The sequence below is a fragment of the Pseudomonas sp. SBT1-2 genome (assembly GCF_028640875.1).
Taxonomy (GTDB): domain Bacteria; phylum Pseudomonadota; class Gammaproteobacteria; order Pseudomonadales; family Pseudomonadaceae; genus Aquipseudomonas; species Aquipseudomonas chlororaphis_I.
This window is the reverse complement of sequence record NZ_JAQZAA010000111.1, coordinates 113,479-224,480: the sequence shown is the minus strand read 5'-3', so window position 1 is coordinate 224,480 and position 111,002 is coordinate 113,479. Positions and strand designations below refer to the sequence as shown.

Here is a 111,002-nt window from a genome sequence, read left to right as displayed (position 1 = left end):
ATCTCGAGAGCATCAGGAATACCAAGCTGCGGGTCCTGCCGACCCAGGCGTTCATCGAAACCTTCAAGCTGCTGGGCGCGATCCCGACCCCCATTGCCTTCAATGAGGTCTACACCGCCATCCAGACGGGGGTGGTGGAAGGCTTCGAACACGATGCCGCCAGCGTACTGGCCAACAAGCTCGCCGAAGTGGTGAGCCACTGCTGGCAGACCGACCATTTGTTCAGCCCTTGCATTGCCGTGATCGGCAAGCGCGGGCTGGCGAAGATTCCCGCCGACCTGCAACCGGTGTTCATGGCGGCTGCCCGGGAGGCCAGCGTGTCCCAGCGCCGGGCGGCCGCGATCAAAGGCGCCGAAGCCATCGCCGCGCTGGGCAAGGGCGGCATGACCTTCTTCCCCATGGATGACGCCGAGCGTGCCAGCGTCCGTACCCTCATGCGCGACAAGCTCTGGCTGCCATTCACCCGGACCACGCCATCCATGGCTTCGGTGCTGGGGCTTATCGACGCGGCCAGGGCGTGATCCAGGCCAGCCCCCATAACAAGAGGAGACAGACACCATGAGTTCATCCGACGCTCTCGCTGTCGCGGATCAAGTGGTAGAGGAACATCCCGGGCACACCCACGCAGCGGCCGCCATGGCCGACGACTGGGGCTTTGCCACAACACCGGGCAGTGGCAGCCTGCTGGCGCTGCTGTGTCGGTGGGTCGAACGCCTGTGCGCGGTGGTGCTGGCATTGGACGTGGCGGTGGTGTTCGTCTCGGTGATCCTGCGCTACTTCGTGCATCACCCGGTGGACTGGGCCGAGGAAGTTGCCCGTGGCCTGATGGTCATGCTGGTGTTTCTCGGCGGCGCTACGGTGCTGGCCCGCAAGCAACATGTACAGGTGGACTTCTTCCGCGCGCTGTTGCCCGCCGGCTGGCAGCAGGCCGCGCAGCAGACCGGGGGCTGGTTGGTCGCGGGCACGGCGGCGGGGCTGGTGTTCTCGTCCTGGCTGTTGCTGGAAGACTCGGTCAACGTCGTGACTCCGATGGGCTTGCCGCAGTGGCTGAATGTGCTGCCGGTCTTCGTCGGCGCGCTGCTGATGACGGCGGTGGGCATTGCCAATGCCGTCAACGGCGCCACTGCCGTCACCTGGCTGACCTTGCTCGGCTGCCTGCTGGTCGGCGGCTCGGTGTATGCCTGGAACACCCTGGTCGAGGCTTACGCCCTGCAACCCTGGGGGCTGCTGGTCGGCGGCTTCTTCGGCGGCCTGCTGGCGGGGGTACCGATTGCCTTCGTCCTGGCCCTGTGCGCCTTGCTGTACTTCATCGGCGATCCGTCGCTGCCGATGGTGATCTACTCGCAGCAGGTCATGGCCGGGATGGATCACTTCGTGTTGCTGGCGATTCCGTTTTTCGTGCTGGCGGGGCTGCTGATGGAAGCCAACGGCATGTCCTCGCGCCTGATCGAACTGCTGGTGCGGCTCTTCGGCCGGGTACGGGGCTCGATGAACCTGATCGCTATCCTGGCCACGGCATTTTTCTCCGGCGTGTCGGGTTCGAAGCTGGCGGATATCGCCGCGGTAGGCGGGATCGTCGTGCCCGCCGTGCGCCGCACCCGACAGGACCCGGCGGAGACCGCGGCGGTCCTGGCGGCCTCCGGGGTGATGGCGGAAACCATCCCGCCGTGCATCAACATGATCATCATGGGCTTCGTCGCGAACATTTCGATCGGCGGCCTGTTCCTCGCCGGCATCGTGCCGGCGGCGATGCTCGCCCTGGGCCTGGCGACCCTGGCGGTGATCTTCGGACGCAAGGTCGACCCCGCCCTGGCCTTCCCCTCGCGCCGGCCGGTCGTGCGTCTGCTGGGGGGTGCGCTGGTGGCGCTGATCATGGTGACGATGATCGGCAAGGGCGTGACCTCCGGCGTGGCCACCTCCACCGAGGTGTCGGCGTTCGCGGTGGTCTACGCGCTACTGGTGGGCGGGCTGACTTTCCGCGAGCTGACGTTCAAAGGCATCGCCAGGCTGTTCGTGCGCTCGGCCTCGATGGCCGCGGGTATCCTGTTCATCATCGCCGCCGCCTCCAGCCTGGCGTTCGCCCTGACGATCCTGCAGATTCCGTCGATCATTTCCGACTTCATGCTGGCCTTGGCGCATGACTATGGCCCCGTGGCGTTTATGATCACCTCGGTGATCATCATGGTGGTGTTCGGCGCGGTGCTCGAAGGCGCGCCGGCGCTGATCATCTTCGGCCCGCTGCTGGTGCCGATCGCGGTGCAGGTGGGCGTCAGTCCTTTTCACTTCGGCACTGTCGCGGTGATCGCCATGGGCCTGGGGTTGTTCTCGCCGCCGTTCGGCCTGGGGCTGTTCGCCACCTGCGCGATGACCGGCACGCGGGTCGAGGAGGTTTCCCGGCGGATGGTCAAATACCTCTGCCTGCTGGCGGCGATGCTGATTCTGATTGTCCTGGTGCCATCGATTTCCCTGTGGCTGCCGCGCACTTTCAATATGGGTTAATGCAAAACATGACAACGATTCACGATGTGGCCGCTCTGGCGGGGGTTTCGGTCAGCTCTGTGTCCAATGTGCTCAACCAGCGCACCGACAAGCTCAGCGCCGACACCTTCGCTCGCGTCGAAGCGGCGATTCTCAAGCTCGGCTACCAGCCCAACCGGGTGGCGCGGCAGCTCAAGACTGGCCATACGCCGATGCTCGGCCTGCTGGTTCCGTCCACCGCCAACCCGATGTACGGGCAGATCGCCCTGAAGATCGAGGCCGCCGCCCGGGCGCAGTTTTCCTACCGGCTGCTGCTGGGCAACACCCATCGCGACAAGCAGCAGGAGGCCGGGATGTTCGATGACCTGCTGTCGTTCGGCGTGCGTTCGGTGATCGTGGTCTCGTCCCAGGACGACGAGCGTCACCTGGAGGCCGCGGTACAGCGTGGGCTGACGGTCGTCAGTTACGACCGGCAAACCACCGAGGACGGCGACTCGCGGGTGGACCATGTGTCGCCGGATAACTTCCAGGCGGGCTATATCGCCGCCGCGCACTTGATCGAACACGGTCATCGGCGCCTGGCGTTTCTGGTGCCCAGCGGCAAGACCATCAGCCGTACGGCGAAGATCGAGGGCTTTCGCGAGCGCGCCGCGCAGGAGGGCGCGCAGGTCAGCGCCACCGTCATCGAAGGCCCGGTGCTCGAGACGTTCGGCGATTCGGAGCTTGCCGACCTGGGATTCGCCATGGCGGCCGATCTGGCGGCGATGACGCCCAGGCCGACCGGTGTCGTCACCGTCAACGACATGCTCGCCATGGGCCTGATGTCCGGGCTCATCCAGGCGGGGCTGCGGGTGCCCGAGGACATCTCGGTGGTCGGCATGGACGGCCTGTCCATTGCCGCGTTCAGCAACCCCAGCCTGACGTCGGTGGCCATGCCGCTGACCGAGATGGCCGACATCATGGTCCAGCGCGCGGTCGAGCGTTCCCGCGACCCACAGCTGCCCGCCGTCAATCTGGTGTTCCAGCCAATGCTGATTTCCCGACATTCGGTGGCCCGGCCCGGCGCCGACAAGCGAGCGTGACCATGACTGAGATCTTCCTGACCCATGCCCCCGGCGTGCGCGCCAATTACTACGCCGAGCAGCCGCTCAGGCAGCTTCAGGCCCTGGGCAATGTCCGGCTCAACGACTCGCCCGATCCGCTGTCGCTGGAGCAACTGGTCGATCGGGCACAGGGCTGCTCGATCATTGTCGCCAGCCGCGAGGCGGCCGCGCCCGCCGAACTGTTCGAACGCCTGCCACAGCTTGCGGCGATCTGCCGGGTGGCGGTGGACATCCGCAACATCGATGTTGAAGCCGCCAGCCGTCACGGTGTGCTGGTCACCCATGCGACGCCGGGGTTCGACCGCTCGGTGAGCGAATGGGTGATCGGCGTGATGATCGACCTGGCGCGGGGCATCAGCCGCGCGGCCGCCGACTACTGGCAGGGCAGGGCGCCGCAGGTGCTCATGGGGCGGGAGTTGCGCGGGGCGACGCTGGGGATCATCGGTTACGGCTTCATTGGCAAATGCCTGGCCGACATTGCTCGGCTGCTGCAGATGCGCGTGTGGGTCAATGACCCGAATGCCCGGGTCGATGAGCCCGGCATCGAACAGGTGTCGTTCGAGCAGGCCGTCGGCGGCGCCGACTACGTGGTCTGCCTCGCGCCGGCGGTCGAGCGGACCTACAACCTGTTCGGGCGCGAGGCCTTTCGCGCGATGCGCCCCGGCGCGTTCTTCATCAACGCCTCGCGCGGGGAACTGGTGGACGACGATGCCCTGCTCGAGGCGCTGGAGCAGGGGCTGATCGGCGGCTGTGCGCTGGATGTCGGGCGCGCGCCAGACCAGATGCCCGGGCCGCTGCTGGCCGCCCATCCCAAGGTCATTGCCAGCCCGCACATCGGTGGGCTGACACCCGAAGCCAGCGAGCATCAGGCCATGGACACCGTGCGCCAGGTCCAGGCCCTGCTCGCAGGACGAGTTCCGCAGGGGGCGGTGAACCTGGCGCGCGCAGACCGCGCCCGGGATGTATTCCGGCTGCAATCCCACTAATCAGGAGTACCCGCGACTATGACCTTGCCCAGCCACGCCACCGACTGCCACGTGCACGTGTACGACCCCGCGCGCTTTGCGGCGCCATCGCCGGTCCCGACCGCGACCTGGAGCGACTACGCGCGGGTGCAACGGCAACTGGGCCTGCAGCGCGCGGTGCTGGTCCAGCCAGTGGGGTACGGCTTTGACAATGCCTGCCTGCTGGATGCGCTGGTCCAGGCCGGCCAGGCAGCGCGGGGCATCGCCGTGATCAAGGCCGAAACGCGCTGGAGCGAACTGTCCCGCCTGCATCAGCAAGGCGTGCGCGGCGTGCGTTTCATGATGGTGCCGGGGGCGGGCGGGGTGCTGCCCTGGGACGCGCTGGAAAGGATTTCCTGGCGTATTGCCGAACTCGGCTGGGTGATCAATCTGCAACTCGACGGCCGCGACCTGCCTGATTATCAGGAGCGTCTGCTGGCGTTGCCGAGCCGGCTGAGCATCGACCATGTGGGCAAGTTCCTCGAGCCGGTCCCCGTTGGCCATGCTGCCTTCAAGACCCTGTTGCGCTTGCTGGACGGCGGCAATACCTGGGTCAAGCTTTCCGCGCCTTACGAAACCTCCCGGGTCGGCGCGCCGCTGTACGAGGATGTCGGCGTACTGGCCCAGACGCTGATCAACAGCCACCCGGAACGTTGCCTGTGGGCAAGCAACTGGCCGCACCCGGGGCGCGACCCGAGGCCGAGCGACAGCGCCATGCTCGACCTGCTGTCCCACTGGGCCACGGACGGCACCTGGCGCCGGCGCATCCTGGCGGATAACCCGGCGGTCCTTTACGGCTTCGACGACTGAGGCGGCTAGCGGGCGGTGCCCGGCAGGACGGCGCGAACCCTGGCCCTGGTCGCATAAATTTGAAATGCGCGGCATTGCCCGACAGAATCGCGCCCCGATCCGGCCACAGGCGCCGGACGTTCGTGGTGAAAAGGGGCGGCAGTTGAACCAACAGACATTGTCCATGCGCCTGGAGCGCGTGGCGGCGCATGTGCCAGCGGGTGCGCGCCTGGCCGATATCGGCTCGGATCACGGTTACCTGCCGGTGGCGTTGCTGCGCCGTGGCCTTATCGCCGCGGCGGTGGCCGGCGAGGTGGCGTTGACGCCGTTCCATGCGGCCCAACGCAGCGTGCGTGAAAATGCTCTGGACTCGGCCATCAGCGTGCGCCTGGCCAACGGCCTGGCGGCGATCGAGCCGGAAGACGGGATCACGGCGATCAGCATTTGCGGCATGGGCGGCGAGACCATTCGCGACATCCTCGACAGCGGCAAGGCGCGCCTGAATGGTGACGAACGCCTGATCCTGCAACCCAACGGCGGCGAGCAACCCCTGCGCCAATGGCTGATGGAGCATGGCTACCGCATCCTCTGCGAGGAAGTGCTGCGGGAAAACCGCTTTTTCTACGAAATCATCGTCGCCGAGCGCGCCGGGCCGGTGAGCTACACCGCCGAGGAACTGTACTTCGGCCCGCTGCAGCTACAGGCCCGCAGCCCGGCCTTCCTGGCCAAGTGGCAACGCATGCTGCGCCTGAAACAGAAGACCCTGGCCCACTTCGCCCGGGCACGGCAGGCCGTACCCGAGGAGAAAGTCCAGGACATCGCCCGGCAGACCCGGTGGATCAGCGAGTTGCTGGCTTGAGCGCGGTCCAGGGTAGTAGGAGTCGGGGGGCTCTGAGTTGACCTGAAATTCGTAGAGACAGTGGATGCTTGAAACTGGAAGTTCAGTTGGAAGAGTTGTTCAGCTGCTGAAGTTCAAGTTGCCTGGCAGCACTGGCTTCGAGGTTTGCACGCTCTTCATCCAGATACCGATAAATGCCTTGGAGGTTGGCGATTTTCTGTTTGATTTCTGCCATCTTCTTTTCAATCAGCTTGGCGCCGTCAGCACAATCGATCAGCTTGTTCCGCTGCGCATCCAGAATCTCGCCTATTTCCCCCAGGGCAAACCCCATGCTTTGCGCACGCTGGATAAAGTCCAGATCCTGCAGAGTCTGCTCTGTGTAAACGCGATAGTTGTTAGTTTGCCGCAGCGGTGAGATCAGGCCGATTTGCTCGTAGTAACGCAGCGTATGGCGGCTGGCGCCGCTGCGGGCCTCGAGTTCGCCGATTTTCATGAAAACACCGCTTGACTGTAGAGTTGGGTCGATAGTTTACGCTTGATTTCTCACCTTAAACAAGGAACAGGGAAATGAGCGTGGAGTGCTTTGTCACGGGGGGTACCGGCTTCATCGGTCAACATCTGGTGGCGTACCTGAGTGCAAAAGGTCACACCATTCGGGTGTTGATGCGTCGCCCGGAGCGACTAGCTGCACTGCGGGAGCAAGTCGACAATTTGGGAGGGTGCGCAACCCGGGTATTTGCCGTAGCTGGCGATCTGGAACGGGACAACCTCGGGCTGAGTCTTGCTGACCGGGAAGTGCTAAGGCACGCCAGGGTCATATTCCACCTGGGCGCCCACTTCGCATGGGGGCTTTCAGTGGAGCATTCTCGTGCGGTGAATGTGGAAGGGGCAAAGCGCGTGGCGCGGTTGGCGGCTGAGCAAAAAAGCCGGCTGGTGATGATCGGCGGCTACATGCTGAAAAATCATGAACATCTGCAACGCATCGGAATTGATCCGCATTATCCGGAGCTGACGAATTGGCCTGCCGTCTACCGACAGGTCGGTGGTTACGAGGGGAGCAAGCTGGAGGCGCATTTTGCGACCCTGGAGGTCATGTCCGCCAAGGGCGGGGAGATTACCGTTGTCCACCCCGCGACGGTCTGTGGCCACAGCCGCACGGGGCATATCCTTGACGGTCAGCCGCTGGTGGAGCTGATCCGCAACCTTGTGCAGGGAAAGCTGGCCGCAGTGCCCGGTACCGCCGAGCACTGGCTGCCACTGGTCACCGTGGATTACCTGGTTGAGCTGGTGGCGGTCTGTGCTTTTGATCCTGCCATGGCGGGCCAGGAACTGCTGGCGCTTGATGACCAGACTCCCAACTTGCGAGAACTCCTGGTACAGGCGGCACAACCTTTGGGCTTAAAGGCTCCCAAGCATTACATTCCACTCCGCTTGCTGAAGTGGCTATTGAGTATTCCCCCCGTCGCGCGGCTTTTGAATACAAAACCCGAGGCCTTGGACTTTATCCAGACCACTCGTTTTGATACAGCGGCGGTCGAGCAATTTGCCAACAGGCATGGAATAGCCAAACCGGATATACGCCAGTCCTTGCAGCACACTGCAACGTTCGTCAACTCATATTGCCTAGCCAAGGGCCAGGCCCTTTGACTTCTTCCTTGGGGGCGACAAAGTCGTTAGTCCCGATTAAATGGACTTTCCTAAGGTAAGTGTTGGTGGGATCTTCGTATCCTCAAACTTTGCGCCGTCGATGTAGGGCGGCATTCTATCGAACGACCATTCAGCGACAGGGATCGTCATCAATGCAATCCACTTTCAGCAAAGGCGTCATATTTGCACTCTCCGCTGCGGCACTGAACGCAACGATCGGTGTACTCAGCAAAGTAGTCATGAGTAATGGTTTCACCGCCAGCAGTGTCGCTGTCATCAAGACCCTACTGGGTTGCGTGCTTCTCTCGATCCTGCTGTTTTTCCTCAAGCGCCCGGCGGCGTCGACCCAATGGACTCAGGCGGCTATCTGCGCATTCCTTGGCATCTTTGTGCTGTTCTATTTCGAAACGTCCGCCTATCAACACTACGCTGCGGCAGGTGTGGTGGTGGTGCTAATGGCCAGTGCCTCAATTTCCTCGATCATTCTGGGGCGCATTTTCCTCAAGGATGCCATCACCGCGAACGCTACCGTTGGCGCCGCACTGGCTATCGCTGGGATCTCGGTGATCTTCGGCGGCGACCTGCAGCAGGGCTTTACCCTGCAAGGTGCTGCGCTCGCCTCCATGGCCGGCTGCGGCTATGGGGCCTTTTCGGTTGCCATGAAGCGTATGGGGGTGTCGGGGGGGCTGCACTTCACTCGACAATTGTTGTTCTTTGGCAGCCTGTACCTGCTGATGCCGGCGGCGGCCGACGGTTTCGCGATGGGCGAGTTGTCGCCGCTGGTGATCGCCGCACTGCTGGCGCTGGCCACGCTGCCGACAATCCTGGGCTTCTTCTGCACCACCAAGGCCATCGAGTATCTCAAGCCATCCCAAGTGCAAGCGCTGGAGCTGACCGAGCCACTGTTCGCCGCGCTGCTGGCGTTTGTGGTGCTCAATGAAGTGCCGCGCGAAAGCCTGTACGCGGGCGCGGCACTGATCATCGTCGGCCTGTGTTTCTCCAATGAACTCATCCGCTTGGGCAGCAAAGCATCCGTCTCTTCGACCGGTTGAATCCACAGCCGATTACCGCCTGTTGAAATGAGAGGCGAAGCATGCCCTCTACGATCCGCTGACGGGTGATTGAAGCCAGGCAACTGTTACGGCTTCTGATCCAGGGTGACCTCCTGCCAGCTGTCATCGGGATCGAAGCGCTTCATCGACTGCGCCAATTTATAACCCTCGGGTCCCAGGTCTTTCTCGAACACTTGGCCCTCATGGCTGATCATGAAACTCATCACCCCGGTGTCCTCGTATTTCGCCGGCCAGGCGATGAGGGCAAAGCCACGGCTCATCTTGTCACCGATGAGGTAGCTGTAGGCGCCACCCGGTGCCGAGGGACCTTGTCCCGCGAGGATGCGGAAGTGGTAGCCATGCCAATCTTCATCGGCGATGGCATTGCCGAACAGCGGCCCCAAGGGGCTGAGTTGACCGCTATCGTCATCCGCCCAATAGAGTCCGTCGTGCTTGCCGGGAGTGCTGAAGATTTTCTGCGCATATTCGAGGGCGCCGTCACCGTCATGATCCACTGATGCATAGTCCATCTGGGCGTCGTGATAGGTCAGCACCGATTGCACCGCGGCCAGTTCGTTGCTGCCGATTCGCCGCATACGGATTTCGGCGCTACCAGCCTTGATGTCGAAGCGCCAACCCTTTTCGGCTTTTACCAGGGGTATCGGCAGTGTCCAGTGGTCACTGCCGACCGACAGGACAGCGTTGCGGTCACTGGTTTTTTCGATGGAGTGTCGCTCGCGGTAGAGCTTCAAAAACGCATCCACGTCACTGCGCTGGACGCCACCTCGCGGGATGAAACTGCGCCAGTCTTCACCCAGCAGCTGCATCAGGCGTGCCTGATCGGCGTGTTGTGTGCCCAGGGCTTCGACGAACGCCTGAGCGGCCTGCTCCGGGGTTGGAAATGCCTGCTGTGCCGTAGCCGTGCATGACCATGCCAGGCTGGCGCTGATCATCAGGATGCGAGGGAGCGAGCTCATGAATGCTTTCACTCGAGGAAGTGTGTTCAACGCCGGCCCCCCCCTCTTTGTCGCATGGGAGCACTGGACGGCCTGCTGATCTGATGGCCGGCGGATCGCGCAGCACTGGGGCGCGTGGCGGATGCCTGGCTGGTTCGGCCACGGAGGGCCTGGGCGTTCGATTGGGACGGCGAGCGCGCGCCGGCAAAAGCATTATTGCGTGCACTGCCGGGGCTGGCGGTCGGGCGTTTTGGCGTTCCCTGGCGCGCTTGGGAGAATTCCTGGCGGCGCTGATTCGTCTGAGCGTTCTGTTGTCTGGGCTGCTGATTTTCCCGGATGTTTCTGTCAGTACCTTGGTTCCTGTCAGAGGCTCTCGGTCTGTCTGCCCCGGCTTGCATGCGATTATCGACCTGCGCTCTGCGCGCTTGATCACGGGCCTGGAGGTTAGTGGTGGCCGGTCGTTCGATACCGTGCCTGTCCATTGAACTGCGGGCTTTTTCACGCGCCTGGGCGCGTTGGGCATTATCCCCTCGAAAGGCCTCACGCTGATTGGCACCGTCCAGTTGTCGACCGTACTGTTCACGGCTCCTGCTGTCTCGATAGGGAACGCCATCGCGATGAAGGGAGTTGTGCTGCCACTTGTTCTGGTTCCTGTTGATCTGGGTGTTGCGATTGATGTTGTTGTAGCGGTCGACGTCGATGTCGATGTCGTTGTTGTCCCAGTCACAGTCGCCCCACAGCGAGGCGACGATCGCCACGCCGGTCCCGAACGCCAGCCCGGCCATCAAGGCCGATCCGGGGTAATAGGCGGGGGGCGGTGGATAGTAGACGGGCGGCGAAGCAGGGTAGGCCCAGGTGCCATAGGTAGTGGTCGGATTGTACGTGGGGACGTAGACCACTTGCGGGTCGGCAGGCTCGATGACGATGGTAGTGGAGCTGTTGGCAGGGGCTTGGGCAGGGGCTGCCGGTGCAGCCTGAACCGTCACGTTCTGATATTGGTTGCTCTGCAGGTTGCCTGCTGCTTGCGCCTGATGCCGCAGGCGTTGCACGCCGTCCATGACATCGTCGGGTTGCGCCAGAAAGGCATCGCCCAGACGCTGTACCCAGACCGGGTCTTGTCCCAGCGTTGCCAGGACCTGTGGGAAGGCAACCAGCGCCTGTACGCTCGGGTCCCAGGTCTGGCTCGACACTTGTTTGACCGCATCATCGCCCTTGGCGCCCGGATGCGCTTTGGACCAGGTGACCGCCTCGGCGATTTCCCCGGGGTAGGTACTGGCCATCAATACCTGTGCCAACAGTGGATCCGGGTATAGCGCAATGGGAGCCAGCATCTGATCCAGCTGCTCTTGGGTGAACACGACATCTTTGGCCGGTGCCGTCAGGGGCGCTGTAGCCGCAGCGTTTGCAGGCGCATTCTGGGTTTGCGCCAGGCAAGAAAACCCACTTAGAACCAGTACAGCTGACACCGCGTAAAGTAATGAAATGCGCATCGCCCCACCTCATGTGGTCAGGCAGGCTTGAGAGGACTGGATCAATGTCAGGGAGTGAGAACGGCCGACCTCGATGACTCCGCTAAAGGGTAGCAGACACCCATGCTTTAGCCTCCCGCAGCGTGGAGATTGAATTATTGAGGGCGGGGTAAATGAAAATTATTGTCAATGATGGTTTGTACTATTTCTATCGACCCATTTATGGCGAACTGAGCCCCCATACATACGAGTAGAAAACCCATCAAACGTGATATTGCATCAATGCCTGACTCCCCTGTTAGTTTCATTATGGGGCCTGAACTGCGTAAGCAGATCCAGAGAATAATGGAAGTAAACAAGAAGATTAATGGAGGCGCGGTTAATAGAACCCAGGTTGGAAATAACGTGCTGTGTTTAATGGTCGCGGAGGAGCTGATAATCATCGCGATCGTTCCTGGCCCGGCAGTACTGGGCATGGCCAGCGGAATGAAGGCAAAACTGGCCTGTTCCTTTGCGCTGTTGACGACAGGAGAAACATGGACTGGCTGCGGGAAGAGCATCTTCAAGCCCATTATTATGAGAATGCCACCGCCTGCCATGCGCAAGCCCGGAATGGAAATGTTAAAAGCGTCCATAACAAACTCACCTACGTAATAGGTAAGTGCCATGATGAGAAAGACATAAAGCGAAGTCGAAAGCGCCTGTTTGTTTTTTTCTTTTTGGCTAAGGCCTTTGCTCAGGGCAATAAATAAAGCCACTGTTGTAGGCGGATTGATCAGGGGTAGCAAGGCCAGTAATCCCAGCGCTATAGCATTCAATAGTTCTGTCATATCCAAGCGTCCGGAGTAGCCTTCATCAAGGTCTCTGCTTGTCAGCCATATCAGCGCGAGGTTTTGACTTTCATTACCTCGGTGTAAATGGCGTTGATCGTCTGACCCACCTGGAGCGTCTTCATTCGGGCCTGAAGCTGTGGGTCCTCGACCTTCAGGACGGTCAGTTCGCCCTCCGGAGGTAGCAAGGTCACTTCATGCTTTTCCAAGTCAATGCGAGTGATCTTTGACGTGACCTTGACCTTGCGAACCGCCTCGCCACCTGGGTCAGGATTGTCCTGTGTGGCACGGATAGTCATTGATTCGTCGCTAACCCCTGGTGCAGCTTCGACATTCGTGTCGAGCACATAGGCGACTGAGCGAACAACGTGGATATCGACCTTGTCGCCGACCTTCAGGTTGCCCAGGGCCTTGGCTTTTTCCGTGAGCTGGATGGATACCGGGCTTTTGTTGGTGTCTTCTATGGTGACCTGACGATTCACCGGATCAACGGCCAGCACCCGCGTAATGATGTGACCTTCCAGGGAACGGCTACCCAACGGCACCTCGGCTGCATGGGCCGTAAAGCCGATAGCGGCCATGATTGAGGCAAGGGCAACAACGGCAAGGGAGGGCATCGGTTTCATGGGCCTGTTTTTCTGGTGTTGGCTGGTAGAACAGCGCTATGGATTACCGGTCGGAGCGGTTTGCACATTAGGTCAAAGCATAGTCATTGATTGCCGAGATGCCCGGTCACAGTGTCGATTGGGTTGTTCACCTGTTTTGTCAGGTCTTCGATCAGCAGGTTGGGGTTGAACTTTCTGTCCTCGTCTTGAAGGCGAGTGGCAGTTCTTGGGCCGATTGCAGCTTGATGCGAAGGTCTGTAAACGACCCGAAGCAACATGATCGCATCACGGAGTGAAGGGGGTGCGCGGCCATATCTTCAACAATACTCGCCCCGTCAACGCGCAAAACCTGCGCTGTTTGCTCCGCTATCCACGCCTCGTGTCGCGCCCTGTGCGTCCGGAGAAATCCGGGTTGTCATATTGCGAAGCCCATTCGCGAAAGACCACGTGTATGTCATGCATATCGCCACCGGGTGCGGTGCGATCGCCAAAGCGCGCCTTTTCACGTGCGGCCAGGCCTTCTCTCATGTTATGCGCCACCGCTCTATCGCCTGTGAAAAAACGTGCTAGACAGTAACCTTGCTTGTCGTTGGGTAGCCACTAGCCTCGACAACAGCCTGTTCGCTTCACCCCGTCTGGCAGGAGAGTGCTCATGAGCGAGCGAATCAATGTGGTGATACTGAGCTTTGCCCCGGCGTTTGCAGCGTTGCGCGATGGCCTTTCGGTCGCTCAGCGGATTGGCGACACACTGTGGGTGGCCAACGATGAAGCCACCAGCCTGGAGCGTCTGAAAATCCAGGGCGCTGCACCAGGCGGCGCCGTGATCTGCGCTGAGCACCAATCGTTCTCGCTCATGGAATACCTGGACCTGCCCATACCGGAGCCAGACGCCGAGATCGATATCGAGGGGTTGGCCTATGACGATGGTTACCTCTGGGTGGTGGGCTCCCATAGCCTCAAGCGCAAGAAGGCCGAGCCCGACAAGCCTGCGCAAAAGAACATCAAGCGGCTATCGACGGTAGAGGCAGACGGCAATCGCTTTTTGTTGGCCCGCATTCCGGTAGTACGGCAGAGCGACAGCTATGGCCTTGCCAGGGAGGTGGATGCCGATGGACGTACGGCGGCGCAGCTGCGTGGCAACGCGCTTGGCAACGACCTGACCTGGGAAATTGCCAAAGACGATCAGTTACGGGACTTCCTGCCCATCCCGGGTAAAGACAACGGTTTCGATATCGAAGGGATGGCGGTCATTGGCTCGCGGCTGTTGTTGGGGTTGCGTGGGCCGGTCCTGCGCGGATGGGCCGTGCTGCTGGAGATCGAGCCTGAACTCAATGGTGACTCCACCGAGACGTTGGTGCTCAAGAAGATCGGGCCGCAGGGGCGCCGCTACCGCAAGCACTTCTTCGCGCTCAATGGCCTGGGGGTGCGAGACCTGTGCGTCAGCGGCGACGATCTGTTGATTCTGGCGGGGCCGACCATGGACCTGGACGGACCGGTAACGGTGTTCCGTTGGCGTGGCGGCTTCGCATCCGATGAGGAGCTTGTGGTCTTTTCGGAGCAATTGGAGAGGGTGCTGGAGGTGCCTTTCGGGCAAGGCGACGATCATGCCGAGGGTATGTGTCTGTTTGACGTGGGTGAGGAGGCTGGGGAAGGTCTGCTAATCGTTTACGACGCTGTCGCGCCGCGTCGTAAACAGGGTGATCTGAGTGTGGAAGGGGACCTGTTTATCCTGAAGTAGTCACGCATCTGGCCTGATCGGGCACTTCAATAGCCACCCAGGCGAGCTTATGGTTGCGGGCGCTATCACCGGCGGTTTGGTCGGCCGGCGCAAGGTGATTTCGAATAGCACTTACAAAAAGTTATTGCTGATGGGAGCCCAGGGGCTCCAAGGTCATGCACTCAGTGCGCACCACGGGAGTCTGGCCCGATATCCTTAGCTGATATCATTCGAACACTTACCGGCTGAGCAGAAGAACATGAACCGTCGTAAAAAAATCAACCAGCTATTGAAGGCTCACGCGAAAAAGGCCAGTGCCAAGCTGGCACCGCGCAGCAAGCCCAAGTACATCAGCAAGGCCGACCGATTGAAGCTGGCTGCTGAAGCCAGCCCCGAGCCCATCCTTTCCCCTGAGAGCTGATCGATATCGGCAGGGCTTCATGCTGCCCGACGCGCGGGATCGCGTGTCCACTGCTGGCCCTTAACGCAGACTCCACGACACCCCGACATACATCGCCATGCCTTCCCCCGGAGTGGATCGCGCCGCGTCCATTCCCTTGTCGTCGTAGCCCGGGGTGACGGTGGCGGCGTAGTGCTTGTCGGTCAGGTTGCGCAGGTCGAGCCAGGTCTGCCAGTCGCCCTTGGGCGCGTTGTAGCCCAGGGTGGCGCCGAACAGCGCGTAGGGATCGGCGTAGTAGCTGTTGGCGTAGTCCACCGCCACCTTGGACACCAGTTGCGTGTTGAGCGCAGCGAAGAAACCCAGGGGCCAGTCGTAGCGCAGTTCGCCCTGGTAGTAGTGCATCGGCAGGCCCGGCAGGCGGTTGTCGCCGAAGCGCTCGTCGTCGCGGTAGTGGAAGTCGCTGAAGGTGTAGCTCTGGCGCAGGCTCAACTGGCCGCCGTCGCCCCGCGACCACAGCTTGCTCTGCAGGCTGGCTTCCACGCCCTGGTGCACCGTGGGGCTGGCGTTGAGTTCGTAAGGCGTGGTGGCGTTGGCATCCGGCAGTACAGAGAGCAGTTCGTGGTGCACCTGGGCGTAGTACCAGGCCAGGCTCCATTGGCCCAGGGCGCTGTCGCCACGGCCGCCGAGTTCCAGGGTGGTGGCGGTCTGGTTTTGCAGTTTGATCGAGTCGCGCTGGGTGCCGGTGGCGGCGCCGCTGCCGGCCGGGAAGCGAAGGTTGGAGCTGTAGATCAGCGACCAGGGGTGTGGCGCCTCGACCGAGCGGCTGAGGTTGCCGAACAGTTGCAGGTCGGGGGTCAGCTGGTAGCGCAGGCCCAGGCGCGACGCGTAGTCCCAGTCGCCGAGGCTGGTCTTGCCGCCGCCTTCGGGGTAGGTCACGGCGCTTTCGCGGCGGGTGTAGATGGCGGCCAGGCCGGTGGTCAGCCACAGGTCGTCGGCGATCTCCAGGTCATTGCCGACATGCAGGACGCTGTCCGAGCCCTGGTAGGTGAAGTTGCGCATATGGGTGCCCGGTGCATAGCTGGCGGTGTTGCCGCTGGGAATGCGCACCAGCTCGCTGGCGCCTGAGTTGGGCAGATGCTTGGTCACCCGCAGGCCCAGGGTGCTGTGGCTTTCCAGGCCCCAGAGGGTATCGCGGCGCTTGTAATCGAAGGTGCCGCTGACGTCGGTGTAGGCCACCTTGAGGCGGTTGGGGCCCTCGCGCAGGTCCATGGGGTAGTCGTGGTAGACCAGGCCGGTCTGGAGGCTCGAATCGTCGTCGATGTACCAGGTGGTCTTGTTGCCGATAAAGGTGCTGCCCGGCTGGTCGCGGCTGTCGTTGCGCGTCACGTAGGCCGGGTTGGCCGCCCGTGGGTCGTGCTCGATGGAACGCTTGGTGACCCGCCCGGCGAGGTCGTTGTCGGTCTGGCGGTGGCGGATGTAGAAGCGGGTTTCCAGGTTCGGGTTGAAGCGATAACCGAAGTTGGCGATCACCCCCTGACTCTCGCTGGCGCTGTGGTCCTGATAGCCATCGGAGCGCGCGTCGGTCATGGACAGGTAGTAGTCGAAGTCGCCCAGCACCTGCCCGGAGCTGACCTGGCGCTGCTGATAACCGTGGCTGCCGGTGGCGTAGCGCACCTGCAACTTTGGGGCGTCGTAGCCGGTGTGGCTGATGTAGTCGATGGCGCCGCCCAGGGCCAGGGCGCCGCGGTCGAAGCCGTTGGCGCCGCGCAGCACTTCCACGCGGTCGAGCCACAGCGGCTCCAGCAACTCATAGGGCGTGCCGCCGGGGCCGGTCAGCGGCAGGCCGTCGAGCATCGTGTACAGCCCCGAGGCATGGGCGCCCGGCGCGCGATTGATGCCCGAGCCGCGGATCGAGATCTTCACCCCCTCGTTGCCCGCGGACTGGGCATAGACCCCCGGCTGGTACGCCAGCACATCCTGGTTGCTGGCCACGCGGCCCTGCAGCGGACGGCGCAGGTCCACCACATTGCTGCCGCCGGGCACCTGGGCCAGCCGCGCCTTGGCTTCCTCGATCGATGCGTCTTCGCCGCTGCGCTCCTCGGCGCCGATCAGCACTTGTCCCAGCTCCAGGCCCTGGGCTTCGGCCAGGGCCGGACAGACAAGGGCCAGGCCCAGCAAGGCAGAGGGCAGGGGACGGGGCGAAGGCATCGGGGGGAACTCCAGGCATGGGGGAACGGGCAGTGAGAACTGCGACGTATGAAAGAACGAAGGAAACACATGGCAATTTGGCTTGTTTGCCAGGTCGACGGACCTCGGCCGATTGGCCGGCGGTTGCCTGTGCGGCAATACCCGTGCGCTATCAAGGCTGTTCGCAATGGATATATCCGCGCATCGGCGTTCGGCTATCGTCACCCTATATGACTCGATCGCGCAGCCGCTGTGCTTTTGCGTTGATGCTCTGTTGGCCGCTGCGATTCACCCACCGCTCTCAAACGCGAGGACATCACGATGAGCGCCCACAAAGCTGTCGCTGTTTCACTGGCCCTGCTCGGCGCGGCCTTCCTGGCCTCTGCCGCTCTGGCCGAGGGCACAGGGTTGATTGCCGCCACCCCCGCCGAACTGAAATGGACACCCGCGCCCTCGGTAGGGCCCGGGGTGATGATTTCGGTGATCGAAGGCGACCTGAAAAAGCCAGAGCCCTTCACCATGCGCCTGATGCTGCCGGCCAACACGAAAGTCGGGGTGCATACCCACCCTGTGACCGAACGTGTCACCGTGATCTCGGGCACCTTCTACTTCGCCACCGGCGACACCTTCGACGCGGCCAAGGCCAAGGCCTATCACCCGGGCGACACCCTGATCATTCCCGTCGGTACACCGATGTACGCCGCCACTCAAAAACAGGAAACCGTGCTCCAGCTCCACGGCACGGGCCCCTGGGGGATCACCTACCTCAACCCGGCGGACGACCCCAGGAACAGCAAGCAGTAGCGAGCAGAGCCTGGCGGTGCATCCATCGGGCCTGACCTCGTTAACGCGGTGGTCACCTGGAAAAGGGGAACCGGGTTTGCACCCGGCCAGGGTGAGCATTGGCTGAATTGGCTGGCGACTACCGGGCCAATACCGCGGGAGGACATTGGTTGCCAGCCGTGCTGTCGTTTGGGGGGAGGGCTGGCGACGGAGGACCGGCCGCGGTCTGTCACGGCGTCTGCCGAATCAGAGGACGCTCGATCCGCCGATATTTTGTTGAAAAGCCTGCAAAGAAAAACCGACTCTGCTTATCTCTCATCCAGGGCACGAGCTTTCGCGCCCGCCATACCCCTCGTCAAAGCCCCTGATCAAAGGTACCTCCATGCTGCTCGCCCGTTGGCTGCCAGGCTTGGCCAATCTCCTGCAATACCGCCGCGAATGGTTCAGGTTCGACCTGCAGGCCGGGTTGTCGGTGGCGGCCGTGCAGATCCCGATTGCCATCGCCTACGCCCAGATTGTCGGGCTGCCGCCGCAGTACGGCTTGTATGCCTGCGTGTTGCCGATGATGGTCTATGCCCTGGTGGGCAGTTCGCGGCAGTTGATGGTCGGGCCGGATGCGGCCACCTGCGCCATGGTCGCCGGGGCGATCGCGCCCCTGGCGCTGGGCGATCCCGAGCGTCTGGCGCAACTGGCCGTGATTGTCACGGTGCTGGTCGGCCTGATGCTGATCGGCGCCGGCATCGCCCGGGCGGGGTTCATTGCCAGTTTTTTCTCGCGGCCCATCCTGATCGGCTATCTGAACGGCATCGGCTTGAGCCTGCTGGCCGGGCAACTGGGCAAGGTGCTGGGCTACAAAATCGAAGGCGAGGGTTTCATTCTCAGCCTGCTGAACATGCTGCAGCGGCTTGGCGAAACCCATTGGCCGACCCTGGCCATCGGCGCGGGCGCCCTGGCGCTGCTGATCTGGCTGCCGCGGCGCTTTGCGAGGTTGCCGGCGGCGCTGGTGACGGTGGCCATCGCCACCCTGTGCGTCGGCTTTCTGCGCCTGGACAGCTACGGCGTCTCCGTACTGGGTCCGATCCCTTCGGGCATGCCGCAGTTGAGCTGGCCGCAGACCAACCAGGCCGAACTGAAAAGCCTGCTGCGCGATGCGCTGGGTATCGCCACGGTGAGTTTTTGCAGTGCGATGCTGACGGCCCGCAGCTTCGCCGCCAGGAACGGCTACACGGTCAATGCCAACCATGAGTTCCTGGCGCTGGGCGTGTCCAATATCGCCGCCGGGGTCTCCAGTGGCTTCGCCATCAGCGGCGCCGATTCGCGCACCGCGGTCAACAGCATGGTGGGGGGCAAGAGCCAGTTGGTGGGGATTATCGCCGCCCTGGTGATTGCCCTGATCCTGCTGTTCTTCACCGCGCCCATGGCCTGGATCCCCCAGGCGGCGCTGGGGGCGGTGCTGTTGATGGCGGGCTGGGGGCTGATCGACATCCAGGCGATGCGGGTTATCCGCAAGCTCAGCCGTTTCGAGTTCTGGCTGTGTGTGCTGACCACCCTGGGGGTGATTGGCGTGGGGGTGCTGCCGGGCATCATCGTCGCGGTGCTGCTGGCGATCCTGCGGCTGCTCAAAAGTATCTACCAGCCCACCGATGCGGTGCTGGGCTGGGTACGCGGGATCGAAGGCCAGGTCGATATCAGCCAATACCCGCAGGCGCGCACGCTGGCGGGGCTGGTGGTGTACCGCTTCGATGACGCGATCCTGTTTTTCAACGCCGACTACTTCAAGGCGCGCCTGCTGGAGGCGGTCGAGCGCGAGCCCGATCCCCGTGCCGTGCTGTTCGTCGCCGAGGCGGTGACCTCGATCGACGTCAGCGGCATCGTGGCCCTCAGGGAGGTGCGCGACACCCTGCTGGCGCGCGGCATCGTCCTGGGCATTGCCCGGCCGCACGGGACATTCCTGCGGATGCTGGTGCGTTCAGGCCTGGCGCGCGAGCTGGAGCAGAAACTGTTGTTTTCCTCGGTACGCGCCGGTATTCGTGCTTATCGAGTCTGGCGCAATCAGCTGCAGCGTGAGGCGCCGAAAGAACCAGGCCGGGCCGGCGCCGCGCAACAGCCGTCCCATGACTGAACGCGGTCTTGGCCAGCCACCCGCAATGCTTGACCCAAGAGGAGGTGCAGCATGGAACGATTCACCGGCGGTTGCCTGTGCGGCAAGGTGCGGATCGTGGCGGCGGGGCGCCCGTACCGGGTCGGCCTGTGCCACTGCCTCGATTGTCGCAAGCACCATGGCGCGCTGTTCCATGCCTCGGCGATATTCCCCGAGGACGCGGTGACCATCGAGGGCGAAACCCGCGACTACGCCGGGCGGTTTTTCTGCCCGCACTGCGGCTCGTCGGTGTTTGCCCGCACGGCCGATGAAGTCGAAGTGAACCTGGGTTCCCTGGACGCCCCCGATCAACTCAAGCCCACTTACGAAAGCTGGACTGTTCGGCGCGAGTCCTGGTTGCCGGCGTTTCCACTCGCCAGGCGCTACGAGCGTGATCGTGATGCCAGCAGTCGTTTCGAGGAATAGCGGGCGCCCCGGCTTATGAATAGGGCGTTTGCGGCGCCACCCCGCGCGGGCGTTTGGCCAGGAGCTTGCGGGCGGTCTCGACGAAGGGCGTGACGATCAGGCTGTAGACCGTCAGGTAACGTTGCGAGTCCTGCTCCCCGGTGCCGAAGCGCAGCGGCTCGGGTGTCGAGCAGGTGACGTAGAGCGTGCCGAACATCCAGTCCCACAGGGACAGGTTGGTGCCGAAGTTGCGGTTGAAGTGGCGGGGCGCGTCACTGTGATGGATCTGGTGCTGGGCCGGGCTGTTCAGCACATGCTCGAGCCGCGGGCCGAACGACAGCCAGACATGGCTGTGCCGCAGGTTGGCCGCCAGGCTGTTGAAGATGAACACCAGGTAGGTCACGCCGAACAGGGTGTAGCGGCTGATCTCGCCACCGCAGGCGTACCAGAAACCACCAGCGTAGAGGCCCAGGCACAGGCCGATGCTCAGTTTCTCGACGATCTTTTCCACGAAGTGCACCCGGCTCGCCGTCGCCGGGACCAGCACCGGCGCCGAATGATGGACCTTGTGGAATTCCCACAGCCAGCGCGAGTGAAAGGCCCGGTGCGCCCAGTAATGGATGAAGTCCTTGAGCAGGAACACCCCCAGCCCGTAGAGCAGCGACAGCCCGAGGTTCTGCCCCAGGCGCGGGCGCTCGCCCCAGAGGTTGCTGAAAAAGGCCAGGTAATCCCCGGAGCGCAGGATGTAAGGGTCGACCAAGTGGACGATGGGCAGCACCAGCGCGACCTTGAGGATGGCGCGCACGAAGTAGTAGCGATAATCCAGCAGCGCCGAGCGGTGCAAGTGCACCCGGCTGCCGCCGATGAAGTGCCAGAACGAGTGGGCGTCGCTCAGGCCGCGGCGCTTCCTGAAGCGGAACAGGCCATAGGCGACGCCGTAGGACACGCACAGGAACAACAGCCCGAGCCGGCCGTTCAGATTGAAAATGCCGAGAAACTGTTGGGTAACAGGGGCGATCACCCAGTCGATCAGGTGCTTATAGACAAGCGACAGAGCATCCACGAAACGCCAGCCTCAGGCAAAGGGACGGCATTGTAAATCAGTTCGGTTTGGCCGGGGATTGCCCCAGGTCGCTTCTTTTTCGCTTGGAAGTTGCCAGTGATCCTGGGGTACGCTGGCCGCTCGCTGTATCCCATGGGGAGGTGCCTGGCTTATGAGCGTATCAAGGGAATCCGCAAACCTGTCGCTGGAGCCCCGGGTCGGCGCGGGCTGCATCCGGGCGCGGGGCGCCGAGGGCGCGGTATTGCAGTCGGCATCGCTGTTCGATGGCCTGGTGACCATCGATCACCGCCGCTGGGCCTGCCGCGAGGCCGAGCTCAGCTGGACGGCGCCGCAGCACGTGGTGATCCTCACCGAGCGCGGAGCCACGGCCAAGACTCACATCCGCAGCAGTTCCACGCTCAATTACCAGGGCTGCGATCGCCCCGGGTCGATCAGCTTCGTGCCGGCCGGCGTCGAGCGCCAGGGCTATTTTCGCGAGGCCGACCTGATCTATACCGCCCTCTGGATCGACACGACCCTGGATTTCCCAGGCTGCCCGCAACTGGCCGAGCTGCCCATGCGCATCAACAGCGGCGATGGGGTGATCCACTCGCTGCTCGCCGCCCTCAGCGCCGAGATGGTCAGCGGGCAGGTCCTGGAAGCCAGCTATATAGAGCACCTGGTGGCGCTGGTGGGGCTGCGCCTGGGACGGGGCGATACCGCCAGCGCTGGCCACGGGCGCCTGGGGCCGCAGTTGCTCAAGCGCTTGCGCGACTACGTCGATGCGCGCATCGACGGCAGCCTCTCGCTGACCGAACTGGCGCGGATCGCTGGCATGCCTGTCGACACCTTCGCCCGTCACTTCAAGGCCGAGACCGGCATGGCGCCCTATGCCTACGTGATCGAGCGCCGGGTGCGCCGCGCCGAAAGCCTGCTGCGGGCCGGCAGCATGCCGATCAGCGCCATGGCGCTGGAGCTGGGGTTCTCCAGCCAGAGCCACTTCACCTCGACCTTCAGGCGCATCACCGGGACCACCCCGAGCAGCTACCGCCAGCAGGCTTCCCGAATCCTGACAAGCTCGTCCTGATACCTGAAAGAACGGCGCCACACCCTTGGCGATACTCGGGTCCAGCCGTTCATTTCAGGAGAGCACCATGCAAGACCTGGACTCACCGCGTCCGTCGCGCCGCGCGCTGCTGCAAGCCGGGGCCGCCGCCAGCCTGTTATGGGTAGGCGTTGGCAGGGCCCAACCCCAGTCCGCCCCGGGGCTATCTGAACCCGTTCGCCCGTTGCCATCCCAGGCGATCACCCTGCGCATCAACGCCAGCGACCAGCTGCTGGACCTCGACCCACGCACCACGTTGCTCGACGCACTGCGCCATCAACTGGGCATGACCGGCTCGAAGAAGGGCTGCGACCACGGCCAGTGCGGCGCCTGCACGGTGCTGGTGAATGGCCGCCGGATCAACGCCTGCCTGAGCCTGGCGGTCATGCATGACGGCGACGAGATCACCACCATCGAGGGGTTGGCCAATGGCGACCTGCTGCACCCCCTGCAGGCGGCCTTTATCGCCCGTGATGCCTTCCAGTGCGGCTATTGCACGCCGGGGCAGATCTGCTCGGCGGTCGGCATGCTGCAGGAGGTGCGCGCCGGCTGGCCCAGCCATGTCACCGATGACCTGACGGGCCAGCCCGTCGCCCTGAGCGACGGGGAGATCCGTGAGCGCATGAGCGGTAACCTGTGCCGCTGCGCCGCCTATCCGAACATCGTCGCCGCCATCCGCGACGCCGCCGAGGAGGCCTGAACCCATGCTGCCTTTCAGCTATGCGCGCGCGAACGACGTACAGCAGGCCGTCAGCCTGATGGCCGCGCAGCCCCAGGCGCGTTTTATCGCCGGCGGCACCAACCTGATCGACTTGATGAAGCTGGGCATCGAGCGGCCCACGCACCTGGTCGATATCAGCCGCTTGCCCCTGGCCACGATCGAGGACAGCGCCGACGGCGGCCTGCGCATCGGCGCCCAGGTGCGCAACAGCGACCTGGCCGCCGACAGCCGTGTCCGCGAGCGCTACCCGTTGCTGTCCCAGGCGCTGTTGGCCGGTGCCTCGGGGCAGATCCGCAACAAGGCCTCGGCCGCGGGCAACCTGCTGCAACGCACGCGCTGCCCGTACTTCTACGACCCGGGCATGGCCTGCAACAAGCGCGAACCCGGCAGCGGCTGCTCGGCCCAGCAGGGGCACAACCGCATGCACGCGATTCTCGGCGCCAGCGAAGCCTGCATCGCGGTGCATCCCTCGGACATGGCGGTGGCCATGGCCGCCCTGGAGGCGCGGGTGGAGACGGTCCTGCCCGGCGGCCAGCGCCGCTCCCTGGCCCTGGATCAGCTGTACCGCCTGCCCGGGGCGACGCCCGAGGTCGAAACCCAACTGGCCCATGGCGAGATGATCGTGGCTATTACATTGCCGCCGCCACCACCGGGGCGGCAGCTGTATCGCAAGGTGCGCGATCGCTCTTCCTATGCTTTCGCCCTGGTCGCCGTGGCGCTGGTGGTCGAGGTTCGCGCGGGGCAGATCCGCACGGCCCGCATCGCCCTCGGCGGCGTCGCTGCCAAACCCTGGCGGGCCACGGCGGCGGAGCAGGCGTTGCTCGGCCAGCCGTCCGCTATGGCGGTTTACCAGCACGCCGCCGACATCGCCCTGGCCGACGCGCGCGGGCAGGGCGGCAACGATTTCAAGATTCCCCTGGCCAAACGCACCCTGCGCCAGATGCTGGCCAGCGCGACCCAAGAGCGAGCATCGGCATGAGCACATCAAGACCCACCCAAGCCGCCACCGACGGTCCCATCGGCCAACCGCTGGACCGGGTCGACGGCCGGCTGAAAGTCACTGGCCGCGCAACCTACGCTTACGAGCAGCGGGAAATGGGCGACACCGCCTATGGCTACATCCTCGGGGCGACCATCGCCCGGGGCCGCATCAGCGCGATCGACACCCGCGAGGCCGAACGGACGCCGGGCGTGCTCTATGTCATGACCCATGGCAACGCGCCGGCCCAGGCGGCATTCGGCCCCGCGGTGACGCCGACCACGGCCGAGGTGTTCAGCCGATCGCGCCCGGTGTTGGCGACCGATGCTGTGCGTTACTACGACGAGCCGGTGGCGCTGGTGGTCGCTGCATCCTTCGAGGCCGCGCGAGCGGCGGCGCGCCTGATTCGCGTGAGCTACACCCCCGAGCAGGGCGACTTCGAGCTCGCTTCACGCCTGGCCCAGGCCTACATCCCGCCGCGGACCAACGCCGGTCTTCAGACCGACAGCGCCGTCGGTGATTTCGAATCGGGGTTCGCCAATGCGCCGGTCAAGCTCGACAGCACCTACAGCACCCCATACCAGAGCCACGTGTCGATGGAGCCCCATGCGTCCATCGCGGTCTGGTCCGGGGACGACCTGACCCTCTATACCTCGGCGCAAACCCTGGCGAACTTCCGCGGCGGCCTGGCCAATACCCTGGGCATCGAGCCGGCGCGCGTGCGCATCGTCAGCCCTTATATCGGCGGCGGCTTCGGCTCCAAGCTGATCATTCATCCCGACGCGGTGCTGGCGGCGCTCGCCGCCCGGGTGCTCAAGCGCCCGGTGAAGGTGGCCCTGACACGGCAACAGATGTTCGCCAACGCCGGTTATCGCCCGGCCATGCAGCATCGGGTGCGGCTGGCGGCGGACAGCAGCGGCCAGCTGACAGCCCTGGGGCATGACGTCTGGTCGAGCACCTCGCGCTTTGAAGAGTTTTGCGAGCAGACCGCGGTGTTTGCCCGTTCGCTGTATGCCGCGCCGAACCGCCTGACCCGCCATCGCCTGGTACCGGTCGACCTCAATCGTGGCGAGTGGATGCGCTCGCCGGGCGAGGCGCCGGGCATGCTCGCCTTCGAAAGCGCCATGGACGAGCTGGCCGAACGCCTGGGCCTGGACCCCATCGAACTGCGGGTGCGCAATGAGCCGGAAGTGGACCCCGAGTTGGGCGTGCCCTTCGCCTCGCGCAATCTGCTGGCCTGCATGCAGACCGGCGCCGAGCGCTTCGGCTGGAGCCGCCGCCAGCCCAAGCCCGGCAGCGTGCGCGAGGGCCGCAAGCTGATCGGCATGGGCATGGCCGCGGCGATCCGGCCCAACTACCTGGGGCTGTCCAGGGCCCTGGTGAGCCTGGGCCCGACCGGGCGGGTGCTGGTGCGCCTGGACATGACCGATATCGGCACCGGCACCTACACCATCCTGACCCAGGTCGCCGCCCACTGCCTGGGGGTGCCGATGGCGGCGGTGCAGGTGCAACTGGGCGACAGCCGCTTTCCGCAGACCTCGGGCTCTGGCGGTTCCTGGGGGGCGGCCAGTTCCTGCTCGGCGGTGGAGGCCGCCTGCCAGGCCTTGAAGCAGCGGATCATCCAGGCCGCCGGCGCGCCTTACCACCAGGCAGAGGTGCGCTTCGCCGATGGCCGTATCAGCACCGGCGAGCGCTCGGAACGCCTCAGCGACCTGCTGCTGCGGGTGGCTCCTGCGGGGCTGCAGGCCGAAGGCAGCGTCGGGCCGATGGGAGAGGACTACAAGCAGTTTTCCCAGATTTCCAATGGCGCGCATTTCGCCGAAGTCGCGGTGGACATCGACACCGGCGAAGTCCGCCTGCGGCGCATGCTCGCGGTGATCGGCGCCGGGCGCATCCTCAACCCCAAGACCGCGCGCTCGCAGATCCTCGGCGGCATGACCTGGGGCGTCGGCGCGGCGCTGATGGAACAGACCCTGCTCGACACCCGCCACGGGCATTTCGTCAACCATGACCTGGCCGAGTACCTGGTGCCGGTCAATGCCGATATCGCGGCGATGGACGTGGTGTTTCTCGAAGAACCCGACACCAGGGCCAACCCCCTGGGCATCAAGGGCCTGGGCGAGCTGGGCGTGTGCGGCGCCGGGGCGGCCTTGGCCAATGCCGTCTACAACGCCACCGGCATCCGCGTGCGCGAGTTTCCGCTGACCCTGGACAAGCTGCTGCCGGGGCTGGCCGCCATGGAAGGGTAGGCGCGGCCCGCATCGACAAAAATCTCGACGGCCTGCGCTGGATTGGGCAGGCTTGTGGGGCTGCGGCAGCCCGGTGGGTTGCTGCGCAACTCAAGCCATCAGCCGACGGACGCCTCTATGAACCTTGCCACCCTGATGCTTTTCCTCCCGGCCTGTTTCGCCCTGAACATGGCGCCAGGGCCGAACAATCTGTTGTCGATCCGCAATGCCACCACCTATGGTTTTCGCGCTTCCTGCCTGGCGGGAGCAGGGCGGCTGGCCGCCTTCGCGGTGATGATCGCCCTGGCCGCGGCCGGCCTGGCGGTGGTGCTGCAAGCCTCGGAACTGCTGTTCCACGGGATCAAGATTCTCGGCGCTGGCTACCTGCTGTACCTGGCGTATCAGCTGTGGACCGCGGATACCCAGGTCGAGGCCGAGAAAAAGACCGCGCCACTGGGCCTGCTGGCCTTGGCCCGGCAGGAGTTTTTGGTGGCCATTGGCAATCCGAAAGCCATCCTCATCTTCACCGCCTTCCTGCCGCAGTTCGTCGACCCTCAAGCGCCGGTGTCCGCCCAGTTCCTGGTGCTCGGCGTGCTGTTCCTGATCCTGGAATGGATCGCCATCAGCGCCTACGCCTACATGGGCCTGCACATGCGCCGCTGGTTCGCCGAGCCGCGGGGCAAGAAACTCTTCAACCGTTGCTGCGCGGTGCTGTTGTCGGGGGCGGCTTCGGTGTTGCTGTTGGCGCGGCGGGTGTGAGTCGGTTGGTAGGTTGCGCCAAGATTATGGACACTCGGTAGTCAAGGGCTGTTTTGCGGCCAGAAGCAGTCGGTGGGCAGACTAGTGGAAAATAGGTGGTGTCCTGCTAGCCTCTTTACCGTAGTCAGTCTTGCTGCCACCCCAGTCGCGTTTCCCTCTATAGATCTGGCGTTTACCTCGACAAGATCGCGACATGGCATGTCACCTAATAGTGGATAGCGCCATGAAATTTCGGTGCCCTAGCTGTGGTTATATCGCAGACAACCTTCCGCCAAGTCATAAGTGTCCTAAATGCGACGAATTTTCCCACGATTGGCTGATTTATGATTGGGAAAGCTTTGCTTTAATCAAACGCCGACATATTAGATATAACTTTTTAATAACTGGCTTGGTTTTAATTAATTTACTTGTCGCGATTATCTTGAAGTCAACAGATGCATTTCAATGGTTGTTTAACTTGTTATTTATCCCAGCAACGATCAGTTTGTTCTATTGCCGAAAGCAGCTTAGAAGGAAATCGGAGTATGAAGGGCATAGAGGCGGGGCTATGCTTCCTTGGTTTATCGGTTTCGGGGGGCTCTAAAGCGGCTAACAAATCGTATATGGACTCTCCCCACAAGTGGTGAGTAATGCCGTCAGGGCGATTGCATTCGTATATCTGGCCGGTGTTGGACTTGCTCGACCTAGCCACTCCGTAGTTCGCGTAACGGGCCAGTCGTTCATGGACGATGGCAGGTAGCCCTCAGCAGTGAACGACCGTAAAGGGTTGAATCCACAGTTAAAAGCTGCCTTTCTGACAGGCTGCTTTCGGCTAGGAGCAGACCTACGGAATAATGTGCTGAACTCTGTACCACCCAGGCTACAAATGCGAGAAAGCCATGGAACCTAATTCAACGCCTGACCCGGACGAAACGGCGGGACAACTGATGGCTCGTCGAGAGGCGATGCAAGCTGAGGCTGCATCGTTACTCGGACAGATGCTCTTCGCGTTCTCGTCCGTCGATGTGAATTTAGGGCTCTGCTTGGCGTGGTTGGACAACGGCACAAATTTGGAAACCTTATCGAAATCGATCGAAGGGCAGAACATCCATACGAAGCTCGAAGCGCTTTCGACCCGAGTCGCAGAGAGGTTACCGGCTGGCTCCAAACACCGTGCGGCCTATGAACGCTGGATTAAGCGTGTGCATGCCGCTCGGTTGCGGCGCAATGAGATGGTACACGGTCGATGGGGCGTCGAGGCGCACCGTCACAAGATCGTCAATGTCATTGGACTTCCCTCCGGTGCGCAGCGATGCGTTGAATACAACCTTGCGGAGTTGGCCGCGTTCAACAAAGAGTTGTGTGCATTAGAGCGAGAACTAGCCAGGCTACGAGCACACTGGCCCCTCTAGGCGGCTTGTCTGAAAGAGGCGGAATCACTGAGTTCAATGTCTAGCGAAAACAGAGGATCCGGCACCAGCACGGACACGTTAGCCACCGCCGAGTCGACAGGCTTTCTCAACGTCTGCTATCGGGATACAGCTACTTCCGCTTTGGGTCGACTGTTGCCTGATACAACCGGCAGTCATTGGCTGATTACTGTCTTTCGTGGATGCCCCTTTGGGGCCAGAGCTTGTAAGAAACACCTGAGAGTTAATCTTGAAGACCGGACGTGCTGTCCGCACAGATGAGTCAGGCAGGGTGCCAAAGCAAACATGGGATATCGAGTGGTTACGTCAACAGGCGAACTGGCGATACGTCAGATATCAGTGCTTGCTCCGGAAATCCTGGAACTGGAAGCAGAGGCCGTTGCAGAAGGTTTCAGGTTTCTCACGCGCTTGGTTGCGGATTGGAAAAATGGGGCCAATCGATTCGATCAACCCGGTGAATGTCTTTTGGGCGCTTTTCGCGACGGGCATCTGATTGCCATCGGCGGTCTTTCCTATGATCCATATGCCGGGCCGGACATCGGCAGGCTACGGAGGGTATACGTCACGCGAGCAGTAAGGGGGCAGAGTGTGGGTAAGGCTCTGGTGCAGCAGCTTTTGGCCTATGCGGCTCAGCGATTTCGTGTCGTGCGCCTATCCACGGATACTCCGGAGGGCGCCGCATTTTACCTGCGCTGCGGGTTCCAACCGATACAAGATGATTTTGCGACTCATGTGAAGTCATTAGCCGATGCCAGGTAACTCGCTCATTGAAGGGCAGATGGTTGGCATAGCCGGTCAACGGCGAAGAGTGAAGGCTTTGCAGGCTTGCAAAGCCTTGCTGCAGAGGCCATCAGCGCGAAACGGCCATCCAGCCCGCACACCCCGTCATTACCCCAGCTGAGGCTCTGTTCAGTCGCTGCATTGCCTTCGGAGATCGTATGGCGTTCTTGATGCGTGATGCCGTAACGAGGTACGCCAATTGGACTGTGAGATCGATCCCGATGCCGAGCGCGGTAATCAGGATGACTTCTGGCCAGGACAGCGCCGTCAGATCGAATGCGTGAGGCAACACTGCACCGAAAAATACGACCGCTTTTGGATTGCTCAGCGTCAGCACAGCGCCTGCAAACAGACCCCGGCCTGCCGAGCGCTTTGGAGGGGCTTGAAGGTGCTCGGTGTTCTTCGACCACAAGTTCCAGGCGATGAACAGGATAAAGGCAACACCGAGCCATTTCACGGCAATGAACACCTGCTCGAACTGCAGTGCCAGTGCTGCAAGACCGAGGGTGGCGACCACCAGCCAGACAGCATTGCCCAGCACCATGCCTGCGATGAAGGGCAGCGTAGCCCTCGCGCCACGTGACACCACTTGCCCAAGCAGGGCTCCCTGAGCGGGGCCGGGGATTGCTGCCGCAATCGCGAATGGCACGACAAAAAACCAGAGCGAAGAAGTAGCGCTCATGGGTGAAGCCTCCCTGTTGTCTTGGTATATCGAACGGTATGTTCGCACTGGGTGAGCAGGGAAGACAGTAAGGTCGCTTGCTCTCCAAGGCACGCAGTGGTGAATTCCCGCGTTGAGTCCAGAGTGTGTAGAAAACTATGTCGAGGTGCATGAGTTCCGGCTAGCAAGCTGGGCCAACCACCGGAACACACTGGCGAACATAGTAATTGTCGAACTCACCGTTTTCGATGAATTGGAAACCATGGCGGGTATAAAAACGATTCGAAGCGCTTTCTTTGAGAGCCCCCACTCTGATAGGGAGCCCAGCGATATCCGCCTCTTTGAAAATCTGAGCGAGAACAGCAGAGCCTATCCCTGATCCCTGCGCGCTCGGCCTCACATACAAGTGGTCGAGCAAGAGTTCATTGGGCTGATGCTTGACCACGACAAAACCAACCCTCTCTCCAGATACCTCGATGTAGCGTGTATTGCGGGCTTCAAAGCCGCTAAGAAAGCGTTCGCGCGCGCGTACCGGATCAAATCGCCCAACCCGTTCCAGGCTTTCGCGCATGGCCTCGATTCGAATGGCTACAAGATTGTCCAAGTCACTTTGTCGAGCCGGGACCAAAATGGCCTGGGATTTTTTATCGGGTGTGGCGGGCATCATTTGCGCTCTGACTATCATCCTGGGCAGCGAGTATAGAGAGAATGGAAACAAGCGGCCCATCCGCTTTATCTGTCGAGGCCAACAGGCGAAAGCCGCTGAAATCAAGCCGGGCTTGCCACGCACCGAATATCAGGCCTGACCCCATCTCATCAATGGAACGGAAAGATGTAGTTCATCCAGGCCGACATGCGCAGGAGGATCTTGCGCATGATCGCCACATGGTGGAAGTGCTGGCTGTAGAGCGCCGCCTGGCCATAGGCGCCGCCGGGCATGAGTTTGGCGTAGGGCAGGTAGTCCGGGTCGGTGATTTCGATGACCACCGGCACCCGCCCCGGCGGCGGGGAGCCGGTGTAGCTCAGCAGGGTGCCGGACGGTTGTACCTGTCCTTCGCCGATCACCGTGATGACGTTCTTGACCCGGCCCTTGAACACCCTGCCGGGGATACCGTCGAACGCCACTTCCGCCTCGTCCCCCGGGACCAGGCGCAGCAGGCTGTTCTGGCGCATCCAGGCGGAAAAATAATGGCCCTCGTCGGGAATGAACACCATCGACGGGCGCAGCGGCAGCTTGCTCGCCATCATCCCCGGGCGCAGCGACACATGGGTGACGAAGCCTCGGCTCGGGGCGCGGACCACGGTGCTGTCCAGCTCGAACTGGGCGTTGTCGATCTGAGCCTGCAGGTCGTCGACCCGGGCAATCGCGGCTTCCTGCTCGCGGCGGGTGCCGAAGTTGCGCTTGATCAACTCGTTGATCCGGTACAGGTCGCCCCGCGCCGCCAGTTGCTGGGCCTTGAGCGACTTGAGCCGGTTCTCGAAAGGTTCGGGGTCGATGCGAAACAGCACGTCGCCTGGCTCCAGCGGCGTGTTGCCCTGGACCGGCACCTCGATCACCCGGCCGGTGACGACCGGAATCACCGGCACCGAGACGAAGTAGGAGCGCGCCACTTCCGAATAGGGGTGGTTGTAGTTCATCAGGAAAATCAGCGCGCCGATCAACACCACGCCGCCCAGCACGGCGGTGGGCACCGTCCATTTGTTCAGCGGGATACGGAAGATCTTGAAGATGGCCACGCAGATGGCGGTGTAGGTCAGGATCAGTAACAGGTCCATGGGTCACATTTTCCCTTCCGGGCGGGACCCGGCCTGGGCTTGTCCTTCCAGTCGCTCGACCCGCTGCCGCAGCTCGGCCAGCTCTTGCGCCAGAGCCTTTTCGCCCTGCATCCGCGCCTTGTCGGTGGCAAAGCCCCAGCCCCGATCCTCGCGGTACAACATGGCCCAGATCCACAGGAACGGCCACAGGGCATGGAGCGTGAACAGGCTGACCCAGCCTGCCGCGTGAATCGCGTCCTGATGGGGGTGGTTCCGATGGACGGCAATTTCGTAGGGAATGTCGTGCAGGACGATGATTCCGTAGAACAGGACTATTCCGGCGAAGATAAGCATGCCCAGCGCAATCTGATCGAGCATGATTCGCCTCCCGGAAGCCTTCAGCCCGCACGCAACCGCTTATGAAGCACCTTGGTCAGCCTCGGCCATGGGACAGCTCGATGGCGCGGGCCTTGCAATCCATACTAGTTCAAGTTCGTTCATCTGCCGGGCTGCCTTCCAGGGCGCGCGCGCAGCCCTGAACCTGGAAAGCTGCGCTCGCGCGGGCAGCGGTTTATGATCCTTGCCTGTCGTCCATCACTGCGAGTCCGATCATGCCTTTTGAACTGGACCTTCCCGAAATCCGCGCCGGCATCCTTGAATTTCCGGTCTGGCATGCGCGCGGTGGTACGTCCACCGGGCTGATCCTGGCTCGCGAAACCCTGCCCGAGGACCCGGCGCTGGTCGAGGAACTGCTGCGCCACCTGATGGGCGTGCCGCTGAGCGGCGACCTGCCGGGCAATAACCAGATCACCGGCCTGGGCCGTGGCGGGCCCACCAGCAACAAGGTGTTCATTGCCGAGCGGCGGCCTGGCGAGTCGCGTCTGGTCAGCACCCTGGCGCAGCTGGCGGCGGGTAAAAGCGCGATCGACTGGAGCGTCAACTGCGGCAACATGTCCGCGGCCTTGCCCTTGTATGCCCTGGAGCGTGGCTGGTTGAGCCCGGACGAGGACAGCGCGCAGATCGAGATCTTCAACAGCAATACCCAGACCACCATGCTCGCGCGCCTGGCGTTCCGCGACGGTCGGCTGCTGAGCGATACGCGGATTCCCGGGGTCAACGGGGTGTTCCCCGGGGTCGATCTGTTTCTCAGCGACCCGGTGGGGGCCAAGACCGGCCAGCTGTTTCCCACCGGGCAGCGCATCGACCTGCTCGACGGCGTGCGCGCCACCTGCCTCGATGTGGCGGTGCCGATGGTCATCGTCCAGGCCGCGGACCTGGGCAAGACCGGCCTGGAAACACCGGCGCAACTGGATGCCGATGGCGAATTCAAGGCGCGGCTGATCAGCCTGATGGTGCAGGGCGGCCTGCGCATGCAATTGCGCAACCGCAGCGGCGCCCTGATGAGCGCCGAGGAGCTGCAACGCAGCGAAACCCTGCCGAAGATCTGCATCGTCAGCCCGGCCCAGGGCGCGGGCGATATCAACACCCGTTATTTCACCCCGCAGAATGCCCATCCTTCATTGGCCGTCTCCGGTGGCTGCTGCCTGGCCGCCGCCTGCCTGGTGCCAGGCACCGTGGCCCATGAACTGCTCAAGACGCCCAAGCCCTTGAGCGCCACCACGGCGGAATACCCGGTGTCGATCGAAAACCCGGCGGGGGTGCTGGACACCTTGATCACCGCGCGCGAGGAGGGCGGTTCGATGCGCATCGATGCGGCCGCCTACCGGCGCAGCGCGCAGATCCTGCTCAAGGGCCGGGTGCCGCTGTACAACGCCTCGGCGGCGTTGTTCGAGGCGTTGCAAGGGCGGGGCTGAACCCCGCATCCCGCAGATGGCAGCAAATCCGCTCAAGCCTGTGAGCGGTATTCGCTGGGAGCGACCCCGAACTCGCGGCGAAAGGCCCGGCTGAAGGCCGCCTCGGATTCATAACCCAGCTGTTCGGCGATCTGTGAAATGCGCAGGCTGGAGGTCTGCAGGCGCTGACCGGCCAGTTGCATGCGCCAGTGCATCAGGTAGCGCATCGGCGATTGGCCCACCAGGTGGGTGAAACGTTGCGCCAGGTTGGAGCGCGACTGGTTGACCAGGCCGGCCAGGCGCTCGACGCTCCACGCCGCGCCCGGCTCGGCGTGCAACAGCGCCAGTGCCTGGCCGACCAGTGGGTCGCGCAGGGCGGCGATCCAGCCGCTGATCCCTTGCGGGGCATGGGCCAGCCAATGGCGCACGGCCCAGATAAACATCAGGTCGATGATCCGCGACAGCATGATGGTGCTGCCGATCGAAGGGTTGCGCACTTCCTTCTGCATCGCCGCCACGGTCAGCGACAGCCATTCACGGGAGCCGATCAGGTCGCTTGGGTCCTCGCCCTGGCAACTGACTTGCAGCACCCCGGGCAAGCCCTGGATCAAGGCCTGGCCACACCCGCCTTCGAACCGGAAGACGCCGCTGGTGATGCGCGCCGGCAGGTCCGGGCTGGCATCCGCAGCGCTGTGCAGTTGATGAGCCTGGCCGTGGGGCACGAACAGGATGTCCCCGGGCACCAGGCGGGTGGCTTCGTGATTGCCGTCGAGCCTGAGCTGGCAGCCAGCGTCCTGGATCACATGGAAACAGGCGCCGCCCGCCGCTTGCTGCAACAGCTGGCCGGGTTGCAGCAGCGTCTCGCCCAGCAGCTCGCCACGCATCCGCGCCAGGCTGAACACTTCGAAAAACACATCGGCGGCCGGGTGCCTGAGGTCGGATGGCGAGGCGGCCGGGGTCAGGTGTCTCTGCACAGTCTTCGGCTTTTCGGTCATGGTCGGTCGGCACCGTCCCCTTCGATAATGAGCGTGCCCGAGCATAAGCCAGCACGGGGGAGGGCGTCTCCTGCCTGTCACTTGACGAGCGACCTGCCCCGCAATGCCCTGGGCCCGGCAGTACCGCCGCCAGCGGCGAGCGGTCTTTATCCAGACAGAGGATTCAAGGTCATGAGTGGTCAGCCTACGATTGTGTTGGTGCATGGTTTTTGGGGCGATGCGGCCCATTGGAGCAAGGTGATCATCGAGCTTTCGCGCAAGGGCTACAGCGCGATCCGCGCGGTGGAAATGCCCTTGACGTCGCTGGCCGATGACGTCGAGCGCACCCGCAAGATGATTGCCCAGGTCGATGGCCCGGTGTTGCTGGTGGGGCATTCCTACGGCGGCGCGGTGATTACCGAGGTGGGCGACCAGCCCAACGTGGTCGGGCTGGTGTATATCGCCGCCTTCGCCCCGGATGCTGGGGAAAGCCCGGGCTCGATCACCCAGCAGCACCTGCCCGCGGCGGCGGCCAACCTCGAGCCCGACAGCGATGGCTACCTGTGGCTCAAGCCGCAGGCCTTCCATGAGAGCTTCTGCCAGGACCTGGGCGCCGACGAAGCGCTGGTCATGGCGGTGACCCAGAAGGCGCCGCTGGCCAGCACCTTCGGCGACACCATCAGCGCGCCGGCCTGGAAGAACAAGCCGTCCTGGTACCAGATCTCCAGCGACGACCGCATGATCCATCCGCGCAACCAGCAACTGATGGCCGCCCGGCTCAACCCCCAAAAGACCCTGACCCTGGCCAGCTCCCATGCCTCGCTGGCCTCGCGGGCGGCGGAGGTCGCGGCCTTTATCCACGAGGCCGCCAGCGCCAGCGTCCAGGGCTGACAAGGCCGTGCTTCAGGCCCCGCTCAGGAGCGGGGCCGGTTCGGCTCACAGGTCCAGGTCGACCCACACCGCCGCGTGATCCGAACCGGCGTTTTCCTTCTTGTCCAGCTGCGGGTAGACCTCCCAGCGCTTGGGCTTGCTGCCCGGCCACATGCCCTTGCGCCATACGCCGCCGGCGGTGACGGTGGCGAACAGCGCGGGCGACAGCAGCAGGTAGTCGATCTTGTTCGCCGCCTTGCAGGTGTCGAAGGTGCCGGGGTAACCGCCGTCGTCGAAGGCCGGATGGACAAAGGCATCCTTGAGGTCGGTGCCCTTGAGCAAAGGCTCCAGCGGCGCGCTGTCCGGGGTGTCGTTGAAGTCGCCGACCACCGCGATATAGGTCTCGCCCTGGGCCACCAGCGCCTGGTAGATAAGCTTGATTCGCTCGGCCTGGGCCAGACGCTTTTTCGCCGAAGCCGCGAGGCTGCCGAAGCCTTTGCTCTTGAGGTGATTGACCAGCACGATCAGCTGCTTGCCGTCAGATAGCGGGATCTGGAACTGCGCGCAATCGCGGGAAAAGACCAGCTCGCCGTTGGCCGCGCTGTCGTCGACATGGCTGCGCAGCTGGCCGATGGGGTAGCCCTCGGCGGTCATCAGGCCGACGTCGATGCCCCGCGTATCGTTGCCGTCGATCAGCATCACATGCCGGAACAACGGGCCGCCCAGGGCACCGATGATCTCCGTATTGAAGTCGCGCAGGGCCGGGCGGCTTTCCGCCTCGACCACCGCCAGCACATCGGCTTGCAGATCGATCATCACCCGCGCGGTATTGCGCATGGCTTCCAGGTCCACCGGGGCGTCGATCAGCTCCAGCGAGCCGACCCACTCGGTGCGCCCATTGGCGACAATCTCCAGGCCGCCGGCCTTGGGCCGCTTGACCAGGCTGCCGCGGTTCTGCCGCAGGATCACGAAGGGGCCCTGGTCCGACTTGCTCAGCCCCAGCTCGGTCAGCAGCTTGACCATCTGCGCCTTGTCCTGGTCCGTGTAGATGGGCTCGCCCAGCAACTGGTTGAGCCGGGCGAAACGCTCCAGCACAGGCTTGCCCTCGGCCCAGCCTTCCAGGTTCATGGCCTTGGCGCGGTTGAACAGGTTTTCAACGTTGTAGGACGCGAGTCTCATCGTGCTCTTCCTGTGAAAAGGGGCGGACGTCAATGAGCATTACAACCGATAAAAATGACCGAATGCCGACAGGCGTGGCGTCTTGTTGCCTTCTTTATGCTGAACTCAAGAAAGGGCTAAACCGGCCTGAGATTCCCGGTGGGCGAGTCGCAGAGGGCCGGTGGGGGAACGGCCTGACAGACAGCACTTCGTCCGAACCGAACCGGAGGACAGGGCATGAATGATGAGTCCCGCGAGCAGGGCGAGCCGTTCAAGCGGCTGTTCTTCGCCTTGCCCTGCACCGTCGCCCAACGCCGGGCCATCGCCCAGTGGCGCGGCGCGCTGGGCCTCAGGAGCGGCCGGCCGGTGGCGGCGGAAAACTTTCATTTGACCCTGATGTTCCTGGGCTCGGTCGCGGTGGCGCAGATTCCGCGGATCTGCGCCGCGGCGGCGAGCGTGCGCACCTGTGGCGAGCCGCTGGACGTCCCGCTCGACCGCCTGGAGGTCTGGCGCCGGGCCGGGGTCTTGTTGCTGGCGCCGACACAGGCGCCGCTGGAGTTGCGCCAGCTGGTGTATGCCTTGCAGGAAGCGCTGCTGCCACTGGGGCTGGTCGATTCGCCGCGGGAGTTTCGTCCGCACTTGACCTTGATGCGCGACTATCGGGCGCCGGTGCCCGAGTCCCAGACCCCTGCGGACTTTCACCTGAGTGCCCGGCACTTCGCCCTGTTCGAGTCGCATAAAGGCCGTTACCGGCCACTGGCCGAATGGGCGCTGGCGCGCTGACGGTCGGGGCAGCCCTGTCGACAGGCTCACCGATCAGCCGAAATCCGCGTGCCTCAAGGCCTGAACGTTATAGTTGATGAGGCCGAATCAATGGGAGGAGGACATGCGCCAGATCGTCAGCAAAGAGCCCTGGTGGGCCGCGCCGCCGAAACCGGGCCAGGATGAGTCCGAGCTGGAGTGGGGCTGGCTGGTCACCTACAGCGAGGGCGAGCCGCGCTTCGAGTTCGTCAAGGAGCGTCCTTCGGAGCAGGAAATCCGTCAGCGCAAGAGTTGCCGGACCACGCCGTCCGAGTAGCCTGTGGGCGCAGCGCTTACTGCTTGTAGCCGATCTGCCGCAGCAGGTTCTTGCGCCACAGGATGTCGTCGTCGCCTTCCAGGCCCTTGGCGCAGAAGCCATCCACCACCCCCAGCACCGCCCGGCCCTGTGCCGTTTCGGCGAGAATCACCTGGGTCGGGTTGGCGGTCGCGCAGAAGATGCGGCACACCTCAGGCACCATCTTCAGGGTGTTGAGCACGTTCAACGGATAAAAACCGTCGCCGAGAAACACGATAAAGCTATGGCCGGCACCGATCGCCTGGGCGTTTTTTTGCGCCAGCGCGATCATTGTCGGATCGCTGCCGGACCAGCGCACCAGGCATTGGCCGGAGGCTTCGCAAAAGGCCAGGCCAAAGGCGATGTTCGGCACGGCGCCGACCAGGGCTTCGTGGATGTCCTCGACGGACTTGATGAAGTGGGTCTGGCCGAAAATGAAGTTGGTGGCTTCCGGCTTGTCGATGTTCACGCTGATCAGTTGCATCTCGAACCGCTCCTTGCCGGTGTCGCGCGGCGCTAGGGGGCGTTGGCGGAAAGGGGACGCCGACGCAGCCCGTTAGCGCGGCGGCGGGATTGCTTCCAGCAGCAGATCAAGCATAGCCATTCATTGGCTGCTGCCGGTCTGAACGATGGCCGTCAACGGCTGATCGGCCCGTTCGTCCCCGGCCCTCGGTACCTAGAACTTCGCGTAATTCAAGGCATCGACAATCAGCGAGCCGCCCACACCGGTCAGCGACAGCAGCAGGGCGCGCACCAGCGGTTCTTGCGCGTAACTTGAGAAAGCCCCGGTATTGAGGGCAACGATGCGTGCGCGGATCAGTTCGAGCTTCTTGTAGATCGGTGCGTCCTCGGGTGTTTCCAGCCGGTAGTTATCCAGACGCTGTAACGCTGCGCCACGCGCCTTTTCTGCGGCACGGCGCAGCGACAACGCGGACGCGAGCAGGATCAGGGTGGTCAGCAGGAAGGAAATGATGAGGCTGGGCGGTGTCGGCCAGTTGTCGAACACACTGTTGCGCGACGCAATCAGGATCAACATGACGACCGTGGGGGCATAGATCAGGCGATTGACGGTCGCCGTGCGCTTGGCGATCAGTTGCATGTCCATCCAGTCGTCGATGCAGGGGTGCAGAGGCATGCCGAAAACCCTCCAGTGCTCCTTGCGCAACGCTTTTGGCCAGATCGCGTAATGCGTGCTCAGGTTGCGGATGAACCGTGTCAGCAGGAGGTTGGCATCCACCACCCAGAACACCAGCAGCTGGAAGGCCAGGGTTGGCAGCAGCCAGTTCCACATCCAGATCGGCGATTCGCCCCGAGTGGGCGCGCCTTCCATTGGCCAGAGCACGAAGAGCGCGCTGGTGACTACGACGAATACCCAGGTGGCGAGGAGGGCGCGCAGCATTCGGGCGCCGAAGGTGCCAGCCACGCAGTGTTCTCTCCAGAAGCTCGTGACGAAAATGATCCTGCGCTTGTCGGCAACATATGAGTGGATCGTGGTCGTCAGTCTCTTAGGCGTGTGCCAGTCGCGCTCGTTGACTAAGAGCGGGAATAGGATCAGGAACAGGCAACGCCCCAGGGCGGCTCGCCACCTATGTGGCGTCGTGCCCCTTTCTCGGTTAACCAGGCGCAGCAGCTGCCCCCACAGGCTCATTCGCAGCCTGCTCATGTATCTATCCAGGTGGTAGGCCTTTTCGATCTCGACACGGTTGATGCGCAGGGTGCGCCAACCCCAGGCCAGCGCCGTGATCGAGATGACCACGGCGAGCAGGCGCAGGGCCACGGTGGGCCAGGCACTGATGCCCTCGAACAGGAACATCGGCTCGCCCAGTCCGTCATCCGTCAATGCACGGCGGATCTGGTACATCCACAGCAGGGCCAGGACGAATACCGCGATCGGCACCACGACGTACCACGGCGAGGCGTCGAACAAACCACTGCTTGCAGGGGCAGGGGCCTGTGCGGGGAGCGACGGTTGGCGTTGAGAACGATGGATAAGCCCTGAGCAGATGACAGCCAGCAGGATCAGCACGAAGGCGGTCCACATGAACTCCACGCGCCAGAACTGCATGGCGAGCCATGCCGACAGTCCGGACACCACATACAGCGTCAGCGGGATACTGCGCACCCAGGCTGGCAGTTCGTCGTCGCTGGATTGCACATAGGTCCACCACCAGCCAAGGAGCGTCACCATTACCAGCAGGATGAACGTAAGCGGCCCGGCCCAGAAAAACGACTGTCGTTCATCGAGCTTGTCGCGTACCGACTGGGAGAGTTCGGGATAAGGAGGGGGCGACGGATCCTGCAGACAGCGCAGCGCCATGATGTCGTGCGTCGATGATTGGGGCTGGCCGGGGGCGGCGCAGTCCTTGGGACGTTCTGCGCTCAGCTTTCTAGGCAGGGGAATGAAGCCGCTGATACCCACTTCATAGATTCCCGGCGAAAGCAGCTCCGATGTGGAGTAGTCGAACTTCGCCCGCTTGGCCTCGTAGGGCTGTGGTGCCTGCGCCGCCAGAACCGCGATGAACACGGCACTTTGCAAACTGTCGCGGAACGGCGGCACATCCTGTTGCAGAGCACGCGTCAGCGTGAGCCCGTAGGGCGCCGCCAGGACCAGGTTGCGGGTGGTCTGGGCCTGGCCGCGCTGGAGCATGCGCGCATCGAGGTTGGTCGAGAAAAACACCTTGTTCGGCATCCGGCCCTTGAGGGCCTGCAATACCAGCAGCTTGTCGTAGGTATCGGCCCCCAGCACCCCGATGGCGCCGATGCCGCTGGTGCCGTTACGGCGATAGGCTTCGTCCTCGCGGGCGATGTGGTCGGCGAGGCGGCGCAGGTAATCGAGCTGGGAATTGCCGTCGGACTTCTCCAGCGGGCTCAGGTCCAGGACGTTCTTGTCCTTGCTGTTCTTATTGTCATCGGTGCCGGGCGTTTTGTTGGCGCTTGCGGCTTCCTCTGGCAGGCGCCCGTCTATGCCTCGCAGATAACTGAAGCGCAGTACCCAGTCATTGACGGCCGCCTGGTCTTTGCCGTCGATATCCTTGGCTACCTGCGATTTGAAACTCTCAATCAGTGCGCGGCTGTAGAAACTGTCCCACTCGGAGACCAGCGCAATGCGATTGGAGTGCTGCCGGCCTCCAGTATCGCAATGGGTTCCGACCAGCTGCGTTGCCCCTTTTCTGCATTGCACACCCTCGACTGGATTCACATGGCGCAGCTTCAGTTCGTCCAGCAGCAGGCGCGTCAGGGTGCCGTCGTGGCTGACGGTGCGCAGCAGTTTCATGGGTTCAGGCGTCGCTGGTGTTTGCTGTTGGGAGGCGCCTTCGCCGGGCGAGGGCTTGCCCAGGGCATGCATCAATGTTTCGTAATCAGCGGTGGCCAGGGGAGAGTAAATCTCGATATCGGTCTTGGCATGGCCGTTGGCTTCGTCCCGATACATATCGAGCAAGACTTTCGAGGTGGAGGGGCCGATGACCTTCAGCAGTGTCGGCTCCGGGCAGTCTTGTTGGGAGGCGCAAGCCGAATGAATCTTATTCTTCAGGGTTCGACGCAATACTTCGAGTCGCTGTAGCGGGTCTGAACCCAGATGCTCCTGCTTTACCCAGAGCAGTATGGTCTGGGCGGATGGGCGCTGTCTGCCCTGCATGTCTGTAGGCGGGTCGAATGGATTGGCGATAAAGGTTTCATAGGGGATTTCCGCGCGCTTCGACGTTCCTTGCGCATCGGCTTGCAGCGTGTCTGACAGGTCGTCCGCAAGAGCCAGGCAGCGGATGTGCTGCTCGTCCTCGGGCACCATGCGGGAGTTTTTAAAGCCCGCCAGGATTGCATGGCGAATGCGCCGGCGCAGTTCCACTTCATCGGCATAGGGTCCGCCTTCGACCAGCGCCACCATGAGTTGGGGAGGCTCTGGCGGTTGTTGCTGCGGTTGGGCGTCCAGTACCAATGGCTTGCTGACAGCAAGCTTGGGGCTGCACTCAAAGTCAGTCCCCGCGGCCTTGTTACCGTCCTTGAACTTTTTGCGATAACGCTCGAGCGCATCGAACGGGTCTTGCCACAGGCGCGCTTCTATCGGTGATTGCGCCTGGAATTGGGCGCCGATGGGGCGTGGCTCGAGGAAAGGCTCGCGGGTGAGGGCGAAGGTCGAGACCACCAGGCTGAGGATAAGGGCGCTACCCGGTAACCAGAGGACGAGGTTGTTACCCGAGCCATTGCTGTTGTCCATGGTCTTTTCCCCCTTTCCTTGGGTGTAGGGCCGACCGCTATGCATAGGTATAGCCCCCGGATCAGGCTTTATCTACCGGGCTCCCGACGCTGCAACGAGGCCAGTCGAGCGTGCTTTCAAACGGCCTGGGGAGCGCGAACGGTTGCGCCGCTGACCAGTGGCTTCACGCTAGGGGCGGGAACAGGATCGGCGGTCATGCGCCGACCGCGCAAGGCTGCTATGCCTTCCCTAGGGGGCAATGGTTTCGGGCCGGCCGAGAGGCGGGGCGATACCGATGCGTGGCTGTGGTCACGGTGCCTGCCTGGCGCACGCAACGAACAACGGGCGCCCGTTTCGCAGGAGGTGGCAGATGTTATTCATTGTCAGTTGGTCAATCAGCCCCGAACGTCGTAACAGTGCGATCGAGCGATTTCTCAAGACGGGTGGGGCGCCACCCGCAGGGGTGAGCATGCTGGGGCGCTGGCATGCCGTCGGTGGCATGACGGGGTTTGGTATCGCACAGACCGACGATCTCACGCTGATGCAGAAATGGGTGCTGGAGTGGAGCGACCTGCTCAGGATGGACGTGCACCCGGCGCTGACCGATGAACAGGCCGCGCCGTTGCTGGCGGCGGTGATCGGCAAGCAATAGCCATTGGCGATCGGCCTGAAGCTGTTGCTTCAGCAAGAGCGGGACAGAACTGGAGGTTGTCATGCCTAAATTTGTGATTGAACGCGATTTCCCGGGCGCTGGAGCGCTGTCGGCGCAGGATCTGCAAGGAATCGCGCAAAAGTCCTGCAAGGTGCTCGATGAACTGGGGCCGCAGGTGCAGTGGCTGCACAGCTACGTCACCGGCGACAAAATCTACTGCGTCTATATCGCGCCAGGCGAGGAGCTCATCCGGGAGCATGCCCGGCAAGGCGGCTTTCCGGCGGACCGGGTATCGCGGGTGACCTCGATCATCGATCCGACGACAGCGGAGTAGTGCCTTGCGGTGACAGGCGCGCGCCTGGCTCGGCATACCCTTGCCCCAGGGCGGGGTGATGCCGCTGGCCGGAAAACAAGGCCGCCCTCGGGGCGGCCTTTTTCATCGGCGCGGCGTGCCGCGTTAGCGTTGCGAGGCGTCTTGCCAGGCACAGGCTCGGCTATGCTGCACAGTCGACGGCCGGTTGGCGGCCGATGTCCACACCTTGAACCAAGAGCGCCATGAGAAAAACCACCCAGCAGATGTTGCTCCACGAAATCGCCGACTGGCGCCACCGTGGCCTGATCGATGCCGAGGCGCAGCAGCGGCTCGGCGCCTTGTATGAACGTCCCGAACACCGCCTGTCCACGGTCTTGCAATGGCTGGGCATCGGCGCGGTGCTGCTGATCGGCATGGCGGTGCTGGGCGGCATTGGCCTGCTGGCCGAGTCGGTGCTGGTGGGGGCGGTGCTGTTTTTCGCCGCCGGTGTCGGGCTGTGGCTGATCGGCGCGCGCCTGGCCCGCGACCCGGCGCGGCGCATGCCGGTCACCGGGGTGGCGATCCTGACCATCGGCCTGATCCTGATGGGCGCCAGCCTGTTGCTCGGCAGCTCCGACAGCGAGACCGGCGAGTTCGGCAACCTGCCGCTGGCGCTGCTGGTCACCGCCGCCCTGAGCATCGCCACCGCCTATGGCTATCGCCTGCGCTGGCCGCTGCTGCTGGGCCTGCTCTGCGTCTTCCACGGCCTGGGTTCGTGGGAGTGGTATGGCGGTTCCGGCACGTACTATTTCGGCATCCAGGACCCGCGCTCCATGGCCGTGATCGCCGCGCTGACCGCGCTCCTGGGGCTGTGGCACCAGCGCGCCGAGGATCACGCCCTGCGCCGTTTCAGCGGCTTCGGGCGGCTGTATGTGATCTTCGGGCTGCTGTACTTCAATTGTTCGCTGTGGTTCCTCAGCCTGGAAGAAGCTTACCGCCAGCCCCTGACCTGGACCCTGTTGTTCACCCTCGGCGCCATCGTCCAGCTAGTACTCGGTGCGCGCTTCAAGCACCCCAGCTTCACCGGTTTCGGCGTGGTGTTCCTCGGCATCGACCTGTACACGCGCTTTTATGAGTACGCCTGGGAACAGCTGAGCGCCGCGGTGTTTTTTGCCGTCGCCGGCGCAGTGGGCATGCTCCTGGGCTGGTTGTTCGAACGCACCGCGCTGCGCGCCGGGGAGGCTGGCCAATGAACCCGGATCGCCGTAATCGCCAGGTGCACAACGCCCTGGACCAATGGCTGCGCGACGGCCTGATCGACACCCAGGCCCACGCGCGGATCGCCGAGCTGTACCCGCTGACCCGCTGGGACTGGCGTTCCCTGGGGCGCTGGTTCCTGACCTTCGGCGCCATCAGCCTGGCGGCTGGGCTGCTGATCCTGCTGCATGAACACCTGACGTTCACCTTGCCGAAACTGGCCGGTGGCCTCGGTGTGTTGATGGTCGGGCTGTTCGCCGCCGGGCGCTGGCTGCTGGGCAAGCAGTTGAAGCTGCTCGGCGCGACCCTGGAGTTGCTCGGCGGCTTTGCCCTGATCGGCCTGAGCCTGGTGCTGGGCATGATCTACTCCGACGGCTCGGGCAACTGGCCGGCGCTGTTGTTGGTGGACTTGCTGCTGTTGCTGGCGCTCAGCTACGTGCTGAACAACGCCTTGCTGCTGACCCTGTGCAGCGTGCTGTTCTTCGTCTGGTTCGGCGGGCGCAGCGGTTACGAGTCGGGCTGGGGCGCCTACTGGTTCGGCATGAACTATCCGCTGCGTTTCCTCGGCGCGGCCCTGGCCATGGCCCTGTTCGGCTTTGTTCATCTGTGGGGCGAGGCGTCAACGCTTGCCCGTTATCGCGGCTTTGCCAAGGTGTGGATTTCCGCCGGGCTGTTCATGGCCCAGATGGCGTTGTGGCTGCTGTCGCTGTTCGGCAGCTACGACCTGATCGACGGCCCCTGGCACCTGGCCGAGTCCGGCGAGCTGGTGTTGTTCAACGGGCTGTGGGCGGCGTTCAGCCTGGGCCTGTTGGCACTGGGCATTCGCCTGCGCTTTTCCATGCTGGTGGGTTATGGCGCGACCTTCTTCATCATCCAGCTGTACACGCTGTTCTTCACCCAGCTGGCGGAAACCCTGGGCTGGTTCGTCAGCCTGCTGATCGCCGGCGGCAGCCTGCTGGGGCTGGTGGTCTGGCTGGAAGGCAAACGCCAGCAACGCCGGGCTGGGCCGGGCGAAGCGGAATCGGTGTAGGGCAGGGGAGTAGCCCATGCCCGAAGCTGCGGGCATGGGCAAACGACAGGCGTCAGGCCGTCAGTCGTTTTTCAATATCCCGGTAGGTTTCGCTGTCTGTGGCCGCCAGCAGTTTGCGGCCATCCTTGAAGGTGGCGATGAAGGTCACCTCGGTTTCCTTGCCGGCTATCAGGTAGCCCGCCAGAGCACCCACCGGACCCAGCAGCATGGCCCCGGCAATGCCGTAGCCAATGGCGTCCCTGTTGGTGATGCTGTCCTGTGTCGCGATTTCCAGATGTTTGAATGCGCAGGCTTTGACCTCGACCCCCGGCGAGGGGTTGGTGGCTGTGGCCAACCTGAAGACTCCCTGACGGTACTCACCATTCCCTTGTAGAAAATCACCAGCCAATACATTGATCTTTGCCATGTTGAATATCCTTGTTCAAGCATTGCGGAATTGACCATACAGCGCTGTCCGGCGCCCACCGTCAATCGGTGGACGATGAAGGGCGGTACCGCTGATCGTTGATGTTGCGCCTAACAGCATCGGTCTCGAGTTTAGACGCCTGGTTGACGCAGATCAGTGCGCTGGTCGCAATGGGCTACCGCTCGTCTGTTTGACTCTGCGCGGGCTGCAAGGCTGTCGCGGGGTGCCTGGCGTTCGTGTTCGGCAGTGTTAATAAATGTTAGATTGAAAAAATACTTCACATAATCTGTTCATTGGTAGATGATCGGCCACAACCTGATAACAACAAATCACAGGACGGCCCCTCGATGTCCGACAAGGTCTCGATTCACCTGCCAAGCGACCCTGTCGCCCCCGCCGCCCGTGCTCCCATTTATCCCGCGGCCCGCCGCCCGCGCCTTGCCGGCGTGGACCAGGCTGCTGTCTTCTCTGGAGTACCCCATGAATAACAAGAATGTCGGTGTTGTCGGCCTGGGCGCGATGGGCCTGGGCATTGCCCGCTCGCTGCTGCGCGCGGGTTTCAATGTGCATGCCTGTGACGTGCGTGAAGCGGTCACCCAACAGTTCGCCAGCGAAGGCGGGGTGGCCTGTGCGTCGCCGGCGCGGATGGCCGAAGCCTGCGATGTGATCATCACGGTGGTGGTCAACGCCGAGCAGACCGAAACCGTGCTGTTCGGTGGAGAGGGCGCCGTGTCGGCCTTGGGTGCCGGCAGCCTGGTGATCGGTTGCGCCACCGTGGCGCCGACCTACGCCGTGGAGCTGGGCGAGCGCCTGGCCGAGCAGGGCCTGCTGTACCTCGACGCGCCGATCTCCGGTGGCGCGGCCAAGGCCGCCGCCGGCGAGATGACCATGATGACCTCCGGCCCGGCGGCCGCCTACGCCAAGGCCGAAGCGATACTCGCCGGCATGGCGGGCAAGGTCTATCGCCTGGGCGACGCCCACGGCCTGGGTTCCAAGGTCAAGATCATCAACCAGCTGCTGGCTGGGGTGCACATCGCCGCGTCCGCCGAAGCCATGGCCCTGGGCCTGCGCGAAGGGGTGGACGCCGACGCCCTGTACGAAGTGATCACCCACAGCGCCGGCAACTCCTGGATGTTCGAGAACCGCGTGCCGCACATCCTCAAGGCCGACTACACGCCACTGTCGGCGGTGGACATCTTCGTCAAGGACCTGGGCCTGGTGCTGGATACCGCCCGCGCCAGCAAATTCCCGCTGCCGCTGTCGGCCACCGCGCACCAGATGTTCATGCAGGCCTCCAGCGCCGGTTTCGGCCGCGAGGACGACTCGGCGGTGATCAAGATTTTCCCGGGCATCGACCTGCCGACCGCCAAGCCCGAGCCTGTCTGAGGAACGCTCCATGACCGATTCCACCGCACGCCCGTTGCTGGGCTGCATCGCCGACGATTTCACCGGCGCCACCGACCTCGCCAACATGCTGGTGCGCGGCGGCATGCGCACGGTGCAAAGCATCGGTATCCCGAGCCGTGAAGTGGCGGCCGGGCTGAATGCCGACGCCATCGTCATCGCCCTCAAGTCGCGCACCACGCCGGTTGCCGAGGCGGTCGAGGAATCCCTCGCGGCCCTGGGCTGGCTGCGCGAACAGGGCTGCGAGCAGATCTTCTTCAAGTACTGCTCGACCTTCGATTCCACCGCCGCCGGCAATATCGGCCAGGTCAGCGAGGCCCTGCTCAAGGCCCTGAACAGCGATTTCACCCTGGCCTGCCCGGCGTTCCCGGAAAACGGTCGGACCATCTTCCGTGGCCACCTGTTCGTCCAGGACCAGTTGCTCAGCGAGTCGGGCATGCAGCATCACCCGCTGACGCCGATGACCGACGCCAACCTGGTGCGCGTGCTGCAGGCCCAGACCCAGCTGAAAGTCGGCCTGCTGCGCTACGACAGCATTGCCGGGGGCGTCGAGGCGGTGCGGGCGAAGATCGCCGAACTGCGCCAGCAGGGGATCGGCATGGCCATCGCCGATGCGCTGTCCGACCAGGACCTCTACACCCTCGGCAGCGCCTGCGCCGAGCTGCCGCTGCTGACCGGCGGCTCGGGCCTGGCCCTGGGCCTGCCGGGCAACTTCCGCCGCGCTGGCAAGCTGCGCGACTTCGATGCGGCGTCGTTGCCGACCGTCGAAGGCGGTGAAGTGGTGCTGGCCGGCAGCGCTTCGGTGGCCACCATCGGCCAGGTCGCGGCCTGGCTGGAGGCTGATCGTCCGGCACTGCGCATCGACCCCATGGCCCTGGCCGCCGGCGAACCGGTGGTGGAGCAGGCCCTGGCCTTTGCCCGCGACAGTGACGAAACCGTACTGATCTACGCCACCAGCACCCCGGCCGAGGTCAAGGCGGTGCAACAGCAACTCGGCGTCGAGCGCGCCGGCACCCTGGTGGAAAACGCCCTGGGCGAGATCGCCGCGGGCCTGCGCCAGAACGGCGTGCGCCGCTTTGTGATTGCCGGTGGCGAAACCTCCGGCGCGGTGGTCAAGGCGCTCGGGGTAAATCTGTTGCAGATCGGCGCGCAGATCGACCCGGGCGTGCCGGCCACCCTCAGCAACGCCGTCGAGCCCCTGGCGCTGGCCCTGAAGTCCGGCAACTTCGGCAGCCGCGACTTCTTTGCCAAGGCCCTTAAGCAACTGGCCGGAGGTGGCCAATGAGCGCCGCGGCGAACCAGGAACAGGCCCTGCGCGAAGAGATCTGCGACGTCGGTCGCAGCCTCTACCAGCGCGGCTACACCGTGGGCAGCGCCGGCAATATCAGTGCGCGCCTCGACGATGGCTGGCTGATCACCCCGACCGATGTCTGCCTCGGTCGCCTCGATCCGGCGGCCATCGCCAAGGTCAACCTGGCGGGGGAGTGGGTGTCCGGCAACAAGCCATCCAAGACCCTGGCCCTGCATCGCCAGGTCTATGACCGCAACCCGAGCGTCGGTGGCGTGGTGCACACCCATTCCACCCACCTGGTGGCGCTGACCCTGGCCGGCGTATGGCGGCCGGACGACATCCTGCCGCCGCTGACGCCGTACCAGGTGATGAAGGTCGGGCACATTCCGCTGATCGGCTACCAGCGCCCGGGTTCGCCCAAGGTCGCCGAGCAGGTGGCGCAACTGGCCAACAGCGTGCGCGGGGTGATGCTCGAGCGCCTGGGGCCGGTGGTCTGGGAAAGCTCGGTGGCCAAGGCCAGCTACGCCCTGGAAGAACTGGAAGAAACCGCGCGACTCTGGCTGATGAGCAACCCCAAGCCCGCGCCGCTGGATCAGGCAGCCCTGGATGAGCTGCGCGAGACCTTCGGCGCGCACTGGTAGGTAGCGCGCCGCTGCAACTCGAAACTGTAAACCGACATTGCAAGCACTGCCCGGGAGTCGTCGTCAGGCTCTCGAGGGCCCCGGCTTGCCTGAAAAAACAATAACAACAGGACATCCCCGCATGACGTTCCCTGACTGCAGCTGTTTTGGTTTCACCAGCGCTTCTTTCTCTTATGAGGGAGGTGCCGCGCAATGAGCCCGCTTATCCTGATGTTGACGGCCGGCGCGGGCATCGCGCTGCTGCTGTTCCTGGTGCTCAAGTACAAGTTCCAGCCCTTTGTCGCGCTGATGCTGGTGAGCATCCTGGTGGCGCTGGTGGCCGGGGTGAAACCGGCCGACCTGGTGGCGACCATCGAAGGCGGCATGGGCAAGACCCTCGGCCATATCGCGATCATCATTGCCTTGGGCGCGATGATCGGGCGGATCATCGAACTGTCCGGCGGCGCCGAGGCCCTGGCCAAGTCGCTGATCGAGCGTTTCGGCAACCGCCGCACGCCGCTGGCGCTGACCATCGCCGGGTTCATCATCGGCGTGCCGGTGTTCTTCGAGGTGGGGGTGATCATCCTCATGCCGCTGGCCTATGGCGTGGCCCGCCGGGCGCGCAAGCCGCTGCTGGTGTTCGCCTTGCCGATGTGCGCGGCGCTGCTCACCGTGCATGCGTTCCTGCCGCCCCATCCGGGCGCCGTGGCCGCGGCCAGCCAGCTGGGCGCCGACCTGGGCCGGGTGCTGATGTTCGGCCTGCCGATCACCGCCTTCCTGTGTTACGTCGGCTACCGCGTGGCCGGGCGCATGACCCGGCGCTTCTACCCGATGACCGACGACATCCGCGCCGAAGTCTATGGCCCCCACGTGACCAACGAGGACCTGCTGGCCTGGACCAACGGCAATGCCAAGGACCCGCAACAGGCCGCGGTGGCGGTGTCCCACATGGGCCTGGAAGAATCCACCAGCGCCATAGTCGCCAAGCTGCCGCCCGCGCCTGCGCCCGGTTTCGCCCTGATCGTCAGCCTGATCCTGTTGCCGATCGTGCTGATCCTGCTGGGCACCCTGGCCACTTCGCTGCTGCCGGCCGAATCGACCTTGCGCGGTGTCATGACCGTGCTCGGCGCGCCGCTGGTGGCGCTGCTGATCGATACCTTGCTGTGCGCCTGGCTGCTGGGTTCGCGCCGTGGCTGGAGCCGCAGCCAGGTGTCGGACGTGATCGGCTCGGCCTTGCCGGGCGTGGCCATGGTGATCCTGATCGCCGGGGCCGGCGGGGTGTTCGGCAAGGTGCTGGTGGACACCGGGATCGGCGCGGTGGTCTCCGACCTGCTGCGCACCACCGGCCTGCCGGTGCTGGCCCTGGGCTTCTTGCTGACCATGCTGCTGCGCGCGGTGCAGGGTTCGACCACCGTGGCCCTGGTGACCACCGCCGGGATCATCAGCCCGCTGATCGCCACCCTGAACCTGACCCCCAACCACATGGCGCTGCTGTGCCTGGCCATGGGCGGTGGCGGGCTGGCGATGTCGCATATCAACGACGCCGGCTACTGGATCTTCACCAAGCTCGCCGGGCTCAACGTGGCCGACGGCCTGCGCACCTGGACCGTCATCACTACCTTGCTCGGTACCCTGGGTTTCTGTATTACCTTGCTGATCTGGCCTTTTGTCTGAGCCGTTTTTAGGAGCCAACATGCCTCGTTTTGCTGCCAACCTAAGCATGCTCTACCCGCAACACGGGTTTCTCGACCGTTTCGCCGCGGCGGCGGCCGACGGTTTCGAAGCGGTGGAATACCTGTTCCCCTACGACTACAGCGCCGAGGAACTCAAGCAGTGCCTGAGCGACAACGGCCTGGTCCAGGCGCTGTTCAACGCGCCGCCCGGCGACTGGGCGGCGGGCGAGCGGGGCACCGTGACCCTGCCGGGGCGCGAGGCGGAATTCCGCACCGGCTTCGACCGCGCCCTGGAGTACGCCGCGGTGCTGGGCAACTCGCGGATCCATGTGATGGCCGGCCTGCTGCCCTCGGAAAGCCTGCGCGAACGCCATCACGCGGTGTACCTGGAGAACCTGGCCTACGCCACCGCCCAGGCGGCCAAGGTCGGCGTCACGGTGCTGCTGGAGCCGATCAACACCCGCGACATGCCGGGCTTCTTCCTCAACCGCCAGGACCAGGCCCAGGCGATCTGCAAGGAAGTCGGCGCGAGCAACCTCAAGGTGCAGTTCGACTGCTACCACTGCCAGATCGTCGAGGGCGACCTGGCGACCAAGCTGCGCCGCGACTTCGCCGGCATCGGCCATATCCAGATCGCCGGCGTGCCGGACCGCCACGAGCCGGACCTGGGCGAGCTGAACTACCCCTACCTGTTCGGGCTTATGGACCAGTTGGGATACGACGGCTGGGTCGGTTGCGAGTACCGGCCGCGGGGCGATACCTCGGCTGGCCTGCAATGGCTGCGGGACTGGAAAGCCTTCTGAGGGGCGGGCAGGGCGGCTGCACTGGTCAGTGCGTGCCGCCCGCGAAGCGTGATTCTGCGCGAATCTGAACATTTCTGAAGGTGTCGGCCTTCGCCTCCCACCTGCGGGTACATTGGCTCCCTGTCGCCAGGGCCATCACTGGTGCCATCAATGGGAGCGGGGAACATGGAAAAGTCGATATTCGTCGATCAGTCGGGCCTGGACGATGCGCCTTGCCGCCCGCGCGATCTGCATTGGGAACAGATCCCCACCGTGACCCTGGAGCGCATCGAGCGCGAATACCGCCGCGCCCGGCGCACCACCATCCTCGGCCAGTGGATCAATATCGCCAGCGTGCTGCTGGTGGTGCTGAGCGCCGCCTGCGGCCTCTGGCTGTGGAACCACTTCCGCGCCCAGGGGCTGGACCAGGGCTTTGGCCTGCGGCAACTGTTCGTGCTGCTGTTCTTTTTCGCCAGCCTGTGCGCGGTGGTGGAGTGGCTGCGGCGCATTCGCCGTACCACCCGGGCCGCCCTCGACGGTTTGGGCGAAGACCTGCGGGATATAGCCTGCGTGCTGTGGTTCAGAAAACAGCACCAGTGAGCCGCACCCGCGCTGCGGCTGTCAGTCTTTCGCTGCAACCGCTTGCGAGTCGGACGGCAGCAACAATTCCACCCCTTGCTTGCGAATCCCGTCCGCCGCGGCCTGGGCCAGGTCGTCGTCGCTGATGATCACGTCGAACTGCTCCAGCCCGGCGATGCGGTACATGCTGAAGGTGCCGTACTTCGAACTGCTGGCCACCAGCACCACCTGGGACGCCGACTGCATCGCCACCTGCTTGACCTCGACCTTCAACGCCGACGGCGTGGTGATGCCGCGGCGCAGGTCCCAGGAGCTGGTGGACATAAAGGCGATATCGGTCACTACCTGACGCAGGGTCGCCACCGCCAGCCCGCCGACGCAGGAATGGTTGTCGTGGTCGAGCTGGCCGCCGGTGTGGATCACCGTCACCTGCGGCGCCTCCATCAGCGCCTGGACGATACCGAAGTCGTTGGTCACCACCGTCATGCCCGACAGCGCCTTGATGTACGGCACGATCTCCAGGGTGCTGGTGCCGGCGTCCAGGTACACCGTCATGTCCGCGTGCAGCAGGCGCGCCGCCAGCCGGGCCATGGCCTGCTTCTGCGGCAGCTCGACCACCGCCTTGCTCTGGTGGCTCGGCTCGCTGTGCAACTGGCTGGCGATACGCACCCCACCGGTCACCGAATAGGCCCGGCCTTCCTGCTCCAGCAGGGCAATGTCGCGGCGCACCGTCATGTGCGAACAGTCGAACATCTCCATCAACTGATGCACGCTCAACACCTGATGCTTGCGCAACTGGCGCAAAATCAGCTCGCGACGCTGCTCGGGAATCATCGGGGCGCCGCTATCGCTGGCGATGACCTTGGGGTTGGGCATTGAGGCTCCGCAGTGGTTGGGCAGAAGGCGGGTAACTGGCGGACATAGTAGCGAATCCGCGAGGTGTGGACGAGAAGCGGTGCACGCCGGCTTCTTCCGTAGGAGCGAGGCTTGCCCGCGATGAGCGATAGCGTGGTATCCCGGTATTGCGCGTGATAGCTATCGCGGGCAAGCCTCGCTCCTACAAGATTGCGCGTGCTTCTTCTGTAGGAGCGCAGCTTGCTCGCGATGAACGATAACGCGGTACCCCGGCATTGCGCGTGACGGCTATCGCGGGCAAGCCTCGCCCATACAGAATGGCGTGTACCAGCGGTTACCAAGGAACGGTCATGGACCCCAAACGTTATGAACACCTGACCATCAGCGTCGAGCCCCATGAAATGCGCATGAGCCATTGGGTGTATGCACCGAAGGTGGTGGATGGCCGCGATGGCCGGGTGCTGCTGGACCTGAGCGGCGGGCCCTGGGACCTGGTATCCAGCTCGCAATCGACAACGGCGGTGGAACTGCTGCTGCGCCAGTACCCCGGAGATCGTGAGGCGCTCTGCCTGAGCATTCGCCTGGCCGACAACAGCCTATGGCTGGAGGGCACTGCGGTTGCCGCCGAGGATATCGAACGGGCGTTGGAGCGGGCGCAGGGCTGAGCGGCGCCGTGGCGCATGCCGGCGAAGCGTCACCGGGCCCTGGCGACCGTTGGTAAGCTGGCGGTTCTTTCTTTTGCCAAATGGCATTATTATTAATGCCATCTGTCATCAGGCAGGGAGATGAGCATGACCGCCGCCGCCAAGAATACCGCCACCGTGAAACCTTCAGCCAAGGCCGAGAAGGTCAAGGGCGTTGCGCCCAAGGCCATCGCCAAGGTCGAACCGCGCAAGCCCTCCGCAAGCCGCAGCCCCAAGGCCAAGGTGAACCTGCTGAGCGAAGAGGCGGCGGTCTATGCGCTGCCTTCGCCCATGGTGCGCGGGCTGCTGCCGGGCACCGACGCCGATGACCCCATGGCGGTCTTCAGGGCCACCCAGCTGGGGTTCTCCCTCGGCGCGGTGATCGAGCTGGTGGAGTCGGTCGAGGCCTTCAAGCGCTACAACGTGCTGTCGAAGATCGTCGGTTTCTCCGAGCGCACCCTGGCGCGGCGGCTGAAGAACCAGGACCAGGCCCTGACCCCCGAACAGAGCGCCCGCGCCTTGCACTACGCGCAAGTGCTGGAAAAGGCCGAGGCGGTGCTGGGCTCGCGGGCGCTGGCCGAAGACTGGATGACCCAGCCGGCCCTGGGCCTGGATGGCGAAGTCCCCATCGACCTGCTGGCCAACCCGGTGGGCTATGAACTGGTGACGGACTTTCTGCACCGGCTCGAGTTCGGGGTCTACTGATGCTCACCGACCCCCTGGCCCCGTCCCTGCATTTCTGGCGCCTCGACCAGGCCCGGCATGCCTCGACCTGGAACAGCGGCATCGGCGCCGAAGGCAGCGGCGGCCGCTGGAACCCCAAGGGGCTGCAAGTGGTGTACGCCAGCCTGGACGCCTCGACCGCCATCCTGGAGGTGGCGGTGCACAAGGGCTTCAAGGCCCTCGACTGCCTGCCCCACACCCTGACCGCAGCCCGGGTGCTGGACCCCTCAAAGGTCCACACCGTCCGTCCCGAAGACATCCCCAACCCCAACTGGCTGATCCCCGGCACCCCCAGCCACAGCCAACAAGCCTTCGGCGCCAGCCTGCTGGAACAGCACCCCTTCGTGCTGATCCCCTCCAGCGTGTCGCGCCATAGCTGGAACCTGCTGATCAACCCATTACTGGCCACGGGGTTGTATGAGCTGGTGTTGCAGGAGCGCTTTGCGCTGGATGGAAGGTTGAGTCCGCCGGAGCGTTAAGGGAGAAGCAACTCACATCACAAAGAGACTTTTGGGGTCTTCAGTTCAGAACTGTCCTACAGCCTGTTTGTAGCCATTTGGCGTAACGTTCCACCGCCAACTGCTGACAATTTTGCCTCCATCCTGATGGGGGCATTTTTTTGCAATGTGGAAGCGGACAGGATCCCAATGAAACTGTTCACGCACTAAGTCTGGCCAGTGGGGGGCGCTCACTTACCTCCCTCGATACGCAGGCCAACTCACGCTGCCCTTGGGCGGCATGTACAACTTCAAGGAAGGCCCATAGTGAAATACACCGTAGAGGAAGGGCAGTGAACTGGCCTATTAATTCGGAGGAAGTCTTATGGAACAGGAGTTCAATTTGGCTGAGGAGCTGGCCAAACAGCCTCATCTGCTGGAAGTGCCCGGCAACCTGCTAATGAAGGGTGGCCCCGAGGACTATATCGGCGCCGTGCTCTGTCTACGGGGCACGCTCTACTTCAAGGAGGCCCATACCCCTCGGGTGCGCGAGGCACTGTGCCAATGTTTCGACGAGTTCAAGAGACTGGCCGAGCCTTATCTCACCTGGCTTTGGCGTGAGGAACCGCCAGAGGGCAAGCCGCTGACGGCGTACCCTGATGCAAAGCCGTTGCGCGACATGTTGGCCAATATGGATGAGGATTACCCGCTGAGCTTTTACTACACCAGCGGCAAGCAATCTAACGATGCGAGCGCTTGGTACTTCGATATTTTTGGCCAAGCTGCTTGGGAAGCCAAGATAGGGGATGACCTTAGCGTTCTGGAGTTCTCCATACCACTTCTCTACCAGGAACAGCAGCCACTGAGATTCTTGCAACTGTTCCTGGACTTTGCACGGCGACTGAACCCAGAGCAGGGCTATGCTGGCCATGCCTACAACCTCTCAATAACCAACCGGGACGATAATCAGCCGACTGAGGCTTTTATGGCGGCGCGCATGCCTGGCCTGGATGTCGGCACTGCGGGATTGCTGGCTAATCGTCCGAAGTTCAAACCCACCAGGATCAAGACCGTCAGTTGGCTAACCGTACTCGATCAGGAACGCCTGGACCTGGTTGGGGGGCTGGACGCTTTGCGTGCCCAACTGCCTTCCAGCCATTTCGCTTTCTACGACTACGGTGCCGGTGTGGTGATCCAGGCCGGAGCCTACCCCTACCTCGGCGGCGATGCCGAAGACCCGCGACCAGCCCCCTACGTACTGCTGAACCATGTCCTCAAGGGTATCCGCTACGAGACCGTGGGTTCGTTGCACGGTGGCTCTCACGACGGCGAACTGCGCCTGGTCGGCTGGTCGGCCGATCAGTGGCTCAAACGCCTGGATGTGGATGAGAGTGAGATAGCTGGCTGGCGTGCCAGGCTGCTTGCTGACGAACCCAGCCAGGACGCTGCGAGCACCTTGGTAGAGCGCCTTTAGTTTTGCTCAGGATGCATTGCCGGCGTGGCTTCTTATGCTGCGGGGAAGGCCGGAGAGAAAGGGGGTGAAATCATGGATGAGATCATCTACGAGGCTGGCAAGTGAGTTTGCTGAGCACGATGGCAACGGTATTGGCCTTTTTGTTTGCCGGGATACCTCACCGGCTTTTCACCCGATGGCTTTGACGACACTTCATTAAAGTATGAGCTGGACGTCGCTGCAGAGTTTGAACAGAAGACCATGGATATTTTGGGCTGGGAAAGCCTCGCCGCAGAAGCCGATGGTGAGCTACCACTGACCAATGAGCAGGTCATGCAAATAGCTGCAGCCATTAAAGAGTCCTTACCCGATCACCTCGATATGTTTATTGGTGTGGTGGCGTAGCTCCACCCATCATCAGTCGTGCCCCTTGTCGATCAGGGAGAAGCTGATGTTGTTCACCGCAAAGTTTTCCAGATAGCCGAGGGTCACCTTGGCGTTGGGGTGGGATTCAGAGGACAGGCGATAAGTGTCCGAACCGCCACGCTTACCACGCCCGCCCGGAAGTGTGACCGGCCCTTGAGATGCCACCGGCTCGCCCAGAGCATTGCGTACAGACTTTTGATCCATCTCCAGGATGAACGGGCTCGGTAGGCTGCCCGTATAGACTGGCTGACCAACTGTTGGTAGCAGAGTAATCATTACCTGTTCCAAACGTCTGTTTTTCGCCCAAAACCACAGCTCGACCCCAGACGCAGGTCGTTGGATTAAATCGTCGTTTTCACTCTCCTCAAATAGAGGGATTAAGGGGCTATTCGGCACAACGCCAGCCGCCACAAGCTGTTCGTAAGTTCGGCCGAGGCCGTTTATCCATTGCTGAATTGTTATTGTGCTCATCAGTAATACCTTGGCTCGGGCTGATGATGGGATCTCTGATTTTGGCTAGCAAAATCGGTCATATACAAGTTCCAGGGGGCGAGAAGCAAGCAGGCTAGCTTCAGCAGTTGGAAGAGCGAAATCAGGAGCTTCTGATAGTTCTTATTCGCTTCCTGCAGTTCATAGAGACTTTTAGTACGGAGCTTTGGGAAAGCTCTGATATTTACGACTTTTCTGCATTGATAGGGTCGGTGCCTGAATTTCTCAGACACTCAGGATGTACTCATGGCCTATGTCATCAGGGAAGGAGACCCGACCACGACGGGTGGGAAGGTTATCGCAGGTTCATCAACGACTATCGTTGAGTACCGCAAAGTTGCACGCATCACCGACCCCGTGTGGTGCCCGGTGTGCCAGTCGGTGGGTTATATCGCGGAGGGCCATAACACATGGCTGGATAACCAACAGGCCATTGCGGTGGAAGGGTGCGCTGTTCAGTGTGGCTGCCCTGTAGGTTCTAACCGTCTTGTCGCCACTCAGTCTTCTGTCCTCTCGGATAATCAGCCACCGGTTCCTGTTCCCGCTGCCTTGGTGCCGCAAGTTGTGGCGAATACCCATCAATGGGCCGAAGCGATCAGGCGGGGATATTCGCAAAACCAATTTGCGGATTCGGTGCCGCGCGATCAGGTAAAGGGGCTGACGCCCATCAGCGAAACGGCGCTGTCAGCGCGCGCTCAGGCGTCACAACAAAGCGTAGAGCCGGGCTTTTATATCGTTCAGTCTCCGATGAGCCGTGCAGCCCTCGAAGTGGTGCTTTTCGGTCAGCCCGACGCGGCCCTCCTGGAGAAATTTCGTCGGCTCAACCCCCAACTGACGGACACCGCCAAACCCGGCCAGATGGTGGTCCTCAGCCACCCCGAAAACCATCAGTGCACCCGTGAAGAAGCACTGCTGATGGACGCAGCGGAAAAGGTCAGCGCCGCGTTGGACACCCTCACTCCTGAGGAGGCGGTGTTTATGGTCCAGTACCGGCAGCAGATCGAGTCGGTGCTGTCTTATGGTTCAACCAGCCTGGGTGTCGCTACGTCAGCTGCCGGCAATCATCTGGACAGTATTAAAAGGACCTTGCAGGAAATCGAATCCCTCCATCAAAGGTACTTCCTGCGGGATGGGCATCTACGCAGCGTCCAATTCTTTGCCGAAAGGCGAACGCTGTTTACCCGGCTGGACACCCATCTGACGACCATCACGAAAATGAGCATTGCCTTTCCCGACCACCCCGATCTGAAAACCGCACTGGGGATTTCCAGCCGCAGCCTGGTTCATCATTGGACTAAAGCGGGAGCAGCGGGGCAGATACCGGGGTATGCCACGCATATCGAGGGTGTCTCGAAGGCCTCCAAGGTGCTCAAGTATGGTGGCTGGATTGGGACGGCTTTGGGCGGTGGAGCGTCTTATGTGAAGGTTCAGGATGTTTGTTCTGCAGGGAATAAAAAGGCTTGCGAGAAGGTGAAATTTACTGAGGTGGGGAGTTTTGCTGGTGGGGTGTTCGGAGGGGCAATCGTCAGCCCGATTTTAACCCAGGCTATGACCTCCATCTGTGCTGCAGTTGCTGTTCCTACAGGGGGTACGGGCGGTGTTGTCTGTGGTTTGGTGGTGGTGGGAGCGGGGAGCTATTTGGCAGGGAAGGGTGGAGGGGCCTTCGGAGAGCTCCTCGGAGAAAATATTTATGAGATCGGGCAATGAGTAAGTTAAGTACGGCGGAGTACGTGCTTACCTTTTTGGGTGTAGCCACGTTTTTGGGCGGGGGAATTACTGCTGGGGTGTATTTCTATCTGAGCTGCACCCGAATGGATGAGATTTTGGGGTATGTGAAAAACTGCAAAGTAGTAAATAACCAAAGGTATTACCTTTATATGGGGGCTTGGGGCCGATTTTTAATGGTTGGGATGATTTCGGGTGCCTTGGCATACTCTGGCTATCAAATTAGAAAGGGGCTGATGGATGCTGGCGATGTAGATAATTTTCCTGAGCCGCTCAAACGGAGGCTGATTGTAATGTTTAACATGCAGTTAGTATTCCTGGTCTGTCTAATAGTTGAATTTATTTTTATAAAATTAATCAGGTTGTGAGCGTAAAAATCAAATATGAGGCAAGGCTGTGAGTAAATTTGGTGCGGCGGAGTATGTGCTTGCCTCTTGTGGTCTTATAACTCTATCAGGTGGGTTGGTTGTCTCAGGGGTGTTCTTTTATTGGGGATGTACGCGAATGGATGAGATTTTAGGGTGTGTTAAAAATTGCAAGGCCGTAATAAATAATAGGTTTTATCTTTATATGGGGGCGTGGGGTCGCATGGCTATGGTAGGGATGATTGCGGGTTCCTTAGCCTATCCTAATTACCATGTGAGAAAAGGGTTGATGGATGCTGATGATGTGAATAATTTTCCTAAGACTTTTAAGAAGAAGTTAGTCGTGCTGTTTAATATGCAGTTGGTTTTACTGTTTTGCTTTATGGTTGAGCTGATTGCTCTAAAGCTAATCAGATCCTGAATGTAAAGGATTAATTAATTCAGGCGGGTAGAGTGGAGGCGATGAAAATCAACCCAGCTCCATGCGGCTAGAGTGGGAGCGGGTGAAGCGATAGGGGGCTTTATTTATGAGGTTTTCAATTGAGCCTGCTTAACCTGGCGGCAGTTGTGCTTGCATTCACATTTGCCGGAATACTTGTTGGTGCCTTTGCCCTGATGGGCGTTTTTCTGTATGTCGGGTATTCACGTAGGGAGGAAATGTTGGGCCATCTTGAGAATTGCCAGGCAATACAGCAAAGAAAGTTTCTTATGCACGTCGGGCCGTGGGGGACAGTCATGCTCACGGCGTCGATTGCGGGGATCATGACGTTTCCCGGAGTTTATCTTCGTCACGGCGGAGTCAGTCAGGCGGACTTGGACGCTTTTCCATCGGCCCTAAAGCGCAAGCTGATCCTGTTGCATATCGTGAATATTGCGTTGGTCGTGGCTGGGGTGTTGGTCGGCGGAGCAATGGCTGTGTGTTGGAGCTATGTAAAAAAAGGCGGCCTTTAAGGCCCCGAAGTTCGGACATAAACTGCCACGCCTTTGTCGTTGCCCCGTATCGAGTCCAGAGCTAGCCTTTGATCATCGCTGCAAACGCAGTGACCGGGTTTGGTCGCCCGACGTTGATACAGGCGCAACGATATGGAGTTCAATTATGTGCGCCGACAAATCGTCCGCAGATCGCGGTTTTGCCCACTTCCTTTTCTTGCTCAATCACCTCTGCCTCCCAAGAGCAAAAGGAGGTGCGCTATGAGCACCTCCACCCCTGTCAAAACCCTCGGCTTCGTCACCTTCGGCCCTTGCGGCGATGGCGATCAAACCTTGTTTCGCGTCAACGCCGACGTGCCTCTGCACCAAGCCCTGGAACACGCTTCGACCCTGCTGTACTACGCCAAGAAACTCGCCCTGGACGCTGCCATGGAAGAGCAGGGCGAACGTTACGCCTGGGCCGCGCACTTTCTGGCGGAGATGGGCAAGGCGGTGATTGACGATGTGGGGTTGGGGCTGAGGGAAGAGGAGGTGTTGCAGGTTTAGTAGGTGGATGGATGTTGGGCAGGGCGCCGTTTCTGGGTGGCAGGGAAACGGCGTTTTTTATGGCGGTTACCCTGGTATCGCACTGTCGATTTCCCGGAGTCTGGTTCGACTATCTTTCAGGGAATGAAGCCGATGGGTCGCAATGATCGTCGGCGCTCCTTGCCTGAGCACTTTTACGCAGACGAACCAGGAGAAGACCATGCGCAAGCTTATCGTTGCCGCTTTCATGAGTCTGGATAACGTCATTCAAGCACCCGGCGGGCCTGAAGAAGACACCAGCGGCGAATTCCGCTTCGGTGGCTGGATAGTGCCTTACGCCGACGAAGCCTTCGGCCGGGCCATACAGGACCTGTTCTCACAGCCGTTCGACTTGCTGCTGGGGCGGCGCACCTACGACATATTCGCGGGGTATTGGCCGCACATACAGGCCGGTTCAAGCAACAGCTTTATCGCCGACCTGTTCAACCGCGTGCCCAAGCACGTGGCCACCCATAGTCCCGATACGCTTGATTGGCACAACAGCCATGCGCTGCAAGGAAACCTTGCCGACGCTATACAGGCCCTCAAACAGCAGGATGGCGCCAACCTGTTGACCCAGGGTAGCGGTGAACTGGTGCGCCAACTGCTGGCCGCCGGGTTGGTGGACGAGCTGTGGCTGATGATCCATCCCATCGTATTGGGACGCGGTAAACGCCTATTCGACGACCAAGCCCAGGCGTCGGCTTTCACTTTGGTGAACTCGACGAGTACTCCTGGCGGGGTGTTGATCACTCACTACGTTCGTAGTGGTGAGGTGCGAACAGGAACGTTCGAAGAGTAGGACAGCCCGTAACGGCCTTGACTTGAGCAGATGGAGGGGAGGCGCAATATTCGTGTTCTTGTTACCTAGCGGATCCATTCTCCATCTCTCTTATTGAATGAAATAAATGCCGGTTTCTTGAGTCAGGTTTCCACGTAAGGGCTGGAGTCCAGCACTTTGTATTGATAGTCACCTCTGGAGCTTCGGGGCGTGAGTAGAGGTTTTTGGGTATTTACTTGGGGCCGGCAACGGGCATTCACCAGCCATCTACCGTCGGCTGGAGACACGCTATTGCAAGTCTGCGGGTCTTGCCGCGATGGCGACGCCAGCCTACTGACGACGGTGTCTACGACATGACTTTTTATACAGTGCCTCAGATCAAGCTCAAGCGTCCAGGCGTTACGATGTTGAACATGAAGGTCCAGTACGTCTCGGCAATCCGGTGAGTTTCGCTAAACCTATGGCGCCCTCCCGCTGGCTCGACTATTAATTATAGTGTTCTGGCACAACTCATACGGATGGTAATCATGCTCAAAGGACTTAATCAGCTCCAGCGTCAGTTGAAGGAAGCCCAAGAGGTGCTTCAGAACCTCGACGGTGATCTTTGCACAGTAAATTTCAACCCCCATGATCCGGCGAGCATTGAGGAAGCCATTAGACAAGTCGAGAGAGTTATTGATGAGCGCATAGGCCAGCATGCTTCCAATCCTATCATTCAGCCTTTGGCGGGGGAGATGAAGGAGCGATACCGCTCAGAGATCCTCGATCGTGCGGCAGCGTCGAGACTGGAGGATGAAGAGTAATGCACGTGGATCTATTTTCGCAGCTGAACAATGCTGTACTCGATTTGCAAGGTGCCAGTCTCCAAACCTTTGAGCGTCCGCTTAAAAAAATATCAGCTCTCCTGAACAGCCCTGATCTCGAAAAAATCAACAGCTCTTTAAGAGCAGATCTGGATCTTGAGAGTTTTTTAAAAGTGAGTGAGGGTACTGGTGGGACCATGGTGGGTAGCGCGTCTCTCCTCTGGCCCGATGATCACGCAGAAACGTTAGGTCTAACCCTGTTACTGATTGATAAATTGGCAGCGGAGCCGGACTTCGCAATTAATTTCAGCCATCATTTCTTTTACGCAGGTAATAAAGTGATAGCTGGAATTCGCGAGCTGACCAGCCAACTCATCATCCCTTTCGTTAGGGATTACAAACTCTACGTCCAGACGCATGGAAAGGTTGAGCCACATTTGAAACTGCCTATATCCAATAAAGTTTTTATTGTCCATGGTCACGATAATGGGGCCCGTGAGACCGTTGCACGATTTCTTGAGCGAATAGGGTTTGAGGCCATCATCTTGCATGAACAGGCAAACCAAGGACGGACAGTCATCGAAAAAGTGGAGGCACATGGAGATGTAAGTTTTGCCGTTGTACTGCTTACTCCTGACGACGAAGGCAAAGTCAAAGGAGGCGATCTTGAGCCACGGGCTCGTCAGAATGTTCTGTTGGAACTGGGTTACTTTATTGGTCGGCTTGGACGTGACAAGGTCTGTGCTCTCAAACGGGGTCAGCTAGAAATTCCAAGTGACTTTGCTGGAGTGGTGTGGGAGCAAATGGACGACACAGGTGGCTGGAAGGGGGCTCTGGGGCGGGAGCTACAAGCTGCTGGACATACGGTTGATTGGAATAAAGTCATGCGTGTGTGATTGATTCGATTTCTATGAAGCAGCCATAGCTGCACTGATACTGCAGCCCGTTATTATGCTGTACTCAACCGCTTTAGTAGAAGACTGTAGCTGTAAACTCAGCACTCAGGTGGTCGGCTCTAACCACGGTTAGCTGATCGTTTGCTAATGCCGACATCAGCACCAGTTAAAGGGCCGCTTTGTTCTCTTGGGTCCAGTTACAACACGTAAGGGCTGGAGCCCTGGGCCCGGTTCTGATAATCACATACGGAACTTGGGGAGTGAACATAGGCATCCTGGATGCTTGCTTAGAGGGTTGAAAGTGGCCGGTCATGAATGACGGATAGCGGCCAGAAGCAAGCTATAGACACGCTGCTAGCGACTTTGTAATCTACATATAGCCCATGTAGCCTTCTTTCGTCGTCTAATGTTGTTGCCTCTGGGGCGTAACTCAAAAGCTGCGCTTTTGCTTGCCCGCTCACTTAATCGTTAGGCCTCTATTCGAGCATATTCACGATGACTGAAATAAAGCGCTACATCATTGATCAATCACGACTACCCAATGACTATCCAACTCACATACAGCCTGCTGAATTTTGGGAGGTGCTTGGGCGAACTGTAGCCACGTTCGGCCTGCTTGAGGATGTACTGTGTAAGGCAATTTTCGCGCTCACAGCCACCAAGCCATATAGCGACGCGGAGATTGCTAGCGCCTATGAAAAATGGGTGACAACGATGGAGCGGTCGTTATCCGATCCACTTGGCAACCTCATAGATACTTACGGCAAGGCAGTTCGTGAACACCCCGAAGCAACGATCAGCAACTGCGATGATCTGCTGAAGGACCTACGAGCGGCCTCGAAGGTCAGAAATGTTCTTTGCCATGGGGCTTGGCGCACGCCCGATCCAAGCGGTGCCTCGATACCATTCTACGTGAACAAACAGAGTGAACAGTTTGATACCCCGATCGATAAAGCATGGCTTGAGATCACGCGTCGGCACGCCGTAGAACTTATTTGCGCAGTCGTCGATTCGGTGACATACATGGGATTTCAGTTTCCAAGCTCATCAGGCCCGGGAGTTCCAGTATGGAATAACAACAATGCCTGACTAGTTGGTAAACACGCACTTCGGAAAATAAAGCTTAAACCGAGCGTCCATGGCCCTGGCGATGTTTACCACCGGCTCAGGTCCGCTGTACCAACAGCAGTACCGAAGCTGCGGCTGAACGCGTACCACTTAAGTTCGTCAGGTAGCTGTTTCCATATACCTTCAAAACACTGTACTCCCTAGTATTTGGTCGAATTGGCATTTCGACTTACGCTTGTAAGCTGGAAATGAATGTAAGGTAAGGGGGGTGAAAAATAGAAAGGTAGTCCAGAAGGAAAATTTTTTGAATTTTTGGGCAGCATCCGCAGAGCATCTATTGTGAAAGAAACTCCGAAAAGGAAATATTATGGTAAGTGAGCAGTGCTTTGCGGCAGTGTGTTTCATTCCGCTAGACTCCAACGGATCTAAGCTCTTCGGCTTCTCGGAGTTTCTCGCTGGCCTCGCTCTCATGGTCCTTGCTTGGACAATTGGTGACGTTCGTTACCGTTTCCGAGTACAAACAGCCCCAGTTCCCCTCCAAGGCGTGACCTTCTCGGTCGTCGCCACTGTCGGCATACTCACTTTGCTAACCGACTTGTGGCGTGCTCAAGGATGGCTCATCCCTCAAGGTAATCTGCTCACACCAGCTTCTTGGCAGACCCTCCTCGCAGGCATCTTTCTCCTTACATTCCTAACTTGGGCATGGTTCGCCTTTATCAGGCGGCCAACATTTGGGAAGCGTAATGCCAAGCGCTACGCGCAGACCTTATATCGGCTAATTCTGAAAGGCGATCCAACTGAGTTGGCCGTAGCAGCTGACGAACTCACGTATTCAGCCAGAGCGCTAGTGCACTATGCAACCGACCGCAGAGACCTAGAGCGTTATCATGGTAAGCAAAATAAAGGTGGGTTACAGCCGGATCCACCTGCGGTTGTAGGATACGCAAACGATCTGCTTCTTCTTATGGCTGACAAGCGCTTCTGCCGAGTAATCGTCGAATCCTCACCGGGTACCGCCTTGGCTATTTTTCTAGAGATGGGCGAGACGAAAAAGTACGGTATTCAGGTCGAAATTTTCGCCAAAAATATCGTAAAAGAAGCGCTGCTGAACACGAACTCGTTCCTCTACCACGAAGCGGAAGGATATGACTCTGGGCTGATTGGTTACCACAAACCCCTCAGCCAAGCGATGTTCGGAAACTACATGATGGTTGAGACCATTAGGACACTGCTTGAGCCTGACATCATAGGTAAGTCGAAATGGAGTGCGGCGCAGTGGAAAGCCTACAGTCGGTTGGTCTTGATTACTCTCCAAGACTATGCGGATACATCGTATTGGAATCATTCTACCGTTCTCTACTGTGCCTTAGATTACATTGAGAGTGCTGTCTCAGGCTTGTACAAACTGAATACGGTAACTAATACGTGGGACAGCGATGATTTTCAGTGCCTCCGAGTAGTTATGGAGTTCATCAGCGATGCGGTAAAAATTCTTGATGAAAAAGGAGTACCTGCTCACATCAGGCGTCGTGTGAAGGTGGAATACGGCCCCCCACGTGAGTCGTTTTGCGACCATCTCGCGAACCTAATCTTCGAGGTCATCTTCCACGCCTCGGCTGTAAATTCGCCGCAGTGGGAATGTTGGTCATTACAGCACAACACGATTTGGGCCCCAATGCGCTCTCAACTTAACGGGCCTGTAGGCCAAGTTATAAAGTTCAAGTTACGCCGGCTTCTGTACAATGAGGTCGCCGACATGATCCGCTTCCCAAACTTTAAAGGAGCAAAGATTCTTAGTTTCTGTTTGAACGTTATGGGGTTGAAAATAAGTGAAGGTGACTTCTACAAGGACAACCGGCCCTTGCATAAGGCGATTCTTGCCTGGACGAAGAAACATTACGTCTGGTTACGAAGCGACACCCCCCGCGTGGCTGAAGCCTGCCTTGTCGACGGCATCACCTACGATGCTGAAAACCTTCAACTTGTGAAGAGCTATACAGCGGACGTGCTTCAGCGCGAACCGCGCTATGTCCGCCTTCAACTCGAGCCCGCACAAGCCAATGGAGACCCATAGCTTAAAAAGTAGACAGATTTTTCCTCCTGATTCCTACTACCCCTGGGCATTTTTTACAGCACGCTTCAGGTTTTCATGTGGCATGCAGGAAATACCTCAGACAGGTTTCGAGATAGACATCCATCCGTGCACAGAGCACTGATAAACAAAAACAAAACAATTCAAAGCACGGATATTCAGGCCCCAACCTCCCCAAATACCCGCACCCCATCTTTTGTCACTTCAACCCAAACAACCTCAACGCATTCCCCCGCCCAATTTTCTCCCTATCGTTCTCACTGATCAGCGCCTGATCAAACCAGTCACTCGCCGTCGCCATGCTTTCATACGGATAGTCCGCCGAGAACAGCACACGATCGACACCAATTTCGCTGATGGCGTCCAGCAAACCCTTGGTGTGGAAGTGGCCGGCGGTGGTCAGGTAGAAGTTGTGGCTGAAGTAGTGGCTGACCGGTTTTTTTGCGTTGCCCAGGCCTTCGCCTTCGCGTTGCATGTGCAGGCGGTGTTCCAGGCGCGGCAGCATCAGTGGCAGGCCTTCGGCCAAGTGGCCAAGGATGAGGGTCAGGTTGGGGTAACGGTCGAACAGGCCACTGAGCATCAGGCGGATCGCGTGGGTGGCGGTTTCGTGGGCGAAGCCCCAGGCCGAGCCGACCAGGGATGGATAACCCTCGTAGATCCGTCGCTGGCTCGGCAGCGGTTCGCGTGGGTGCAGGTAGACCGGCACGTTGAGCGCCGCCACGCGCTCCCAGAATTCCCAGACCGGCGGTTCGTCCAGGTACTGCGCGGTATCGGCGTTGCCGATGTTGGTGTAGCCGTTGATCAGTGCCCCCACCATGCCGTAATCCTTTACCGCACGTTCCAGTTCGTCCGCCGCGGCCCTGGGCGATTGCAGGGCCACGGTGGCGAAGGCCTTGAAGCGCTGCGGGTGGCGGGCGACGAACTGCTCGGTGACCTGCTCGTTGGTGCGTTGCGCGAAGGCGATGGCCTGGCGCGGATCGAGCAGCGACAGGACGCCGAGGTTTGGCGACGTTCGCACGGTTTTCCGTGGCCCTGTCACTTCGCGGCTATTCTCTAATTTCAGGTCGATGGCCTAAAAGATCCATGTCCACGCCGATGGCCTGATGTCCTGCTCGCTCGGGTAAACGCGCGTTTCTCAGCCTCGCTGAGCCGTGCCGGGTGTTGCTTCGAGGACCGGCCCCCTCCAGTTCGAGGGCTCTTGATGGCGCTTCACCGTGATCAGGGACGATGACCGTGATGGCATGCATGCAGTGGCGGCGATGGATATGAGCGTCGGGTCAACGACCGGAGAAGAGGCGGCGGACTTTTTCGCGCAGACCCTGGAACAGGCCAACGATGCCGTGGTGATCATCGACGATCGTAACCAGGTGGTGTTCTTCAACGCGGCAGCCGAGCGTTTCTGGGGCTGTCAACGGCACGAGGTGCTGGGCAGCGAGGTCGGCACGCTGGTGCCGATCCCCATCCGCTCGCGGAACGACGGCGAGACCGGCATCAATAAGATCATCGGCACCAGCCGCGATGTGTGCATCACCCGCAAAGATGGCGAAGAACGCTGGGGCGCGATGGCGATCTCGAAAATCACCCTGCAGGGGCGCATTCTCTATGCCGCCTTTTTCAAGGACGTGACCCAGACGCGGCTGAAGGATATCGAGCAGCGCTTGCTGTCGATGTCGGTCAACGCCAGCAGCTCGGCCACCTGCATCGTCGACGCCGACGGCCGGCTGATCTATATCAACGACGGGCTGGTGCGCTTGCTGGGGTATTCCCGCGAGGAATTGCTGGAGCGCTCGCCGCAGATGTTCTTCGTCGCCGATACCCCGGGGGCGGCCCAGGCCGACGAGCTGCACCTGGAGAGCATCCTCAGTGGCCAGCCCCATGAAGCCTGCGGCCTGGTCAGCAAGCGCAACGGCCAGCGGCTGTGGGTGCATGTCTGCTCGGCGCCGGTGTTCGACGCCAAGGGGCGGATCGGCAACATTGTCATCGTGTTCACCGACATCACCCGTTCCAGGCTGCCCGAAGTGCTGCAGGACAAGGTCATCGGCGCTCTGTTGCAAGAGCAGGCCCTGGAGAACGTGTTGACCCTGCTGTGCCAGGAAATCGAGCGCCTGGCGCCGGAGGTCGTCGTCTCGATACTCCGCGTGGATGAACAAGGGCTGCTGCATCACCTGGCCAGCCCCGGCCTGCCGGCCGATTACGCCAGGGCCATGGAGGGGCTGCCGATCGGGCCCGCCGCCGGCTCCTGCGGCACCGCGGCCTTTCGCGGCGAGCCGGTGCTGGTCACCGATATCGACACCGATCCGCTGTGGGCCGATTACCGCTGGCTGGCGCAGCAGGCCGGGGTGCGGGCCTGTTGGTCGATGCCGGTGCGCAACAGCGGCGGCAGGGTCTGCGCGACCTTTGCCCTGTATTTCCGGGAGAGCCGCAAGCCCGATACCACCCATGCCCATCTGATCATGGCCGGGACCTACCTGTGCATGCTGGCCCTGGAGCGCGAGGAGGCGCGCCAGTCGATCCAGCGCATGGCCTTGTCCGATGCCCTGACCGGCTTGCCCAATCGCAGTTCCCTGCTGGCCGAGGCCAACCGCAGACTCGCCGAGGTCGCCCTGGAGCAGGGCGAGCTGGCGGTGCTGTATGTCGACCTGGACCGCTTCAAGCAGGTCAACGATGCCCTGGGGCACGCCTCGGGCGATGAGCTGCTGAAGGTCATGGCGCAACGGCTGCGCAGCGTGCTGCGCGAATCGGACATCGTCGGCCGGCTGTCGGGCGACGAGTTCGTGCTGGTGCTGCCGCGGATGAATGCCGCCCGGGTTACGGCCTTTATCGAGCGCCTGATGCTGACCCTGGGCGCCCCGGCCGATATTGCCGGGACCGCCATGGTTCCTTCGGCCAGCGTCGGCGTCAGCCTGTACCCCAGCGACGGCCAGGATATGGAAAGCCTGTTGCACTGCGCCGATATCGCCATGTACCAGGCCAAGCGTACCGAGCGCGGCGGTTTCAGGTTTTTCCTCGAGGAGATGGACCAGCTCGCCCAGCAGCGCCTGCAACTGGAGACGGCGCTGCGCCAGGCCCTGACCAGCGACGGCCTGCACCTGGTCTATCAACCGCAGATCGACTTGCGCACCAACGGCCTGGTCGGGGTCGAGGCGCTGGCGCGCTGGGAGCATCCGAGCCTGGGCACTATCGCGCCCGCGCAATTCATCGCGCTGGCCGAGGAGTGCGGGTTGATCAACTACCTCAGCCAGTGGGTGCTGTGCGAGGCCTGCGAGCAACTGGCGCGCTGGCGCCGATCGGGAATCCGGGTGCCGTCCATCTCGGTCAACCTGTCGCCGATCAACTTCCATAACTTCAACCTGGCGGCCCTGATCGCCCGCCAGTTGCAGCGCTGCGGCCTGCAGCCGGCGGACCTGTGCGTGGAGGTCACGGAGGGCGTGTTCCTGTGCAGCAACCCGACCACCGAGCAGACCCTGCAGGACCTGCACACCCTGGGCGTGCGCCTGGCCATCGATGACTTTGGCGCGGGCTATTCCAGCCTGGGCTATCTGCGGCGCTTGCCGATCAGTGAGCTGAAACTGGACCAGAGCTTCGTCGAGGAGCTGGAGCACGACGCCACCTGCCGCGCCTTGAGCGAGGCGGTCATCGGCATCGGCAAGGGCCTGTCCCTGCGGGTGGTCGCCGAGGGCATCGAACACGCCGCGCAGCGCGACATTCTTCAAGCGCGGGGCTATGACGTGGGGCAGGGCCAACTGTTTTCCTCGCCCATGCCGGCGCGGGTGTTCGGGCAGTGGTTTGTTGGTTGGCACCGTTAGCGGGCGGGGCGACTCGAGGACCGGCGGCGTCCTTGCCGCGAGGGTCCTCGATCCGAGGTTGGCGGGGGTGCAATCCCGGACTAATCGATCGCGTGGCCCAGCACTTCGACGATCCGCTGGGCGATGTACTCGACATGGGTCTCCAGGGCGAAGTGCCCGGTGTCCAGCAGTTCCACCACCGCATCGGGGTTGTCGCGGCGGTAGGCCTCGGCGCCCGGAGGGATGAAGAACGGATCGCCCTTGCCCCAGATGGCCAGGGTCGGCACCCGGTGATCACGGAAGAACTGCTGGAACGCCGGATACAGTTTCAGGTTGTTCTGGTAGTCGTAGAACAGGTCCAGCTGAATCTCCTTGTTGCCCGGGCGTTCCAGCAGCAGCGCGTCCAGGTGATAGGCCTCGGGGGCGATCAGGTCCGGGTCGCTCACGCCCTCCACATACTGCCAGCGGGTGCCTTGCAGGTTCAGCACGGCATCGCTGATCGCCTGCCGGTTCTGCGCAGAGGGCTCTGCCCAGTAGCGGCGGATCGGCGCCCAGGCATCCCCCAGGCCTTCCAGGTAAGCGTTGCCATTTTGCGAAACGATCGCGCTGACCCGCTCGGGGTGCGCCAGGGCCAGGCGCAGGCCGGTGGGCGCGCCGTAGTCGAAGAAGTACAGGGCATAGCGCTTGAGGCCCAGCACCTCGACGAACTCACCGAGGGTCTTGGCGATGGCGTCGAAGCTGTAGACGTAATGGCGCTCGTCCGGGATTTCGGTGAAGCCGAAGCCCGGCAGGTCCGGCGCGATGATGCGATAGCGCTCGGCCAGCAGCGGGATCAGCTCACGGAACTGGTGGGAGGAACTGGGGAAGCCGTGCAGCAACAGCAACACCGGTGCATCAGCGGCACCTGCCTCGCGATAGAACACACGGACGCCATCGGCCTGGGCGAATTTGTAGGCAACCCGGGTTGGGGTGGAGGGGGTCATGGCTGGATCTCCTGTAACTGATTAAATTTATATTGCCGGTTACGTGTTTTTATTTTGCATGGCTTTGGTAACTAGTCAAATGATTTTTATAGGTTACAATTGGCCCTCGAATCCAGGAGATTTCCATGACTGCCTCCGATACCGCCCCGGGCCTGCCTGCCCCCTTTGTGCTTGCCGATCATCCGGCACTCGATTTGTTGAACACCCGGATGATGGTCGAGGGGCAACGCCGCGATCTGTTGAACAGCGATGAGGACGCGGCGTTATGGCTTGAGCAGATCGGCCTGGGGCCGGCGAGTGAGGTTGCTGCGGCGGGGAAGGGGCGCTTGCTCGGCGAGCTGCGGGCGTTGCGCGAGTGCATTGAACGCCTGGTGGCCGCGCGCCGGGAAAACCGCCCGGCGGACCCGAAAGCGCTGAATGCCTTTCTGCTCAAGGCGGTGCCGCAACTGGTCTGGGAGCACGCGGGGGCGCCGGCACTGGAGCGCTTTCACCAACCCGATGCCGCGGCCCGGCGCTTGAGCCAGCTGGCGTTCCACGCCGCCGAGCTGCTGGCCGAGGGCGACTTCAATCTGGTGCGCAAGTGCGAGAGCACGGAGTGCTCGCTGATGTTCTTCGACCGCACCAAGTCCCATAAGCGGCGCTGGTGCAGCATGGCGCTGTGCGGCAACCGGCATAAGGTGGCCGAGTTCCGCAAGCGCCGCCAGGAGGCCGGGCAATAGGCTTGCCTGGCTGGCGCTGGCACTGATCTTCCAAGCCGCCAACAGCATGATCGGCGCCAGCAGGGGCAGGGCGCCGGACGCTCTTCTGCTCCCGCCCCCATTGCGCAGCGCGCAGCCGTCCAGGCGGATGCATATTTGGCTATGTAAAGACTATTACTACATGTCAGGTTGTTAGTTGTTACCTGTAGGAAACTTCTATTTTTCGTTATAGAAAACCAACTAATCCTGACAGGCTTTTAGTTATGGTCTGTGGGTGGATAGCACTTTGCTAGTGTGTCGTTTTTTTAAACTTTTTCACCGCAGGCGTATTCCCTAAGCGACTGATGTGATGCTGGAAAATCATTTGTCAGCGGTATTTTTGTGGGCTTTAGTGAGTGCGGAAAACAATCCAGGGACACTGCCATACCGTGTGAGTCAACTCATCGGTGGCTTAAATATAATAAAAAGGTGATCCATGACAGACTCCACAAAAGTGCCGGGTGCGTGCGACATGGCCGGCGATTTTCACAGCGAGAAAACCACCGGCGGACTGAAACGAACCCTCACGCCCCGGCACCTGAGCATGATCGCCATTGGCGGCAGCATCGGCACCGGGCTGTTCGTCGCCTCGGGCTCGACCATTGCCCAGTCCGGCCCCGGCGGAGCGCTGCTGGCCTTTGTGGTCATTGGCGCCATGGTGTTCTTTCTGATGACCAGCCTCGGTGAACTGGCGTCCTGCATGCCGGTCACCGGTTCGTTCTCGACTTATGCCTCGAAGTATGTCGATGAAAGTTTCGGCTTCGCCCTGGGCTGGAACTACTGGTATGCCTGGGCGGTGACCATTGCGGTCGATCTGGTGGCCGCGCAGATCATCATGGCTTATTGGTTTCCGGATGTGCCGGGGTATATCTGGAGTGCGGGTTTTTTATTGATCATCACCGCACTCAATATGGCCTCGGTGCGCTTGTTCGGTGAGTCCGAATATTGGTTCGCCCTGATTAAAGTCATCACTATCCTGCTGTTTATCGCGGTGGGCGTTCTGATGTTGTTCGGCATTCTCAGCGGCGGCGAAAATGCCGGCCCCAGGCTCTGGTTGATTGGCGATGCGCCTGTTGTCGGCGGCCTGGGGGCCCTGGTCGGGGTGGCGATGATCGTGGGGTTTTCGTTCCAGGGCACCGAGTTCGTCGGTATCGCCGCCGGTGAAACCCGGGACCCCGGGAAAAACGTGCCGCGCGCGGTGCGGCAGATCTTCTGGCGGATCCTGCTGTTCTACGTGCTGACCATCCTGATCATCGGCCTGTTGATTCCCTACAATGACCCCAGCCTGTTGAGGAATGGGGTGTCCGATATCCGGGTCAGCCCCTTTACCCTGATCTTCGAACGGGCCGACATGCTCGGCGCGGCCGCGGTGATGAACGCGGTGATCCTGACCTCGGTGCTGTCCGCCGGAAACTCCGGCATGTATGCCTCCTCGCGGATGCTCTACAGCCTGGCCCTGGAAGGCAAGGCGCCGGCGATCTTCGCCCGTTTGAGCCAGTCCGGCACCCCGCGGTGGGCGTTGCTGGCCACCGCCACGGTGGCGGCCCTGTGCTTCTTGACCTTCATTTTCAGCCCGGGGCAGATCTACAACTGGCTGCTCAACACCTCGGGCATGCTCGGTTTTATCGCCTGGCTGGGCATTGCGGTCAGCCACTACCGGTTTCGCCGCGGCTATGTGCGCCAGGGCAACGACCTGGGCAATCTGCCCTATGTGTCGCGGTTCTTTCCGTTCGGGCCGATTTTCGCCTTTGTCCTGTGCCTGTTCGTCACCCTGGGGCAGAACTATCAGGCCCTGCTCGGCGACTCGATCGATTGGGCCGGGCTGACCGCCACCTACATTGGCCTGGTGCTGTTCCTGGTGATCTGGCTGGCGCACAAAGTCATCAGTGGCTCCAGGTTCGTCCGGTTCGATGACATGAGCTTTTCAATGATTCGCAGCAAGTCCGAATGTGATCTGCCAGCGGAATCGGCGATGAATGAGAATCTGGGTCTTCCTGTGCGCATGACCCAGGTCGGAGCCAAGTGATGAGTCAGGATTTTCTCGAAAGTTATTACGAAGCCACGGTCGAGAAGGCCGCCTATCCGGCGCTCGGCGGCCGGGTGGAGACCCGGGTGTGCATTCTGGGCGGCGGGCTGGCGGGGCTTTCCACGGCGCTGGGTTTGGCCGAACGCGGCGTCAAGGATGTGGTGATCCTCGAATCCCACACCGTCGGGCACGGCGCCTCGGGGCGCAATGGCGGTTTTGTATTCGGCGGTTACTGCCTGGGCAATGCCGAGCTGCTCAAGACCCTGGGCCGCGAGGAAGCGCGGCGGCTCTACCGGCTGACCATCGACGCGGTCGAGCTGATTCGCCAGCGCGTCCGGCAATACGGCATCCAGTGCGACCTGACCGACAGGGGCGTGCTGCTGGCCAACTGGTTCAACGACCCGACGCGCCTGGAAAAACCTCGGCAGTTGATGAAGGAGGTCTACGGCGTCGACTGGCAGTACGTGCCGCCGGGCGAGTTGCGGGAAAAGCTCAAGACCGAGCGCTATTTCGGCGCCTTGTTCGAGAGCAACGCCTTTCACTTCCACCCGCTCAAGTATGTGTATGGCGTGGCCTCGGCTGTTGCCGGCTACGGCATTGATATCCACGAACACTCCGCGGCCCTGGCGATCGAGCGGCAGGGCGGCAAGTACCTGGTCAAGACCGCGGGCGGCGAGGTGCTGGCCGAGCAGGTGGTGTTCGCCGCGGGCGGTTATGCCCGTGGGCTGTACCGCCCGGTGGAACGAGCGACGCTGCCGATTGCCACCTATGTGGTGGCGACCGAGCCCCTGGGCGAGGCGCTGAAGGATTCGATCAACTGCGAGTCGGCCATTTACGACACCCGCTTTGCCTTCGACTATTACCGCCCGCTGGCGGACAGCCGGATCCTCTGGGGCGGGCGGATTTCCATCCTCAACCGTGGCCCGCAGGCGATCGCCGGCTTGCTCAAAGCCGACCTGGTGACGGTCTACCCGCAACTGGCCGATGTGGAGATCGAGTATGCCTGGGGCGGGCTGATGAGCTACGGCCGCCAGCAGATGGCGCAGATCGGCCGGGACGACAACGGCGTGTGGCATGCCGTGGGGTTCGGCGGTCACGGCATGGCCCCGACCACGGTGGCGGGGGAGGTGCTGGCGGATGCCATCGCCAAGGCCATCCCCATTCCCCAGGGCTTTGGCCAGTTCGGCCTGGTGCCCACCTTTGGCCTGGCCGGCCTGGTCGCGGCGCAGGCGACCTACACCGCCTATCAGGCCCTGGACGCCTACGATGCCCACCGCTTGAACAAATGACCGCCGCTTTTCCCACGCCGTACAGGCCATGGAGCAATCTCAGCGTTTTCTGGCCCAAACCCCGGAATGAACTTATGCTGGCGGGCAAATCTGCACTCATTGAAAACCCAAGGCGTGACGCGAGGACGTTCCGAGCGTCTACGACTTGAACAAGTGACGCTGCTGCAGCCCGTATTGGCTCTTGGCATATTGAAATTGGGAGATTGTGTATGGTCATCAAACCCCGCGTTCGCGGCTTTATCTGTGTGACGACCCACCCGGTCGGTTGCGAAGCCAACGTCAAGCAACAGATCGACTACGTCACCGAACAAGGCACCATCGACGCTGGGCCAAAGAACGTACTGGTGCTCGGCGCTTCCACCGGCTACGGCCTGGCCGCACGTATCACCGCCGCCTTCGGTTGCGGCGCCAACACCCTGGGTGTGTTCTTCGAGCGCGGCAGCGTTGACGGCAAGCTCGGCACCGCCGGCTGGTACAACACCGCGGCTTTCCACAAGTTCGCCGAAGAAAAAGGCCTGTACGCCAAGAGCATCAACGGCGACGCCTTCTCCGACGAAGTGAAGCGCCAGACCATCGAAACCATCAAGCGCGACCTGGGCAAGATCGACCTGGTGGTCTACAGCCTGGCCGCTCCGCGTCGCACCCACCCGAAAACCGGCGAAGTCCTGAGCTCGACCCTCAAGCCGCTGGGCAAATCCGTGACCCTGCGCGGTGTCGACACCGACAAGGAAATCGTTAAAGAAACCACCCTGCAGCCAGCCACCCAGGAAGAAATCGACGGCACCGTGGCCGTGATGGGCGGCGAAGACTGGCAGATGTGGATCGACGCGCTGCACGAAGCCGGCGTACTGGCCGAAGGCGCGAAGACCACCGCTTTCACCTACCTGGGCGAGAAGCTGACCCACGACATCTACTGGAACGGTTCCATCGGCGAAGCCAAGAAGGACCTGGACCAGAAAGTCATCGGCATCCGCAAGGAGCTGTCGGACCTGGGCGGCGACGCGCGGGTATCGGTGCTCAAGGCCGTGGTGACCCAGGCCAGCTCGGCGATCCCGATCATGCCGCTGTACCTGTCGCTGCTGTTCAAGGTCATGAAAGAGCAGGGCAGTCACGAAGGTTGCATCGAACAGGTCTACGGTCTGTACAAGGACAGCCTGTACAACCCGAACCCGATCATCGACCAGGAAGGCCGCCTGCGTGCCGACTACAAGGAACTGGAACCCGCCGTCCAGGACCGCGTGAAGCAGCTGTGGGATGAAGTCACCAGCGAAAACCTCTACCAGATGACCGACTTCGCCGGCTACAAGCAGGAATTCCTGCGCCTGTTCGGCTTCGAGATCGACGGCGTCGACTACGAAGCCGATGTCGATCCGGACGTGAAGATCGCCAACCTGATCCAGGTGTAAGCGAGCTTACTGCGTCATCGCCAACGCCCCTCTCATGAGGGGCGTTGTCGTTTCTGGGTCAGGCGGTTTTCACGTTCATGGTGATGCGTGCGCTGAAGACCTTGAGGTCTTCCTCATCGTAGATCTCCACCGCGACAATCTTGTCGCCGCTGCTGCTCCAGTCCACCGCGCCGCCATCGGCCACCGCGCGCACCGACGTCTTGGCCTTGGCCAGGTATTCCACGGTCATGCCCTTGGGAATCCAGCGTGCGCCGGCCGGGATCGACACGTCGGTCATCACCCCGGCCGCCAGTTCGGCGGCGTTGCACAGGGCGATGGCGTGCACCGTGCCCAGGTGGTTGGTGATCTCTTTGCGAAACGGCACCTGCACCACCGAACGTCCCGCGCTCAGCTCGGCGATCAACGGGTTGATGGTGCTGAAGTAAGGGGCCATCTGGCAGGCCATCTGACTGAACTTTTCCGGACCTGCGGCGCTGAACATGCTGAGAACCTGACTCATGGTAATGCCTCGTAGCGGATTATTTTTGGGTTTACAGAATAATATTCTGTAAAAGAACAATATTCGGCTTTCGCGAAATATGTCAAGCTGGCGCCACCATTCACTGAGGCGTGCGCGCCTTGTTCCCTGGACCTTGGTTTTGTGATGGGCAATGGACACGATCGATCTGCTTGAACGCTGCTACCCCGGCCGCAGGGCCGAACTCAAACGCGACATCCTGCGCCGAGCCCTGGCGTGCTTTAACGAACAGGGCATCGAAGCCACCACCATCGAAATGATTCGCGCGGCCTGCGATACCAGCGTCGGCGCGATCTATCACCACTTCGGCAACAAGGAAGGGCTGGTGGCCGTGCTGTTTTTCGCCGCGCTGGACGATCAGGCCGGCCTGCGCGAGCGATACATGAGCGACGCCCAGACCCTGGAGCAGGGTGTGCAGGCGCTGGTGCACAGCTATGTGGATTGGGTCGACGCCCAGCCCGAATGGGCGCGGTTCCAGTTCCAGGCGCGGTATGCGGTCGCCAAGGGCCCGTTCGCCGAAGAGCTGGCCAGCCGCAACAAGGCGCGCAACCGCCAGTTGCGCGAGTGGCTGACGGCCCACACCCGGGCCGATGAATTACCGCGGATACCCGCCGAACTGCTGCCGTCGCTGATCGTCGGGCAGGCGGAAAACTACTGCCGCGCCTGGTTGTCCGGCCGGGTCCAGAGCAGCCCGGGCACCTATCGCCAGGAACTGGCCGAGGCGGCCTGGCGCTCGATCGGCGCCCATCAGTGACGCGTTGAACGACATCCAATTGCCAAGGGGGAAGACCATGCAAGCCGCACCCGTGCGCATCACCGCCGAGGAGATGCTCTCCGACAACTGGTACCTGCTGAAGAAATACAGCTTCGACCTGCAACGCCGCGACGGCAGCTGGCAGGCGCAGACCCGCGAGGTCTACGACCGCGGCAATGGCGCGACCATCCTGCTGTACAACCGCGAGCGGCGCACGGTGCTGCTGATCCGCCAGTTCCGCATGCCGACCTACGTCAACGACCACAGCGGCTACCTGATCGAGACCGCCGCCGGCCTGCTGGACAATGCCAGCCCGGAAGCACGCATCCGCCTGGAAGCCGAAGAGGAAACCGGCTACCGCGTCGGCGCGGTGCAGAAGGTCTATGAAGCCTTCATGAGCCCCGGCTCGGTCACCGAGCGCCTGCACTTTTTCATCGGCGAGTATTCCCCCGACGACCGTATCGGCGACGGTGGCGGCCTGGAAGAAGAGGGCGAGGACATCGAGGTGCTGGAGCTGGGTTACCAGCAGGCGCTGGACATGGTGCGCAGCGGCGAGATCGTCGACGGCAAGACCATCATGCTCCTGCAATACCTGGAGCTGCGCCTGATGCCGCCGCGCCGCCTGACGATCCTGGTGGCCGCGCCCCGGTATTCGGCGACCGACGATGCAGCGGCGCTGGCGCAGCAGGTCGCCAGCCTGGATGACTGTGCCGCGCGGCTGTTCGAGGCCGGGCACAGCCCCGTATTCGGCCAGTGGCTGGGGCTGGCGGCGGAGGATTTGAGCGCTGCCGGCGAGCCAGGCGCCGGGTTCCAGGAGCGTGCGCAACAGCAGTTGCAGCGTTGCGACGCGCTGCTGCGCATCGGCGGTGCCTGCGCCAGTGCCGATGCCCTGGTCGCGATGGGCGAGCGCCTGGGCCTGCCGGTCTACCGTTCGCTGCAGGACATCCCGTGTTGCACTTCGGCCAGTTGAGTCAGCGCTCAACTGGCCGGTTGGCCGACGGCCTTGTATCGGAGTGTGTATCGGCCCGGCGCTGATACACCTGCTTGTCCTGGCGCCGGTTGTGCACACAACCCGGATACACCCCGAGGATTAACTACGTCCACCCGCCAGCACCGAGCTTCTCGGTGTCGGTGGCGGGAACCGTTAATCAATCCATCGAAGGGGTATCAGCATGTTCAAACTCTCCAATGTTTCCAATGTCGCGCTCGGCCTGGCACTGGTCGGCGGCCTGGGCCTGTCCACCGCCGCTTCCGCGCTGAGCATGACCGAGCTGTCCCAGGGCTACACCCTGGCCGCGGCCGACGGGGTCAAGACCTCCACCGAAGGCAAGTGCGGCGAAGACAAGTTCGCCAAGACCGACACTAACCACGACGGCAAGGTCTCCCGCGAGGAGTTCATCGCCGCCGCCCCCGAGCGCGCCGCCGAGTTCGACAAGATCGACGCCAACCACGATGGCGCCATCAGCCTGAGCGAAGCCAAGCAGTACCTGGCGGCCAAGGCCGGTTCGGCCGAAGGCAAATGTGGCGAAGGCAAATGCGGTGCGGCGATCGAGTCCTGATCGACGGTGGCGGGGGGCACTCAGGTGCCCCCCGTTTTTTTCCGGGGCAACCAGGAGACGGACCCATGCCTCCCTCAATACCACCCTGCAACATCCCATCATCCGCCCAAGCCCCACGGCTGCCCGTTTCGGCAGCCGCGGGGCTTGGCTTGCGTCGTGCCTTGCTCGACGCATTGAATACGGCGCCTGCGGGCGCTTTTGATTTTCTGGAGCTGGCGCCGGAAAACTGGATCGGCATCGGCGGTGCCCATGGCGCCGCGTTGCGCGCCCTGGCCGAGCGTTACCCGTTGAGCTGCCACGGGCTGTCGTTGTCCCTCGGTGGCCCGGCGCCGCTGGACCTGGGGTTCCTGCGGGAAGTGCGGCAGTTCCTCGAGCGCTTCAAGGTGCCGCTGTACAGCGAACACCTGAGCTACTGCGGCGACGACGGGCACCTCTACGACCTGCTGCCGCTGCCGTTCACCGAAGAGGCGGTGCGCCATGTCGCGGCGCGCATCCGCCAGGCCCAGGATGTGCTGGGCCGGCGCCTGGCGGTGGAGAACGTCTCGTACTACGCCGCGCCACGCCAGGACATGGACGAGCTGGCCTTCACCAACGCGGTGCTGGCCGAAGCCGATTGCGACCTGTTGCTGGACGTCAACAACCTCTACGTCAACTCGGTGAACCACGGCTTCGAACCCCAGGCCTTTCTCGCCGGCCTGCCGCCGGAGCGGGTGGTGGCGATGCATGTGGCCGGGCACTACGACCAGTCCGCCAGCCTGAAGATCGACACCCACGGCGCGCCGGTCAAACCGGTGGTCTGGGACTTGCTGGCGCGCGCCTACCAGCTGTTTGGCGTGCAACCGACCCTGCTGGAACGGGACTTCAACTTCCCGCCATTCGCCGAGCTGCTGGGCGAGCTGGACAGCATCCGCCGGTTGCAGGCCAGTGCCCGTCAGGCACAGGGGAGGTGGGCCCATGGATAAGCTGCTGATCGCCCTCGACGCCGAGCAACAGGCCCTGACCGCCTACCTGCGCGATCCCGAGCACCGCGCACCGCCCGCCGGGATGGATCGCGCACGGGTGGAGATTTACCGCGAGCTGGTGTTCGACAACCTGCTGTCGTTGCTTGGCAATACCTTCCCGGTGCTGCGCTCGATACTCGGCGAGGCGGACTGGCGCCGGCTGCTGCGGGTGTTCCTGCGCGAGCACCGTTGCGCCACGCCGAAGTTCGGCGAGATCGCCGGCGAGTTCGTGGCCTGGATGGCTTCCACGCCCGCCGCTTTGCAGGACGCCAGCTGGCCGGCCTTTATGCTGGAGCTGAGCCATTACGAGTGGATCGAAATGGCCCTGCAACAGGCCGAGGCCGAGCCGCTGCCAGCCAGCGATCCGGAGCGGCTGCTGACCCAGCCCTTGCGCCTGTCGCCCCTGGCCTGGCCGCTGGCCTACGCCTGGCCGGTGCAGCGCCTGGGGCCGGCCTGGCGTCCCAGGGAGCCCGGGGCAGCACCGACCTTGCTGCTGATCCGCCGCGACGCCGATTACCGGGTGCATTTCTCCGAGCTCAGCCCGCTGGCCTGGCGCCTGCTGGAGCGTATCGAGGCCTTTCCCCAACTCCACGGCCGCGACCAGTTGCAAGGCCTGGCCCTGGAAGCAGGCATCGACGACCTCGACACCTTTCTCGCCAATGGCCAGAGTCTGCTGCAACAGCTGCACAACCAAGGCGTTATTTGCCCTGTGTAGCCGCTGGCGTAGCCTGCGCCCGGCTGCGCAGCGGCCGCAAACCCAGGCAACGCGGGGTATCAGATCGAACGCGATAGCCGGTTTTACGACGGCTACGCCGCCGAGCGCAGGCTGCGCCAGCGGCTACAGGGAGATGCGCCTGTTATCGAACTTCCACCCCGCAGAAACACCAAAGCCGCAGCTCATGTTGCGGCTTTTTTTGCCCCGGGTATCAGCGCCCGTAGCGCAGGCGCCCGATCAACTGACCAAAGCCTGCTGCGACAGCTGCATAACCAAGGCGTTATTTGCCCTATGTAGCCGCTGGCGCAGCCTGCGCCCGGCTGCGCAGCGGCCGCAAACCCAGGCAACGCGGTGTATCAGATCGAACGCGATCACCGGTTTTACGACGGCTACGCCGCCGATCGCAGGCTGCGCCAGCGGCTACAGGGAGATGTGCCTGTTATCGAATTTCCCCCGTAGAAACACCAAAGCCGCAGCTCATGTTGCGGCTTTTTTTGCCCCGGGTATCAGCGCCCGTAGCGCAGGCGCTCGATCAACTGGCCTGAGCCTGCTGCGACAGCTGCATAACCAAGGCGTTATCGGCCCTGTGTAGCCGCTGGCGCAGCCTGCGCCCGGCTGCGCAGCGGCCGCAAACCCAGGTAGCGCGGTGTATCAGATCGAACGCGATCACCGGTTTTACGACGGCTACGCCGCCGATCGCAGGCTGCGCCAGCGGCTACAGGGAGATGCGCCTGTTATCGAACTTCCACCCCGCAGAAACACCAAAGCTGCAGCTCACGCTGCGGCTTTTTTGTCCCCGGGGCATCAGCGCCCGTAGCGCAGGCGCCCGATCAACTGACCAAAGCCTGCTGCGACAGCTGCATAACCAAGGCGTTATTGGCCCTATGTAGCCGCTGGCGCAGCCTGCGCCCGGCTGCGCAGCGGCCGCAAACCCAGGCAACGCGGTGTATCAGATCGAACGCGATCACCGGTTTTACGACGGCTACGCCGCCGATCGCAGGCTGCGCCAGCGGCTACAGGGAGGTGCGCCTGTTATCGAACTTCCACCCTGCAGAAACCCCAAAGCTGCAGCTCACGCTGCGGCTTTTTTTGCCCCGGGGCCCGTGGCGCAGGCGCCCGATCAACTGACCAAAGCCTGCTGCGCCAGCGGCTACAGGGAGATGTGCCTGTTATCAAACTTTTCCCCGCAGAAACACCAAAGCTGCAGCTCACGCTGCGGCTTTTTTGTCCCCGGGGCATCAGCGCCTGTGGCGCAGGCCCCGATCAACTGGCTGAGCCTGCTGCGACAGCTGCACAACCAAGGCGTTATCGGCCCTGTGTAGCCGCTGGCGCAGCCTGCGCTCGGCTGCGCAGCGGCCGCAAACCCAGGCAACGCGGTGTATCAGACCGAATGCGATAGCCGGTTTTACGACGGCTACGCCGCCGATCGCAGGCTGCGCCAGCGGCTACAGGGCGATGCGCTTGTTATAGAACTTCCACCCCGCAGAAACACCAAAGCCGCAGCTCAAGCTGCGGCTTTTTTCTGCCCCGGGGGTATCAGCGCCTGTGGCGCAGGCGCCCGATTAGCGCATCCAGGCTGAGCTTGCCCGGGCCCTGGAACAGCAGCGGCAGCAGCGCCGCCAGGTAGATCACCGGCAGCTTGAAGTTGCCGTGGCCCTTGTTGCTGATGGCGTAACCCTGGGCCAGTTCGCTGAGGCTCGACCACTCGGCCGGCCAGTGCACGGCGGCGGTAGCGACGACTGTGACCACAATCAGCACCAGCGCGGCGAAGCGGGTGCCCAGGCCCAGCAGCAGCGCCAGGGCGCACAGCAGCTCGGCCCACATCGACAGCTGCCAGTTCAGGCTCGCCGGCAACTGGTCGAAGGGAAACGGGAAGGCGGACTGGATCTCCTGGAACCAGTTTTCACCCTGCCATTTTTCCAGGCCCGACTCGAAGAACTCCCAGGCCAGCAGCAGGCGCAGGCTGAGGAGCGCGACCCAGGGGGAGACGCGATTGAGCTGGCGTTGCAGCCCGTCGAGGGCGGATGAAAGCGTGAGGATCATGGGGTGGATCTCCTGTGCAAAGTGGGGGGCATTACAAAAGCGGCGCCGCCTGCGGCGTCGATCGCAGCCTGCGGCAGCGGCTACAGGGGCGCGGTGTTGTTCAGCGTGGGCTCAGGGCCTGGCGTTGCCGGCGTTTGTTGGCCTGGGCCAGCTTGCCCAGCAGGTTGATCGTCATGGCCGAGCAGGTGATGGCGAAGGGCAGCAGGTACCAGGCGCTCAGCGGAATGCGTTTGAAATTGGAGAAAGCGAATATCGCGGCGATCACCCACATGCCGGTGGTGTGCAGGCGTTTCCAGGCAACACGGCTGAGCAGCGCGGCCGGGCCTTTGAACGAGGTCAGGGTCAGCAGCAGGATAAACAGGTAACCCACGGACCCGGGCAGGTTGCCCAGGGTGCTGCGGCCGGGCCAGAACTCCGGGTTCAGTTGTCCGTAGCTGTAGATCAGCAGCGCGTGTACCAGGTGCGAGAAGGCGAACGCCAGGCCGATGAAGCGGCGTTCGCGTACCAGCGCCTGACTCAGCGGCGAGGGCAGCAGCACGGCGAATGCCGAGGCAGTAAAGGCCAGCAGAAACAGCACGAAGGACGAACGCGCGGTGGCACGGATGGCGCTGCGGGTGGCCTCGACCAGGTCCGGCTCGAACAGCAGGATCAGCGCGGTCATCAGCAGCACGGCGGCGGCCAGCAGGCTGAACAGCCGCCAGCCGTGGAAACGCGAGGGGAGGGATTGAGTGGGCATGAGAGGCTCCTTGAGGTTGGGCGCCGCTGTCGCGGCGTGTCCCAGGAGTCTTGCAAGGCCGTGTATATCGGCTGTGTCGGCAAAGGGCGGTTATGTATGCCTGTGTAGCAAAGTGTTCAGAGACTGGCTTTGCTGCTGACCAGGATCAGCTCGGCGCACAGGCCGCCCCCTTCGCGATTGCTCAGGCGCAGCGAGCCGCCCAGGGCCACCGCCAGTTGCTGGGCGATGGCCAGGCCCAGGCCGGTGCCGCCGGTGTCGCGGTTGCGCGAGCTTTCCACCCGATAGAACGGCTTGAGTACTTCGGCCAGCTGTTCTTCGCTGATCCCCGGGCCACGGTCCAGGACCTTGACCGACAGGCGATCGCCGGCCTGTGCCTGGACCTCGATCCGCGCCGCGCCGGAGAACTTCAGCGCGTTGTCCACCAGGTTCACCAGGACCCGGCGCAGGGCGTGGGGGCGGGTGTCGATCAGCGCGCCATTCTTGCCTGTCAGCTCGACGTCCTGGCCGGTGTCCTGGTAGTCGAACACCAGGCTGTCGAGAAACGCGTCCAGGTCGATGCGGCAACTGGCCTCGGTGGCGCCATGGATGCTGCGGGCATAGGCCACGCCTTCGCGCACCAGGTGCTCCATTTCACTCAGGTCGTTCCACAGTTTGTCCTTCTCGGCGGACTCGTCCATGAACTCGGCGCGCAGTTTCATGCGGGTGATCGGCGTCTGCAGGTCGTGGGAGATCGCCGCCAAGAGTTGCATGCGCTCCTTGAGGTAGGCGCCGATTCGCGCCTGCAGGGCATTGAAGGCCTTGGCCGCGTGCACCACTTCGATCGGGCCCTTTTCGTCCAGGTGTACGCCGTGGGTGTTGGGGTCGAGGCTGTCCACCGCCTGGGCCAGCCGGGTCAGCGGGCGCACGGCGATGCGCACCGCCAGCCAGGCGCAGAGGATCAACACCAGCAACTGCCCCAGCAGCACCGCCGGCAGCCAGGGCGACATCGGCGTCAGCGCCGGGCGCACGTCGATGGTCACCGGGCTGCCGTCGGCCAGGCGCAGGTGGGCCTGGTAGTGCTGGCGCGGCCCGGGAATGTTGTTGAATGCCAGGTCGTAGTCGCGGCCGAGGGCGTTCTTGATCGAGTACACCGAGACCGGTACATCCTCGTCGTCCAGGGGCTGGCCGGGTTCGCCGGCGCTGAGCAGGTAGCCATAGTTGCGCCGTTGCAGGCGTTGCAGCCAGGCGGGGCGCTCGGCGGCGGGCAGGCGGTCGAGGATGGCGATGGAGGTCGAGACGTCGCTCTCCAGGTTGCCGAGCATGGTCATCTTGGCGCTCTGGTAGCGCTCGTAGGACTGCGCGGCGAACGACAGACCCTGGGCCAGCGCCAGGCCGATCAGGAAAATCAGCGACAGCCGCGAGGCGAGGGTGCGCGGCCAGTGCAGCGCCAGCTTCATGACGTGGCCTCGAGGATCTCCACCGGCAGCGAGAACACATAGCCCTCGCTGCGCACGGTCTTGATGTAGGCCGGCTCGCGGGCGTCGTCCAGCAGGCGCTGGCGCAGGCGGCTGACCAGCAGGTCGATGGAACGGTCGAACAGGTCGGCGTCGCGGCCCTGGGTCAGGTTGAGCAGCTGGTCGCGGTTGAGCACCCGTTGCGGATGGTCGAGGAACACCCGCAGCAAACGGTATTCGGCGCCGCTCAGGGCGACCATGGTGCCGTCCTGGTCCAGCAGGTGGCGCGCGGTGGTGTCCAGGCGCCAGCGGCCGAAGCCCAGCAGGCGGCCGCTCTCGGTGACCACCAGGTTCGGCGGCAGCATGCGCGTGCGCCGCAGTACGGCATTGATTCGCGCCAGCAGTTCGCGGGCGGCGAACGGCTTGACCAGGTAATCGTCGGCGCCCATCTCCAGGCCGATGATGCGGTCGGTCTCGTCGTTGCGCGCGGTGAGCATCAGCACCGGCGTGGCTTTGTGTTTGCCGGCGCGCAGCTCGCGGCACAGCAGCAGGCCATCGTCGCCGGGCAGCATGATGTCGAGCACGATCAGGTCCACCGGGGTGGTTTCCAGGAAGCTGCGCATCTGCCGGCCGTCAGCCACGACCGTGGTGCGCAGGCCGTTCTTTTTCAGGTAGTTGCCTACCAGCTCTCTGATTTCGCGGTCGTCATCGACTATCAATACGTGATCGACATGATCCATGGGGCTGCCTCTGTATAGGGTCGTGCTGCCTAGTTTATAGAGCCCGGGCGGGCCTGCCTGCGGGCTTTTGTATTGCAGTGTATCTGGCGCCTGGTTGAACACACGGCGATGCAAAACAAGGTTTTTCCGGCGCTTTTGTATCGCTCTGTATCCCCCGGCGGCGTGGATACGTAGGGAGACCGCAAGGGTGGTTCGCCGACACAAGCGCGATACCTCCCGCGCATTCAATGGGCTCCATCGAGGCACAGCTACTGCCTCGCCACCCAAACCCATTGTCGCCCGAGGAACACATCATGAAACGCACCGCCCTCTACGCCGCCTGCCTGTTCGCCGCCCTGAACATCTGCACCCTGTCGGCCCGCGCCGAAAGCAACGTGCAGGCCCAGACCTACCGCTACGGCACCCAGCTGGATATCCAGAAGGTCCTGTCGATGACCGAAGACGCCGAGCCGAGCTGCGGCGTGGTCAATGCCCGCATGACCTACCTCGATTCCCAGGGGCGCACCCAGGCCCTGGATTACCGCAAGTTCGCCAACAACTGTAACGACGGCAACTGAACACACTCCCTGTCCTATCACCCTGTTCGCCATGAGGATTCGCCCATGAACGCCCTGAAAAGCTCCCTGCTTGCCCTGACCTTGACCCTGGCCGGCGTGGCCGTGGATGCCAGCGCCGCCGACTCATCCTGTGCGACCTGCTTCCAGCTCAGCCCGCTCTCAAGTGCCAGCCCCTTGAAGGCTGCCACCTTGAAAGCGAGCACCTTGAAAGCCGGCACCTTGCAGACGCACAGCTGGCTGGCCGAAGGCGGCTACGAGCGCACCCCGCAGGGGATGCGCGCCGACCACCAGGCCTGAACCGGGCCTGCCACCCCTGGATACGCCCGCCGCCGATGGCGGGCGGACATTGACCGATCACAGGTGATGCCATGTTGCTCATAGCGTTTCTCGGCGGGGTCCTGACCATCCTCAGCCCCTGCATTCTTCCGGTGGTGCCGTTCCTGTTCGCCCGGGCCGACCGCTCGCGCGGCTCGCTGCTGCTGACCCTCGGTGGCATGGCGCTGACCTTTGCCCTGGTGTCGAGCCTGGCGGTGGTCAGCAGCGACTGGATCGTCCGTGCCAACGGCATCGGGCGCCAGCTGGCGCTGATCGTGCTGGGGCTGTTCGCCTTGTCGCTGATCTTCGCCCGCTTCGGCAACTGGCTGGCCCGGCCCTGGGTCAGCCTGGGCAATCGCCTGGATGGCCTGCGCCTCGACCGGGCACGCAAGTTCTCCGGGCCCTTGGCGGCGCTGTTGCTCGGGGTGGCCACCGGCTTGCTCTGGGCGCCCTGTGCCGGGCCGATTCTCGGGGTGATCCTGACCGGCGCCATGCTGCAGGGGGCCAGCGCCCAGACCAGCCTGTTGCTGCTGGCCTACGGCCTGGGCAGTGCCTTGTCCCTGGGGCTGCTGATCTTCGCTGGAAGAGGGCTGGTCAACCGGCTCAAGCCATCCCTGCCGGCCACCGCCTGGTTGCGCCGCGCCGCCGGTTACCTGGTATTGCTGGCAGTCGTGGCGATCGGCAGCGGGGTGGACGACCGTCTGTTGGCCAGCACTTCATCGCAAGGCGGCGCGGCCCTCGAGCAAGGCCTGCTGAAGAGCGTGCCCAAGGCCCTGGACTACCTGATCGACAAGGCCGGCGCGGCACCCGTCGAGACGCTGCCGAACAAGGGCCCGATGCCTTCGCTGAGTGGCGCGGTGCAATGGTTGAATTCGCCGCCGCTGGACGCCGAGGCCCTGCGCGGCAAGGTGGTGCTGGTGGATTTCTGGACTTACGACTGCATCAACTGCCAGCACAGCCTGCCCTATGTGAACGCCTGGGCGAAAAAGTACGCCAAGGACGGGCTGGTGGTGATCGGTGTGCACACCCCGGAGTACGCCTTCGAAAAGGTCATCGACAACGTCAAGGCCCAGGTGCGCAAGCTGGATATCGGTTACCCGGTGGCCATCGACAATGACTACGCGATCTGGCGCGCCTTCGACAACCAGTACTGGCCGGCCCACTACTTTATCGACGCCCGCGGGCAGGTGCGCTACAGCCACTTTGGCGAGGGCAGTTACGAGGCCCAGGAGCAGGTGATCCAGCAGTTGTTGCGGGAGGCCAAGGCGTCGTAATGGGGGCGTCAGCGGTCGGTGGTTCGCGAGGCGGTGTGTTCAGTTGCACCGCGTCGCCCCCATCGCCGGCAAGCCTGGCTCCTACAGAAGCAGCCGGTCGACGTTCGATTGCGCGCGATGCGGTGTGTCAGGCACGCCGCGTTCTCCAGATCACCCCTGTAACCACCACCGCAGCAGGAAAAAGAACGCCATGCTCAGCAGCATGCTGACCAGGGTGTTGCGGGTGTAGATCACCAGGACGATGGCCACCAGCGAGCTGATCAGGTACGGGTTGTCGTAGGCCAGGTTCAGCTGGTGCTCGGGCATGAACACGATCGGTCCGCAGATCGCCGTGAGCATGCCCGGTACGGCAAACCCGAGGAACTGCCGGGCGTTGCTGCTCAGGCGCACCGGCAGGCGCGGTTCGAGAAACACATAGCGGTTGAGAAACACCAGCAAGCCCATGCCGAAAATCACTGCCCAGACCATCATGTGCGCTCCCGGTAAAACTTGTTGCAGAGAAAACCCGCGGTCATGCCCAGCAGGCCCGACAGCACCAGGGCCGAGCCCCATTGCCAGTAGCTGAACAACACCGAGCAGAACAGCGATACGGCTACGCAGACCAGGGTCGGCACATTGCGCACCAGCGGCGTGATCAGGGCGATAAAGGTCGCGGCGATGGAGAAGTCCAGGCCCAGGTGTTCGAGCCCGGGAATGGCGCGCCCGAGGACGATGCCCGCCAGGGTGAACAGGTTCCAGGCGATATAGAAGGTCAGGCCCACGCCGAGGGCGTACCAGCGGTCGAACTGTTGCTTGTCGTGCTGGCTGGTCAGGGCGAACAGCTCGTCGGTGAGCAGGAAGCCCAGGCCGATCCGCCAGCGCCCCGGCAGCGGCGAAATCACCGAGCGCAGGCTCATGCCGTACAGCAGGTGCTGGGAGGTCAGCAGCAGGGTGGTGAGCAGGATCGAGAAGATCCCCGCGCCGCCCTTGAGCATGCCGATCGCCACCAGTTGCGCGGCGCCGGCGAAGACGATGCTCGACAAGCCCTGGCCTTGCAGGGGCGTGAGATTGGCCTCGATGGCCATGGAACCCGCCAGCAGGCCCCAGGGCGCGGTGGCCAGGGACAGCGGCATGATGGCAACGGCGCCGCGCAGGAATGCGGCGCGGGGAAGATGAACGCTGGACATGACAGCCTGCAATCAAGGAACGGACATCGACTGTGCCAGCCCGCAGCGGGAATGGCTTGAACGATCTTGCGCACTTGCCGCCAACGACCATTTTTTATTGCCAGGCCCAGGTTTGCCTCTGTAGGAGCGAAGCTTGCTCGCGAGACGTCGTGTCAGGCACACCGCATCATCCCAATCGCCGGCAAGCCTGGCTCCTACAGAAGCGAGTGTTCGCTACAAATCCCGCATTCGCCTGGTCATTCCGTAGAAGCTGCCCGCCGGCCATGGCGCCAACCCGATCTGTCTGCTAAAACGCTTCGCTAGCATCGGCCAGCTTCCCCGCGGGAGGCGGCCTGTCATCTTCCTGCAACAGCCCCGTGCCAAGAAAGGTGTCTGGCCGATACCGGCCAGGTCGCTACGGGGCCGTTCACCTACCGCCCCATCCCAAGGAGAGGGTCTATGAGAAAACTTTTCGCAACCGCGGCGCTGGCCGCGCTGATGATCTGCACCGTCGGTGTCAGCCAGGCACGGGAGGCGCGGCAGCAGCGCGACTCGGTCGCCGGGGTGTTCGACTACTACCTGCTGTCGCTGTCCTGGTCGCCGACCTTTTGCCTGACCCATCCGGAAAACGAGCAGTGCTCGGGCAAGGGCTACGGTTTTGTCCTGCATGGCCTGTGGCCGCAATACGCCAAGGGTGGCTGGCCGGAATCCTGCCCGCCCTTGACCCGGTTGACCGCCGAAGAACGGGCCAAGGGCCTGACCCTGTTCCCGACGGCCAAGCTGATGGAGCATGAATGGAGCAAGCACGGCACCTGCAGCGGGCTGGGCGCCATGGGTTACCTGGAGAGCTCCGACCAGGCCCTGGGCAAGGTGAAGATTCCTGAGGTGCTGGAACCTTCGACCACCGTGCATTACTTCGAGGCCCGGGAGATCGAGCAGCTGTTTCGCCAGGCCAACCCGGGCATTCCCGAAAAGGGCGTAGCGGTGTTGTGCAGCGGCCCGGAACTCTCCGAAGTGCGGGTCTGCCTGGACAAGAACCTGGGCTTCGGCGCCTGTGGCAAGGGCGTGCGCACCCAGTGCCGCAAAGGCGATATCCGCGTACCGCCGATTCGCTGACCGGCGAGCGGCCAGGGGGAGGCGGCATAGGCAGGCCTGAGCAGCTAGGGTTGCAAGACGCCCGTCTTCCTCCAAGGAGCCCATGATGCTGCATATCCGCACCCCCCTGATCCTGCATCCCGGGTTGTCCACGGCCACCCGGCGCATCTGGCTCAAGCTGGAAAACCTGCAACCCAGTGGCTCGTTCAAGATGCGCGGCCTGGGACTGCTCTGCTCCCAGGCGGCGCAGCAGGGCAAGCGCCGCGTGGTCTGTCCCTCTGGCGGCAATGCCGGGCTGGCCACCGCGGTGGCGGCGGCCAGCCTCGGCCTGCAAGCCTGCATCGTGGTGCCGCAGACCACCCCGCAAACCACCCGCGAACGCATCGCCCGGGCCGGCGCCGAGGTGCTGGTGCACGGCCAGGTCTGGGACCAGGCCAACGAGCGCGCGCTGCAACTGAGCAGCGACGCCGACAGTGAATACGTGCCGGCCTTCGACCACCCGGTGCTGTGGCAAGGGCACAGCAGCATGGTCGATGAAATCCTCGAAGACTGTCCGCAGGTCGACACCATCGTCGCGTCGGTGGGCGGCGGTGGCTTGCTGGCCGGCATCCTCACCGGCCTGCTGCGCCACCAGCGCCAGGACTGCCGGATCATCGCCTGCGAAACCACCGGCAGCGCTTCCTTTGCCGCCGGGCTGGCAGCCGGGCACCCGGTCAAATTGGCCAAGATCGACACCGTCGCCAGTTCCCTCGGCGCGGCCCAGGTGGCGGCCTGGCCGTTGCAGCAGATCCAGGGTTTTGCCTATCAGTCGCTGGTGTTGTCGGATGCCGAGGCGATCCTCGGCGTGGTGCGTTATGCCGACGATCTGCGCCAGTTGGTGGAGCCGGCCTGCGGCGTCTCGCTGGCGGTGGCCTACCTCGATCACCCGGCCATCGCCGCAGCGCGGGACGTGGTGATCGTGGTGTGCGGCGGTGTCAGCATCAGCGCCCGCCAGGTGGCGGACTGGGGCGCATCGCTGCCGGGCTGAAAGCCTCTGGTGTATGCTAGCCGACCTGTTGTACCTGTGGTTTTACGGAGGGTTCGAATGGACGCCACCACATTGTTTCTGTACGTCGTCACCGTCAGCGCGGTGATGATGACCCCCGGGCCGTCGATGCTGCTGGCTCTCAATAACGGTGCCACCCATGGCATGCGCATCGCCGGTTGCGGCATGGCTGGCGCGATGCTGTCCGACCTGCTGCTGATCGGTGCGGTGGGCTGCGGCCTGGGGGCGTTGCTACAAGCTTCCGAGCAGCTGTTTTCCATCGTCAAGTGGGGCGGCGCGGCGTACCTGCTGTACCTGGCCTGGGTGCTGTGGAAGGCGCCGACCCAGGCTCTGGCCGCGCAGACAGGCGGCAGTGCCAGCAGCGGGCGCGGGGCGTTTGTGCGGTCGTTGCTGGTGGGGTTGTCGAACCCCAAGGGGCTGCTGTTTTTTTCCGCCTTCCTGCCGCAGTTCGTGCGCCCCGACCAGCCGGTGGCGCAGCAGTACCTGATCCTGGCGCTGGTCAGCACGGCGATCAATTGCGTGATGATGGCGACCTACGCCTTTGGCGGGCGCTATGCCATGCGCACCTTCTCCGCGCGGGCGATGCTGTGGATCAACCGCAGCTGCGCCGGCATGCTCGCGGTCCTGGCGGTGGGCCTGAGCCTGTATCGGCGCAGCGATATACGCTGAGGCTGCATTGACCCGATAGACCTACGTCCTGCTTCTGTAGGAGCAGCCGGTCGACGCTCGATTGCTGGCGATAGATACGCTGCGGTACATCTGACACACCGCCTCGCGAGCAAGCTTCGCTCCTACAGAAGATGTCTTCGGGCAGTTTGCGTGCGAAGTGTTGTGTCAGGCACACCGCGTTGCTGCAATCGCCGGCAAGCCTGGCTCCTACAGAAGATGTCTTCGCGCAGTTTGTGCGGCACACCGCCAGAAACCTCTTAGAACCTCAAGGTCGCGCCGCTGGTCAGCCAGCGGTCGCGGCCTTCGTTCAACTGGCCGCCCAGCACCAGGTCGAGGTCCAGGTTCGCTCCCAGATGCAGCCGTGGCCCGGCTTGCCAGGCCTGTTCGCCACCGCGCTGGCCGTAACGTTCGGCGACCAGGGTCAAGCGTTCGCCCAGGTCGTATTCGAAGCCGCTGCCCCAGGTCCAGCGATGGTTCTGCTGGCCGTCGTCATAGGCGTGGGCCCAGCCGGCGTTGAAGTTCAGGCGCAGGCTTTGCAGGGGCTGGTAGGTCAGGGGCAGGCTGATGTCGCCACCGTCGAACGAGTGGCCGCGGTCGAGGGCGAAATGCGCGGACGTCGCCAGCGCCAGTTGCAGGCCCAGGTCTTCGCGGTTCCACAGTTGCGCCTTGAGTTGCGGGCTCAGCTGGGTTTCGCCGTGGCCGTCCTCGCGACTGCGCTCGAGGGCGGCGCCCACCTGCAACCAGGGCAGGCCGGCGAAGGTGCAGGCCGGGGAGAACACCGCGCCATGGTTGGAGCCCTGGTGACGCAGGCTCTGGTACCAGATATCCAGGTTGCATTCCCCCGGGGCGTTGATCGCGCCGTCGTCCACCCCATAGGCGCCGCCCGCGGCGTTGGCCTTGGCGACCAGGGTCAGCAGGCCGATCAGGCTCAGGGTGAGGGTGACGAACATCAGGTTGCGTCGCAGCATGCGCCGTTTCGCCGGGGGCAGGTCGCGGGTGAGGCTGGCGAAGCGGTTGTGGCGGGAAGGGTTGTACTTGGACATGACGGTTCTCGCTAAGGCATGGGAAGCGGCCGCGCTGCGCGGGCCGCTCCGTGGTCGAGTGGGGAACAGGGTCATTGCCAGTCGCTCACTGACAGGGTCTGGATGCCGGCGGCCCTGGCCAGGGCCACCAGCTCTTCGGTGTCGTCGCCGCCGGGCAGGGCGATGACCAGGTCGGGCCGGCTGTCGCGCAGCATGAAGGCGTTGCGCAGGCGTTCGGCGAGCTTGCCGTGCAGCTGCCAGTTGGCCGGGTAACGCACGATGTCGGCGCCGATTTCCCGGCCCCAGTCTTCTATCTCCGCGCCGAGGAACTGGCTGCCGCCGTGGATCAGCACCTGCACTTCATGCAGGCGCTGAAAGGCGTCGAGTACCCGCCGGCACAGCTGGACGTCGGCGTAATGGCGCCCCGCGCAGATCAGGACACGCATCGTGCGCGCTCCTGCGCCGTCGGCTGGATGCTCAACGGGTTGTCCAGCAGCACGTCGCCCAGCTCGGCGTTATCCAGGTCGCGCTCGCCGGCCCGCTCCAGCGCCGGATAGGCCAGGGCCGCGATGTGGTGGTGCACGCGCCGGTAGTCGCGCAGCACCCGCTGGAAAATGTCGCCGGACTCGGCCCAGGCCGTGCGGTCTTCGCGCAGGCTGCGAAAGTGCTCGCGGCTGGCGTCGGCCTCCAGCCGCCTGACCAGTTCCTTGCGGTTCACCAACTGGTGGGCGTTGGCCAGGTCTTCGCGCAGGAACACCGTGATCGCCAGGCTCAGGCTGTCCACCACGGCCTGGTGCAGAGGCTCGATGCAATCCAGCTCGAACACCGAGAACTGCTCGCCACGCCGCAGCCGGCGCGCCGCCAGCTGGGTCAGGCTGCTGGAGAGGATGTCGCCGGCGTGTTCCAGGTTGATCACGAACAGCAGGATTTCCTGGGCGCGGTCGGCGTCCTGGTCGCTGATGCCGTCCTGGCCGATGTCCGCCAGGTAGGCGCGGATCGCGGCGCTGAGCAGGTCCAGCGACTGGTCGATGCGCCGCACTTCATCGGCGCCGGCCGGGGTCGAGGCCTGGAACAGGCGCAGCACCCGGTCGAGCATCAGCGACAGCATGTCGGCCAGGCGCAAGGCTTCGCGGGCGGCGTTGGACAGGCCGATATTGGCCACCGCCAGGCCGGCTTCGTCCAGGTAGTGCGGCATGCCCGGGTCGACGTCGCGCGGCGGCTCCGGCAGCAGACGGTTGAGCAAGGTTGCCATGGGGCCGGTCAGGCCGATGAACAGCAGGGCCAGCACCAGGTTGAACAGGCTGTGCAGGTACACCACCTGCAAGCTGGCATCGAGGGCGGCGACCGGCGCGCTCTGGGCAATCCACGACAGGCACGGCAGCAGCGCGGCGGCACCGCACAGGCGTACCAGCAGATTGCCCAGGGGCAGGCGCCGGGCGACGCTGGAATCGGCGTTGAGCAGCGACGGTAGGGCGCCGCCGATATTGATCCCCAGCACCAGGGCCATGGCGGTCACCGAGGACAGCAGCCCGGTGGCGGCCAGGGACGCCACCAGCAGCACCACGGCGACGCTGGAATGGCACAGCCAGGTCAGCAGCGCCGCCGCCAGCAGGGCGATCAGCAGGTCGCCGTCGAGGCCACGCATCAGCGCGGCGAACACCGGCGTGCCTTCCACTTCGCCCAGGGTGCTGCCGAGCATGCGCAGGGCCAGCAGCATCAGCCCCAGGCCGATCAGCGCGCAGCCGAGGCTTTCAAAGCGCGAGTCGTCGCGCAGGCGGAACACGATAAAGCCCGCCAGCAGCACCAGCGGCGTGAGGATCGAGATATCGACGCTGAGCAGTTGCACCACCAGGGTCGAGCCGATATTGGCCCCGAGCATCACCGCCAGCGCGGGGGCCAGGCCCAGGGTGCCGGTGGCGGTAAAGGAGCTGGCCATCAGGCTCACCGCGGTGCTGCTTTGCAGGACCCCGGTGATGGCGATGCCGGACAGCAGGGCCATCCAGCGGTTGTTCAGGTGCTGCCCCAGCCACTGGCGCAACTGGGTGCCGAAGCCGCGCAGCAGCGCCGAGGAAATCATCTGGGTGCCCCACAGCAGCAGGGCGATGGAGCCGGCGAGGTTGATCAGCAGAGTAGTTCCCGACATGAGGACTCTCCCTTGTGTGTTTCATGGCTTGGCGGATCGCAGCAGGCGGATGCAGCGGCGATGAATGGCGCTGGCAAGGCCCAGCAGCAGGCGAATGGCAGCGCGGCTCAACAAGCTTCTGGCATACAGGCGGATGCCGACCAGGGTGATCAGGGCGGCGATGCCTTCCAGGGTGCTCACCAGCAGGGCGCGCAAGGTGCGCTCGCCGCGGGCCAGCAGCTCGGTGATAGGTTTCATGGTGGATGCTCCACTTGGCTGAGCCAGACAGGGGCGTGGCCGTACGGTCTGGCGCCGCGTTGCGGTTTTCGCGAGCAAGCTCGCTCCTACAAGGACAGTTGCAACCTGTAGGAGCAGCCGGTCGACGCTCGATTGCTCGCGATGGCCGCGCCGCTAACCGTCAGCCCTCAGAACCATTGCTTGAAGCGACGGATGTAGAGGGTCTTCATGGTCTGGGCGACGACGCAGTAGCACAGCAGGGTGCCGACCAGCCAAGGGAAGTATTCCCACGGCAGCGGTACCAGGCCGACCATTTCACCCAGCGGCGAGAACGGCACGTAGATGCCCAGGGCCATCACCAGGCCAGTCATCAGCATCACCGGCAGCGCCGCGGTGCTCTGGATGAACGGGATCTTCTGGGTGCGCAGCATGTGCACCACCAGGGTCTGCGAGAGCAGGCCTTCGATGAACCAGCCGGACTGGAACAGGGCGGCCATTTCCACGCTGTTGGCGGCGAACACGAACCACATCAGGGCGTAGGTGGTGATGTCGAAGATCGACGAGGTCGGCCCGATCCACAGCATGAAGCGCCCGATGTTCTTGGCGTCCCACTTGCGCGGCTTGCGCAGGAACTCCTTGTCCATCTTGTCCCACGGCAGCGACAGCTGGGAGATGTCGTACATCAGGTTCTGCAGCAGCAGGTGGATCGCCAGCATCGGCAGGAACGGGATGAACGCACTGGCCACCAGCACCGAGAACACGTTGCCGAAGTTGGAACTGGCGGTCATGTTCAGGTACTTCATGATGTTGCCGAAGGTCTCGCGGCCCTTGATCACGCCTTCTTCCAGGACCATCAGGCTCTTTTCCAGGAGGATGATGTCCGCCGATTCCTTGGCGATGTCGGTGCCGCTGTCCACCGAGATGCCGACGTCGGCGTCGCGCAGCGCCGGGGCGTCGTTGATCCCGTCGCCGAGGAAGCCCACGGTGTGGCCGTTGGCCTGCAGGGCCTTGAGCACCCGGGATTTCTGCAGCGGGGTGAGCTTGGCGAACACCGTGCGTTCTTCCACCAGGCGCGCGAGCACTGCGTCGTCCATGCGTTCGATATCACGCCCGAGCAGCGGCTCGCCGACTTCCAGGCCGACCTCGCGGCAGATCTTCGCGGTGACGATCGGGTTGTCGCCGGTCAGCACCTTCACCGTCACGCCGTTCTCGCGCAGCGCGGCGATGGCCGGGCCGGCGGTTTCCTTGGGCGGATCGAGGAAGGTCAGGAAGCCTTCGATGATCAGCTCGCGCTCGTCGCTGGCGCTGTACTGCTGGCGGGTCTGCCCCGGCGCCAGGTCGCGGGTGCCGACCAGCAGCACGCGGAAACCGTCGCGGTTGTACTCCTCGGCCAGCTCCAGCAGCGCCGCCCGGCGCCCGGCGTCGAGGGCCACCGTGACGCCGTCCTGGCGTACCCGGGTGGCGGTGTCGAGCATTTCCTCGACCGCGCCCTTGCACACCAGCAGGTGATGGCCGCTGGCGTCGGCGAGGATCACCGAGAGGCGCCGGCGGACGAAATCGAACGGCAGTTCATCGACCTTGCTCCAGGTGTCGGGCGCGCTGAACTTCGGGTTGTTTTCGGCGTAGCTCACCACCGCGCGGTCCATCAGGTTCTTCATGCCGCTCTGGTGGTAGCTGTTGAGCCAGGCCAGTTGCAGCACCTGGTCGCAGCGGCTGCCGCTGATATCGACGTGGTGCTCGAGGATGATCCGGTCCTGGGTCAGGGTGCCGGTCTTGTCGGTGCACAGCACGTCCATGGCGCCGAAGTTCTGGATCGCGTTGAGGCGCTTGACCACCACCTTGCGCTTGGCCATGGCCGCGGCGCCCTTGGCCAGGTTGGCGCTGACGATCATCGGCAGCATTTCCGGGGTCAGGCCGACGGCCACCGCCAGGGCGAACATGAAGGCTTCGGCCCAGTCACCCTTGGTGAAGCCGTTGATCAGCAGCACCACCGGCACCATCACCAGCATGAAGCGGATCAGCAGCCAGCTGACGCTGTTCACCCCGCGGTCGAAGGCGGTCTGGGTCCGCGAGCCGACGATGGAGCGCGCCAGGGAACCGAAGTAGGTACGTGCGCCGGTGGCCACCACCACCGCGGTGGCGGTGCCGCTGACCACGTTGGTGCCCATGAAGCAGATGTTCGGCAGGTCGAGCAGGTCCTGCTGGTCGGCAGCAGCTGTGCGGTGGGCGGATTTCTCCTGCACCGCGCCCAGGGTGTCGTACTTCTCCACCGGCAGCGCCTCGCCGGTCAGCACCGCCTGGCTGATGAACAGGTCGCGGGATTCGATCAGGCGGATATCGGCGGGGATCATGTCGCCGGCCGACAGCTGCACGATGTCGCCGACCACCAGGTCGCGCATCGGCACTTCGCGCCGCGCGGCTTTCATGCCCATCTGCTCGCGGCGCAGCACGGTGGCGGTGGTCCGCACCATGGCCTTGAGCGCCTCGGCGGCCTTGGCCGAGCGGTATTCCTGCCAGAAGCGCATCAGGCCGCTGACCAGGACCATGACCAGGACGATGATCACCCCGGTCAGGTCGGTTTCCTCGCCGGACTGCAGGGGCAGCCAGAAGTCGGTGAAGAAGCTGATGCCGGTCAGGGTCATCAGCACATAGATGAACGGGTTGTTGAAGGCTTGCAGCAATTGCACCAGGGCATGGGGCGGCCGGTCGTGGGCCACCTCGTTGAAGCCGTCGCGCTGCAGGCGGCCTTCGGCGTCGAGTTCGGTCAGGCCGTTGGCGTTCGACTTGACGTTGTCCAGGGTCACGCCAAGGCTGTTCTGCGCTTCACGGGCGGCGCGCATCGACAGCCGGGTGTCGTCGCGGGTGGGGTTTTGCGAGGAGGAGGTGCGGGTTTTTACCGTAGTCATTACGTGTGCTCCTGCCGCAGGCTTGCGGCACGACACACAGACCACTCACCTATTCAAAGACGAGCGAACGTATGTCGAGCCGCAAGTAAGCGATCGATTCAGGTAGTTGCGTTTTATTGGTTTTAACGTTCGCCGCCTATTCGCTGAGCATGAATAGACGACGAACCTACTACTGGCTTCGTCCATAACAATGACCACCAACTTTTAGTTTTAAGCAGGCAATAGGAAGTTGCCGAATTCCTTATTAAGGAAAACGTTCCGGAAGGACTTGGAAGTGCCTTCGATTGAACTAGAAGTGCGAGTCCCGGGACAGGCTCAGCAGCAGGCCGGCCCGCATCAGGAGGCCGGCCAGGCTCCGACTCTGAGGGTCCTGGCTGTCGTCGAAACTCCAGCGTTGCTGGAGCCGGCAGGTGACCGGGCAGACGCGCCAGTTGGCCCGCGGCCGGGTTTGCGAGGAGGGGGTGGAATACAGGGTGCCGACCCGGGAAACGCCCGCGCGCTCAGCGCAGGGCTTGACCCGCATGGTCGATGCAAAGGCGCGTACGCCGGGCATTACAGTGGATTTGAAGTTCATAACAGTTGCCTCGCGACCGGACTGGCTCCGGTGAAGGCAAGTTACGAAGGAGCGTCAAGCTCTAGCGCAGCTCACCCGACCGAAAAGTCGAGCCCCGTCATTTTCTGGGTTAAGTGCCCAGCCTTGCGCAAGCGCATCGACCAGACAGCGTCTAGATACTGTGTCCATTGGCTTCTTTAGTGAGTTGAAAAAAGGCCGGTTTGGCCGGCCCGCGCAATTTACTCAGGCCAACCTGTCAAGTCAAGATTAAATTGCCACGAATCATATGTTCGTTCAGCTTTAAGTAAGGTCTGTATCGGGAGTCAGATAAATGAAGGGGCAAGTTATATAGGGCAGCCTTGAGTAACTGGCATTGAAACAATGCACACTATTGTTATTGTGCGGCAGCCATTGAATAACAGGCCGAGGCGCATTGCGCGCCCCGGCGGATATATCAGTCAAGGATCAGGTGCGGCAGGAAGCGGCTGGAGTCCTTGGTGATCAGGCTGTCGTCTTCGCGCACGCCGATGCCGGCGGCCTGGTCGCCGATGACCCAGGAGCCGATCAGGGTGTAGCTGTCGCCAAAGCGCGGCAGCGGGGCGAAGGACTGCAGGATATAGGGCGCGTCGGTGTAGGGGCCGTCTTCCTTGACCACCTCGTCCTGCGGGGTGCGCAACTCGATGTTGGCGCCTTCGCGGGAAAAGAACGGCTTGCGCACCCAGCCCTTGGGCACATCGCGCTGCGGGTGCAGGTCCAGGTGCGTCTCCAGCAGGTTCGGGTGGCCCGGGTGGGCCTCCCAGAGCAGCGGCAGGATGCCCTTGTTGGAGAGGATGGATTTCCACGCCGGTTCGAAGAACTGCGTGTCGCTGGCGGCGATCGCCGCGCCGAAGGGCTCGTGGAAGATGAACTCCCAGGCGTGCAGCTTGAACAGGTGCGGGATCCAGCGGTCCTGCAGGTCGACGAAGCGGCCTTCGGCGGTGAGGCCGATGTCTTCCACGTCGATATGCCGCGACTCGATGCCGGCCTTTTCCGCGATCAGGCGCAGGTAGTCGGTGGTGGCACGGTCTTCCACCGAATCCTTCATCGAGGCGAAGTAGAACGGGCGCTCGATCCCCAGCTGGGCGAAGGCCTGGTGCAGCCGGGTGTCGATGCTGTTGAACTGGTCGGCATGCCGCGGCAGCACGCCGCGTTCGATGTTCTGCTCCAGCCAGCCCCATTGGAACGCCGCGGTTTCATAGAGGCTGGTGGGCGTGTCGTAGTTGAGCTCCAGCAGCTTGGCCGGGCCCTGGCCGTTATAGGAAAAATCCAGGCGGCCATAGAGGTGCGGGTGACCCTCGAGCCATGAAGTGCGGATCATGTCGTAGAAGGCCGGCGGAATGCTCAGGCGATCCAGCAGGGCCTCGCTGCGCACCACCCGGTCCACCAGGTCCATGCACATCTCATGGATCTCGGTGGTCGGGTCTTCCAGGTCGTCCTCGATCTGCTTGAGGCTGAACTGGTAGTAGGCGCTTTCGTCCCAGTAGGCTTCGCCGTCGATGGTGTGGAACAGGAAGCCGAGTTTTTCCGCGGTCTGTCGCCAGTCCGGACGTTCGTTGCAGAGGATCTTCTTCATGGCGCGCTTCCTTAGCTGCTCGAGCGTCCCGAACTCCAGCTCGAGGAGCTGGAGCCGCCCCAGCCGCTGCGGGCGCTGGCCTGGCTGCCGAAGCCGCCACGGGAGGTGGAGGAGGACACCGACATCGGCCGGGTGGTGGTCCTAAAGCCGCTGCCCGACTGCGCCTGGCGCGACTTGGAGAAGGTCGAGCCGCTGGCGATGCGCTGGTTGAGCGTCGAGTTGGCGTAGCTGCCGCGGTCGTCGCGATAGCGGTAGACCGGCTCGGAGTAATAGTTGCGGCTACCGCCGCTGAGCAGGTTGCCGATCAGCAGGCCGGTGAGCAGGCCGCTGTCGATACTGCTGAGCGACGAACCCTGTCCGGCTCCGGGGCTGACCCCGGCCGCCGCCAGCTGCTCGCGGGTGAAGGCGCCCTGGGCGTTGATTTCAAAGCCGCCCAGCTTCGGCACGAACTTGCCGTTGGAATCTACCTGGCACCAGTTTTCGACGAAATCGGCATCGCAATCGGCCTGGTTGTCGTAGACCGGCGCCTGGGCGCGGTGCTCCGCCATGGCCTTGATATAGGCATCGGAGCAGACGTCCACGGCGATCTTGCCGTCCACGCATTCCTGCACCGACTGGAAGTTGAATTTCTGCTGGACCGCGAGGGTCTCCGGCTCCGAGTTGCAGCCCGAGATCGCCAGCGCCACCGAGGCGGCCAGGGAGAGCTGAACGTATTGGCTTCGTTTCATCGAGGGCTCCGTGCGGTCGATCAGTTCTGCGAAGGGGTCATGCAGGCGGCGTTGAGCAGGCCGACGCTGATGGCCACCGCGGCGACGTAGATGCCGGCGGCGATTTCACCGTTGCGGATGCGCTGCGAAGTGCCCTTGAGCACCAGGCTGGTCATCAGGAACGCCAGCAGTTGCACCACGGCGGCGATCAGCGCCCAGACGGCGAAGTCCAGCAGGCTGATGGAGTAGGCGATGACATTGCTCGCCGGGATGGCGAAGCCGATGATGGCGCCGCCCAGGGCGATGGCGGCGGAGATGTTGCCCTCGCGGATCAGCTGGAACTCCTTGTGTGGCGTCAGGCGGGTGTAGACGAACTGGAACAGGGCGAACAGCACGGCCGCGCCGAGGATGTAGGTCAGGAAACCGACCACGGCGAATTTGTTCAGGGAAATGGAAAGGGCTTCAAGCATGGGTTCTGGTCCTTGTCAGAGGGTTTGCAGGTCGGTCATGTACAGGGAAATGCCCAGTGAGGTCACCAGGCTGACGCTGCCGTCGGCGTATTGCTCCACGGAAAACAGCAGGAATTCGCGGCGATTGGTCAGGCCGGTGTCACGGGCATAGAGCATCGAGTGGCTTTCGAAGGCGAAGGTTTCGTCCGGCTTGGACACCTGCTCGCGCAGCGGCACCAGCTCGGTCTGCCCGGCTTCGGTGCCCCATTCGCGCTGGTACTCGACGCCGTCGAGGCTGTAGGTGGGCTGGCCGATCAGGCTGTCCGGGCCGGCCAGGCGGCGCAGCTCGGCTTCGCTGTTGACGGCCTGGTTGCTCAGGTAGTTGAACAGGATGATCGATTTGACCTGGCCGTCGATGCCGCCGCTGGTGTGCACCTGCAGCCAGTAGTCCTCGTCGTCCAGGTAGTAGCGCGACAGCCATTCGGACTGGCCCAGGTCCACCAGGCCTTCGCTGTAGACCGCCTGGTCGCCGGGAATCGCCACGCGGCTGTTGTCGGCGAGCAGCAGCTTGAGGCTGGCATCGAAGCGGATGCCCGCGCCCATGCTCAGGCCCAGTGGGCCGGTGGCGAAACTCGAGCTTGTGGTGGCCGGGGCCTGGAGCCCCAGAAAGCGTTTAAACCATCCCATTGTCGATGTCCTTGAGGCGGTTGGAAGCGATGTAGAAGAGTTCGCCGCCCTGGATCCGCGTATCACTGTGCGGGTTGATCTGCGGGTGTTGCGCGCCGCGGGCGCGATAGCCGATCAGGGTGGCGTTGTAATGTTCCTTGAGGCGTACGTAGAGTTCGGCGAAACGCCCCTCGTAAGTCTCGGGCAGGCGCATGACGTATTGGGTGGCGCCCTGGCCGACGCACAGCAGTTCGTTGATCACCACCGAGGAGCCCGGGTCCTGGGAGGAGCGCACCAGCATCTCGATGGCCATGCTCGAGGTGCACTCCAGCTTCGGTGCGTAGGAGGCGGCCAGGGTGGCGATTTCGCTGTCGTTGAAGTGGGCGACCACATGGCCGGCGGGGCGCAGCTGGTTGATCGCCAGCACGCTGGCCAGGGTCAGGTCGTCGGAGCTGGTGCGCACCAGCACCCGTTCGGCGCCGGGCACCCCGGCGCGCAGCAGCAGGGCCGCGGACGACAGGCTTTCGCCCCTGACGAAGGCGGCCTTGCCCTGCATCGGGTTCTCGTCGAGGGTCGCGTCGCAGATGACGATCAGGTTGTCGTTGGAGGTTTCGTCCTGCAGCAGCAATTCGATCACCCGCTCACTGGACGCGCCTTCCCAGCCGACCAGCACGGTATGCCCGGTCTGGCCGGTGAAGTCGCCTTTGCCTTTCATGCCTTTTCTCCATAGGTCCATAACGCTGCTGGTGGTCTTGCCGATGGCCGCGGTCAGCAGCGCGATGCCGCCGAGCATCACCCACACCGCCACAAAGACCCGGCCTGCGGCGGATTGCGGCGACAGGTCGCCATAACCCACGGTCAGGGTGGTGGTGAAATAGAAATAGATGAAGGTCGCGGGCGCGGTGAGGTGCTGCTCGCCCAGGGCCACCAGGCCGAGGTAGGAGGTCGCGGCATGCACGCCGAGCGCGATGGCCAGGCCCATCCAGCCGAAGCGCTGGAAGAAGGTGGCCGCGTATACCCGAAGCAAGATGAAAATCGACATCGAATCCCTGATTTCCTGTTGAGCTGATCTATCCGTGATGCAGCGCGCCGTGCCCGGGCAAGGCATGGCTCATTGCCGCGCGGCATTAGACATCGGCTTGGCGCCGGATAAAAGCATTTTTGCTGCGATGAACCCCGCGAAGGCGCCAAAGATGTGGCCTTCGAAGGAAACCCCGGCCCGTGGCAGGAACCCCAGGACCAGGCCGGAATACAGAAACATCGTCACCGCGGCGGCCAGCAGGCTGCTCCAGCTGCGCAATAACCAGGCGCGGGTGAGGATGTAGGCCCACAGGCCGAAGACCCAGGCGCTGGCGCCGACATGGATGCCCCTGAAGCCGAACAGCCAGACCAGGGCGCCGCCGAGCAGGACGATGATCAGGCTGACCACCACGAAGCGCCGCTGGCCTTCGGCGATCACCATGGCGCCGAGGATCAGCAAGGGCACCAGGTTGGCGGTCAGGTGGGTAAAGGAACCGTGGAGAAAGGGCGAGGTGAGTATCCCCGGCAAACCCTGCAGGGTACGCGGGATCAGGCCGAAGAGATTCAGGCTGTAGCCGCTCAGACTGTTGAGCACCTGTACGGCGATCATCACCAGGGCCAGGCCCGCCAGGGTCTTGAAACCGTTTGCAACTGCCATCGAGGCCCTCCCATAGGCCAGAAAAAGGGCGCAGGGTGCTTAAGCGCAGGTGATCCATTGTAGGAGCGCAGCTTGCTCGCGATGATCGTTAACGATACCGCGTACTGACTGGATGAGCGCGGCGCTCTCCAGTCCATCGCGAGCAAGCTCGCTCCTACAGTTTCCGTGGCATTGCACCGCGTGCCTTTTTTACTGCTCCAGGAGCCTTACTCGGCCGACTTCTGTTTCTTCAGTCGCTCGAGGATCGCGTTGGCGCTGCCCTGGTCCGGCACGATGTTGGCTTCGCGCAGGCGGCGTTCCAGGTCGTTGCCGTTGCTCGCATCGGCCAGTTGCTCCTGGGCTTCCATTTCCGCCGCGCGCTGATCCTGGCGGGCCTGCAGGCGGTTCAGGGTGTTGACTGCGGTTTCCAGCTTGCCGTTGGCGCCGCCGCTGGCGATCGAGGCGCTGACCTGGGCCTTCTGCACGCTTTCCCGGGCCTTGGCCATGTCCACTTGCTGGCGCAGGCTGCGGATGCGCGCCTCGGCCTTGCCGATGTCCTTGCGCATATTCTCGGCGTAGGCGCCGAATTCGCTGGCTTGCTTCTGCTCCGCTTCCAGGCCGGTAGTCAGGGTCGAGATGGCTTCGGCGACTTCCAGGGCCAGGTCTTCGCGGTTGGCCTGCAGCGAGGCGAGGGCCTTGGATTCCAGGTCGGCGATCTTCGCGGTGAATTCGCTGACCCGCTCAGTGGACAGCTTGTGCTTGGCCATGATGGTGACCAGCTCGCGCTTGGCGTTGGACAGGGCGTTGTCGGCGTCGCGGATTTCCTGGTCGAGGATGCGCAGGGCCTGCTGGTCGGCGATGCTTTCGCCGACTTCGTTGGCGCCGCCGCGCAGGGCGGTGAACAGTTTGTTCCAGATGGACTGAGTCATGTAGGCGTACTCCGGATTCTCGGCAATCAGTTGAAGAAGCTTTCGAAGGCTTCGGTGGCGCGTTGGACGTTGTCCACCAGGGTCTTGACCTCGGTCACCACGTTGGTCAGGTTCGAGCTGGCGCTCAGGGCGCCGAACATGTTGTAGACGGTCTGGCCGTTGGGCATGGACTCGATACCGATCGAGGACAGGGGGAACATCTCCCGGCTGCGCAGCACCGCGTCATTGAAGCGGGCGACGTCGTTGATCGACTCCAGGTCCACCAGCACGGTGTCGACGATGATCTGCTCGCCGACCACCGCGATGTAGATCGGCAGGCCGCCGAAGTCGTGCATTTCCAGCTTGATGCTTGGCTCGGCGCCTTGAATCAGGCTCAGGCCGATTTCGTTCGAGGTCACTTCGTCCAGGGCCTGCAAGGCGCTGAAGAGGCGGTCGATGGTCCAGTTCTCACCTGCGATCATGTCATTCTCCAATACCGGTGCGCCGCCGATCAGGGGTTGGCGCAGCTTCTTCTCAATGTGCTTGAGCACGCTCCGGTTTTCCGGAAGTACCCAGGTTTCGTGTTTCACATAACCAGCGGCACTCAGGCCCGCGCGCATCTGCTTCATGTAGAAGCTCGACGGCTTCTTGGCGGAAGCCTTGCTGCTGGGGGCCCTGTTGCTGGAGGCCTTGTTGCTGGAAGGTTTCGAGCGCTCTCCTTGTCGACTCTCTGAGGAAGCCGGTAGGTCAGCAGGCTGACTGGCCGGGAGGGTCTTTTTCATGGGGTGACTCCGTTGTGCACGTATCACGCGTGAGAACATTACAGGGGATTTTGTTACGACTCAATGACTCACGCGTGATATTTTTCGATGCATCGAAAAAATAACTGGAGGGCTCTGGAACGGCGGTTTCCATCGGTAAAGCGAGGTTTCCGGGGTTCAATTCAAGCTCGCCAGCCGCGGGCGCAAGCGTTCGACCTGGGCATCGCGGCGATAGCTGATGCGCCAGTGCTCGGTGTCCAGAAGGCTCATTGAATCCATGCCGGGGCGGTCCTTGTGCAGTGGGCGAGGCTGTTGATCATCGCCCGGGCGATGTCGGGACGTGGAATTTATACAGGGTGCAGGGATAGCCGTCTGCCGTGATCGGATGACAACTGTAGGCGTCGCCGACGAGCGCGGGAATGACCCGGGCCCAGAAATCCCGGGCCGGCCGGTTGTCGTCGATGTGGACGACCTGCCAGTGCCCGGGCAGCTGTTCCAGCAGTTGCCTCACCACCTGCCGGCCGATGCCGCGACCGCGAAAGCGCCGGGCCACGAAGAAGTAGGCGAGGTTGTACTGCACCTCGGCCAGTTTCACCTTGTCGTCCACCGTGGCGAAACCTGCCAGTTCGCCATCGACCCGGATCAGGTAGGGGCGCGTGGCCGCCTCGCGCCAGTATTCGAGCAACGGACGGATCTCGAACAGACCGTGGCGGCCGAGCTTGAGCGGCAGCCACTCGCTGAGTTCGTACAGGTAGAACTGCATCAGGTTTTCGATGCATTGCAGCTCGTCGCGCTGGGCCGGGTGCAGTTCGATCTGGCTCATGGTTCCAGGCTCCGCACGGTGTCGGTGGGCGAGGCGGCCTTGGCCGCGAAGTAGTGTTCGGCGCTGAGGCTGTACAGCAGGCTGGGGGCCAGGCCGGGGAAGTCGTCCAGTTCGCCGTCGCGGGTCAGGCCCAGGCGCTCCAGGGCGCGGCGCGACGGCAGGTTGTCGGGGCGTACCAGGCCGATCACCTGTTCCTTGCCCAGCACGCGGAACGCCAGGTGCAGCGCGGCGCCGGCCATTTCGCTGGCGTAACCCTGGCCCCAGGCCTCGACGGCGAAGCGAAAGTACAGGTTCAGCCCGCTGCGCTCGCCGAAGCGGCTGTGCATGACGCCGCCGAACCCCAGCACCCGTTCGGGCTGGGCGCGGTCGCAGACCACCCAATAGCCGAAACCCTGGTCCTGCCAGTGTTGTATCCAGCCCTGCAACCGGTGCTGGCAGCTCTCGCGGCTGTCGGGACCGGCCGGGTTGTAGCGCTGGGTCCGTGGGTCGCTGTGGATCAGGTGGGTGACGTCCAGGTCGGCGGCCGTTGGCGCGCGCAGCAGCAGGCGGGCGGTGAGGGTGGTCGCGGAAGGGGGAGCATCGGGCATAGGGTTCGTCCGTACGCGAGGGGGGTATTTTTCTTCAATACACTGGGCGGCCTGCGCACTTACCTTGGTCACCGGACTCTCCGATTGATCCTTTGAAGGTGTGTGATGAGCGTAGTGTTTTCCATGGCGGCCTTCGCGCTAGCCTCTTCGATTACCCCCGGCCCGGTCAATATCGTGGCCCTGAGTTCCGGCGCGCAGTTCGGCTTTCGCGCCAGCCTGCGGCATGTCGGTGGCGCGACCCTGGGTTTTGTCCTGTTGCTGGTGCTGATCGGCCTGGGCCTGCATGAGCTGTTGCGGCTGTGGCCGTTCCTGACCCGCGGCATCCAGCTGTTCGGGGTGGCCTTCCTGTTGTTCATGGCCTGGAAGCTGGCGCTGGACGACGGCCGGCTGGGCAGCGACGACCAGGCCAAGGCGCCGTCGGCCTGGTACGGCGCGATCATGCAATGGCTCAACCCCAAGGCCTGGCTGGCCTGCGTCGCCGGCATGGGCGCGTTTGCCGCCAATGGCGAGGCGCTGCTGGTGTGGCAATTCGCGCTGGTGTACTTCGTGATCTGCTACTTGTCGATTGCCTGTTGGGCCTACGCCGGGACGTTTTTGCGCCAGTACCTGAGCAACCCGAAGGGCATGCGTCTGTTCAACCGCAGCATGGCGGCGCTGCTGGTGGCGAGTGCGGTGTATCTGTTGTTGCCTTGAGAGGGCGTTGGCCGGTCTAGCCTTATCGCGAGCAAGCTCGCTCCTACAGGATTCATGTGTTCTGTAGGAGCGAGCTTGCTCGCGATGAGAGCCACCGGGGGCGACGCATCACCCGCGATATTGCCCCGGCGTCGCCGCCAGGTGCTGCTTGAAGGCGCGCTGGAAATGCGCCTGGTCGGCGAAGCCGGCTTCCAGGGCCACGTCGGCGATCGGCTCGCCGTCCCGCAGCCGGCTTTGGGCGAACTGCACCCGCTGGTTGACCACGAAGGCGTGGGGCGTCATGCCGTAATGCTGCTTGAAGGCGCGGATCAGGTAGGACGGCGACAGCTCGGCGGCCTGGCAGATTTCCTCCAGCTTCAGCGAGCGGGTGCAGTGTTGGCGAATGTAGTCGGCGGCCCGTTGCAGCTTCTGGTTGCTCTCGCGCGGTGGCCGGCTGGCCGGGTTCAGGCGCTGTTGCAGGTCGCTGAAAAACGCCACCGCGGCGCTGTGTTTTTGCAGGACCTCGGCCTGTTCGTCCACCAGCACTTCATACAGGCGGTTGAGCCCGGCATAGAGTTCGGGGTCGTCGCTGTGGGGCGTGGAAAAGGCGCGAAAGCCCTGGTCCTGGCTGAACCCCAGTTGATGTTGCAGATCGGTCAGCCAGGCAATGTCGACATAGAGCATGAGATACGACCAGGGCTGGTCGTCGATCGGGTTGCAGGCATGCACTTCGCCGGGGTTCATCAGCACCACGGTGCCGGCGCTGATGCGAAATTGCGCCTGCTCGTGCAGGTAGGTGCTGTGCCCGGCGGTGATGGCGCCGATGGAGAAATGTTCGTGGGCATGCCGGGCGTAACAGACCTTGCGCCCGTCGGCGATCGAGCGGGCCTCGATAAAGGGCAGCGCCGCATCGCGCCAGAACTGCGGGGCGGTATCGAGGCTGGGGCTCAAGCTCGGCTTCATCAAAGGCATCCCATCGGCAAGCGTCGGCCTGCGAGTGTATTAGGTCTCGCCGGCGAAGGCTCGCTCCAGCGCGGCGATATCGAGTTTTTTCATCTGCAGCAGGGCCTGCATCACCCGCTGCGACTTGGCCGTGTCGGGGGCGGTCATCCAGTGGTTCAGCGCGCAGGGCACGATCTGCCAGGACAATCCGAACTTGTCCTTGAGCCAGCCGCACTGCTGGGCCTGGGGATCGCCGCCGTAGGACAGGGCGCTCCAGAAATGATCGATTTCACCCTGGTTCTGGCAGTTGACCTGCAGCGAAACCGCTTCGTTGAACTGGAACACCGGGCCGCCGTTGAGGCCGGTGAAGGTCTGGCCATCGAGCTCGAAGGACACGGTCATCACCGAGCCTTCCGGGCGACCGTGGAACTCGAAGCCGGCCTTGCCGTAGTGGGTGAGGGCGGTGATGCGCGAGTGCTCGAAGACCGAACAGTAGAACTGGGCGGCGGCTTCGGCCTGATGGTCGAACCACAGGCAGGGGGTGATGCGATGAATGAGCGACATGACGGTTCTCCTCGGCGGATGGTCCACGCTTGAGCAAGCGTAGCCAGCCCGGGGGCGGCCGGGACTGCCGTAGATCGACAAAGCGCAGCCGGGCGAGGAGCGGTATCGAGCCGGCGCATCCGGCTCAGGATCGCCGCCCTTGCTCGGCGACCCAGGCGTTGGCCATGTCGATGAAGGCGCGCAGTTTCGGCTGGCTCTGGGTGCGGCTGGGAAAGTACAGGTACAGGCCCGAACTCAGCGGGACGAACGGTTGCAGCACAGACTCCAGGCGCCCGCTGGCCAGGTCGTCGGCCACCTCGAAGTCGCAGGCGTAGGCCAGCCCCTGTCCGCCCCGCGCCATGGCGACCAGCAAGTGCCGATCGTTGACCACCAGCGCACCCTCGACGCCGACGGTGAAATCCCGCCCATTGCGCCGGAACTCCCAGCGGTGGGTCGTGCCCGAGGTGAGGAAGCGAAAGCCGATGCCCTGGTGCCGGGTCAGTTCTTCCGGGGTCTGCGGCCTGCCGGCCCGGGCGAAATAGTCCGGGGAGCCCACCACCGACCATTGCAGGTCCGGGGTCAGGCGCACGGCGACCATGTCCTTTTCGATCGACTCGCCCAGGCGGATACCGGCATCGAAGCCCTCGCTGACCAGGTCGACCGTGGCATCGTCCAGGGAAATCTCCAGCCTGACGTCGGGATAGGCCGCGCGATAGCGCGAGACCAGGGGTTCGATCAGCAGCTTGCCGGACAGGCGTGGCGCGGTCAGGCGCAAGGTGCCCATCGGCCGGTCGCGATAGCTGCCCAGCACCGCCAGGGCGTCGCCGATTTCACTGGCGGCCGGGCGCAGGCGGATGAACAGGCTGCTGCCGGCTTCCGTCAGGGCCACGCGGCGGGTGGTGCGCTGGAACAGCAGCACCCCGGTACGCCGCTCCAGGGTCTTTACCGCATGGCTCACGGCGGTCGGGGTCACCCCCAGCTGGCTGGCGGCGAGGGTGAAGCTCTTGTGTTCGGCGACGGCGAGAAACTCGGTCAGGCCGTCGAAAGGGTCCTGGTTCATTGCAAGGCCATTATGAAAGACACGTTCATAGTGCTTGTAGCACGGAGCCATTTTTCTCACCAATGTTCCTGCGTACCTTGTGCTCACCCACTCCTTACAAGGTACTGATCATGACTGCTCAAACCCCTTTCAAACGTGTCTGGCTGATCACCGGGGCTTCCCGTGGCATCGGCGCGAAAATCACCGCCGCAGCCCTGGCCCACGGCGATGCGGTGGTGGCCACCGCGCGCAATGCCCAGTCGCTCAGCGAGCGTTTCGGCGCGCAGCCGGGCCTGCTGGCGGCGCAACTGGATGTCACCGACGAGGCCCAGGCCCGCGACGTGGCGCAGATGGCCGTCGAGCATTTCGGCCGCATCGACGTGCTGGTCAACAACGCCGGTTTCGGCCTGCTCGGCGCGGTGGAGGAGGCCAGCGGCGACGAGATCCGCCGGGTCTATGAAACCAACGTGTTCGGCCTGCTCAATGTCACCCGCGGGGTGCTGCCGCACATGCGCGCCGCCCGCAGCGGTCATGTGATCAATATCTCGTCGATCGGCGGCTATCAGTCGGGGCCGGGCTACGGGGTCTACTGCTCGACCAAGTTCGCCGTCGAAGGCTTGAGCGAAGCCCTGCACAGCGAGCTGGCGCCTTTGGGCGTGAAGGTCACGGTGGTCGAGCCGGGCTACTTCCGCACCGACTTCCTCGATGGCAATTCGTTGCTGGAGTCGCCGGCCTCGATCGCCGACTACACGACCACCGTTGGCCAGGTAC

General features: G+C 62.8%; 113 protein-coding genes and 1 pseudogene (2 of these 114 only partly in view). 67 read left to right on the top strand and 47 right to left on the bottom strand.

Features of this window, described 5'->3' with window-relative positions:
- The 6 genes from PVZ78_RS26515 to PVZ78_RS26490 all read left to right on the top strand — a co-directional run.
- A protein-coding gene (locus PVZ78_RS26515) for a TRAP transporter substrate-binding protein (protein WP_273829550.1) crosses the window boundary here: on the top strand, positions 1-521 show its 3' portion. 496 nt of this gene lie to the left of the window's left edge; the window shows 521 of its 1,017 coding nt (coding positions 497-1,017); the start codon falls outside the window, past its left edge; it ends in the stop codon at positions 519-521.
- A gap of 37 nt (positions 522-558) precedes the next feature.
- Positions 559-2,499: a TRAP transporter large permease gene (locus PVZ78_RS26510; protein WP_273829549.1), complete on the top strand. Its 1,941-nt coding sequence runs from the start codon at positions 559-561 to the stop codon at positions 2,497-2,499.
- 8 nt (positions 2,500-2,507) lie between these two features.
- The gene (locus PVZ78_RS26505) at positions 2,508-3,560 is read left to right on the top strand and encodes a LacI family DNA-binding transcriptional regulator (RefSeq protein ID WP_037005878.1); all 1,053 of its coding nucleotides are present in this window, start codon (positions 2,508-2,510) and stop codon (positions 3,558-3,560) included.
- A gap of 2 nt (positions 3,561-3,562) precedes the next feature.
- Positions 3,563-4,567 carry an NAD(P)-dependent oxidoreductase gene (locus tag PVZ78_RS26500; RefSeq protein ID WP_124354919.1) on the top strand — a complete coding sequence of 335 codons (1,005 nt, stop codon included), beginning with the start codon at positions 3,563-3,565 and terminating at the stop codon, positions 4,565-4,567.
- Positions 4,568-4,585: 18 nt separating this feature from the next.
- A complete protein-coding gene (locus PVZ78_RS26495; protein ID WP_016704546.1) occupies positions 4,586-5,395 on the top strand; it encodes an amidohydrolase family protein in 810 nt (269 codons plus the stop codon).
- A gap of 142 nt (positions 5,396-5,537) precedes the next feature.
- Positions 5,538-6,233, top strand: a complete 696-nt coding sequence (locus PVZ78_RS26490) for a tRNA (adenine(22)-N(1))-methyltransferase TrmK (RefSeq protein WP_124301454.1) — start codon at positions 5,538-5,540, stop codon at positions 6,231-6,233.
- Positions 6,234-6,315: 82 nt separating this feature from the next.
- Here PVZ78_RS26490 and PVZ78_RS26485 read toward each other — a convergent pair whose 3' ends face one another.
- Entirely contained in the window at positions 6,316-6,705 is a 390-nt protein-coding gene (locus PVZ78_RS26485; RefSeq protein ID WP_273829548.1) for a MerR family transcriptional regulator, read from the bottom strand.
- Between the two features lie 74 nt (positions 6,706-6,779).
- Here PVZ78_RS26485 and PVZ78_RS26480 point away from each other — a divergent pair, with 74 nt between their 5' ends.
- A complete protein-coding gene (locus PVZ78_RS26480; RefSeq protein ID WP_273829547.1) occupies positions 6,780-7,859 on the top strand; it encodes an SDR family oxidoreductase in 1,080 nt (359 codons plus the stop codon).
- A gap of 152 nt (positions 7,860-8,011) precedes the next feature.
- Positions 8,012-8,911 carry a DMT family transporter gene (locus PVZ78_RS26475; RefSeq protein ID WP_101282305.1) on the top strand — a complete coding sequence of 300 codons (900 nt, stop codon included), beginning with the start codon at positions 8,012-8,014 and terminating at the stop codon, positions 8,909-8,911.
- A gap of 86 nt (positions 8,912-8,997) precedes the next feature.
- On the opposite strand, the gene PVZ78_RS26470 is transcribed toward PVZ78_RS26475, so the two are convergent.
- The 5 genes and pseudogenes from PVZ78_RS26470 to PVZ78_RS26450 form a co-directional block, all read right to left on the bottom strand.
- A complete protein-coding gene (locus PVZ78_RS26470) occupies positions 8,998-9,888 on the bottom strand; it encodes a DUF2950 domain-containing protein (RefSeq protein ID WP_273829546.1) in 891 nt (296 codons plus the stop codon).
- A 26-nt stretch (positions 9,889-9,914) separates the two neighbouring features.
- A complete protein-coding gene (locus PVZ78_RS26465; protein WP_124340033.1) occupies positions 9,915-11,357 on the bottom strand; it encodes a DUF3300 domain-containing protein in 1,443 nt (480 codons plus the stop codon).
- Between the two features lie 134 nt (positions 11,358-11,491).
- Positions 11,492-12,166 (bottom strand): MarC family NAAT transporter, encoded by a 675-nt coding sequence (locus PVZ78_RS26460; RefSeq protein ID WP_038631927.1) that lies wholly within the window; start codon positions 12,164-12,166, stop codon positions 11,492-11,494.
- 50 nt (positions 12,167-12,216) lie between these two features.
- Positions 12,217-12,792, bottom strand: a complete 576-nt coding sequence (locus tag PVZ78_RS26455) for a hypothetical protein (RefSeq protein WP_273829545.1) — start codon at positions 12,790-12,792, stop codon at positions 12,217-12,219.
- A gap of 265 nt (positions 12,793-13,057) precedes the next feature.
- A pseudogene (locus PVZ78_RS26450) lies at positions 13,058-13,293 on the bottom strand (adenylate kinase); the annotation flags it as partial.
- A 130-nt stretch (positions 13,294-13,423) separates the two neighbouring features.
- On the opposite strand from PVZ78_RS26450, the gene PVZ78_RS26445 reads away from it, so the two are divergent.
- Complete coding sequence (locus PVZ78_RS26445) at positions 13,424-14,509, top strand: DUF3616 domain-containing protein (protein ID WP_273829544.1); 1,086 nt, start codon at positions 13,424-13,426, stop codon at positions 14,507-14,509.
- Positions 14,510-14,747: 238 nt separating this feature from the next.
- Entirely contained in the window at positions 14,748-14,909 is a 162-nt protein-coding gene (locus PVZ78_RS26440) for a DUF2986 domain-containing protein (protein ID WP_097303132.1), read from the top strand.
- Positions 14,910-14,969: 60 nt separating this feature from the next.
- On the opposite strand, the gene PVZ78_RS26435 is transcribed toward PVZ78_RS26440, so the two are convergent.
- Positions 14,970-17,096 (bottom strand): TonB-dependent receptor family protein, encoded by a 2,127-nt coding sequence (locus PVZ78_RS26435; RefSeq protein WP_273829543.1) that lies wholly within the window; start codon positions 17,094-17,096, stop codon positions 14,970-14,972.
- Between the two features lie 300 nt (positions 17,097-17,396).
- Here PVZ78_RS26435 and PVZ78_RS26430 point away from each other — a divergent pair, with 300 nt between their 5' ends.
- The 3 genes from PVZ78_RS26430 to PVZ78_RS26420 all read left to right on the top strand — a co-directional run bounded on the left by PVZ78_RS26430 (position 17,397) and on the right by PVZ78_RS26420 (position 20,424).
- A complete protein-coding gene (locus PVZ78_RS26430) occupies positions 17,397-17,879 on the top strand; it encodes a cupin domain-containing protein (protein ID WP_016704557.1) in 483 nt (160 codons plus the stop codon).
- 361 nt (positions 17,880-18,240) lie between these two features.
- On the top strand, positions 18,241-19,980 hold the full coding sequence (locus PVZ78_RS26425; RefSeq protein WP_273829542.1) for a SulP family inorganic anion transporter: 1,740 nt from the start codon (positions 18,241-18,243) through the stop codon (positions 19,978-19,980).
- A gap of 51 nt (positions 19,981-20,031) precedes the next feature.
- Positions 20,032-20,424, top strand: coding sequence for a GFA family protein (locus tag PVZ78_RS26420; protein ID WP_028682371.1), 393 nt, complete (start codon positions 20,032-20,034; stop codon positions 20,422-20,424).
- A gap of 13 nt (positions 20,425-20,437) precedes the next feature.
- On the opposite strand, the gene PVZ78_RS26415 is transcribed toward PVZ78_RS26420, so the two are convergent.
- Entirely contained in the window at positions 20,438-21,466 is a 1,029-nt protein-coding gene (locus PVZ78_RS26415; RefSeq protein WP_053268851.1) for a sterol desaturase family protein, read from the bottom strand.
- 151 nt (positions 21,467-21,617) lie between these two features.
- On the opposite strand from PVZ78_RS26415, the gene PVZ78_RS26410 reads away from it, so the two are divergent.
- The 7 genes from PVZ78_RS26410 (at position 21,618) to PVZ78_RS26380 (ending at position 29,405) form a co-directional block, all read left to right on the top strand.
- Positions 21,618-22,532, top strand: coding sequence for a helix-turn-helix domain-containing protein (locus tag PVZ78_RS26410; RefSeq protein ID WP_101282311.1), 915 nt, complete (start codon positions 21,618-21,620; stop codon positions 22,530-22,532).
- Positions 22,533-22,599: 67 nt separating this feature from the next.
- Entirely contained in the window at positions 22,600-23,250 is a 651-nt protein-coding gene (locus PVZ78_RS26405) for an aldehyde dehydrogenase iron-sulfur subunit (RefSeq protein ID WP_009048603.1), read from the top strand.
- 4 nt (positions 23,251-23,254) lie between these two features.
- Positions 23,255-24,250 carry an FAD binding domain-containing protein gene (locus PVZ78_RS26400; protein WP_273829541.1) on the top strand — a complete coding sequence of 332 codons (996 nt, stop codon included), beginning with the start codon at positions 23,255-23,257 and terminating at the stop codon, positions 24,248-24,250.
- Complete coding sequence (locus tag PVZ78_RS26395; protein ID WP_273829540.1) at positions 24,247-26,499, top strand: xanthine dehydrogenase family protein molybdopterin-binding subunit; 2,253 nt, start codon at positions 24,247-24,249, stop codon at positions 26,497-26,499. Before PVZ78_RS26400 ends, PVZ78_RS26395 begins: the two co-directional genes overlap by 4 nt.
- Positions 26,500-26,616: 117 nt before the next feature.
- Entirely contained in the window at positions 26,617-27,237 is a 621-nt protein-coding gene (locus PVZ78_RS26390; protein WP_273829539.1) for a LysE family translocator, read from the top strand.
- A gap of 878 nt (positions 27,238-28,115) precedes the next feature.
- Positions 28,116-28,628 (top strand): hypothetical protein, encoded by a 513-nt coding sequence (locus PVZ78_RS26385; protein WP_038631947.1) that lies wholly within the window; start codon positions 28,116-28,118, stop codon positions 28,626-28,628.
- Positions 28,629-28,931: 303 nt separating this feature from the next.
- Entirely contained in the window at positions 28,932-29,405 is a 474-nt protein-coding gene (locus PVZ78_RS26380) for a GNAT family N-acetyltransferase (RefSeq protein ID WP_241191515.1), read from the top strand.
- Between the two features lie 91 nt (positions 29,406-29,496).
- Here PVZ78_RS26380 and PVZ78_RS26375 read toward each other — a convergent pair whose 3' ends face one another.
- The 4 genes from PVZ78_RS26375 to PVZ78_RS26360 all read right to left on the bottom strand — a co-directional run bounded on the left by PVZ78_RS26375 (position 29,497) and on the right by PVZ78_RS26360 (position 32,220).
- Positions 29,497-30,108: a LysE family translocator gene (locus tag PVZ78_RS26375; protein ID WP_273829538.1), complete on the bottom strand. Its 612-nt coding sequence runs from the start codon at positions 30,106-30,108 to the stop codon at positions 29,497-29,499.
- A 160-nt stretch (positions 30,109-30,268) separates the two neighbouring features.
- Positions 30,269-30,751: a GNAT family N-acetyltransferase gene (locus PVZ78_RS26370; protein ID WP_273829537.1), complete on the bottom strand. Its 483-nt coding sequence runs from the start codon at positions 30,749-30,751 to the stop codon at positions 30,269-30,271.
- Between the two features lie 152 nt (positions 30,752-30,903).
- Positions 30,904-31,863: an HlyD family secretion protein gene (locus PVZ78_RS26365; RefSeq protein WP_009048615.1), complete on the bottom strand. Its 960-nt coding sequence runs from the start codon at positions 31,861-31,863 to the stop codon at positions 30,904-30,906.
- Between the two features lie 3 nt (positions 31,864-31,866).
- Positions 31,867-32,220: a DUF3302 domain-containing protein gene (locus tag PVZ78_RS26360; RefSeq protein WP_016704572.1), complete on the bottom strand. Its 354-nt coding sequence runs from the start codon at positions 32,218-32,220 to the stop codon at positions 31,867-31,869.
- Positions 32,221-32,453: 233 nt separating this feature from the next.
- On the opposite strand from PVZ78_RS26360, the gene PVZ78_RS26355 reads away from it, so the two are divergent.
- Positions 32,454-33,656: a PrpF domain-containing protein gene (locus PVZ78_RS26355; protein WP_038631949.1), complete on the top strand. Its 1,203-nt coding sequence runs from the start codon at positions 32,454-32,456 to the stop codon at positions 33,654-33,656.
- A 32-nt stretch (positions 33,657-33,688) separates the two neighbouring features.
- Here the strand turns inward: PVZ78_RS26355 and PVZ78_RS26350 are convergent, their stop codons facing one another.
- Entirely contained in the window at positions 33,689-34,630 is a 942-nt protein-coding gene (locus PVZ78_RS26350; RefSeq protein ID WP_273829536.1) for a helix-turn-helix transcriptional regulator, read from the bottom strand.
- A gap of 171 nt (positions 34,631-34,801) precedes the next feature.
- On the opposite strand from PVZ78_RS26350, the gene PVZ78_RS26345 reads away from it, so the two are divergent.
- Positions 34,802-35,500: an alpha/beta hydrolase gene (locus PVZ78_RS26345; protein ID WP_009048619.1), complete on the top strand. Its 699-nt coding sequence runs from the start codon at positions 34,802-34,804 to the stop codon at positions 35,498-35,500.
- 45 nt (positions 35,501-35,545) lie between these two features.
- On the opposite strand, the gene PVZ78_RS26340 is transcribed toward PVZ78_RS26345, so the two are convergent.
- Entirely contained in the window at positions 35,546-36,658 is a 1,113-nt protein-coding gene (locus PVZ78_RS26340; protein WP_273829535.1) for an endonuclease/exonuclease/phosphatase family protein, read from the bottom strand.
- 216 nt (positions 36,659-36,874) lie between these two features.
- Between PVZ78_RS26340 and thpR the strand changes: the two genes are divergently transcribed.
- Both thpR and PVZ78_RS26330 read left to right on the top strand, forming a co-directional pair.
- Positions 36,875-37,420: an RNA 2',3'-cyclic phosphodiesterase gene (thpR, locus tag PVZ78_RS26335; RefSeq protein ID WP_009048621.1), complete on the top strand. Its 546-nt coding sequence runs from the start codon at positions 36,875-36,877 to the stop codon at positions 37,418-37,420.
- 103 nt (positions 37,421-37,523) lie between these two features.
- Positions 37,524-37,715, top strand: coding sequence for a hypothetical protein (locus PVZ78_RS26330; RefSeq protein ID WP_009048622.1), 192 nt, complete (start codon positions 37,524-37,526; stop codon positions 37,713-37,715).
- A gap of 16 nt (positions 37,716-37,731) precedes the next feature.
- Here PVZ78_RS26330 and PVZ78_RS26325 read toward each other — a convergent pair whose 3' ends face one another.
- Together PVZ78_RS26325 and PVZ78_RS26320 are read right to left on the bottom strand one after the other, a co-directional pair.
- Positions 37,732-38,217, bottom strand: coding sequence for an adenosine-specific kinase (locus tag PVZ78_RS26325; protein ID WP_273829534.1), 486 nt, complete (start codon positions 38,215-38,217; stop codon positions 37,732-37,734).
- Between the two features lie 192 nt (positions 38,218-38,409).
- The gene (locus PVZ78_RS26320; protein WP_124301458.1) at positions 38,410-41,946 is read right to left on the bottom strand and encodes a hypothetical protein; all 3,537 of its coding nucleotides are present in this window, start codon (positions 41,944-41,946) and stop codon (positions 38,410-38,412) included.
- Between the two features lie 349 nt (positions 41,947-42,295).
- On the opposite strand from PVZ78_RS26320, the gene PVZ78_RS26315 reads away from it, so the two are divergent.
- The 4 genes from PVZ78_RS26315 (at position 42,296) to PVZ78_RS26300 (ending at position 45,156) form a co-directional block, all read left to right on the top strand.
- The gene (locus PVZ78_RS26315) at positions 42,296-42,577 is read left to right on the top strand and encodes a DUF3303 domain-containing protein (RefSeq protein ID WP_016704577.1); all 282 of its coding nucleotides are present in this window, start codon (positions 42,296-42,298) and stop codon (positions 42,575-42,577) included.
- Positions 42,578-42,638: 61 nt separating this feature from the next.
- Positions 42,639-42,911, top strand: a complete 273-nt coding sequence (locus PVZ78_RS26310; RefSeq protein ID WP_009048626.1) for a DUF4242 domain-containing protein — start codon at positions 42,639-42,641, stop codon at positions 42,909-42,911.
- A 221-nt stretch (positions 42,912-43,132) separates the two neighbouring features.
- Positions 43,133-44,122 carry a DUF2157 domain-containing protein gene (locus PVZ78_RS26305; protein WP_124313378.1) on the top strand — a complete coding sequence of 330 codons (990 nt, stop codon included), beginning with the start codon at positions 43,133-43,135 and terminating at the stop codon, positions 44,120-44,122.
- Positions 44,119-45,156 (top strand): hypothetical protein, encoded by a 1,038-nt coding sequence (locus PVZ78_RS26300; protein WP_273829533.1) that lies wholly within the window; start codon positions 44,119-44,121, stop codon positions 45,154-45,156. The genes PVZ78_RS26305 and PVZ78_RS26300 overlap by 4 nt, the downstream gene beginning before the upstream one ends.
- 52 nt (positions 45,157-45,208) lie before the next feature.
- On the opposite strand, the gene PVZ78_RS26295 is transcribed toward PVZ78_RS26300, so the two are convergent.
- On the bottom strand, positions 45,209-45,562 hold the full coding sequence (locus PVZ78_RS26295; RefSeq protein WP_023969095.1) for a hypothetical protein: 354 nt from the start codon (positions 45,560-45,562) through the stop codon (positions 45,209-45,211).
- Between the two features lie 480 nt (positions 45,563-46,042).
- Between PVZ78_RS26295 and ltnD the strand changes: the two genes are divergently transcribed.
- From ltnD to PVZ78_RS26265, 6 genes are all read left to right on the top strand, one after another.
- Positions 46,043-46,948, top strand: coding sequence for an L-threonate dehydrogenase (ltnD, locus tag PVZ78_RS26290; RefSeq protein ID WP_009048630.1), 906 nt, complete (start codon positions 46,043-46,045; stop codon positions 46,946-46,948).
- Between the two features lie 10 nt (positions 46,949-46,958).
- Positions 46,959-48,251 (top strand): 3-oxo-tetronate kinase, encoded by a 1,293-nt coding sequence (otnK, locus tag PVZ78_RS26285; protein ID WP_273829532.1) that lies wholly within the window; start codon positions 46,959-46,961, stop codon positions 48,249-48,251.
- The gene (otnC, locus tag PVZ78_RS26280) at positions 48,248-48,898 is read left to right on the top strand and encodes a 3-oxo-tetronate 4-phosphate decarboxylase (protein ID WP_009048632.1); all 651 of its coding nucleotides are present in this window, start codon (positions 48,248-48,250) and stop codon (positions 48,896-48,898) included. Before otnK ends, otnC begins: the two co-directional genes overlap by 4 nt.
- A 192-nt stretch (positions 48,899-49,090) precedes the next feature.
- Complete coding sequence (locus PVZ78_RS26275; RefSeq protein WP_124301462.1) at positions 49,091-50,551, top strand: GntT/GntP/DsdX family permease; 1,461 nt, start codon at positions 49,091-49,093, stop codon at positions 50,549-50,551.
- 19 nt (positions 50,552-50,570) lie between these two features.
- A complete protein-coding gene (gene otnI, locus PVZ78_RS26270) occupies positions 50,571-51,353 on the top strand; it encodes a 2-oxo-tetronate isomerase (protein WP_273829531.1) in 783 nt (260 codons plus the stop codon).
- A 165-nt stretch (positions 51,354-51,518) separates the two neighbouring features.
- On the top strand, positions 51,519-51,932 hold the full coding sequence (locus tag PVZ78_RS26265; RefSeq protein ID WP_053268866.1) for a hypothetical protein: 414 nt from the start codon (positions 51,519-51,521) through the stop codon (positions 51,930-51,932).
- A gap of 21 nt (positions 51,933-51,953) precedes the next feature.
- Here PVZ78_RS26265 and PVZ78_RS26260 read toward each other — a convergent pair whose 3' ends face one another.
- On the bottom strand, positions 51,954-52,787 hold the full coding sequence (locus PVZ78_RS26260) for a DeoR/GlpR family DNA-binding transcription regulator (protein ID WP_273829530.1): 834 nt from the start codon (positions 52,785-52,787) through the stop codon (positions 51,954-51,956).
- A gap of 329 nt (positions 52,788-53,116) precedes the next feature.
- Here PVZ78_RS26260 and PVZ78_RS26255 point away from each other — a divergent pair, with 329 nt between their 5' ends.
- The 5 genes from PVZ78_RS26255 to PVZ78_RS26235 all read left to right on the top strand — a co-directional run bounded on the left by PVZ78_RS26255 (position 53,117) and on the right by PVZ78_RS26235 (position 56,467).
- Complete coding sequence (locus PVZ78_RS26255; protein WP_273829529.1) at positions 53,117-53,431, top strand: hypothetical protein; 315 nt, start codon at positions 53,117-53,119, stop codon at positions 53,429-53,431.
- A 126-nt stretch (positions 53,432-53,557) separates the two neighbouring features.
- Positions 53,558-54,154 (top strand): type II RES/Xre toxin-antitoxin system antitoxin, encoded by a 597-nt coding sequence (parS, locus tag PVZ78_RS26250; RefSeq protein WP_273829528.1) that lies wholly within the window; start codon positions 53,558-53,560, stop codon positions 54,152-54,154.
- Entirely contained in the window at positions 54,154-54,651 is a 498-nt protein-coding gene (locus tag PVZ78_RS26245) for an RES family NAD+ phosphorylase (protein WP_009048639.1), read from the top strand. Before parS ends, PVZ78_RS26245 begins: the two co-directional genes overlap by 1 nt.
- A gap of 343 nt (positions 54,652-54,994) precedes the next feature.
- A complete protein-coding gene (locus PVZ78_RS26240; RefSeq protein ID WP_273829527.1) occupies positions 54,995-56,083 on the top strand; it encodes a DUF3396 domain-containing protein in 1,089 nt (362 codons plus the stop codon).
- Positions 56,084-56,227: 144 nt separating this feature from the next.
- On the top strand, positions 56,228-56,467 hold the full coding sequence (locus PVZ78_RS26235) for a pyocin S6 family toxin immunity protein (protein WP_273829526.1): 240 nt from the start codon (positions 56,228-56,230) through the stop codon (positions 56,465-56,467).
- Positions 56,468-56,479: 12 nt separating this feature from the next.
- Here the strand turns inward: PVZ78_RS26235 and PVZ78_RS26230 are convergent, their stop codons facing one another.
- Positions 56,480-56,959, bottom strand: coding sequence for a DUF6392 family protein (locus PVZ78_RS26230; protein WP_273829525.1), 480 nt, complete (start codon positions 56,957-56,959; stop codon positions 56,480-56,482).
- Positions 56,960-57,223: 264 nt separating this feature from the next.
- Between PVZ78_RS26230 and PVZ78_RS26225 the strand changes: the two genes are divergently transcribed.
- The 10 genes from PVZ78_RS26225 to PVZ78_RS26180 all read left to right on the top strand — a co-directional run bounded on the left by PVZ78_RS26225 (position 57,224) and on the right by PVZ78_RS26180 (position 66,183).
- On the top strand, positions 57,224-58,684 hold the full coding sequence (locus PVZ78_RS26225; RefSeq protein ID WP_273829524.1) for a PAAR domain-containing protein: 1,461 nt from the start codon (positions 57,224-57,226) through the stop codon (positions 58,682-58,684).
- Complete coding sequence (locus PVZ78_RS26220) at positions 58,681-59,070, top strand: hypothetical protein (protein ID WP_053268875.1); 390 nt, start codon at positions 58,681-58,683, stop codon at positions 59,068-59,070. The genes PVZ78_RS26225 and PVZ78_RS26220 overlap by 4 nt, the downstream gene beginning before the upstream one ends.
- A gap of 28 nt (positions 59,071-59,098) precedes the next feature.
- A complete protein-coding gene (locus PVZ78_RS26215) occupies positions 59,099-59,488 on the top strand; it encodes a hypothetical protein (RefSeq protein WP_273829523.1) in 390 nt (129 codons plus the stop codon).
- A 119-nt stretch (positions 59,489-59,607) separates the two neighbouring features.
- Positions 59,608-60,018 (top strand): hypothetical protein, encoded by a 411-nt coding sequence (locus PVZ78_RS26210; RefSeq protein WP_053268877.1) that lies wholly within the window; start codon positions 59,608-59,610, stop codon positions 60,016-60,018.
- A gap of 240 nt (positions 60,019-60,258) precedes the next feature.
- Entirely contained in the window at positions 60,259-60,543 is a 285-nt protein-coding gene (locus tag PVZ78_RS26205; RefSeq protein WP_023968040.1) for a DUF3077 domain-containing protein, read from the top strand.
- Positions 60,544-60,742: 199 nt separating this feature from the next.
- Positions 60,743-61,363: a dihydrofolate reductase family protein gene (locus tag PVZ78_RS26200; protein WP_273829522.1), complete on the top strand. Its 621-nt coding sequence runs from the start codon at positions 60,743-60,745 to the stop codon at positions 61,361-61,363.
- Between the two features lie 506 nt (positions 61,364-61,869).
- Positions 61,870-62,145 (top strand): hypothetical protein, encoded by a 276-nt coding sequence (locus PVZ78_RS26195; protein ID WP_273829521.1) that lies wholly within the window; start codon positions 61,870-61,872, stop codon positions 62,143-62,145.
- Complete coding sequence (locus PVZ78_RS26190; protein WP_273829520.1) at positions 62,145-63,041, top strand: nucleotide-binding protein; 897 nt, start codon at positions 62,145-62,147, stop codon at positions 63,039-63,041. The genes PVZ78_RS26195 and PVZ78_RS26190 overlap by 1 nt, the downstream gene beginning before the upstream one ends.
- Before the next feature lie 495 nt (positions 63,042-63,536).
- The gene (locus tag PVZ78_RS26185) at positions 63,537-64,130 is read left to right on the top strand and encodes a hypothetical protein (protein WP_273829519.1); all 594 of its coding nucleotides are present in this window, start codon (positions 63,537-63,539) and stop codon (positions 64,128-64,130) included.
- Between the two features lie 346 nt (positions 64,131-64,476).
- Entirely contained in the window at positions 64,477-66,183 is a 1,707-nt protein-coding gene (locus tag PVZ78_RS26180) for a hypothetical protein (RefSeq protein WP_273829518.1), read from the top strand.
- 217 nt (positions 66,184-66,400) lie between these two features.
- Here the strand turns inward: PVZ78_RS26180 and PVZ78_RS26175 are convergent, their stop codons facing one another.
- Positions 66,401-67,219 carry an amidohydrolase family protein gene (locus PVZ78_RS26175; RefSeq protein ID WP_273829517.1) on the bottom strand — a complete coding sequence of 273 codons (819 nt, stop codon included), beginning with the start codon at positions 67,217-67,219 and terminating at the stop codon, positions 66,401-66,403.
- A gap of 196 nt (positions 67,220-67,415) precedes the next feature.
- On the opposite strand from PVZ78_RS26175, the gene PVZ78_RS26170 reads away from it, so the two are divergent.
- Positions 67,416-70,007 (top strand): EAL domain-containing protein, encoded by a 2,592-nt coding sequence (locus tag PVZ78_RS26170; protein WP_273829516.1) that lies wholly within the window; start codon positions 67,416-67,418, stop codon positions 70,005-70,007.
- A gap of 80 nt (positions 70,008-70,087) precedes the next feature.
- Here the strand turns inward: PVZ78_RS26170 and PVZ78_RS26165 are convergent, their stop codons facing one another.
- Positions 70,088-70,969: an alpha/beta fold hydrolase gene (locus PVZ78_RS26165; protein WP_273829515.1), complete on the bottom strand. Its 882-nt coding sequence runs from the start codon at positions 70,967-70,969 to the stop codon at positions 70,088-70,090.
- 125 nt (positions 70,970-71,094) lie between these two features.
- Here PVZ78_RS26165 and PVZ78_RS26160 point away from each other — a divergent pair, with 125 nt between their 5' ends.
- From PVZ78_RS26160 to fabV, 4 genes are all read left to right on the top strand, one after another.
- A complete protein-coding gene (locus tag PVZ78_RS26160; protein WP_151263985.1) occupies positions 71,095-71,688 on the top strand; it encodes a CGNR zinc finger domain-containing protein in 594 nt (197 codons plus the stop codon).
- A 490-nt stretch (positions 71,689-72,178) separates the two neighbouring features.
- Complete coding sequence (locus tag PVZ78_RS26155) at positions 72,179-73,732, top strand: amino acid permease (RefSeq protein WP_273829564.1); 1,554 nt, start codon at positions 72,179-72,181, stop codon at positions 73,730-73,732.
- Complete coding sequence (locus PVZ78_RS26150) at positions 73,732-75,021, top strand: NAD(P)/FAD-dependent oxidoreductase (protein ID WP_273829514.1); 1,290 nt, start codon at positions 73,732-73,734, stop codon at positions 75,019-75,021. The genes PVZ78_RS26155 and PVZ78_RS26150 overlap by 1 nt, the downstream gene beginning before the upstream one ends.
- A gap of 209 nt (positions 75,022-75,230) precedes the next feature.
- Positions 75,231-76,427: an enoyl-ACP reductase FabV gene (gene fabV, locus PVZ78_RS26145; protein ID WP_016704607.1), complete on the top strand. Its 1,197-nt coding sequence runs from the start codon at positions 75,231-75,233 to the stop codon at positions 76,425-76,427.
- Between the two features lie 58 nt (positions 76,428-76,485).
- On the opposite strand, the gene PVZ78_RS26140 is transcribed toward fabV, so the two are convergent.
- Positions 76,486-76,926 carry a hotdog fold domain-containing protein gene (locus PVZ78_RS26140; RefSeq protein WP_038631998.1) on the bottom strand — a complete coding sequence of 147 codons (441 nt, stop codon included), beginning with the start codon at positions 76,924-76,926 and terminating at the stop codon, positions 76,486-76,488.
- Between the two features lie 151 nt (positions 76,927-77,077).
- Here PVZ78_RS26140 and PVZ78_RS26135 point away from each other — a divergent pair, with 151 nt between their 5' ends.
- The 5 genes from PVZ78_RS26135 to PVZ78_RS26115 all read left to right on the top strand — a co-directional run bounded on the left by PVZ78_RS26135 (position 77,078) and on the right by PVZ78_RS26115 (position 80,973).
- Positions 77,078-77,698: a TetR/AcrR family transcriptional regulator gene (locus PVZ78_RS26135; RefSeq protein ID WP_038632000.1), complete on the top strand. Its 621-nt coding sequence runs from the start codon at positions 77,078-77,080 to the stop codon at positions 77,696-77,698.
- Positions 77,699-77,735: 37 nt separating this feature from the next.
- Positions 77,736-78,668, top strand: coding sequence for a GDP-mannose pyrophosphatase NudK (nudK, locus tag PVZ78_RS26130; protein WP_273829513.1), 933 nt, complete (start codon positions 77,736-77,738; stop codon positions 78,666-78,668).
- 202 nt (positions 78,669-78,870) lie between these two features.
- Positions 78,871-79,257 (top strand): EF-hand domain-containing protein, encoded by a 387-nt coding sequence (locus PVZ78_RS26125; protein ID WP_009048660.1) that lies wholly within the window; start codon positions 78,871-78,873, stop codon positions 79,255-79,257.
- Positions 79,258-79,322: 65 nt separating this feature from the next.
- Positions 79,323-80,219 carry an HvfB family MNIO-type RiPP peptide maturase gene (locus PVZ78_RS26120; protein WP_231999337.1) on the top strand — a complete coding sequence of 299 codons (897 nt, stop codon included), beginning with the start codon at positions 79,323-79,325 and terminating at the stop codon, positions 80,217-80,219.
- The gene (locus PVZ78_RS26115; protein WP_273829512.1) at positions 80,212-80,973 is read left to right on the top strand and encodes an HvfC family RiPP maturation protein; all 762 of its coding nucleotides are present in this window, start codon (positions 80,212-80,214) and stop codon (positions 80,971-80,973) included. Before PVZ78_RS26120 ends, PVZ78_RS26115 begins: the two co-directional genes overlap by 8 nt.
- Before the next feature lie 1,536 nt (positions 80,974-82,509).
- Here PVZ78_RS26115 and PVZ78_RS26110 read toward each other — a convergent pair.
- From PVZ78_RS26110 to PVZ78_RS26095, 4 genes are all read right to left on the bottom strand, one after another.
- Positions 82,510-83,016 (bottom strand): HvfX family Cu-binding RiPP maturation protein, encoded by a 507-nt coding sequence (locus PVZ78_RS26110; protein ID WP_273829511.1) that lies wholly within the window; start codon positions 83,014-83,016, stop codon positions 82,510-82,512.
- 100 nt (positions 83,017-83,116) lie between these two features.
- Positions 83,117-83,752: a hypothetical protein gene (locus PVZ78_RS26105; protein ID WP_016704614.1), complete on the bottom strand. Its 636-nt coding sequence runs from the start codon at positions 83,750-83,752 to the stop codon at positions 83,117-83,119.
- Between the two features lie 116 nt (positions 83,753-83,868).
- Positions 83,869-85,188: an ATP-binding protein gene (locus PVZ78_RS26100; protein ID WP_038579573.1), complete on the bottom strand. Its 1,320-nt coding sequence runs from the start codon at positions 85,186-85,188 to the stop codon at positions 83,869-83,871.
- Positions 85,185-85,925: a response regulator gene (locus PVZ78_RS26095; protein WP_038579571.1), complete on the bottom strand. Its 741-nt coding sequence runs from the start codon at positions 85,923-85,925 to the stop codon at positions 85,185-85,187. Before PVZ78_RS26095 ends, PVZ78_RS26100 begins: the two co-directional genes overlap by 4 nt.
- 293 nt (positions 85,926-86,218) lie before the next feature.
- Between PVZ78_RS26095 and PVZ78_RS26090 the strand changes: the two genes are divergently transcribed.
- The 3 genes from PVZ78_RS26090 (at position 86,219) to PVZ78_RS26080 (ending at position 88,071) form a co-directional block, all read left to right on the top strand.
- Positions 86,219-86,482 carry a DUF2790 domain-containing protein gene (locus PVZ78_RS26090; protein ID WP_016704617.1) on the top strand — a complete coding sequence of 88 codons (264 nt, stop codon included), beginning with the start codon at positions 86,219-86,221 and terminating at the stop codon, positions 86,480-86,482.
- Between the two features lie 45 nt (positions 86,483-86,527).
- Complete coding sequence (locus tag PVZ78_RS26085) at positions 86,528-86,779, top strand: hypothetical protein (protein ID WP_053268890.1); 252 nt, start codon at positions 86,528-86,530, stop codon at positions 86,777-86,779.
- A 71-nt stretch (positions 86,780-86,850) separates the two neighbouring features.
- Entirely contained in the window at positions 86,851-88,071 is a 1,221-nt protein-coding gene (locus PVZ78_RS26080) for a cytochrome c biogenesis protein DipZ (protein ID WP_273829510.1), read from the top strand.
- A gap of 150 nt (positions 88,072-88,221) precedes the next feature.
- Here the strand turns inward: PVZ78_RS26080 and PVZ78_RS26075 are convergent, their stop codons facing one another.
- The gene (locus PVZ78_RS26075) at positions 88,222-88,539 is read right to left on the bottom strand and encodes an AzlD domain-containing protein (protein WP_097305341.1); all 318 of its coding nucleotides are present in this window, start codon (positions 88,537-88,539) and stop codon (positions 88,222-88,224) included.
- The gene (locus PVZ78_RS26070) at positions 88,539-89,237 is read right to left on the bottom strand and encodes an AzlC family ABC transporter permease (protein ID WP_273829509.1); all 699 of its coding nucleotides are present in this window, start codon (positions 89,235-89,237) and stop codon (positions 88,539-88,541) included. Before PVZ78_RS26070 ends, PVZ78_RS26075 begins: the two co-directional genes overlap by 1 nt.
- Before the next feature lie 438 nt (positions 89,238-89,675).
- Here PVZ78_RS26070 and PVZ78_RS26065 point away from each other — a divergent pair, with 438 nt between their 5' ends.
- From PVZ78_RS26065 to PVZ78_RS26055, 3 genes are all read left to right on the top strand, one after another.
- Entirely contained in the window at positions 89,676-90,332 is a 657-nt protein-coding gene (locus PVZ78_RS26065) for a ribonuclease T2 (RefSeq protein ID WP_273829508.1), read from the top strand.
- A gap of 85 nt (positions 90,333-90,417) precedes the next feature.
- Positions 90,418-91,338 (top strand): pyridoxal-phosphate dependent enzyme, encoded by a 921-nt coding sequence (locus PVZ78_RS26060; protein WP_124340959.1) that lies wholly within the window; start codon positions 90,418-90,420, stop codon positions 91,336-91,338.
- A 57-nt stretch (positions 91,339-91,395) separates the two neighbouring features.
- Positions 91,396-92,025, top strand: a complete 630-nt coding sequence (locus PVZ78_RS26055; RefSeq protein WP_198918761.1) for a LysE family translocator — start codon at positions 91,396-91,398, stop codon at positions 92,023-92,025.
- A gap of 257 nt (positions 92,026-92,282) precedes the next feature.
- On the opposite strand, the gene PVZ78_RS26050 is transcribed toward PVZ78_RS26055, so the two are convergent.
- The 16 genes from PVZ78_RS26050 to PVZ78_RS25975 all read right to left on the bottom strand — a co-directional run bounded on the left by PVZ78_RS26050 (position 92,283) and on the right by PVZ78_RS25975 (position 107,035).
- A complete protein-coding gene (locus PVZ78_RS26050) occupies positions 92,283-93,068 on the bottom strand; it encodes a hypothetical protein (protein WP_101282336.1) in 786 nt (261 codons plus the stop codon).
- Positions 93,069-93,139: 71 nt separating this feature from the next.
- Positions 93,140-93,493, bottom strand: coding sequence for a DUF2493 domain-containing protein (locus PVZ78_RS26045; protein ID WP_016704625.1), 354 nt, complete (start codon positions 93,491-93,493; stop codon positions 93,140-93,142).
- Positions 93,481-95,190: a Na/Pi cotransporter family protein gene (locus tag PVZ78_RS26040; RefSeq protein ID WP_016704626.1), complete on the bottom strand. Its 1,710-nt coding sequence runs from the start codon at positions 95,188-95,190 to the stop codon at positions 93,481-93,483. The genes PVZ78_RS26045 and PVZ78_RS26040 overlap by 13 nt, the downstream gene beginning before the upstream one ends.
- A gap of 21 nt (positions 95,191-95,211) precedes the next feature.
- Positions 95,212-95,427, bottom strand: coding sequence for a hypothetical protein (locus PVZ78_RS26035; RefSeq protein WP_009048678.1), 216 nt, complete (start codon positions 95,425-95,427; stop codon positions 95,212-95,214).
- Positions 95,428-95,594: 167 nt separating this feature from the next.
- Positions 95,595-98,312, bottom strand: coding sequence for a magnesium-translocating P-type ATPase (mgtA, locus tag PVZ78_RS26030; RefSeq protein WP_273829507.1), 2,718 nt, complete (start codon positions 98,310-98,312; stop codon positions 95,595-95,597).
- 289 nt (positions 98,313-98,601) lie between these two features.
- Complete coding sequence (locus PVZ78_RS26025) at positions 98,602-98,886, bottom strand: hypothetical protein (RefSeq protein ID WP_009048680.1); 285 nt, start codon at positions 98,884-98,886, stop codon at positions 98,602-98,604.
- A gap of 433 nt (positions 98,887-99,319) precedes the next feature.
- Positions 99,320-100,477, bottom strand: a complete 1,158-nt coding sequence (locus PVZ78_RS26020; protein WP_016704629.1) for a glutathionylspermidine synthase family protein — start codon at positions 100,475-100,477, stop codon at positions 99,320-99,322.
- An 11-nt stretch (positions 100,478-100,488) separates the two neighbouring features.
- Positions 100,489-101,205 (bottom strand): DUF1190 domain-containing protein, encoded by a 717-nt coding sequence (locus tag PVZ78_RS26015; RefSeq protein ID WP_016704630.1) that lies wholly within the window; start codon positions 101,203-101,205, stop codon positions 100,489-100,491.
- 20 nt (positions 101,206-101,225) lie between these two features.
- Positions 101,226-101,654: a DUF350 domain-containing protein gene (locus tag PVZ78_RS26010; protein ID WP_028682288.1), complete on the bottom strand. Its 429-nt coding sequence runs from the start codon at positions 101,652-101,654 to the stop codon at positions 101,226-101,228.
- Between the two features lie 15 nt (positions 101,655-101,669).
- Positions 101,670-102,320: a DUF2491 family protein gene (locus tag PVZ78_RS26005; protein WP_009048683.1), complete on the bottom strand. Its 651-nt coding sequence runs from the start codon at positions 102,318-102,320 to the stop codon at positions 101,670-101,672.
- Complete coding sequence (locus PVZ78_RS26000) at positions 102,307-103,341, bottom strand: potassium channel protein (protein WP_162095139.1); 1,035 nt, start codon at positions 103,339-103,341, stop codon at positions 102,307-102,309. The genes PVZ78_RS26005 and PVZ78_RS26000 overlap by 14 nt, the downstream gene beginning before the upstream one ends.
- A gap of 69 nt (positions 103,342-103,410) precedes the next feature.
- Positions 103,411-103,977 carry a rhomboid family intramembrane serine protease gene (locus PVZ78_RS25995; RefSeq protein ID WP_038632028.1) on the bottom strand — a complete coding sequence of 189 codons (567 nt, stop codon included), beginning with the start codon at positions 103,975-103,977 and terminating at the stop codon, positions 103,411-103,413.
- Between the two features lie 206 nt (positions 103,978-104,183).
- Positions 104,184-104,885 carry a PspA/IM30 family protein gene (locus PVZ78_RS25990; RefSeq protein ID WP_009048686.1) on the bottom strand — a complete coding sequence of 234 codons (702 nt, stop codon included), beginning with the start codon at positions 104,883-104,885 and terminating at the stop codon, positions 104,184-104,186.
- Between the two features lie 26 nt (positions 104,886-104,911).
- Positions 104,912-105,646: a YjfI family protein gene (locus tag PVZ78_RS25985; RefSeq protein WP_408135181.1), complete on the bottom strand. Its 735-nt coding sequence runs from the start codon at positions 105,644-105,646 to the stop codon at positions 104,912-104,914.
- A 295-nt stretch (positions 105,647-105,941) separates the two neighbouring features.
- On the bottom strand, positions 105,942-106,448 hold the full coding sequence (locus tag PVZ78_RS25980) for a GNAT family N-acetyltransferase (RefSeq protein WP_009048688.1): 507 nt from the start codon (positions 106,446-106,448) through the stop codon (positions 105,942-105,944).
- Positions 106,445-107,035 (bottom strand): GNAT family N-acetyltransferase, encoded by a 591-nt coding sequence (locus tag PVZ78_RS25975; protein WP_273829506.1) that lies wholly within the window; start codon positions 107,033-107,035, stop codon positions 106,445-106,447. Before PVZ78_RS25975 ends, PVZ78_RS25980 begins: the two co-directional genes overlap by 4 nt.
- Positions 107,036-107,140: 105 nt before the next feature.
- On the opposite strand from PVZ78_RS25975, the gene PVZ78_RS25970 reads away from it, so the two are divergent.
- Complete coding sequence (locus PVZ78_RS25970) at positions 107,141-107,728, top strand: LysE family translocator (RefSeq protein ID WP_110176631.1); 588 nt, start codon at positions 107,141-107,143, stop codon at positions 107,726-107,728.
- Positions 107,729-107,836: 108 nt separating this feature from the next.
- Here the strand turns inward: PVZ78_RS25970 and PVZ78_RS25965 are convergent, their stop codons facing one another.
- From PVZ78_RS25965 to PVZ78_RS25955, 3 genes are all read right to left on the bottom strand, one after another.
- On the bottom strand, positions 107,837-108,670 hold the full coding sequence (locus PVZ78_RS25965) for an AraC family transcriptional regulator (RefSeq protein ID WP_038632036.1): 834 nt from the start codon (positions 108,668-108,670) through the stop codon (positions 107,837-107,839).
- A 39-nt stretch (positions 108,671-108,709) separates the two neighbouring features.
- Positions 108,710-109,213: a VOC family protein gene (locus tag PVZ78_RS25960; RefSeq protein WP_009048692.1), complete on the bottom strand. Its 504-nt coding sequence runs from the start codon at positions 109,211-109,213 to the stop codon at positions 108,710-108,712.
- 124 nt (positions 109,214-109,337) lie between these two features.
- Positions 109,338-110,252, bottom strand: a complete 915-nt coding sequence (locus PVZ78_RS25955) for a LysR family transcriptional regulator (protein ID WP_038579526.1) — start codon at positions 110,250-110,252, stop codon at positions 109,338-109,340.
- Between the two features lie 110 nt (positions 110,253-110,362).
- Between PVZ78_RS25955 and PVZ78_RS25950 the strand changes: the two genes are divergently transcribed.
- A protein-coding gene (locus PVZ78_RS25950; RefSeq protein ID WP_028682281.1) for an oxidoreductase crosses the window boundary here: on the top strand, positions 110,363-111,002 show its 5' portion. The gene runs 206 nt beyond the window's last position; 640 of the gene's 846 nt are visible here — the first part of the coding sequence; its start codon is at positions 110,363-110,365; its stop codon lies beyond the right edge, outside the window.

Coding starts and splice junctions, on each gene's coding strand:
- PVZ78_RS26075 (WP_097305341.1), bottom strand. CDS start 88,539: ATGGTCTGGGCAGTGATTTTCGGCATGGGCTTGCTGGTGTTTCTCAAC.
- PVZ78_RS26305 (WP_124313378.1), top strand. CDS start 43,133: ATGAGAAAAACCACCCAGCAGATGTTGCTCCACGAAATCGCCGACTGG.
- PVZ78_RS26395 (WP_273829540.1), top strand. CDS start 24,247: ATGAGCACATCAAGACCCACCCAAGCCGCCACCGACGGTCCCATCGGC.
- PVZ78_RS26240 (WP_273829527.1), top strand. CDS start 54,995: ATGGAACAGGAGTTCAATTTGGCTGAGGAGCTGGCCAAACAGCCTCAT.
- PVZ78_RS25965 (WP_038632036.1), bottom strand. CDS start 108,670: ATGAAGCCGAGCTTGAGCCCCAGCCTCGATACCGCCCCGCAGTTCTGG.
- PVZ78_RS26200 (WP_273829522.1), top strand. CDS start 60,743: ATGCGCAAGCTTATCGTTGCCGCTTTCATGAGTCTGGATAACGTCATT.
- PVZ78_RS26180 (WP_273829518.1), top strand. CDS start 64,477: ATGGTAAGTGAGCAGTGCTTTGCGGCAGTGTGTTTCATTCCGCTAGAC.
- PVZ78_RS26475 (WP_101282305.1), top strand. CDS start 8,012: ATGCAATCCACTTTCAGCAAAGGCGTCATATTTGCACTCTCCGCTGCG.
- otnI (WP_273829531.1), top strand. CDS start 50,571: ATGCCTCGTTTTGCTGCCAACCTAAGCATGCTCTACCCGCAACACGGG.
- PVZ78_RS26320 (WP_124301458.1), bottom strand. CDS start 41,946: ATGGACAACAGCAATGGCTCGGGTAACAACCTCGTCCTCTGGTTACCG.
- PVZ78_RS26050 (WP_101282336.1), bottom strand. CDS start 93,068: ATGTCCAAGTACAACCCTTCCCGCCACAACCGCTTCGCCAGCCTCACC.
- PVZ78_RS25980 (WP_009048688.1), bottom strand. CDS start 106,448: ATGAGCCAGATCGAACTGCACCCGGCCCAGCGCGACGAGCTGCAATGC.
- PVZ78_RS26480 (WP_273829547.1), top strand. CDS start 6,780: ATGAGCGTGGAGTGCTTTGTCACGGGGGGTACCGGCTTCATCGGTCAA.
- PVZ78_RS25960 (WP_009048692.1), bottom strand. CDS start 109,213: ATGTCGCTCATTCATCGCATCACCCCCTGCCTGTGGTTCGACCATCAG.
- parS (WP_273829528.1), top strand. CDS start 53,558: ATGACCGCCGCCGCCAAGAATACCGCCACCGTGAAACCTTCAGCCAAG.
- PVZ78_RS26495 (WP_016704546.1), top strand. CDS start 4,586: ATGACCTTGCCCAGCCACGCCACCGACTGCCACGTGCACGTGTACGAC.
- PVZ78_RS26125 (WP_009048660.1), top strand. CDS start 78,871: ATGTTCAAACTCTCCAATGTTTCCAATGTCGCGCTCGGCCTGGCACTG.
- PVZ78_RS26190 (WP_273829520.1), top strand. CDS start 62,145: ATGCACGTGGATCTATTTTCGCAGCTGAACAATGCTGTACTCGATTTG.
- PVZ78_RS25985 (WP_408135181.1), bottom strand. CDS start 105,646: ATGAAAAAGACCCTCCCGGCCAGTCAGCCTGCTGACCTACCGGCTTCC.
- PVZ78_RS26230 (WP_273829525.1), bottom strand. CDS start 56,959: ATGAGCACAATAACAATTCAGCAATGGATAAACGGCCTCGGCCGAACT.
- PVZ78_RS26155 (WP_273829564.1), top strand. CDS start 72,179: ATGGCCGGCGATTTTCACAGCGAGAAAACCACCGGCGGACTGAAACGA.
- PVZ78_RS26195 (WP_273829521.1), top strand. CDS start 61,870: ATGCTCAAAGGACTTAATCAGCTCCAGCGTCAGTTGAAGGAAGCCCAA.
- PVZ78_RS26510 (WP_273829549.1), top strand. CDS start 559: ATGAGTTCATCCGACGCTCTCGCTGTCGCGGATCAAGTGGTAGAGGAA.
- PVZ78_RS26060 (WP_124340959.1), top strand. CDS start 90,418: ATGCTGCATATCCGCACCCCCCTGATCCTGCATCCCGGGTTGTCCACG.
- PVZ78_RS26255 (WP_273829529.1), top strand. CDS start 53,117: ATGGACCCCAAACGTTATGAACACCTGACCATCAGCGTCGAGCCCCAT.
- PVZ78_RS26470 (WP_273829546.1), bottom strand. CDS start 9,888: ATGAGCTCGCTCCCTCGCATCCTGATGATCAGCGCCAGCCTGGCATGG.
- PVZ78_RS26035 (WP_009048678.1), bottom strand. CDS start 95,427: ATGAAACCTATCACCGAGCTGCTGGCCCGCGGCGAGCGCACCTTGCGC.
- PVZ78_RS26385 (WP_038631947.1), top strand. CDS start 28,116: ATGGAACCTAATTCAACGCCTGACCCGGACGAAACGGCGGGACAACTG.
- PVZ78_RS26440 (WP_097303132.1), top strand. CDS start 14,748: ATGAACCGTCGTAAAAAAATCAACCAGCTATTGAAGGCTCACGCGAAA.
- PVZ78_RS26420 (WP_028682371.1), top strand. CDS start 20,032: ATGGAACGATTCACCGGCGGTTGCCTGTGCGGCAAGGTGCGGATCGTG.
- PVZ78_RS25955 (WP_038579526.1), bottom strand. CDS start 110,252: ATGAACCAGGACCCTTTCGACGGCCTGACCGAGTTTCTCGCCGTCGCC.
- PVZ78_RS26350 (WP_273829536.1), bottom strand. CDS start 34,630: ATGACCGAAAAGCCGAAGACTGTGCAGAGACACCTGACCCCGGCCGCC.
- PVZ78_RS26205 (WP_023968040.1), top strand. CDS start 60,259: ATGAGCACCTCCACCCCTGTCAAAACCCTCGGCTTCGTCACCTTCGGC.
- PVZ78_RS26140 (WP_038631998.1), bottom strand. CDS start 76,926: ATGAGTCAGGTTCTCAGCATGTTCAGCGCCGCAGGTCCGGAAAAGTTC.
- PVZ78_RS26160 (WP_151263985.1), top strand. CDS start 71,095: ATGACTGCCTCCGATACCGCCCCGGGCCTGCCTGCCCCCTTTGTGCTT.
- PVZ78_RS26065 (WP_273829508.1), top strand. CDS start 89,676: ATGAGAAAACTTTTCGCAACCGCGGCGCTGGCCGCGCTGATGATCTGC.
- PVZ78_RS25990 (WP_009048686.1), bottom strand. CDS start 104,885: ATGACTCAGTCCATCTGGAACAAACTGTTCACCGCCCTGCGCGGCGGC.
- PVZ78_RS26260 (WP_273829530.1), bottom strand. CDS start 52,787: ATGCCCAACCCCAAGGTCATCGCCAGCGATAGCGGCGCCCCGATGATT.
- PVZ78_RS26405 (WP_009048603.1), top strand. CDS start 22,600: ATGCAAGACCTGGACTCACCGCGTCCGTCGCGCCGCGCGCTGCTGCAA.
- PVZ78_RS26455 (WP_273829545.1), bottom strand. CDS start 12,792: ATGAAACCGATGCCCTCCCTTGCCGTTGTTGCCCTTGCCTCAATCATG.
- ltnD (WP_009048630.1), top strand. CDS start 46,043: ATGAATAACAAGAATGTCGGTGTTGTCGGCCTGGGCGCGATGGGCCTG.
- PVZ78_RS26355 (WP_038631949.1), top strand. CDS start 32,454: ATGCCTTTTGAACTGGACCTTCCCGAAATCCGCGCCGGCATCCTTGAA.
- PVZ78_RS26370 (WP_273829537.1), bottom strand. CDS start 30,751: ATGCCCGCCACACCCGATAAAAAATCCCAGGCCATTTTGGTCCCGGCT.
- PVZ78_RS26300 (WP_273829533.1), top strand. CDS start 44,119: ATGAACCCGGATCGCCGTAATCGCCAGGTGCACAACGCCCTGGACCAA.
- PVZ78_RS26105 (WP_016704614.1), bottom strand. CDS start 83,752: ATGCCCACTCAATCCCTCCCCTCGCGTTTCCACGGCTGGCGGCTGTTC.
- PVZ78_RS26360 (WP_016704572.1), bottom strand. CDS start 32,220: ATGCTCGATCAGATTGCGCTGGGCATGCTTATCTTCGCCGGAATAGTC.
- nudK (WP_273829513.1), top strand. CDS start 77,736: ATGCAAGCCGCACCCGTGCGCATCACCGCCGAGGAGATGCTCTCCGAC.
- PVZ78_RS26185 (WP_273829519.1), top strand. CDS start 63,537: ATGACTGAAATAAAGCGCTACATCATTGATCAATCACGACTACCCAAT.
- PVZ78_RS26080 (WP_273829510.1), top strand. CDS start 86,851: ATGTTGCTCATAGCGTTTCTCGGCGGGGTCCTGACCATCCTCAGCCCC.
- PVZ78_RS25970 (WP_110176631.1), top strand. CDS start 107,141: ATGAGCGTAGTGTTTTCCATGGCGGCCTTCGCGCTAGCCTCTTCGATT.
- mgtA (WP_273829507.1), bottom strand. CDS start 98,312: ATGACTACGGTAAAAACCCGCACCTCCTCCTCGCAAAACCCCACCCGC.
- PVZ78_RS26010 (WP_028682288.1), bottom strand. CDS start 101,654: ATGCTTGAAGCCCTTTCCATTTCCCTGAACAAATTCGCCGTGGTCGGT.
- PVZ78_RS26005 (WP_009048683.1), bottom strand. CDS start 102,320: ATGGGATGGTTTAAACGCTTTCTGGGGCTCCAGGCCCCGGCCACCACA.
- PVZ78_RS26020 (WP_016704629.1), bottom strand. CDS start 100,477: ATGAAGAAGATCCTCTGCAACGAACGTCCGGACTGGCGACAGACCGCG.
- PVZ78_RS26265 (WP_053268866.1), top strand. CDS start 51,519: ATGGAAAAGTCGATATTCGTCGATCAGTCGGGCCTGGACGATGCGCCT.
- PVZ78_RS26045 (WP_016704625.1), bottom strand. CDS start 93,493: ATGCGTGTCCTGATCTGCGCGGGGCGCCATTACGCCGACGTCCAGCTG.
- PVZ78_RS26275 (WP_124301462.1), top strand. CDS start 49,091: ATGAGCCCGCTTATCCTGATGTTGACGGCCGGCGCGGGCATCGCGCTG.
- PVZ78_RS26025 (WP_009048680.1), bottom strand. CDS start 98,886: ATGAACTTCAAATCCACTGTAATGCCCGGCGTACGCGCCTTTGCATCG.
- PVZ78_RS26135 (WP_038632000.1), top strand. CDS start 77,078: ATGGACACGATCGATCTGCTTGAACGCTGCTACCCCGGCCGCAGGGCC.
- PVZ78_RS26400 (WP_273829541.1), top strand. CDS start 23,255: ATGCTGCCTTTCAGCTATGCGCGCGCGAACGACGTACAGCAGGCCGTC.
- PVZ78_RS26295 (WP_023969095.1), bottom strand. CDS start 45,562: ATGGCAAAGATCAATGTATTGGCTGGTGATTTTCTACAAGGGAATGGT.
- PVZ78_RS26375 (WP_273829538.1), bottom strand. CDS start 30,108: ATGAGCGCTACTTCTTCGCTCTGGTTTTTTGTCGTGCCATTCGCGATT.
- PVZ78_RS26435 (WP_273829543.1), bottom strand. CDS start 17,096: ATGCCTTCGCCCCGTCCCCTGCCCTCTGCCTTGCTGGGCCTGGCCCTT.
- PVZ78_RS26040 (WP_016704626.1), bottom strand. CDS start 95,190: ATGTCGGGAACTACTCTGCTGATCAACCTCGCCGGCTCCATCGCCCTG.
- PVZ78_RS26150 (WP_273829514.1), top strand. CDS start 73,732: ATGAGTCAGGATTTTCTCGAAAGTTATTACGAAGCCACGGTCGAGAAG.
- PVZ78_RS26085 (WP_053268890.1), top strand. CDS start 86,528: ATGAACGCCCTGAAAAGCTCCCTGCTTGCCCTGACCTTGACCCTGGCC.
- PVZ78_RS26445 (WP_273829544.1), top strand. CDS start 13,424: ATGAGCGAGCGAATCAATGTGGTGATACTGAGCTTTGCCCCGGCGTTT.
- PVZ78_RS26485 (WP_273829548.1), bottom strand. CDS start 6,705: ATGAAAATCGGCGAACTCGAGGCCCGCAGCGGCGCCAGCCGCCATACG.
- PVZ78_RS26465 (WP_124340033.1), bottom strand. CDS start 11,357: ATGCGCATTTCATTACTTTACGCGGTGTCAGCTGTACTGGTTCTAAGT.
- PVZ78_RS26015 (WP_016704630.1), bottom strand. CDS start 101,205: ATGAAACGAAGCCAATACGTTCAGCTCTCCCTGGCCGCCTCGGTGGCG.
- otnC (WP_009048632.1), top strand. CDS start 48,248: ATGAGCGCCGCGGCGAACCAGGAACAGGCCCTGCGCGAAGAGATCTGC.
- fabV (WP_016704607.1), top strand. CDS start 75,231: ATGGTCATCAAACCCCGCGTTCGCGGCTTTATCTGTGTGACGACCCAC.
- PVZ78_RS26390 (WP_273829539.1), top strand. CDS start 26,617: ATGAACCTTGCCACCCTGATGCTTTTCCTCCCGGCCTGTTTCGCCCTG.
- PVZ78_RS26220 (WP_053268875.1), top strand. CDS start 58,681: ATGAGTAAGTTAAGTACGGCGGAGTACGTGCTTACCTTTTTGGGTGTA.
- PVZ78_RS26225 (WP_273829524.1), top strand. CDS start 57,224: ATGGCCTATGTCATCAGGGAAGGAGACCCGACCACGACGGGTGGGAAG.
- PVZ78_RS26505 (WP_037005878.1), top strand. CDS start 2,508: ATGACAACGATTCACGATGTGGCCGCTCTGGCGGGGGTTTCGGTCAGC.
- PVZ78_RS26365 (WP_009048615.1), bottom strand. CDS start 31,863: ATGGACCTGTTACTGATCCTGACCTACACCGCCATCTGCGTGGCCATC.
- PVZ78_RS26310 (WP_009048626.1), top strand. CDS start 42,639: ATGCCTAAATTTGTGATTGAACGCGATTTCCCGGGCGCTGGAGCGCTG.
- otnK (WP_273829532.1), top strand. CDS start 46,959: ATGACCGATTCCACCGCACGCCCGTTGCTGGGCTGCATCGCCGACGAT.
- thpR (WP_009048621.1), top strand. CDS start 36,875: ATGAATGATGAGTCCCGCGAGCAGGGCGAGCCGTTCAAGCGGCTGTTC.
- PVZ78_RS26345 (WP_009048619.1), top strand. CDS start 34,802: ATGAGTGGTCAGCCTACGATTGTGTTGGTGCATGGTTTTTGGGGCGAT.
- PVZ78_RS26410 (WP_101282311.1), top strand. CDS start 21,618: ATGAGCGTATCAAGGGAATCCGCAAACCTGTCGCTGGAGCCCCGGGTC.
- PVZ78_RS26095 (WP_038579571.1), bottom strand. CDS start 85,925: ATGGATCATGTCGATCACGTATTGATAGTCGATGACGACCGCGAAATC.
- PVZ78_RS26000 (WP_162095139.1), bottom strand. CDS start 103,341: ATGTCGATTTTCATCTTGCTTCGGGTATACGCGGCCACCTTCTTCCAG.
- PVZ78_RS26500 (WP_124354919.1), top strand. CDS start 3,563: ATGACTGAGATCTTCCTGACCCATGCCCCCGGCGTGCGCGCCAATTAC.
- PVZ78_RS26315 (WP_016704577.1), top strand. CDS start 42,296: ATGTTATTCATTGTCAGTTGGTCAATCAGCCCCGAACGTCGTAACAGT.
- PVZ78_RS26425 (WP_273829542.1), top strand. CDS start 18,241: ATGCTGCTCGCCCGTTGGCTGCCAGGCTTGGCCAATCTCCTGCAATAC.
- PVZ78_RS26100 (WP_038579573.1), bottom strand. CDS start 85,188: ATGAAGCTGGCGCTGCACTGGCCGCGCACCCTCGCCTCGCGGCTGTCG.
- PVZ78_RS26090 (WP_016704617.1), top strand. CDS start 86,219: ATGAAACGCACCGCCCTCTACGCCGCCTGCCTGTTCGCCGCCCTGAAC.
- PVZ78_RS26245 (WP_009048639.1), top strand. CDS start 54,154: ATGCTCACCGACCCCCTGGCCCCGTCCCTGCATTTCTGGCGCCTCGAC.
- PVZ78_RS26110 (WP_273829511.1), bottom strand. CDS start 83,016: ATGATCCTCACGCTTTCATCCGCCCTCGACGGGCTGCAACGCCAGCTC.
- PVZ78_RS26070 (WP_273829509.1), bottom strand. CDS start 89,237: ATGTCCAGCGTTCATCTTCCCCGCGCCGCATTCCTGCGCGGCGCCGTT.
- PVZ78_RS26055 (WP_198918761.1), top strand. CDS start 91,396: ATGGACGCCACCACATTGTTTCTGTACGTCGTCACCGTCAGCGCGGTG.
- PVZ78_RS26325 (WP_273829534.1), bottom strand. CDS start 38,217: ATGCAACTGATCAGCGTGAACATCGACAAGCCGGAAGCCACCAACTTC.
- PVZ78_RS26165 (WP_273829515.1), bottom strand. CDS start 70,969: ATGACCCCCTCCACCCCAACCCGGGTTGCCTACAAATTCGCCCAGGCC.
- PVZ78_RS26340 (WP_273829535.1), bottom strand. CDS start 36,658: ATGAGACTCGCGTCCTACAACGTTGAAAACCTGTTCAACCGCGCCAAG.
- PVZ78_RS26430 (WP_016704557.1), top strand. CDS start 17,397: ATGAGCGCCCACAAAGCTGTCGCTGTTTCACTGGCCCTGCTCGGCGCG.
- PVZ78_RS25975 (WP_273829506.1), bottom strand. CDS start 107,035: ATGCCCGATGCTCCCCCTTCCGCGACCACCCTCACCGCCCGCCTGCTG.
- PVZ78_RS25995 (WP_038632028.1), bottom strand. CDS start 103,977: ATGGCAGTTGCAAACGGTTTCAAGACCCTGGCGGGCCTGGCCCTGGTG.
- PVZ78_RS26460 (WP_038631927.1), bottom strand. CDS start 12,166: ATGACAGAACTATTGAATGCTATAGCGCTGGGATTACTGGCCTTGCTA.
- PVZ78_RS26330 (WP_009048622.1), top strand. CDS start 37,524: ATGCGCCAGATCGTCAGCAAAGAGCCCTGGTGGGCCGCGCCGCCGAAA.
- PVZ78_RS26120 (WP_231999337.1), top strand. CDS start 79,323: ATGCCTCCCTCAATACCACCCTGCAACATCCCATCATCCGCCCAAGCC.
- PVZ78_RS26380 (WP_241191515.1), top strand. CDS start 28,932: ATGGGATATCGAGTGGTTACGTCAACAGGCGAACTGGCGATACGTCAG.
- PVZ78_RS26115 (WP_273829512.1), top strand. CDS start 80,212: ATGGATAAGCTGCTGATCGCCCTCGACGCCGAGCAACAGGCCCTGACC.